Raw genomic sequence first — 115,343 nt, 5'->3', positions numbered from 1 at the left:
GTCAATTCAGGCGCTGGTTTCCCGATCAAGGCGGATGGTAATTCTTCGCCCTGCCCTAAAAACATGCCTGCCGCGAACAACCCTGCGAGGGCCGAAAAAATCACGACTGGGATGACCATCAACCACTTCATCGCGCCGCATCCCGCCGCGCTTCAACGTCTGCCAATTGCGCGCGCACTTTGCGGGATCGCTGCACGGACAGCCCGACAATCAAAACCAACAGCGCGATCGACACACCGTAGGCCGTCAACACCTCAACCGCGTATTTCCCAAGATCAGGGATCATGACCGCATCCTCGCCTCTAGTGCTTTGATCCGGCGCACCCGAATTTCGGTGGCGGTGCGCATCAACACCAACGCCACAAACAACAACACGAACCCCGCGATGCACACCAATGCCGGATACCAGAACACATCCGCCACGTTTTCTTCTTTGTCCAAAGACAGGGATGCGGGCTGGTGCAACCCTTGGTTCCAAAAGTTAACGGCATAGCGCGACAGCACCGCAAACACCGACCCGACGATGCATAAAACGGACGTCAAATCAGCCGCCGTGTCAGGGTCTTCGATGGCTTCCCACAACGCCATATAGCCAAGGTAGAACAAAAACAGGATCAGGAATGACGTCAATCGCGGATCCCAAGCCCACCATGTACCCCACATGGGTTGGCCCCAAATTGCACCTGTTATCAATGCCATAACCGTCATGATGATGCCGATGGGCGCCGCTGCACGGGCGGCCAAAGCGCTCACGTGGTGGCGGCGCACCAGCCAGACAAGCGATGTGATCAACATCATGAACCACACGTTGATCGCCATCAGCGCGCTTGGCACATGAAGATAGAAAATCTTAACCGTTGATCCCTGGCGGAAGTCATCGGGCGTAAAGAAAAACCCCCAGATCAATCCCCCCACCAACAACGCAATCGACACCCCCAACAGCCACGGCACCAGCGGCGTCGTCGTCGCGATAAATTTCTTCGGATTGGCGTATTCCCAGATCGACATATGCGTTAGCTATCCTGCTGTTTGCGCGGTCACAATACCGCTCACTTAAGGTTGACCCGAAGCGCTGCCGATGCGGCGAATGGCAGCAATGCAAAGCTGCCCAGCGTGATCCCCGCCAACATCAACAGCGGGGTCGCTGCGCCCAATCCGTCCGCCCCGCGCCGCACGGCCTCTGCCCCGAAAATCAACGTCGGAACGTACAGCGGCAACACCAAAAGCGACATCAACAAACCGCCGCGCCGCAGGCCCACCGTCAACGCCGCACCAAACGTGCCGATCATCGACAACGCAGGCGTGCCAAGCGCGAGGGACGCGAACAACCACACATAAGCCGATGGCGCGAGGTTGAGCAAAAACCCCAACGCAGGGGCCGCCAACGTCAATGGCAATCCCGTGGTGATCCAATGTGCGATCCCTTTGATCAGCGCGACCCCCTCAAGCGGCAGGGGCGATGTGGCAAGCAACGGCAACGATCCGTCCTCAAAATCCAAGGCAAAGATCCGGTCCAGCGACAACAACGCCGCCAGCAATGCCGCGACCCACAGAATGCCCGGCGCGATCAAGGTCAACAAAGCCGCCTCGGGCCCCACCCCAAACGGCACCAGCACCACCACAATCAGAAAAAACGCAAGGCCAAGGCCGAACCCACCCCCTGCCCGCACCGCAAGCGCAAGATCACGGCGCAGCAGCGCAATCACAAGAACGCCTCGTCTGATCCGCCGCGCGCATCTGGCGCCGCCTTGAATGGCGTCAGGTCAAGTTCGGGCGCGTCCAACCCAAGGTCAATATGTGTGGCAATCACCGCGATCCCGCCAAGCGCAAGGTGAGTGTCGCGCAACCAGCTGGCAAACATTTTCACGGAAAATCCATCAAGGCTGACGGTCGGTTCATCCAAGAACAGCACGTCCCGCCCGATCACCCCAAGGCGCGCCAAACCAAGGCGGCGTTTTTGCCCTGCCGACAAAGTGCCAGCGAACCGATCGCGCAGATCAACCAGATCAAAGGCCTCGAACACGCTGTCGACCAGATCAGCACCATGCACATCCGCCCAAAACGCGAGGTTCTCTGTCACCGTCAACTGCGCCTTGATCCCGTCGGCGTGACTGGCGTAAGCGCCTGTATCTTCGGGGAAATTTACAGTGCCCGCGATGGGTGGCTGCAACCCCGCCAAGGTGCGCAGCAATGTCGTTTTGCCAATTCCGTTAGGCCCACGCAGCACCAGCGCCTCACCCGGAGCAACGCTAAACGACAGCCCCTCAAGGACCGGCGCGCCGCCCCGTGCCACCGCTAGATCAGATACCGTTAAAACCATGCCAACACGCTAGCCCAACCGCTAGACCGGCAAAAGCGCCAATCCAACGCGGCGCCCTTCGCTCAGCAGGATGTTATAGGTGCGACAGGCGGTGGGCGATGACATCACCTCAACGCCGATGCCCGCATCCTCAAGCGCGCTGCGCAAGGCAGGCGGCAAATGCGCAATTTCGGCACCCGTGCCAACAAAGAACACATCCAGATCTTTGGCCGCGTCCAGCAGGGTTTGCACGTCGTCGTATCCGCCCCACGGCGCGACGCCCGTGGGCAGGGCGACCAGCGCGCCCTCAAACACCTCACCGCCGATGCGAAAGAAACCGGGGCCGTATCCGTCCACGGGCTTTGCGTCTGTGTAAACGACTTCGTTCAATCGCATCTGCGTGCCTCCTTAGGCGTCAATGTTGCCAAACTGCCCGCCGACGTTCTTCGGCTCTTTGGACCAGTCCCGTTTCACCCCAAGCACCAGCAGCGTCGACGACGCCACAAAGATCGATGAATAGGTGCCCACGATCACGCCCCAGATCATCGCAAAGACGAACCCGCGGATCACATCACCCCCAAGAATATAGAGCGAAATAAGCGCCAGCAAAGTCGTGAACGATGTCATGAACGTCCGGCTTAGGGTTTCGTTGATCGACAGGTTCAAAACCTCCTTGAGGTCCTTGGCCTTATATTTACGCAGATTTTCCCGCACGCGGTCAAACACAACCACCGTATCGTTCAACGAATAGCCCACGATGGTCAAAAGTGCCGCAATAATCGCGAGGTCAAACCGGATTTGCAGTTCCGAAAACACACCAATGGTCAGCACCACATCGTGCACCAACGCGGCCACGGCGCCCAATGCAAACTGCCATTCAAACCGCAACCAGATGTAGATCAGCACCGCCCCGATGGCCAAAACCACCGCGATGATCGCATCTTGAATAAGCTCTCCGGACACCGTCGGGCCGACGGATTCCACCGCCGGGAACGTGATATCGGGATCAATCGTGCGCAGCGCATTTTCAACGGCTTGGATGGTTTCATTTGTCACCGCTTCCTCCCCGTCTTGGGCGGAAATCGCGACAGTGGCGACGTTTTGATCAACGCCGAACGTCGGATCGAAGACCTCGGTAATGTTAACCTCGCCCAGCTCCAGCGGTTCAAGCACGGCACGGTATTCGGCCACATCGATCTGCAACGCGCTTTCGGTGCGCAGCGTTGTTCCACCTTTGAAATCAATACCGTAGTTCAGGCCCTGATACATAAACGACCCGAACGCCACGACAACCAGAACACCCGAAATCCCCAACCACAATTTCGCGCGGTTAAAGAAATCAAACGCGGTTCCCGCTTTCACCAACCGCAGGTATTTGCCCGCCATCACTTCTTTCGGGCGCTTGCGTTCAAACCAGATGATGACCAGCAAACGGGTCACAAAGATCGCCGTAAACACGGACGTCACAATGCCAAGGCCCAGCGTAATCGCAAAGCCGCGCACAGGGCCCGCCCCCATGGCAAACAGGATCACAGCCGTCAAAAGCGTGGTAATGTTGGCATCAACAATTGCCGACAGCGCCTTTTCATAACCCAACTCAATCGCGCGCGCAGGGCCTTTGGCGGTTTTGGATTCCTCCCGGATACGTTCAAAAATCAGCACGTTGGCGTCCACCGCCATACCAATCGTCAACACGATGCCCGCAATCCCCGGCAGGGTCAGCGTGCCACCAATCAACGACAACAGCGCAAAAATCAGCGCGACATTGACCAACAACGCGATGTTTGCAAACACCCCGAACAGACCATAGCTTAGCACCATGTAGATCAGCACCAGAGCAAAGGCGACCAAACAGGCAATCGCACCCGCATTGATGCTGTCTTGGCCCAGATCAGGGCCAACTGTTTGTTCTTGCAAGAATTCCAGTTCGGCGGGCAAGGCACCCGCACGCAACAGCACCGCCAAATTGGTGGATTCAGGAACCGAGAAATTGCCCGTAATGATCCCCGATCCGCCGGGAATATGGCTTTGGATGGTCGGGGCCGACACGACCTCATTGTCCAGCACAATTGCAAAGGGTGATCCAATGTTTTCCAGCGTGTAATCGCCAAACTTGCGCGCACCTGACGGGTTGAAATCAAACGTCACGGCGGGGCGGTTGTTTTGGTCAAGCGTCGGCTGGCTGTTCGTCAGCTCCTCGCCCGTCACAACGGGGGATCGTTCAACGATGTAATACAGCCCTTCTTGATCCAACGATGGAATGACCATGTTGCCAGCCCCTGCGCGCGCCTCAGGATCGCCTGTCGATCCGACGACAGGATGAAAGCCAAGTTGCGCGGTGGTTCCGATGATATCCTTCACCTCTTGTGCGGAGCCGACACCGGGCACCTGCACCAGAATACGCGTATCCCCTTGGCGCTGGATGGACGGTTCGCGTGTACCGACTTCATCAATCCGGCGGCGAATAATCTCAAGCGCTTGGCGCACCGTGCGGTCATCCGTGGCGATCTTTTCGGCGTCCGTCAGCGTGATGATCAAATCCGTATCAGACACCGCGCGCACGGTAATGTCGGACTGGCCAACGCCTGTCACAGACACAACCTGCTGGGCCAACCCGCGCACCAATGTCAGCGCTTGTTCCATCCCGTCAGCCTCGGAAATGCGAACCCGCAATTCACCGTCGACAGTGCTTTCGTCCGTGACAAACCCGACGACATCACGCTGCGCGGCCAAGGTATCGCGCACCTCGGGCCACAAGGACCGCATGCGCTGCTCGTAAACCTGCTCAACCTTCACTTCGGCCAGCAACTGCGCACCACCGCGCAGATCAAGACCAAGGTTCACCAGATTGTCCGGCATAAACGATGGCCACGCTGCAGCAGCAGCCTGATTTTCGGGCGTATCAAACCCTTCGGCAATCGCGGCTTCGGCGTCGTTTGACAGCTCCACCTCGCTGTAAAACCCGTTCGGGATCGCGGTAAAAATACCAAATGCCACGACAAGCCAGATGGCGATGCGTTTCCAAAGGTCAATTTTCAACATGGGGTGGTCCTGTCCGAAATATCATAGGGCCCGTTTTGTCGTGTCGGGCTTGTTCATTATGTGATGTGGGGGATCGGCGCGGGCGTCAAGCACGGCGCGCACAAATGGGCGTGTGTCGCAGGCGTCTAGGGGCAGAAATCAGCGCTGGGATCTGATCCGTCAACGCTGGTTTGGGCCACAATCACCAAACCTTCGCCCAAGGCACCGCTGCGCATCATCGACGCCAGCTTGTCCGCCTGTTCAACCGTGAACGTCGCGGTGATAATCCCCGTCCCACCCACAATCGGTTCTTGCACAACAGGCGCAGACATGACGGTGCCGTTTAATAAAATCGCAAACGGCGCGCCGACACGGGCCGCCGTGTAATCTGCAAACAATTGGCCCCCCTGTCGGGTAAAGCGGGAATTCACACCGGGCCTGCCGTTGTAATCATAGCTTGCACCGGCATCTGCGATCATCGACACATCCAGCGCATCCAGAACGAACGCCACATCAGGGTCATCCACGGACGGCGCAATCACTTGGCCAACCTGCGCGATCAACGTGCCGGTGTCGCCACGGCTGACAACATCGTGAAATCCCAGATCAAACGGCGCCAAATGCACCGCAACGTCCGCCGCGCTCACCTGCCCGTCTGACAAAAGCGACACAACAATCTGGCCGCCCTCGACATGGGTGTAATCCAGCAGCCCCGCAAAACGGTCCTGCAACCGCGCACCGATCACCGCCTGTGCGACGTCCAACCCATCCGCGTCCAGATCGTCTTGGGGTTCAACATAAAATCGGGTTCCGCCGCACATCTCAACCAGACGCGCCGCAGAAACACCTTGGGCCGCCGCCGTATTCGCCAAAAGGCTGAATGCGATGAGCGCGCCGCGGATCATGCGTCCGCAGGCTCCGTCTTGTTTAGCACCTGCGCAATGGTCGAACGCACAACGCGCACTTTCACGCCCTCGCCCAGTTCAACCACGACTTCGTTGTCGTCAACGACCTTGGACACTTTGCCGATCAAACCGCCCTGCGTGACAACCTGATCACCACGGCGCAGCGCCGCAACCATCGCCTGATGCTGCTTAAGCTTGGTTTGCTGCGGACGGATCAGCAGGAAATACATGATCGCAAAGATCAGGATCAGCGGGATAAATTGGCCGAAAGCTTCCATGTCGGTGTCGTTCCTTATCTGTGGCAAGGGTCCCCCCCTCGCAATTGCCGCACCCTACGTTTGCCCCACGGGATTCGCAACGCGCTGAGGCTCATATGGGAACGAAATCGCCCCCCGACAATCACCAGCCCTTCCGAACCCACAAAAACGCGGGCAGGATACACGTCAAACGCGTATTCAAAGGTCACGACAGTGCTGTTTCAAATTTCATTCCCGCCCGTCACAACATTCGACTGGGTGCTGGCCCTTCTGATTGGGATCACCAGCGCCTCCGCATTGGTCTTTCTTCTTTTGGACAGCGACGCGCAAACCAAACTGTCCGACGCAATCCCCCGCCCGCGCTGGCTCTGGCTCCTGCTCAGCGCGATGATCGCCGCCCTGTTCATCCCCGCACTGGCCGCCGCCATTACCCTGCTGACCCAAATCGCATTCGGTGATCCGGCCGAGGTCCAACAAACCAGCCTAGGCACAGGCGCCCTCATCGCCGCAATCCTCGGCGCCCCGTTCATCATCTGGCGCACGCTGGTGGCGCAAAGGCAGGCAAACACTCAAGAAGAATCGCTATTCAACGAAAAGATCAACGCGGCAGCAACAGATTTGGCGGCGAGAAGGCAGGTAAATCGAGGCGTGAATGAAGGCACACCGGACGAAACGATCCTAAGTGAATGGCAAGACGACCTCGTGACACGTGCAACAGCAATTGATCGACTTGAAGGCTTGGCAAATCACTACCCTGAATCGACTCAACGGATTGCTCGACAACTTGCGATCTACATTCGAGAGCTGAGTCGTGAGTACAGACTAAATCAAGTTCGAAACCAAATAGCCAAAAACGGCTCTAACGCTGTTATCAACTCCCTCGCCTACGAACGTCCCGACATGGAAAAAGCGGCGCAAACTCTTGGACGGTTACAAGGAATTACTGACAATAGGCTTGTTTCCTCCGATATTGACCTTCGTGACGCAGAACTCAATTCCTTCTCTCTATCCGGCCTAACGTTGGAATCTGCGATACTCCAAAGAGCGAACTTAAATGGAACCAATCTCAGCAGTGCAAACCTTAGAAGAATTAATCTTAGTTATTCCAATTTGACGGGAGCGGTCCTTTTTGGTGCAACCTTTAATAAGGCAAACCTTTTTCGTGCAATCCTGAGCGCGTCAAATCTAAGCGGTGCGGACCTGTCAGAAGCAAATCTAAGCGAGACTAACTTGAACAGTGCGAATCTCTTCGGGGCAGATTTAAGAAGAGCAAATCTAAGCCGTGCAGGTTTGGTTGGTGCCAATCTTGTTCGCACAAATTTTAAAAATGCAGACCTAAGTGAAGCAAACTTGCAAAGTGCAAACCTTAGCGGGGCGGATCTAAGCGGAACTCGTCTCTTCGGCACGCTCTTGGCGGAAGACACTAAATTACAGGGTACGTCTTTCCACTCCGCTGCCGTGATGTCTTTGAATGACGCCTCTATCGAAAAACTGCGACCTTTCTGGAAGGATATCTTTTCGGATGGTTCCATTCCGGTCTCACTTGACGATGTTGATCGCCCTAAGCATTGGCCAACGAGGGGATTGAGCTATGGTGAATTCGACCGCCAATGGCGCACTTGGCAGGCTACTCTGGCCGCCCAAGAACCCGACACCTAGCCATAGCAAAACCATACCAGACCCATACGCTTCCCATACGCTGAAAATTGCGCCATATGGGCGTGAAACCCGTCACGTCAAAGGACCAAACCCATGCACGATATCCGCGCCATCCGCGAAAACCCCGACCACTTCGATGCGGCTTTGGCCCGTCGTGGGGATGCGCCTTTGTCGTCCGAATTGCTCGCTATGGATGAGGCACGCCGCACCAAGATCGGGGCCGCAGAAGCCGCACAAGCAGAGGCCAACAAGGCCGCCAAAGAAGTCGGTGCCGCCAAGGGGCGCGGTGATGAGGCCGAGTTCGAACGCCTGCGCGCATTGGTGTCTGAAAAGAAGGCCGAGATCGCAAAATTGAACGACGAAGCCAAAGCACAAGACGCCGCCCTGACCGCGCGGCTTGCTGAAATTCCAAACCTGCCCGCCGACGATGTGCCAGACGGCGCAGACGAGGATGACAACGTCGAAGTGTCCAAATGGGGCACGCCACGCGACATCAACAACGCGCTGGAACACTTTGATATTCCTGCCGTAAAACCCGGAATGGATTTTGAAACAGCGGCCAAGATTTCCGGCAGCCGCTTTGTGCTTCTCAAGGGAACAATGGCCCGCCTGCACCGCGCGCTGGCGCAATTCATGCTTGATACTCACGTCAACGACAACGGCCTGACAGAGGTGAACACCCCCGTCATGGTGCGCGATGACGCGATGTACGGCACCGACAAATTGCCAAAATTCGGCGACGACAGCTACCAGACCACCGAAGGTAATTGGCTGATCCCGACGTCCGAAGTGCCGCTCACCTACAGCGTTGCGGGCGACGTTCTGGACGAAGCCGCACTGCCGATCCGCTACACCGCCCATTCGCTGTGTTTCCGCTCAGAAGCCGGAAGCGCGGGGCGCGACACGTCCGGCATGTTGCGTCAGCACCAGTTTGAAAAAGTCGAAATGGTGTCGATCACCCACCCCGACGCATCCGACGACGAACAAAAACGTATGCTGCGCTGCGCTGAAGACCTGCTGGAACGCCTTGAAATCCCTTACAGAACTGTTGTCCTGTGCACAGGCGACATGGGTTTTGGCGCGCGGCGTACCTTTGACATCGAGGCCTGGTTACCCGGCCAAAACGCCTACCGTGAAATCAGTTCCGTTTCCACCACTGGCGCGTTTCAGGCCCGCCGCATGAACGCTCGTTTCAAACCGGCCAATGGCGGCAAACCGCAATTCGTCCACACTTTGAACGGGTCGGGCTTGGCCGTGGGGCGCTGTCTGATCGCGGTGCTGGAAAATGGCCAGCAAGAAGACGGATCGGTGACGATTCCGTCCGTGCTGCACCCTTACATGGGCGGCAAAACCACCGTCCAACCGGACGGCACTTTGGCATAATCATTCGGCGGGGGCACCACTTGGTCGGGTGGTGCGCCCGGGCAAATGCGTGTCGCCCCCGTTAATCCAACGGTGCGCCGCCCGCATTTTATCACGTTGATTCTCATCAATATTTTGAAGCGGATCGCGAACCTGCGCCAGCGTTGTTGTGTCGATATATTCAGGTTTCAAGAAACGGCGATCCACAGCGGACATAGATAGATCATCCAGCGTTTTAGGCCCGTCGCGGTCCCCCGACAACACCTTTGACACCCAAGCGCCAACGCCTGCCTGGACGGGCTTGTTGTGCAAATCTTCGGTGACGTCATAGGTCGCGGGGATTTTGTCCATCTCGTCAAAATCAATTTCGAGGCCCGCGGCATGGGCCCCCAAAGCTACCCAGTTCAATGAAATCGAGCTTAACCCCGTGCGCGGCCCACCCCCGCCGACAGACCCGTGGTTTCCGGGGAACCACTGTTGCAAATGGGTCGGCTTGAAATCCTCGCCGTGCTTTTCGTTCAGATCTAATGAATTGCTCCATGGGGTGCTGGGGTAGAGCTTGCGACGTTCATCGATGGCGATGGCATGCCGCGCCGCCAAAACCATTGAGGTCAGTCGTGTGTCATGGAAACGGTACTGCACATTCAGCCATTTCGCGACGGGCAGAATTTCGGGGGCACCCATGGCGCTGACCGTGTCCCAAACCCCCATATAGGCAATCTTGAACGGCACCACATCGGCCACAGATAGCCCGCGTTCCTTGCGCCATTTGACCTCGTCTTTGTTGGTCGTGATCCCGGGGGAATGTTTCAGGCGAAAGGCATGGCTTTCATCTGAATCCGGCCCATCGATCTGCGCCATGCTGCGGTATCTTTTGATGGCGTCTGGCACATAGCGCAAGCTGGAACGCTTTAATATTCCGCAATTTCGGATCAGCCCCACCAAGGAACGCGCCGCGAATGCACCCCGCGAATAGCCGAAAACCATAACCTCATCGCCGGGTTCATAAACGAACATCAGTTCGCGGTAGGCATTCACGATAATGGACGTCAGCCCCCAGCCCAACGCGCCGCCAAAAACCTTGTCTGTCTGGCGCGCCAGCAACGTGTTGCCCTGCCCAGACCCTACGCCGGTGGAATACAAAACAATCTGCGACATCCCTTGCCCCGATTGCCCATCAAGGGCGCGGTGGCGCACGCTTTGGGCCAGTCGCACGACGTTCGTCGGGTGTTCCGCGTCCGGCCGGTTGCGCGTTCCATCGATGAAAATAGCGATACGTTTCATGAGTTTGCCCCCCTACAGCATTCATAAATCGTGCCGATGCCTTACCGTAGGGTCAAGTAGGCGAAACCTGACCCACACACCTTGCCATTCGCTCGCGCGTACTAATGTATAGGGAATGACACGCGCACTCCTCACCCTGCTTTTCACTCTGACGTTCGTCGGATCATCATACTTTTCGTCGTTTTCGGGGTTCGAAAGCAGCCAATTGCCGATTCCGCAAATCAACCCACCGATCCAGCCTGAAGGGTATGCTTTTGCGATTTGGGGCCTGATTTATGGCTGGCTGGTCGTATCGGCCCTGTTCGGCATCTGGAAACGTGGGACTGATCCGTCGTGGGACGTGATGCGCACGCCGCTGATTATCAGCCTCGCGCTTGGCACTCCTTGGCTTTGGGTGGCGACGCAATCTGCCATTGCCGCAACTCTTTTGATCTTTGCCATGGCCGTTCCTGCGATCTTTGCCATGCTGCGCGCACCGACGGACGATAGATGGCTGGCGCGCAAACCCGTGTCGATCTACGCTGGCTGGCTGACAGCCGCGTCGTTCGTGTCGTTGGGAAGTACAATGGCCGGCTACGGCATCGTGCTGGGATCACTGGGCTGGGCCTACCTTGGCATCATACTGGCGCTTATCGTAACGCTGAGCGTTCAGATCAAAGCCCCCTACGCACGCGCCTACGGGCTGACTGTCGTTTGGGCACTGGTCGGCATTATCGTCGCCAATGGCATGAACGGCGTGACCGTCCTGTCAGCCGCAGGGATCGTGGCGATCCTGTCCGTGTGGACCTATCAGTTCCGCATTCCGCCCATGATGGCCACGCAATAACGCTAGGTACTTGGCTTTCCGCGGCGCGGTTTAGGCGCATCTGCCGGGGCCTTGCCCAAATGTTTACGCAGGCGCGACGGCGTTGATTTTGTTTTGTTTTTATACGGGTTTTTGTCCGCCTGAGACCGGAAATGCAGACGGATCGGCGTGCCCGGCATATCAAAATCCAACCGCAATCCGTTGACCAGATACCGCGAATAGCTTTCGGGCAGGTTTTCGGGATGGCTGCACATTGCCACGAACCCTGGCGGGCGCGTTTTGACTTGCGTCATATAGCGCAACTTGATGCGGCGGCCGCCCGGCGCGGGGGGTGGGTGTGCTTCGGTCATGCCCAGCAGCCAGCGGTTCAACTGCGCTGTGGTAATGCGGCGGTTCCAAACCTCATGGGCGCGCAAAATCGCCTCTTGCAGGCGGTCGATCCCGCGGCCTGTTTTTGCGGATACGGTGATCAGCGGCGCACCACGAAGCTGGGGCAAAAGGCGTTCAAATTCCTCTTTCAGCTCTTTCAACTTGGCCTGCTTTTCGGGTTCCACGTCCCATTTGTTCACGGCCAACACGACAGCGCGGCCTTCGCGTTCTGCAAGGTCGGCAATCCGCAAATCCTGCTGTTCGAACGGGATTTCCACGTCGAGCAGCACAACAACCACTTCGGCAAATTTCACCGCGCGCAGGCCATCTGACACGGATAGCTTTTCCAGCTTTTCCTGAACCTTGGCGCGTTTGCGCATGCCAGCGGTGTCAAAGATGCGCACAGGAACGGAACTGTCGCCGTTGGCCCATTCCATTTGCACGGAAATCGCGTCGCGCGTGATCCCGGCCTCTGGCCCCGTCAAAAGACGGTCTTCGCCAAGGATCTGATTGATCAGCGTGGATTTACCCGCGTTCGGGCGGCCGACAACTGCAATTTGCAGCGGCTTGGCCTTCGTGGGGATGCGCGGTGCGTCCTCGTCGTCCTCATCCACATCAACGTCCGTTTCCGGTGCATCATTGGCGGCGCGTTCTTCAAACGCATCCGACAGCGGCATCAATACATCGTACATCTCACCCAAGCCTTCGCCGTGTTCAGCGGACAGGCGGATCGGTTCCCCGAGGCCAAGATTGAACCCCTCAATCACACCAGCGTCGGCGGCTTTGCCTTCGGATTTATTGGCCGCCAAGATGACGTTCGCGTTCTTCTTGCGCAAAATATCGGCGAACACTTCGTCGGCGGGCATAATGCCTGTGCGCGCGTCGTACATGAACAGGCACACATCGGCCATTTCCACGGCGCGTTCTGTCAGACGACGCATGCGCCCCTGCAACGACTCGTCTGTGGCTTCTTCCAGACCTGCCGTATCAATCACAGTGAATCGCAGATCGCCAAGGCGCGCAGGCCCTTCGCGCAAATCGCGCGTCACACCGGGCTGGTCATCGACCAACGCCAGCTTTTTGCCCACAAGGCGGTTGAATAACGTGGATTTGCCCACATTCGGGCGGCCCACAATGGCGAGTGTGAAGGACATGGATACGACTCTATAAGGTTCAGAGACGCGCCCTACACTGAATTGCGCTTAACGGAAAGCCAACAGTTGCCCGCGCTTGGACACAACATAAAGCGTGCCATTTGCGACGATGGGGTTTGACGCCGCCCCGCCGGGCAAATCGATCGTCCCCACAAGAGCGCCCGACGTCGGGTCAAACTGGCGGATCACGCCATCACCGGACGCGACAATCACGCGCCCCCCCGCAATGATCGGGCCGTAATGGGCGAACCGGGTTTTCTGGCGACGCACGCGGGTTTCTTCGAAACCGGGTAGCGTCACACGCCAGATCGGCGTGCCGTCGCTGGCATCAAGCCGGACAAGTTCACCGATGTCATTGACCATAAAGATCGACCCACCCGCAGGCCACACAGGGCCAACGGCCCCTTCTGTCGCGGTCCAGATGCGATCACCGTTGGCGAGTGTCAGCGCCACAACACGGCCCGACACGTTGCCCACATAAACGCGGTCCCCATCGATCACAGGATCACCGGAAATGTCGGAAATGTTGGACGCAGCCGCACCCGGGCGTTGGCCCGTTACAACGGTGGACCAACGCCGCAACCCGCCTTCGGGGAACGCCGCAAGGACTTCGCCTGTCGGAAACGGGAAGATCGCGAATTGATCAGTAACCGCCGCACCTGCCCCGCCTGCAAAGTTCGACACTGGCGTTGTGCTGCTTTGGGTCCAACGGATACGACCGGAGCCGAGCTCAATCGCCCACGCGCGCCCATCACGGGCCACGACATAGGCCAGATCACCAACGATGGTCGGCGCGGATGTGCCCGGCGCATCAAGATCCTGCCGCCAGATTTCCCCGCCCGACGTCGGATCAAGGGCGACGACTTCGCCAAATCCGGTTGTTGCCAGCACAACATTTGTTGACACAGCCAGACCGCCACCGGACGCATCGCGCGGATTGTCGGTGTCCGGAATAACAGAGCGCGACCAAAGGGTTTCACCGCCCGTTGATGTCGCAACGATCTGGCTTTGCGCGTCGAGAGTAAAGATGCGGCCCGCAGACACCACAGGATCAGCCGTGATGCGCAAACGGCGGCTGTCACCCGCGCCGATGTTGTTTGAGAACAGTGGCGTCAAAGACGTGCCAAGCGCGGGGTGCGCAATTGTATGTGTCGGGCTGCCGTTACGGTGGGTCCAGTCGGTGTTGGTCACCGTCGCGCCCAGCGAAATAGGGCGCGCTTCGTTGTCTACTGCGGCGGCACCAATGGGTTCGCCGCGAATGTCGCTGCGTTCACCCGGCAAGATTACATCCTTCTCGCCGCAGGCCGCAAGAAGCCCCGCAACAACCAGAACCGCAAATGCCGGCCTGCGCAGCAGTCGCGCGTTTGTGGAATATGTGCCTGTCACGTTGTTTCCCCTTTGCGGAGTTTATTGGTCGCCTGTTTGGGTCATCGGCGTTGAAATCAGCGCTTCGAGGTCCCCGCCCAAGGCCACAATCATGGTGAACGCGCGTTCGCGCAAGCCCCGCGTCACTTCGGCGTCTTGGGCGATTGCTACAAACTGGCCGATTGCATCATCAACGTCGCCGGTTTCCACAGCGATCATCGCCAGTTGTTCCTGTGCGATCAGACGGAACGAGGACCCCGCCATGGCAAGCCCCGACAACATTGCGCGACGCGCGTCCGCAGACAATGTATCATGTTGAACCATAACGGATTTCAGCGTTGCCAGATCGCGGTAAACCTGTGGTGCTTCACCGTCTAGCGCGACGGTTTCCAAGGCTGCGACAGCACCTGCAATGTCGCCCGTTTCGGTCAGATCAGCTGCTGCCAAAAGACCCGTGATTGCGCCTGCGCCGCCCGTTGCTTCGATTGCGGCCAAGGCCGCAGCGCGCTCGGTGTTATCATCAATTTCCAGCGCGGACAGAATCGTATCCCCCGCAGCCTGCGCAGCATTTTCAACTTGGGCTTTGCGGAATTCACTAAAGGCCGTGCCGCCAACGACCACCAAGACGACCAACACCGCAATCCAGCCATACTTGCGCATATAGCCAAACAATTGGTCTTTGCGGACCTCTTCGGTGACCTCATCCATAAAGGTTTCTGAATTGCTCATTTGGCCCTCGTAATGTTTCGCCCCCCTCATACCCTTAAGGGGCCAGCAGGGACAAGAGGTGCGCGTTCACACCTGTCTTTTTGCACCCGCAAACAAAAGTAACGACCCTTTACATTATGATGTTGCAGGTGCGGCAATTATTCTTTAATCTAAACTAGTCAGTTTAGCGTAAAAGGTTCAATGTCCAACAACGAGACCTGACAGAATTTGGCCTGCGGGGCCCTTACCTGTGCGCCGCCCCAGTTTGCGAAAGAAGCAAGATGCGTTTTATGCCTTTATTCACCGCGGTCGTTGTGTCGCTTACATTATACGCGCTGGTGTTTGAGCGTGAGGCCCTGATGGCCTTTGCCCAAGTGAACCCCGACACGATCAACACATCCCAAGTTGACGATGTTATCGATCCAGTCAGCGTCGTGGCGAAATCCAGTGTCGCCGAAACCGTCGATACAGCCGTCATTCTGCGCGGCCGCACCGAAGCGGCGCGTCAGGTGACTGTGGCATCCGAAACGTCCGGCCAAGTGATTTCTGAACCGATCCGCAAGGGTGCGTTCGTGCAAGAAGGCGATCTGATGTGCCAGCTTGACCCCGGCACGCGCGCCGCCCAACTAGATGAGGCGAAAGCCCGCCTAACAGAGGCACGGGGCCGCATCCCGGAAGCACAAGCCTCCATCGCGGAAGCCAACGCGCGCGTCCGCGAGGCGGAAATCAACCTTAATGCCGCCCGTCGTTTGTCAGAAGACGGATTTGCATCCGAAACCCGCCTGATCAGCGCCGAGGCCACGCTTGAGGCTGCGAATGCTGGCGTACAGCGCGCCGCAAGTGGTGTAACATCCGCGCAGGCAGGCATTGAAGCCGCGCTCGCCGGTGTCGCCGCGATTGAGCGTGAGATTGAAAGCCTCGATATCACCGCACCGTTTTCCGGACTGCTGGAATCTGACACCACGGAGCTTGGCACATTGATGCAACCCGGTGCGCCATGTGCCACGATCATCCAACTTGATCCCATCAAACTTGTCGGGTTCGTGCCAGAATCCACAGTCGGTCAGATAACTGTTGGTGCCATGGCAGGTGCGCGTTTGACAAATGGCGACGAAGTTGTCGGCCAAGTAACATTCCTGTCCCGATCTGCGGATGAGTTGACCCGCACGTTCCGCGTCGAAGTCCGCGTTCCCAACCAGGACATGCAAATCAGTGATGGCCAAACCGCCGAGATCCTTGTGGCCTCTGACGGGCGCCTTGCACACCTGATGCCCGCCTCAGCGTTGACCCTTGATAACGAAGGTACGATTGGCGTGCGCGTTGTTGGCGAAGGTAACATCGCCCGTTTCTTGCCCGTAACCATCCTGCGCGATACAGTTGATGGCATCTGGGTGGCTGGACTGCCCGACAGTGTTGATGTGATCGTCGTGGGCCAAGAATACGTCACTGACGGCGTGCCCGTCATCCCGACAATGCAACAGGAGGCTGACGGATGATGAGGATCGTCGACGTCGCCGCATCACGCGCGCGCATGGTCATCGCCTTTATCTGCCTGTCTTTGCTGGCGGGTGGCATGGCTTATTTCGGTCTCCCCAAAGAGGGTGAGCCTGACATCGAAATCCCCGTGATTTTTGTGTCCGTTCCATTCCCCGGAATCTCTGCTGAGGATAGCGAAACCCTTTTGGTCAAACCGATGGAGGCCGAACTTCAGGACCTCGACGGGCTGAAAACCATGACGGCCACCGCCTCGGAAGGGTACGCGGGCGTCGCGCTCGAATTTGATTTTGGCTGGAACAAGACCGAAATCATGGCTGATATCCGCGACGCGATGACCAAAGTCGAAGGGCAGTTTCCATCGGGTGCGGACAATTATTCCATCAACGAAATCAACTTTTCTGAATTCCCGATCGTCATCGTCAACCTGACAGGCAACGTGCCCGAGCGCACGCTGATCCGCGTGGCCGAAGACCTGCAAGAGACCGTTGAGGGCGTCGAAGGCGTGTTGGAGGCCGCACTGACCGGCCAGCGCGAAGAGATGATCGAAGTGATTATCGACCCCCTTAAGCTTGAGGCGTACAACGTCACGGCAGGCGAATTGATTGACGTCGTCACACAAAACAACCTGCTGATTGCAGCTGGTGAAGTCGAGACTGAACAAGGGTCTTTCGCCGTCAAGATTCCGTCGTCCTTTGACGAACCTCGCGACATTTACGACCTACCCGTTAAGACCAACGGGGACCGCGTTATCACGCTGGGGGACCTCGCTGAAATCCGCCTGACGTTCGAAGATCGCACATCCACCGCCCGTTTTAACGGCACAACCACCGTCGCGCTTCAGGTGGTCAAACGCCGTGGTTTCAACCTGATCGACACCGCCGCCGAAGTGCGCGCCCTGATTGAGGCCGAGGTCGACGCATGGCCCCAAGACCTTAAGGACGCCGTGCAGGTTGGCGTGTCAAACGACCAATCCCGCAACGTGGATTCCATGGTTCGCCAGCTCGAAGGGTCCGTGTTGACGGCGATTGCGCTGGTGATGATTGTGGTGCTGGCCGCCCTTGGCACACGCCCCGCCCTGCTGGTCGGTTTTGCTATTCCTACATCCTTCCTGTTGTGTTTTGCCTTCCTCGCCGTGATGGAAATTACCATTTCCAATATCGTGATGTTCGGCCTGATCCTCGCTGTGGGAATGTTGGTGGACGGTGCGATTGTGGTCGTCGAATACGCTGACAAACGCATGAAAGAAGGCGCAGGCCCGATGCAATCCTACACGGATGCGGCCAAACGCATGTTCTGGCCCATCGTTTCATCCACGGCGACCACGCTGTGTGCGTTTTTGCCGATGCTGTTCTGGCCCGGTGTGCCCGGCCAGTTCATGGGTATGTTGCCCGTCACAATTATCTTCGTGCTGTCTGCGTCCCTTATCGTGGCGCTGATCTATCTGCCCGTTCTGGGTGGTGTTACAGGCCGTATGTCCAACGCCTTTGCGGGCGCATCAGACGTGTTGAAGGCGCGTCTGCCTTGGCTGGTCAATGTCGCCCTCGTGTTCCCCGCGATCATGATGGTTTTCATCGGCGCCATGATGACGCTGAACCCCGGCTACCTCACGGGTGAACAGGTCGAGGGCAGCTTTTTCGCGTCCCTTTCGGGGATGATCCTGTTCCTTCTCGGCACTATTGCGGTGTCCATCGCGGTGGGCGCAGCGCGCATTGAACGCCCCGCCAAAAAGATCAACGCCGGGTATCGCCGGTCTTTGTTCGGGCGATTGATCCATTTCATCGCGGGCAACCCGATCATGCCGATCGTGTCCATCGCAGGCATCGTTTTCGCCGTCATGACGACGTTCACCTACTTCGGGGCGAACAACAATGGCGTTGAATTCTTCGTAGACAGCGAACCCGAACAAGCCATCGTTTACGTTCAAGCCCGCGGCAATCTGAGCATCCGCGAAAAAGACGCAATCGTCGCCCAAGCCGAAGAAATCGCCCTGCAAGAAGCAGGCATTCAATCTGTTTTCGCTTTCGCAGGTGCAGGCGGTTTGAACCAGAACACAGGCGGCGGCGAAGGCCCCAAAGACACCATCGGCCAGCTGCAGATCGAACTGATCCCATGGGATGACCGCCCCGCGTTTGCACGTGCCAATGACATTGATTTGGCCACACTGGACGGCGACACAATCCTTGATCGGCTGACTGCCAATCTATCCACATTGCCCGGCGTTCGCACCGAGATTTTGAACCTGTCGCGCGGCCCGGCAGCAGCCAAACCCGTCCACTTGCGCCTGTCCGGCGACAATTGGCTGGACCTACAAGACGCGACTGCAACTGCCCGCGCGCAGTTTGACCGCACCACAGGCCTGCGCCTGATCGAAGACAGCCGCCCCCTGCCCGGTATCGACTGGCAGATCGACGTCGACGTTGAAAAAGCAGGGCGTTACGGCGCGAACGTCGCCACCGTGGGCGGTATGGTTCAACTGGTCACGCGCGGCATCCTGCTGGATACCATGCGCGTGGATACCAGCGACGAGGAAATCGAAATCCGCGTCCGCCTGCCCGAATCCGACCGCGTATTGTCCACGTTGGACAGCCTGCGCGTGCGCACCGCGTCCGGCCTTATCCCGCTGTCCAACTTCATCACCCGTACGCCCGTCCCAGAACTGGCGCAGATCGACCGCATCGACCAGTCGCGCTATTTTGACGTTAAGGCCGACGTCGACCCCGGACTGACAAAATTCACGACAGGCGAAGGCGACGATCTTTCTGTATTGGGCCTGTTTCGCGAACTTCAAGATGATGAAACTGTCGACGATGCCAGCCGCACGATTGAAACCACAGACGGCACAATCTTCGAAGTCGTGACATTGAACGACGCCCCCTCGGTGGCCGCAGTCCAAACAGCGATCACAGATGGCGACGCCCTGCCGGTGGCGGTAAATGGAAACGAGCGGATCGCAGAGATCACATCCTGGCTCGACACCAACCCCCTGCCCGCCTCTGTCAGCTATGAATGGACCGGCGATCAAGAAGACCAAGCCGAATCCGGTGCGTTCCTGTCCCAGGCCTTTGCAGGCGCGTTGGGTCTGATGTTCATCATCCTGTTGGCACAATTCAACTCGATCTATAATTCGATCCTCGTACTGCTCGCCGTCATTCTATCAACCACTGGCGTGCTGATCGGCATGTTGGTCATGGATCAGGCGTTTTCGATCATCATGACAGGCACGGGCATCGTGGCCCTGGCAGGGATCGTGGTGAACAACAACATTGTTCTGATTGACACCTACCAAGAATACGAAAAATACATGCCAAGGACCGAGGCGATCACCCGGACCGCAGAAGACCGCATTCGCCCCGTGTTGCTGACCACAATCACAACAATGGCAGGTCTTGCGCCGATGATGTTTGGCTTGTCGCTGGATTTCATTGGCGGCGGTTTCTCGGTCGACAGCCCGACGTCGCTGTGGTGGAAACAACTTGCGACGGCCGTGGTCTTCGGCCTTGGCATCGCGACGGTGCTGACGCTGGTGTTCACACCGTCCATGTTGGCGCTGCGCGTCTGGGTGACGACCTACGCCCGTTGGGCCGCACAATTGTTCGCAAAGATGTCCATGGGCACATCGAGCCGCGCCGCACAAGATTGGGCCCTCAACCGCGAGGCAAAGCGCGTCAAAGCGCCTGAAATCATCTGGGAGGACGAGCCGTTCACGGCCCAACCCGAACCGGTGATCGCGCCGATGAAAGCCGCAGAATAACAAAAGGCCACCCGTTCATTCGGGTGGCCTTTTTTCGGTGCTGCATCCGGGTCGGCGGGCGGGGCGCATTTGGCGCAGCCAAACAGCGGCGTCCGTGATCCGCTTGTCTTTTATGCGGCGACTTCATCTTGTTGTTGGCGATGCCACAAATGCGCATAGCGTCCATCGGTTTGCAGCAGCGCGTCATGGGTGCCCTGTTCAACAATCACACCGTCTTCAAGAACGACAATACGATCCGCATCCGCAATCGTGGACAGACGGTGGGCGATGGTCACAACCGTCCGCCCTTGGCCAAGACCCTTCAGCTCGTTCTGGATCTCCATCTCGGTCTCGGTGTCCAGCGCGCTCGTCGCTTCGTCCAAGATAAGGATCGGTGGGTCCTTCAGCAGCGTGCGCGCAATGCCAACGCGCTGTTTTTCACCACCCGACAGTTTCAGCCCACGTTCCCCTACGGTCGTTTCATACCCGTCCGGCAGGCTTTCGATGAAGTCATGAATTTTCGCTGCCTTTGCCGCGGACTTGATATCGTCAAAACTGGCCCCGTCGCGCCCATAGGCGATGTTGTATCGGATCGTGTCGTTAAACAGCACCGTGTCTTGCGGCACGACACCGATCTGCGCGTGCAAGCTGTGTTGCGTCACATCCCGCAAATCTTGCCCATCAATACGGATTGCGCCCTCACCCACATCATAAAACCGGAACAACAGCCGCCCGATGGTCGATTTACCCGACCCCGAAGACCCAACAATAGCCACGGTTTGCCCCGCAGGCACGGACAAATCGATGCCCTTCAGGATCGGGCGCGCGGCGTCATATCCAAAGAACACCCCGTCAAACAGAATGTCCCCGCCTTGCACGTCCAGCACGGTGGCATCGGGTTTGTCGTTCACTTCTGCGGGCTGTTCGAGAAGATCAAACATTTCCCCCATATCGACCAAGGCCTGCCGGATTTCGCGATACACTGTGCCAAGGAAATTCAGCGGCATCGTAATCTGGATCATGTAGGCATTGACCATCACAAAATCGCCGACGGTCAACGCACCGCTTTGAACACCCATCGCGGCCATGACCATCACAACGACCAAGCCACCCGTGATCAACACCGACTGACCAAAGTTCAAAAACGCCAGCGAATATGACGTCTTCAGCGCGGCAGCAACGTATTGTTCCATCGCGCCGTCATAGCGCTCTGCCTCGCGGGTTTCGGCGCCAAAGTATTTCACAGTCTCAAAGTTCAGCAGGCTATCGATCGCCTTCTGGTTTGCGTCCGTGTCCTGATCATTCATCTCCTTACGGATTTTCACGCGCCATTCGGTGACGGTGAATGTAAACCAGATATAAAGCGCAATCGTGCCGACAACGACGGCCAAGTACCAGACATCAAACAAGAAAAACAAAACGACCGAGATCATCAACAGCTCAAGAACAAGCGGACCGATGGAAAACAGCAAGAAGCGCAGGAGGAATTCAACACCCTTTACCCCGCGTTCAATGATCCGGCTAAGCCCACCGGTTTTACGCGTGATGTGATAGCGCATGGACAGGCGATGAATGTGCGTGAACGTCTCAAGCGCGAGGGCACGTAGCGCACGTTGACCGACGCGCGCGAAAATTACATCGCGCAGCTGTTGGAACCCAACGTTCATCAAACGCGCAAATCCATAGGCCACCGTCAGACCGACAGCACCAATCGCGAGCATGGACGCCGACCCTTCGCCCGCCAACGCATCAACCGCGCCTTTGTACAAAATCGGCGTGCCCACCGCGATCAGCTTGGCCAGAAACAGCACCGAAAGGGCGGCCACAACACGCTGTTTCACCCACAGCTGGTCGGCTGGCCACAAATACGGGATGACCCGATTGATGACCTTCCAGCCTTGAACTTTGTCGTCATTGAGATTTGCAGAAGTCTTGGTCAGTCGGCGCATGAAATTCTTTCATCTAAACAGATGTGTTTACTTAGGGCGCATCCGGGTGCTTTGCCAGACTAGTCGCGCATTAACGCCATCATTCTGGCTTTGTCGCCACTGTCGCGCGGGTCTGAAATGGCCGCCGCCAGCCCTTGTAGCGATGCGATGTTGTGGCCCGCACGAAAGCTACTGACATGGGGTAGCATCGCGCGTATCCCGCCCGCCTTGGGTGCAAAATCTGCCCAGCGCATCAAGGGGTTAAGCCAGATGACTTGACGTGCAGACAGCCCCAATCGCTGCATCGACTTGGCCAAGACATCACCGTCATCGCGATCCAAGCCGTCAGTGATCAACACCACGCAGGCACCCTGCCCCAAAACGCGCCGTGACCAGTCACGATTGAACTGCGCCAAACACGCGCCGATCCTTGTCCCGCCTTCCCAATCTTGCGCCTGCGCACCAGCAGCGGCCAGCGCGGCATCTACATCACGGGTGCGCAGATGGCGGGTGATGTTGGTCAGCCGCGTGCCAAACGTAAACGCATGCACCGCGCCCCAGTCTTCACCGTTCTGATTGGCCACCGTGTGAACGAAATGCAAAACCGCACGGCTGTAAGACGACATCGAACCAGAAATATCGCACAACACAACGAGGTTGGGCGCACGTGTGCGCCGCGCCTTGGTGGCGAAGGTTGTGATTTCGCCGCCCCGTCTGTTGGCGATCCGCAGGGTTTGGCGCCAATCCGGCAGCGGCCCGGCCCCTCCTTTCGTGCGCCGCGACGGTAGAGGTTTTATGGGCAAGCGAAGCGTCGATAGAATGCGTTTTGCCTGTGCCATTTCCTGCGTGCTCATCTGTTCGAAATCCAGACTGCGCAGCCTTTCCGACACTGAAACGGTTTGTGCGGCGTCGATTTCAATCTCGATCTCGTCTTCCTTGGGTGCCTCCTGTGGTTCGGGGGTTTGTGATCCGTCCAGCAGCGCCTCGGCCGCGCGCTTTTCGGCAGGTTTGGCAGCGCGATCTTCCTGAACGCCGTGCAACGCAGGCAAAAGCAACGACATCATATGTTCAAGGTATTGCGGGTCGCGCCAATACAGTCGGAACACCTGCGCAAACACGGCGCGGTGTTCGGGCCGACTGACGAAACAGGCCTGAAGCGTGTAGAAAAAGTCTTGCCGCTTTGTAAAACCCGCAGCGTTGACCGCCTCAATCGCGTCAAGAACCCGCCCCGTTCCAATCGGCAGCCCCGCCTTGCGCAGTGCGCGTGCGAAATGTGTGATGTTGTTGGCCAGTTTGCCGTCTTCGGGCACATCGCGGGCCGGAAAATCCATCACGCGGCGTCCAGATCGGCCCGTGCTTCGTCCAGAATACGTTTAGCGGCCGACCCTTGCAGGGCTTGAATATCGTCCTGATATTTCAGGATCGCGCCCAAGGTGTCGCTGATCACTTCGGGTGACAGGTTAATCACATCCAGCGCCAACAGGCATTTCGCCCAATCAATTGTTTCCGCAACACCGGGTTTTTTGAACAGGTCTTCGCCGCGCAAGCGCTGCACGAACGCGACCACTTCGCGCGACAACGCAAGGGATGCATCTGGCGCGCGGGCGGCCAAAATCTCCATCTCGCGGTCAAAATCGGGGTAGTCGACCCAGTGATACAGGCAGCGACGTTTCAGTGCGTCATGCACTTCGCGGGTGCGGTTGGACGTCAGGATAACAATGGGGGCTTGCGGTGCTTTGATCGTGCCCAGTTCGGGGATTGTGACCTGAAAATCTGACAGCGCCTCAAGCAGGAACGCCTCAAACGGTTCGTCTGTTCGGTCAATTTCATCGATTAACAACACAGGCGCACCGCCCGGTTGCGGGCGCATGGCCTGCAACAGCGGACGTTCAATCAAAAATTCCTCAGTGAACAATTCAGATTTGAGCGCGGCACGGTCGGCCCCGCCCGCAGCCTCGGCTGTGCGGATTGCGATCATTTGTTCGGCGAAATTCCATTCATACAACGCCGATGACGCGTCCAACCCTTCGTAGCATTGCAGCCGGATCAACCGCCGCCCCAACGACGCGGCGATGGCTTTGGCGATCTCGGTCTTGCCTGTGCCGGCTTCCCCCTCAAGAAACAGCGGGCGTCCCAATGTCTGGGACAAGAACACCACCGTCGCCAAGGATCGCCCGCAAATGTAGCCTTGTTCGCCCAAAGCTGTTTGCACATCGTCAATGGTTTGCATGAAACGTCCCCTTTGTTTCCTAAAGCTGCATGTGAAACCCCTTAGGTCAAGGCACGCATTGTCCGGCGCGTCTGTTCAAGCTAAGTTAAGGGAACATAAATGGGGGTCTGGAATGAACGAGTCGTCACCGATTAAATCGGGCTTTGGCCCTGATCTGGCCGCCTTTGACTGGTCCGATGCGCTGCGCCTTGAAGACAGCCTAAGCGAAGATGAACGCATGTTGCGCGACGCGGCACGCGATTTTGCGCAATCTACGCTGCAACCCAAAGTGCGCGACGCCTACCGCGAAGAAGCGGTTGATGCAGGCATTTTCAAAGAAATGGGCGACGCGGGCCTGTTGGGCCTCACGATCCCCGAAGAATACGGCGGACTTGGCGCGGGTTATGTGACCTACGGCCTTGTTGCGCGCGAAGTTGAACGTGTGGACAGCGGATACCGTTCCATGATGTCGGTGCAGTCATCCTTGGTGATGTACCCGATCCACGCCTACGGATCAGAGGCCCAGCGCCAGAAATACCTGCCCGGTTTGGCGGCGGGCGACCTGATCGGTTGTTTTGGCCTGACAGAACCCGACGCCGGGTCCGACCCGGCTGGAATGAAAACCAAGGCCGTGAAAACCGCGACGGGGTACAAAATCTCTGGCGCGAAGATGTGGATTTCCAATGCGCCAATTGCTGACGTGTTTGTGGTCTGGGCCAAATCCGAAGACCACGGCGGTAAAATCCGCGGGTTCATACTCGAAAAAGGAATGAAGGGGCTGAGTGCGCCCAAAATCGCTGGAAAACTGTCCCTGCGCGCGTCCGTAACGGGCGAAATTGTGATGGACGGTGTTGAGGTCGGCGAAGATGCGCTGTTGCCAAATGTTCAGGGCCTCAAGGGGCCGTTCGGGTGTCTGAACCGCGCGCGCTACGGCATTGCGTGGGGCGTCATGGGCGCGGCGGAATTCTGCTGGCACGCGGCGCGCACCTACGGGCTTGATCGCAAACAGTTCGGCAAACCACTGGCGCAAACACAGCTGTTCCAGAAAAAACTGGCCGATATGCAAACTGAAATCACGCTGGGCCTGCACTCTGCGCTTCAACTTGGCCGCCTGTTGGAGGCCGGCACCGCAGCGCCTGAAATGATCAGCCTGATGAAACGCAACAACTGCGGCAAAGCGCTGGACGTGGCGCGCGCATCCCGCGACATGCACGGCGGCAACGGTATTTCGGATGAATTTCATATTATGCGCCACATGGTGAATCTGGAAACGGTCAACACCTATGAAGGCACGCACGATGTGCACGCGCTGATCCTTGGTCGTGCGCAAACAGGTCTTCAGGCGTTTTTCTGATGGCCCAGAAACGCCTTACCCCCCGCGCAATTGTGCCCCAATGCGCCCCTATCCCCCACGCCGGTGAGTGGGACCACATGATGAACGAGTATAACGTATGAAAGATACCGCCGCCGCCTTCGATTATGATCTTAACGGCCTTGACCGCACAGCCTGGATGGCGCGGATTGAGGATATCGCAGAAGAATTCGGGTACGCCGAACCGCTGGGGCCTAATCATTCGGCCCTTTTGGTGGATGCGGGTCGCACCCTGCTTGTCACCTTTGAAAGCATAGCGAGCGTGCGCCGGATGAACGACGGCGCGGCACCACTGGGCTGGGGCTTTGTGCAAAGCCACGGTTGGTCCAGCTTGACGTTGCTTGCAGATGCTGAAGTGGATTGGTTCCGCCACCCAGCAGTTTACGGGTATTTTGATCGCATGATCGATGACGGGTTCTTTGATGATTTCGATCAGATTCTGTTTTATGGCGCGGGCAGTGCGGCCTACGCAGCGGCGGCGTTTTCGGTGGCCGCCCCTGAAACCAACGTGCTGGTGATCCAGCCACATGCAACGCTTGATCCCGCCCGCGCGCGCTGGGATCGCCGCCACCCCGAGGCCCGCCGCCTTGATTTCACAACCCGTTTCGGATTTGCGCCAATGATGGTGGAAACCGCCGAATCCGTCTTCGTGCTGCACGATCCGTCCGTGATCGAAGATGCCATGCACGCGTCTTTGTTTGACGGACCAAACACAACCCATATGACCTGCCCCTACCTTGGGCCCGACGCACAGCGCCACCTGATGGCGATGGATGTCTTGCCCGAATTGATTGAACAGGCCATGACGGGCGATCTGACCCCTGCCAGCTACGCGACCCTATGGCGCGCACGGCGCGCCCATTTGCCGTACCTGCGCACTTTGATGCATCGTTTAGACGCGCACGACGACCATGACCGCCTTCTGGCGCGGCTGTGTCGCCATGTCAGCGATGGCGGAAAACGCCCCCTGTTCGCCAAAAAGCTTGCCGAACTTGAGGCACGCGGCGTCAGCCTTTAGGTGCGTTTGCCCTCAACAATGCGCTGCAACCAACGCAACAGGCGCATCCCGAAGTAACCCAGCGCCCCACCAACCGCGAGGCCAAGGGCAGACCCGCTGCTGAACAGCGCACATAGAATACCCGCGATGATCATCGCGATCATAAAGCTCAGCGTGCGCAATTCACCGTCAGCAATTTCAACGTTGTCGCCCATCGCCTGCGCCAATGGCCGCGCGAGCGGGCCTTCCAACATCGGCGTCGCGGCACCTGCTGCAACGGCAATCAAAAAACCAAACATAGTCGTATTCCTCTCAAGGTCTTGATGCCAGTGAACTGACAAACCGCTGCACACTTGGCAAGGGGAACCCTCTGGTCAGTTCCCCTTGAGCGGTGTAATGGGCGTTATGCCCAAGCAAAGCCCAGATCGTATAACAATTCGCCGCCCTGATGATTGGCACCTGCATTTGCGCGACGGCGCGATGATGGAGGCTGTGACGCCCCTTTCGGCCGCGCATTTCGCCCGCGCCATTATTATGCCGAACCTTATTCCGCCCGTGATCACGGGTGCCCAAGCTGGCGCCTACCGTGACCGCATCCTGGCCGCCCTGCCCGAAGGGTCTGACTTTCAGCCCTTGATGACGTGCTATCTGACCGAAGATACAGACCCTGACGACCTCGCGCGCGCGTATGAAGACAACATCATCACGGCCGTCAAACTCTACCCCGCAGGCGCGACGACCAATTCCGCGTCCGGTGTGTCGGACTTTGACAAAGTGCGCCCCGTTCTCGAACGTATGGCCGACATTGGCCTGCCCTTGTGTGTGCACGGCGAAGTCACCGACCCGAACATCGATATCTTTGATCGCGAAGCGGTGTTCATCGACAAGGTGCTGAAACCGATCCGCAAGAAGGTCCCCGACCTGAAGGTTATCATGGAACACGTGACGACCGAGAACGCGGTGGATTACGTGCGCGACAGCCGGTCCAACCTCGCGGCGACGATCACGACGCACCACCTTATTATCAACCGCAATCACATCCTCGCGGGTGGGATCAAACCGCATTATTACTGCCTACCCGTCGCCAAACGTGAAAAGCACCGCATCGCATTAGTCGCCGCCGCGATTTCTGGCGATAAGCGGTTTTTCCTCGGGACGGACTCAGCGCCCCACACCGACGCCAACAAACTACTGCCCTGCGGTTGCGCGGGATGTTTCACGGCCATCAACACCATGTCGTGCCTTGCAGAGGTGTTCGATGCGGCGGGTGCCATGGATAAGCTAGAAAACTTCACATCGCTTGCGGGCCCTCGTTATTACGGGCTGGCGCCAAACGAAGACACCATCACGTTGATCAAAGGCGAACCTGCGATCTATCCCGACCACGTCGACACCGCGGACGGACCCGTCACAGTGTTTGACCCCGGCTTCCCGCTCCATTGGCGGGTCGCGTAATTGAAACGTGCCTCCGGCGGGAGTTTTTCTGCCTAGATGAATGTAGGACCGACCCATGATACCCACCTCTTTTCCCGACAAAGCCGAAATCGCGCGTTTGACTGCCCGTATGTTGATCGAAATTGGCGCGATTGATTTCAACGCGGCTGAACCGTTTACCCATGCGTCCGGCAAGAAAGCCCCGACATATGTTGATTGTCGCAAGCTGATTTCGTTTCCGCGCATCCGGTCCACGTTGATGGATTTTCTGGCTGTCACGACAATGCGCGAGGCCGGGTTTGAGGCGTTTGACAACGTCGCGGGCGGTGAAACGGCTGGTATTCCTTTTGGCGCATTGATGGCCGAACGCCTTGCGCTGCCGATGACCTACGTGCGCAAAAAACCCAAAGGCTACGGCCGCAACGCGCGGATTGAGGGCGTGATGACCGAGGGCCAGCGTGTGTTGTTGGTCGAAGACCTCACGACGGACGGTGGATCAAAGCTGTCTTTCGTGGACGCCATTCGCGAAACGGGCGCGACCTGCTCAGCCACCGCTGTCATTTTCTTTTACGGCATCTTTGAAGGGGTTGAGCAAACGCTGGCAGATCACGGTGTGCAATTGCTGCACCTGTGTACTTGGTGGGACGTGCTGGAAGAGGCGAAAGCCTCCGAATCCTTTGACGCCGATACACTGACCGAAGTCGAAGCCTACTTGCGCGATCCAGCCGGATGGTCAGCGGCTCACGCATAAATGTTTAAATTTACTTAACGTCGCGCGACCTTTGGTGCGCACCACATGTAGCGGTTCGCGCCCTAGGCGCGGGCCGTATTTTGTGGCATGATGACGTTCACATCCTATCCACAGCTTTATACAATTTGCGCCCTGCGGCCCTACTTTGTATGACCCTGTGAGCGGTGGGGCGCTGTAGTGAACGGCTTGAGGGACAGGGCAATGAACGAGATTTCAACATTCAATGCATCAGGCACGTCTGAGGCCAATGTCGATACCTCCCCCCATTCCATCGAAGCCGAGCAGCAGCTTTTGGGTGCGATCCTGACCAATAACGATATCTTTGATCGTGTCGCGTCAATCGTTCAGCCAGAACATTTCTATGACCCGGTGCACGCCCGTATTTTTGAAGTCGCAGCGGCACGGATCGCAAAAAACAACCTCGCCTCGCCTGTCACGCTCAAGGCGTTTCTTGAGGACGACGAAGGCCTGAAAGAGCTTGGCGGCCCTGCCTACCTTGCGCGTCTGGCCGGGGCCGCGATTTCTGCCTTCGCCGCGCGTGACTATGCGCAGATGATCTATGACCTTGCCGTGCGGCGTGAGCTGATCACCGTCGGCCAAGACATCGCCGCGAAGGCCAAATCGGTCAGCGTTGACAGCGAGCCGAAAGAACAAATCGTCGAAGCCGAGCAGATGCTTTACAAACTGGCCGAACAGGGTAGCACCGAAGGCGGGTTCCAGTCCTTCCTCAAGGCTGTGACCGATGCGGTGAACGTCGCGAACTCGGCCTATCAGCGTGATGGTGGCCTTGCGGGCGTTGCGACGGACCTGATCGATCTGGATGGCAAACTTGGTGGTTTGCACAAATCTGACCTCCTGATCCTCGCCGGGCGTCCGTCCATGGGCAAAACATCGCTGGCAACGAACATCGCCTATAACGTGGCGAAGGCCTATAAAAAGGGCAAAATGCAGGACGGGTCCGAGGGCGCGGTCGACGGCGGCGTTGTCGGTTTTTTCAGCCTTGAGATGTCGGCAGAACAGCTCGCGGGGCGTATCCTTGCCGAAGCTTCTGAAATTTCCAGCCATAAAATCCGCCAAGGTGACATGACCGAAGGCGAATTTCGCCGTTTTGTGGACGCTGCCAAACAGCTAGAGGCCTGCCCGCTTTATATCGATGACACGGCGGCGATCCCGATCAGCCAACTGTCTGCCCGCGCGCGTCGCCTCAAACGAACCCACGGTTTGGACCTGCTGATTGTCGATTACCTGCAGCTGGTGCGCGGCACGTCTGAAAACCGCGTACAAGAGATCGGTGAGATTTCGATGGGGTTAAAGGCCATCGCGAAAGAACTCCAAATTCCCGTCATCGCGCTGTCCCAGCTGTCGCGTCAGGTGGAAAACCGCGAAGACAAACGCCCGCAATTGTCCGACCTTCGTGAATCCGGCTCGATTGAGCAGGATGCCGACGTCGTCATGTTCGTTTATCGCGGCGAATACTACACCGAGCGCGAAAAACCCGAGGATTCAAACCTTGAGGCGATGGCCGCGTGGCAGGAAAAAATGTCCAGCCAGTTCGGCAAGGCCGAAGTTATTATTGGCAAACAGCGCCACGGCCCCATCGGCACGGTTGAACTGTCGTTCACGCCGGAATTCACCCGCTTTGGCAACCTCGCCAAGGAATGGCAGCGCAACGTAGAAGACGAATATTAAAGGCTGCTTGCCGCGCCCCGTGCGCGGTGGCACAACACGCGCATGAGCACAGGTTTTCTTTCAGTTGATTTAGATGCGCTCGCCACGAATTGGCGCGCGCTGGATGCGATGACAGACGTGGAAACCTGCGCTGTCGTTAAGGCAGACGGATACGGATTGGGCGCGGGCAAAGTGGGCCGCGCATTGGCCAAAGCAGGCGTCAAACGCTTCTTTGTGGCCGTCGCCGAAGAAGGCGCAGAACTGCGCCAAGCCCTTGGCCCCAATGTGGAAATCTGCGTTTTTGCGGGCCACATGCGCGGTGATACGGATATGATTGGCGATATGATGCTGACCCCGATGGTCAACACCGTCGGCCAGCTGACCCGCCACCTTGAGGCGCTGCCCGAACACCCCTTTGGTGTGCAGCTTGATACTGGCATGAACCGTCTGGGCCTTGAAATCGGCGAATGGGCGAGCGTGGCTGAAATTGCGCTGGCACAGAACTGCCGCCTCGTGATGTCGCATCTTGCCTGCGCGGGTGACCCCGACCATCCGATGAACCGCCAACAGCTGGACCAGTTCCATCTGATGACAGACGGGATCAGCGTGCCGCGATCCTTGGCCGCGACCGGTGGTATTTTGCTTGGCCCTGAATACCACTTTGACCTCACCCGCCCGGGTGTTGGCCTGTATGGCGGCATGCCCTTTGCGGATGCCCAGCCGGTTGCCTATCTTGACCTGCCTGTCATTCAGGTGCGCGATGTCGAAGAGGGCGAAACCGTTGGGTATGCCAATGCCTGGACGGCCAAACGGCCATCAAAAATTGCAACACTTTCGGGCGGTTATGCGGATGGTTTGCTGCGCGCCCTATCGGGTGGTGCCAATCTTTATCATGGCGGACAGGCCGTGCCGCTGGTCGGGCGCGTGTCGATGGATCTGATCACCGCCGACGTCACGGACCTGCCGGAGTTGCCCGGTGTTCTATCAATTCTTGGGTCGGATCAGACCGTGGATGCATTGGCCGCGCGTGCTGGCACGATCGGGTATGAAATTTTGACGTCTTTGGGCCCGCGCTATGCCCGTCGGTACGCTGGCGGATGAATGCACTTGCATCCATTGGCGCGAGCGCTCTTGGGCTTTTAGCCGCGATCGGCAGGCTTGCCTTGTTCACGGGGCAAACCCTCAGCCATCTGGTTCGCCCACCGTTTTTCGGTCGGGAATTTGGGAATGCCTTGATCCAGATCGGCTATTTCTCCCTCCCCGTTGTTGGCCTGACGGCGTTCTTCACGGGCGGCGCGCTGGCCCTACAAATTTATTCAGGGGGTGCGCGTTTCAGTGCCGAAGCTGTGGTGCCCCAAATCGTCGCCATCGGCATGGTGCGCGAACTTGGCCCGGTGCTGGTCGGTCTGATGATTGCGGCGCGTGTCACTTCATCCATCGCAGCTGAAATTGCGACAATGAAGGTGACAGAGCAAATCGATGCCCTCGTCACTCTGTCCACGCACCCGATGAAATATCTGACCCTGCCCCGCGTCTTGGCCGCGACGCTGGTCATGCCAATTCTTGTGGCCGTTGGCGACATCATCGGCATTTATGGTGGGTTTTTGGTCAGCACAGAACGGCTTGATTTTAATGCTGCCGCCTATTTGCAAAACACCGCCGATTTTCTGACCCGTCTTGATATCATCTCCAGCCTCGTCAAAGGGGCGGTGTTCGGGTTCATCGCCGCGCTGATGGGGTGTTATTATGGGATGAATTCCGAACGCGGTGCGATGGGTGTGGGGCGCGCTACCAAATCCAGCGTCGTCGCTGCCGCCATCCTGATCCTCGCTGCGAATTTCCTTCTGACAGAGGCGTTTTTCTCAGCATGATCGACCTTAGCGCAGTTCATAAGACCTTTGGCACCAATGCCGTCCTGCGCGGCGTTGATTTGCACGTCCCAAAGGGCGAAAGCATGGTCGTGATCGGTGGGTCCGGCACCGGAAAGTCCGTACTTATCAAATCTGTACTGGGCCTTGTTCAACCGGATAGCGGCACAATCACCGTGGACGGAAAAGACGTCAACAAAGGTGACCGTGATGCGTTTTTGGCGCGGTTCGGGATGTTGTTTCAGGGGGCAGCCTTATTTGACTCCTTGCCCGTCTGGCAAAACGTCGCGTTCCGGCTTTTGCGTGGGTCTTTGAAGAAACCAAAAGACGAAGCCCGCGCCATAGCGATTGAAAAACTGCGCCGCGTTGGCCTGACGGGCGACGTTGCTGACCGCCTTCCGGCGGAACTATCGGGCGGTATGCAAAAACGTGTCGGCCTTGCCCGCGCGATTGCCGCTGAGCCCGAGATTATCTTTTTTGACGAACCCACAACCGGCCTCGATCCGATCATGGCGGGCGTCATCAATGATCTAATCCGCGAGATCGTTACAGAAATGGGCGCCACCGCGATCACGATCACCCACGACATGACGTCTGTGCGCGCCATTGCCGACAAAATCGCGATGCTCCATGCGGGTAAAATCCGCTGGACGGGGGCCGTGGCCGATATGGACACGTCTGGCGATCCTTATGTCGATCAATTTATCCATGGTCGCGCGACCGGCCCGATTGAAGCCGTGCGATAATCCGCCCGAAAGGCCCCTCATGCTCGGTATATTACTGTTTATCATCGCCGCCGTTCTGGCCTTCCTTACTGTGCAGGGATGGAAACACGACAAGCGGTGGGCGCGGGTCATTGTAATCATCAGCCTGATTGTCATTGTTGGCGTGGTCGGTTTGGTTAGCGCGTACATCTATGCTTTGGGTCAGGCCGACTGGTCATACTGATCTTTTCTGGAAGGGTATGACGTGGACATTTTCGTTGTTATTGCAGTGGTTTACCTCGGTCCCCCGCTCGCTGCAGTGATGTTTTTCAGCTCTGCCTGGATGCTGCGCGACGTCCGCCCGAAACGCGCCAAGCTGGTGATATGGACAATCGCCAGCCTGCCGATAAGCGGCGCGGCGTTGGCAGTCATCGCAAGTGTTTTGCCCATTTCGCCCATTATTCTTGAACCGGGTTTCGTCGTCGTTCTGGGCGCAATCGGTACCATCGCGACGCTAGGCACAGCTGCCTTGTTGATGCCTTTGCCAGATCGTGGTGCGCCGATCGCTGCAGCAATAATCGGGATCATGGCACTCGGCGGTGCGCTCTTTTGGGCGTATGAGTTGTCGAACACAAACTTCGGTTTGTAGGGCGCTGCGACACCCGACTTTCGTCAATGATCCCTCCGGCGCTGCGGGGGCTTTGTGCTATCGGGCGAATCGGTGGGTTGTCTTGTTCGGCACGCCGCCCCCCACCAAAGGTAGCGATGCCCAAATGTGCGCAGTTTCGGGAACCATGTCCACCACATCGTGAAATTGCACTGGTGCTTGGGCAGCGCATACAAGCGATGATAACCACCTGTTTTGGGGATAGTCCCGCCAATACCATGATATTGTTCTGATAATTGTGCCCATGATTGGGGTTTCTCAAAATTCCCCTATATCGTCGGCAACATCCCGCCTAAGATACTTTAACCATATTTAAGACATCAACGCCTGGGGGGTTATTCGTGTCTGATCGTTCTTTGGTGGCACGTGGCCACCGTGTTTTGCATTTTGTTTCCATGGTTCTGATCGCTGTGATCGGGCTCAGCGCGATTGCCTACACTGCGGCCTCTTCCTTTGGCTTTGTCCCTTGGCTCACGTTTACGGCGACCTTTGGCGATATCTTCATCCCGAATGCGGGAATGATGACCCAGATTGTTGTCACGATAATCCTCGCGTCTTTGTTTTTCTTCATGCCCAGCGCGGGGCGCATCATGTCGCTTGAACGCTCTCATCGGAATTTCAAACTCAGCATGGAAGATGTCGCGCGCGCGTATCACCTGTGCCATACGGCGGATCGCGCCGGTGTGTTCACCATGAGTTCTGAATTTGATGCCGTGCGCGAACGCCTCGCGTATTTGCGTGATCACCCTGATCTGGATTCGCTGGAACCCGCTGTTCTGGAACTGGCTGCGCAGATGTCACACCAGTCACGCGAATTGTCCGATATTTACAACGATGAAAAAGTCGTCCGCGCCAAAACATTCCTGAAGCAGCGTCAGGAAGAAGCAGAGCGTCAGCAGCAGCTGATCGTCGAAGCCCACCACGCCCTACGCGACATTCGCAAATGGTCCCAGCAGGTCGAGCTTGAGGAAAGCGTCGTTGCATCCCAACTGTCCCAGCTTGAAGAACAGCTAGAGGCGACTTTGCCGGCCCTTGGATACACGTTGGGCAAAGAAAGCGCAGACATCGTGCCCCTGCCCCAAAAACCCGCCGCAGAATAACCTTTGGACGGAATCGGGGACATATTCGCTGGGATTTTCGAACTGTTTGTTCGACTTCTGTACGGCATTATCCGCCTGATCATCCGCACCATCGGGCTTATCTTATCCCAGACCTGGCTAGTGAACCATTTCGAAGCCATGCGCAATTTTGGCGCTTGGTTGTCCATTTCGATGGGGGCCTATCTGCTGTTCGGGATTATTCGCGCCATGGTTCCGGCGTTTTACACCCCCGCCCTGACACCCATATTTCAATGGCAGATCGTTGTGGGGGCCATGGTCTTGCTGCTGGTCGGCATTGCGATGCGTGAATTGGACAAGGCCAATTATGTCCCCGACAACACGCGCCACGCCTTTGAACCGGACCGCCCGGTAACGCCAAAGGACACAGGCCCGATCCAGACAACCCCCACGATCCATTCGTCGCGCATCGTCGCAGGGCTGGTTCTGCTTGTGCTGGTCGTCGGCATCATCAGCGCATTTTCATCCGAACGCCACGAGGCCACATTGGCGGAAAAGCTGTGTGCGCAGGCGGATGCCCGTATTTCAGACGGTGTGGAACAGACGGTACGCGATGGGGCGGGTTTTCTGGACCGTGTGCTGGGGACACAAACGGCGGATCGTATTCCGTGCGGTGACGACTAAGTCTTGCGGCATCGCTTTAGCATGGCCAAATAGGGTCAACACCCAAAGGACGCCCCTATGCTAAACGCCCTGCGCATCGCCAACATTTCCCTTTTGATCCTGTTTCCCATCGCATGGTTCGCGCCCTTGCTGCGTGCCGCGTTACTTCCCTTTTTTGGCATGGACGAGATCTCGGTCATTTCGGGCCTGCAAAGCCTTTGGGGCAGCGATGTATTTCTCGCCCTTGTCGTCACGGCCTTTGCGATTTTTGCGCCCTATCTGAAAACCATCGGGCTGGCGCTGGTGCATTTTGATTTGTTGAAAGACAAGGTTCTGCCTGTGCTCGGCTATCTTGGCAAATTGGCGATGGCCGATATTTTCCTCATCGCGCTGTATGTGGTCGTCGTCAAAGGCGCGGGCCGCGTCACCGTCGAAGGCGGTTGGGGGCTGTATTTGTTCACGGGCTGCGTTGTGGCTTCGATCGTTATCTCAATCCTCACGGCGCGCCACGTTAGAATGACATCACAATGATGCAGCGGCGCGCCTTTTTGGCGACAAGCGCTGCGGCGCTGATGTCGGGCTGCATGGCGCGGGGCCAGTTCACGCCCCCCTTGGCGAGCACAGCGTTTGATATGCAGCCCATCTTGATGGCCACCAACCGCGCGTCGCCCCAATCAAGTGAACGGATCGAAGGGGTGAATTTTTATGACCTCGACATTGCCGTTCCACGAAACCGCGCGCCCGGCGATGTGCCCGTAAAGGGCGCCGATGCCTTCGCGCTGATACGCGAACGCCAATTATCCAGTGACGCTGAATTGAAACGCGCCCTTGGCCCTGCTGGGCGTGATCCGCTTGTGATCTGGGTCCACGGTTTCAACAACACCGCCGCCGAAGCCGTCTATCGTCAGGCGCAAATGGTGCAAGACACGGGGCTGCGTGGCCCGCAAATGTCATTTGTCTGGCCGTCCGCGGCCACCACACGCGGCTACCTGTTTGACCGCGACAGCGCCCTTCAGGCGCGCACATCGCTCGAGGAATTGTTCCTGCGATTGGGCCGCATCTGGGGCGGCCCCGTGACTGTGATCGCCCATTCTTTGGGCTGTCTTTTGGCCATGGAGGCCCTGGTGCGGATGCGTTTGCAAAACCGCCCCGTTGTCCTTGATAGTCTTGTCTTGTTGCAACCTGACATCGCGCCCGACGTGTTTGACACGCAAGTCGCCGACATATCGCCCCTGCCGAAAAATGCGCTTCTGGTGGTTTCGGGGAATGACCCCGCGCTGCGGGTCTCTGCCCTCGTATCGCAATCCACAAACCGCGTCGGCGCTGCTGCCAATGTCGATAAATACGAAGCACAGGGTTTTCGGGTCGTGGACCTGTCTGGCATCCAAGACGCTGGCAATTCGCACCTTGTCGCGCTGACATCGCCCACGGTGCTGCAGTTCTTGCGCGAACTGTCCACGTAAACCGCCCCTTGCGAAACGGGCGAATAAAGACCAAAAGGTGAACATGGCCAAAGACACCACCTTCACCTGCACCGCATGCAATGCATCCTTCACCAAATGGTCAGGGCGTTGCGACGCTTGTGAAGCATGGAACACCATCGAAGAGGTTAAGCCCCTTTCGAGCGGCCCGAAGTCCAAGAAATCCATGGGCGGTCTGCGCGGCAAGCAGATCGACCTGACCGATCTGGCAAGCGAAGAAAAAGAACCACCGCGCACGTTGTCCGGCGTCGGTGAATTGGACCGCACATTGGGCGGTGGTCTGGTCAAGGCTTCCGCGATCCTTGTGGGGGGTGATCCGGGCATCGGCAAATCGACCCTGTTGTTGCAGGCCGCAGCGCGGTTCGCGCGCAACGGGTTGAAGGTTCTCTATATCTCGGGCGAAGAATCCGCGTCCCAAGTGCAAATGCGCGCGCGTCGTCTGGGGCTGACGGAAAGCCCTGTGAAGCTCGCCTCGGAAACCAACCTGCGCGATATCCTGACAACGCTTGAGGCCGAAAAACCCGATTTCGTCATCATCGATTCCATCCAGACCATGTGGCTCGATACCGTTGAGGCCGCGCCGGGTTCGGTCAGCCAAGTGCGATCCGCCGCCCATGAACTTACGACTTTTGCCAAACGCAACGGCATCGCCATCGTCATGGTTGGCCACGTCACAAAAGACGGGCAAATTGCCGGGCCGCGGGTGGTCGAACATATGGTCGACACGGTGCTCTATTTTGAAGGCGAACGCGGCCACCAGTTCCGCATTCTGCGCGCCGTCAAAAACCGTTTTGGTCCAGCGGATGAAATCGGTGTGTTTGAAATGACGGGCAAAGGACTGGCCGAGGTCAAGAACCCCTCAGCACTGTTTTTGTCCGAACGCGGTGATCCCGCCCCCGGTTCGGTCGTGTTTTCCGGCATCGAAGGGTCCCGGCCCGTTTTGTGCGAATTTCAGGCGCTCGTGTCCCCGTCCCCTACACCGCAAGCGCGGCGCACGGTTGTCGGCTGGGATGGGTCACGCCTCGCGATGATCCTCGCGGTCCTCGAATCCCGTGCGGGCATCCCGTTTACGGGCCTGGATGTGTACCTGAACGTCGCCGGTGGCCTGCGCGTGTCCGAACCGGCGGCTGATCTGGCCGTCGCCGCTGCGCTGGTTTCCGCCCGCGAAGACAGTGCAATCCCTAAAGAGTGTGTTGTTTTTGGCGAAATCAGCCTGTCTGGCGCCCTGCGTCCGGCCCCCCAGACGGAAAATCGGTTGAAAGAAGCCTCAAAACTTGGTTTTACCTCCGCAATCACTCCGGTGCGCGCAAAACGCGGCGGGGACAGCGGTGTCGATCTACGCGAATTCAGCGATCTTCACAGCTTCATAGAACAAATATTCGGGGCACAGTCGCCTCAATAAGAAGGCAGGACGATCCTCATGGGCGATTTCACCATTATCGACGGCGCAGTCGCCATTATCATCATTCTGTCAGCGCTTCTGGCCTATTCACGCGGGTTTGTGCGCGAAGCCTTGGCGATCATGGGCTGGATCTTGGCGACCTTCATGGCGTTTATCTTTGCCGATCAGGTCACGCCGCTTGTGCGTCAAATCCCGCTGATTGGTGAATTCATCGGCGACAGCTGCGAATTGTCCGTCATCGCCGCGTTCGCCGCCGTCTTTGCGGTGGTTCTGGTGATCGTGTCGATTTTCACGCCGCTGTTTTCCAGCCTCATTCAACGCTCAGCGCTTGGCGGCCTTGACCAAGGCTTGGGCTTTTTGTTCGGCGCATTGCGCGGCATTCTTTTGGTGGCCGTTGCGTTCTTCGTCTACCAAACGGTGCTGGAATCCCAGAACATCGAAATGGTTGAAAATTCCCGCGCAATTGCAGTGTTTTCCAACCTGACAGGCAGCATTGAACAACGCGACCCAGAGGCAGCATTGGGCTGGATCACAACCCAGTACGAACAGCTTGTCGGCGAATGCGGATCACCGTCCGAAAACATCGAAGCAGCCCCCGCAGACAATTAAGCCCCGCGTAACATCCGCAACAGACCAATCACCACCAACAGGGCGGCGCTGATGAAATACATCGGCACGCCCATGGCGACGAAATCGCGCACCATATCGAACGCCTCTGCCGGGTTTCCGCCCTCGGGGATCGGCAGGCCATAGTCCTGCATCTGATCGCGCGCGCCCATAACCTGTTGGGCAATCAACGCGAACGGAATAACACCAGCGGCCAGCATCAAGATGCCTGCCTTCCCGCGCATCAACGCGACAACGGCGGCCAACGCCGCAACCGCAAAGCTGGCAAGAAACGCAAACCCCTGCCATGGCAAATCACCAAGTGGTGGGCCATTGTCGCCAAACAACATCGTCGGCCCGACTTCGTTGCCAAAAAATACAAACCACGGCACGAAGAACGACGCCGCCATAATTGCAGCTACGACTGCTCCTACCATCTCAACTCTCCTCTTTTGGGGCACCCTAGTGGCGTACATGCACTGTCGCCAAGGCCAAGTTGCAATCAGCGCCATAGGTCCGTGACACTTTCACGACAATTCGTTAAACCCTGATCAACGCTATTCCTCGGATTCGGAGCTGCCCCACGTGTCCAATGATATGACGAACGCCCTGCGCGCCCAAATGCCACCCGCTCATCCTTTTGATGACGATAAATTAAAAGAAGAATGCGGCGTTTTCGGTGTCGTGGGGGTTGATAACGCAGCTTCCGTCGTCGCCCTTGGCCTTCATGCTCTCCAACATCGCGGACAAGAAGCGGGCGGCATCGTCACTCATTCCTTCCCTCAAGGGTTCAGCTCTGCGCGCCGTTTTGGCCTCGTGCGGGATAACTTCACCGACGAAAGCACCCTTGCCACAGTCCCCGGCCCGATTGGCATCGGCCATGTCCGTTATTCGACGTCCGGCTCCAAAGGTGCGACCCAGATTCGTGACGTGCAGCCGTTCTTTGGTGAATTTTCCATGGGCGGTGCTGCGATTGCGCACAACGGCAACATCACCAACGCACTGCAACTGCGCAAAGAACTGGTGGAACGCGGGTCTATCTTTCAATCGTCGTCTGACAGTGAATGCATCATCCACCTGATGGCGCGGTCTATGGGGCAAAACATCCCCGACCGCATGGAAGAAGCCCTGCGCAAGGTTGAAGGCGCGTTTTCCGTTGTCGCCATGACCCGCACCAAATTGATCGGCTGTCGTGACCCGCTGGGTGTGCGCCCGCTGGTCCTTGGTCAGCTGGGTGATGGCTGGGTGCTGGCGTCCGAAACCTGCGCGCTGGACATTATCAACGCCACGTTCATCCGCGAAATCGAACCGGGTGAAATGGTTGTGGCATCGGCGAAAGGTGTGGAATCCCACTTTCCGTTCCGCCGCGCCAAATCGCGGTTCTGCATCTTCGAACACGTCTATTTCAGCCGCCCTGACAGCATCCTTGGCGGGCGCAGCGTCTATGAAACCCGCGAAAACATTGGCCGCGAACTGGCCAAGGAAAACCCTGTCGATGCGGATCTTGTGTGCCCTGTTCCAGATTCCGGCACACCAGCGGCCATCGGTTTTTCACTGGAATCCGGCATTCCCTACGCCATGGGGATCATCCGTAACCAATATATGGGCCGCACGTTTATTGAACCCAGCGAATCTATTCGCAATATGGGTGTGCGTCTGAAGCTCAACGTGAACCGCGCGTTGGTCAAAAACAAACGGATCATTCTGGTTGATGACAGCGTTGTGCGTGGCACGACATCGCGCAAGATCAAAGAAATGATCCTTGAGGCAGGCGCAGCAGAGGTTCATTTCCGCATCGCGAGCCCCCCGACCGCCTGGCCCTGCTTTTACGGTGTCGACACGCCCCAGCGCGAAAAACTGCTGGCCGCGACGATGTCAGAGGAAGAAATGCGCGATCATCTTGGCGTCGACTCCCTCAAATTCATCTCGCTTGACGGGTTGTACCGCGCTGTCGGCGAAGCCAAAGGGCGCGACAAAAACGCCCCGAAATACTGTGACGCCTGCTTTAGCGGCGAATATCCCGTGAAACCTGCTGATATGCTCGACCAAGGGTTCGAGATGAAGACAGCCGCCGAATAAGCCAAAACTGGCCGACGGTCCCGCGCTGCCCTTTCCAATACCCCACGGCCATGACAAAGCCCGCGCTTGAATTTTCAACGCCAAAGGCCCGTCATGCCAATCACGAACGAACTTACCGCGCAGGCGGCCACGCAATCTGTGGTCGCGCCCATCCGCCCGATCCGTCTTTTGGGTGTGTTCCAGAACCCGACCAACACCTATGTCCTGTTGCAAACGCGCAGCGGTGAAATGGTCCGTCTGTCCGCCTTGATCCCGACCGCTGGCCTGCGCCTGATCAGCGTTTCGGACGGGTCCGCGATGGTCGAAGAAGGCGACACATTGCACCGTTTGATCATTGGCTAAGCGACATTGCCAATCACGCCGCAAACGCCTAAATCACCGTCATGAAAACAGCTCTCATCACAGGCGCATCACGCGGTCTTGGCGCGGCACTGGCGCAAGCCCTCGCACCGACGCATCACATCATCGCAGTGGGGCGCACAACCGGCGCGCTGGAAGACATAGACGACCGCATCAAGGCCGCGGGCGGAGAGGCCACATTGGCCCCCATGGACATCACCGTGGACGCCGCCATGCAGCAACTGTGCCGATCCATCCATGACCGTTGGGGCAGTCTTGATCTGTGGCTGCACAGCGCCATTCACGCAGCGCCACTGACCCCCGCAAGCCACATTGCCCCCAAAGATTTCGCCAAATCCGTGGATATCAACATCACCGCAACGTCGCGACTGATTTCCTATGTTGCACCGCTTCTTGGCCAATCCGGTAAGGCAGTGTTCTTTGATGATCCCCGCGCCGGAGAAGCGTTCTTCGGGTCCTACGGGGCAACCAAATCTGCACAAATCGCGCTGGCGCAATCCTGGGCGCATGAAACGGCAAAAACAGGGCCCCGCGTGCAGGTTGTCACACCGCACCCCATGCCCACAGCCACCCGCGCGCGGTTCTTTCCGGGCGAAGACCGCGCACCACTGACATCAATCCACGACGAAGCCGCGCGCCTGCTGCCTGAAATTCTGTCCGAGAGTCTTTGATGCAACGCCTCGCTCGGGTGTAAGGTTACGGGGGCGCAGGCCCATTGCCGCATGGCGGGCCCTGACTTAACAAGACGACAAAAGGGGCAAACACATGCGCATTCTCATCACCAATGACGACGGCATCAACGCACCGGGTTTGGCGACCCTCACGAAGATCGCCCACGAGGTCGCAGGGCCAGACGGCGAAGTCTGGACAGTGGCCCCCGCGTTCGAACAATCCGGCGTCGGGCATTGCATCAGCTACGCCGCCCCAACGATGATCGCCAAACTGTCCGACAAACGCTATGCTGCTGAAGGATCACCTGCTGACTGTGTGCTTGCGGGGCTTTATGACGTGATGAAAGACGCGCGCCCCGATCTGATCCTGTCTGGCGTGAACCGCGGCAATAACGCGGCCGACAACACGCTGTATTCCGGCACCATTGGTGCGATCATCGAAGCGGCCATTCAAGGCGTGCGTGGCATCGCGATGTCGCAGTTCTTTGGTCCTGAAAACCGCCACCTTGATGACCCGTTCGAAGCCGCAGCCGTTCACGGGGCTGCAACAGTGCGCGCCTTGTTGGACAAAGGCATCTGGACGGATGATCCCTATAAAATCTTTTACAACGTGAACTTCCCGCCTGTGCCTGCCAAGGACGTCAAAGGCATGGCCGTGGCGTCCCAAGGATTTCGGACCAACACCCGTTTTGGTATGAAACCGGATACGGCCCCGAATGGGCGGCGGTTTTTGTGGGTCACGGGGGGTCCGCAAGATGAACCCACAGGCCCCGGCACAGACGTCACTGCGAACCTTGAGGGATATACATCTATCACACCGATGCGCGCAGATTTAACCGCCCACGACATGCTGTCAGACCTGAGTGACCGTTTGAAATGACCCCGAACCCGACCAAGGCCGAACGTCAAATGCAATTCCTGTTTGCCCTGCGATCAAAGGGCGTGACGGACGGGCGTGTGCTGACGGCCATGGAAAAGACCGACCGCGCGATGTTTGTGAAAGGCCACTTCGCAGATCGCGCCTACGAGGACATGCCCCTGCCGATTGCCTGCGGGCAGACAATTTCGCAACCCTCTGTGGTTGGGCTAATGACGCAAGCCTTGCAGGTGAACCCGCGTGACAAAGTCCTCGAAGTGGGGACGGGGTCTGGTTATCAGGCTGCGATCCTCAGCCATCTGGCGCGCCGTGTGTACACCGTGGATCGCTACAAACCCCTGATCAACGATGCGCGTGCGGTTTTTTCCGCCCTCGATATTACGAACCTGACTGCCTTTACGGCCGACGGATCACACGGATTACCCGAACAGGCCCCGTTTGACCGCATCCTTGTCACAGCCGCCGCAGAAGACCCCCCCGGCCCCCTTTTGGCGCAGCTAAAGGTGGGTGGCATTATGGTTTTGCCCGTCGGGCAGTCGGATTCCGTACAATCCCTGATCCGCGTGACGCGCAAGGACACCGGCTTTGAATACGAAGAATTACGCCCAGTGCGTTTCGTCCCCCTGCTTGAGGGCTTGGGAAAAGACTAAAACACAGCTATAAGACTGAAAAAGCGGGGCAAAAGACCCCGCACACATGAGGAGTTAAGGCATGGGCAAGCCCCGTTTCCCCCAATCGCGTCGCGTGATGTTCGCATCCGTTGCACTTCTGGCATTGGCCGCGTGCGACGAGAACGGCAACATCCAAGGTCAAGATTTTGACTGGGATATCCGCAACTTAGGCGGTGGGTTTGACACCTCGGACGCGGCGCGCAATTTGCCCAACCGGCCCCGCCCCGATGATCGCGGTGTGATCAGCTACCCCAATTATCAGGTTGTTGTCGCCGAACGTGGCGAAACCGTCCGCCAGATCGCCACGCGCCTGAATTTGGACGCGAACGAACTGGCCGCGTTTAACGGCGTGGATGCCGATGTGGCCCTGCGCCGCGACGAAATCATTGCCCTGCCCGCGCGCGTCGCAGAGCCGTCGCTTGCAACAGGTGCCGTTACCAGCGGTCCGATCATGCCGCCGACTGTTGATGTGACAACGCTGGCCAACGACGCGATCAACCGCGCCGGAGAACAGACGACGACCGCAACACCTACACCAGCAGCCCAAACCGGCGCAGAACCGATCCGCCACCGCGTCGCGCGCGGCGAAACCGCATTCCAGATTGCGCGTCTTTATGATGTGCCTGTCGCCGCTTTGTCTGAATGGAACGGCCTTGGAACTGATCTTACGGTGCGGGAAGGCCAGCAGCTGCTGATCCCCGTGGCTGGCGCAACACCGCCAAGCCCCGCCGCAACCGAAGTGCCCGGCGCTGGATCGCGCACACCGACACCGCCAAGCGCGGTTGTGCCGCTGCCCTCGGTGGACGTGACACCGCAAACACCTGAAACCACGCCGGACGCGCCCCCCGCGCCAGATTTGGGCACAGTGGCTCCGACCCCCGCGACCTCGGCCCCGTTCATCATGCCTGTGCAAGGCAGCATCATTCGCGAATACAATCCGGGCCGTAATGAAGGCATCGACATTGGCGTTCCTGCGGGCACGTCCGTCAAGGCCGCTGCCGCTGGCACGATTGCCGCCATCACCCAAAACACCAACGGCGCGCAAATCATTGTGGTGCGCCACACCGGCAACATTCTCACGGTTTACGTGAATGTCGACGATCTGAGCGTGTCAAAAGACGACACCGTGACCCAAGGCCAGTCTATCGCAAAGGTCGCAGCCGGTTCGCCAAGCTTTTTGCACTTTGAGGTCCGCGATGGGCTTGAGAGCGTCGATCCTGCGGATTTCCTTCCTTAAGGCGATCTTCGATCGGCGCGTGCCGCGGGCGGGGTGGCCAAAATTTCTTCGAAATTTTGGGGTGCTAGACGTTGATGCCTTTGCGGCCTGCAAGGTCAACAAAGTACTGCCAAGCGACACGACCGGAGCGTGATCCGCGTGTTGCTTGCCATTCAATCGCTTCGGCGCGCAACGTGGCATCGTCAATCTCAACCCCGTGCGCGTCGCAATAGCCCCGGATCATCGCGAGGTATTCATCCTGATCACATGGGTGGAAGCCGAGCCACAGGCCAAAACGATCCGACAAAGACACCTTTTCTTCGACCGCTTCGGACGGGCTGATCGAGGTCGAGCGTTCGTTTTCGATCATATCGCGTGGCATCAAATGGCGGCGGTTTGAGGTGGCATAGAGCACGACATTGTCAGGCCGCCCCTCGATCCCGCCATCCAGCACAGCCTTGAGCGATTTGTAATGCGCGTCGTCGTGGCCAAAACTAAGGTCATCACAGAACATGATAAACCGTTCGGGGCGCCCCCGCAGAAGCGCCAGACACCGGCCAATGCTGGGCAAGTCTTCGCGCTGGACTTCGACCATCTTCAGATCTTTATGCGTTGCCTGAACATCGCCGTGGATAGCTTTGACAAGGCTAGATTTTCCCATCCCCCGCGCGCCCCAAAGCAGCGCGTTGTTTGCAGGCAGGCCACGCGCAAATTGCACGGTGTTGGCGTGCAACGTGTCGCGGGATCGGTTGATGCCAATCAGCAGCGACAGATCAACACGGTTGACGGTATCAACAGGTTCCAAACGGTCAGGATCGGCGTGCCAGACGAAGGCGGATGCAGTGAAATCCGGGGCGGCCGCAGGCGCTGGGGCCAAGCGTTCCAGCGCGTCCGCGATCCGGTTCAGGACGTCATCATTCACTTCGCCGCCTCGTCGTCCTCGGCCTCTTCGTCGTCAAAATCGTCTTCGTACCATGTGCCCTCAGCGCGCATCTTGGCCTCGCGGCGCACTTCGACGCGGTGGACCAATTGAATGGAAACTTCGTACAGCCCATAGACTACGATGAACAAAATTCCCTGGGTGATAACGTCCGGTGGTGTGACCAGAGCGGCCAGCAAAAGAATACCGACCATCGCATATTTACGCACGTTGCGCAGACCCAGTGCGCTGACCAAACCGGCCTTTCCCATCAGGGTCAAAAGCACAGGTAATTGGAAGCACATGCCAAACGCCATGATAAATTTCAGCGTGATATCAAGGCTTTCGTTCACCTTACCAAAGAACGTGATGCGGATACCGTCATCCACTGCAGGCGCAACAACGCCAGCAGTTTCGCCAACAAACGACCCCATAATGTCGGCAATCAAAGACGGCACATCTGCAAACCCAAGGAAAAACGCCATGGCCAGTGGTGTGACGACGAAATGCGCAAACGACGCCCCGAGAAGGAACATGACGGGCGACGCAATCAGGAAAGGCAGAAACGCCCCTTTTTCCTTTGCGTACAGCCCCGGCGCCACAAACCGCCACAGTTGGAATCCGATGACAGGAAACGCCAGCGCAAAGCCGAACACCATCGAGATGCGGAACAATGTAAACAGGTATTCCTGCGGTGATGTGTATTGCATCGTCGGGCTTGGATCGCCGAGATCGCGCAGCGTTGCTTCAATCGGGCCAAGCAGGAATTGCAGGATCGGTTCGGCCACGGTGAACGCGATCACGATCCCTACGATAAAGGCCAATACAGCGCGGATCAGGCGTGTGCGCAGTTCGGCCAGATGTTCAATCAACGGGGCTGAACTTGCGTCCATGTCATCCGGGGCGTCTGTCTGGCTCATTTAGCGTCCTTCGCAGCCCGTTTGGGGGCTGCTTTCTTTGCTGCAGGTTTCTTGGCGGGCGTTTTCTTGGCCGTAGGTTTTGCCGCAGCGGCCTTACTTGCCGGTTTGGCAGCTGCCGCTTTCGGGGCGGCCTTTTTAGCCGGTGCTTTTTTGGCGGGCACTTTTGGTGCGGCTTCGGCTTTTTCAGCGGCGACACGGGTTTCCGCCGCATGCGCCATGGCCTTGTCGATCTTTTCTTTGTTTGCAGCGCGTTCCGCAGACAATTTAGATTTCAAAGCCTCTGTTTCACCGCCCGATTTGGGCGATGACATGCCGGATGCCTCACGGATTTTGTCGACACCAAATTTTTGCGGGTTGGCGGCGGCTTTGATCGTTTTGTTGATCTCGCTCACCCCTGCCTCATCCGCGGCGGCGTTCATCGCGCTGGAAAATTCCCGCGCCATGCCTTTGGCTTTGCCGACGAACTGCCCCACCTGCCGGAACAAGCCGGGCAAGTCTTTGGGGCCGATCACGATCAGCGCGACGATGCCCACAACGAGCATCTCCATCCAGCTTAGATTAGGCATGGGGCGATCCTTTCACGCGGGGCGCTTAGACCTTGGTGTTTTCATCCGTCGGCGTCACGTCCTTGGCATCATCCGCCATGGCGTCTTCCAATTCGGTCTTGCTGTCATCCACGCCTTTTTTGAACGCCGTGATGCCTTTGCCGACTTCGCCCATAAGGGACGAAATTTTGCCGCGGCCGAACAGGACCAGCACCACGACAGCGATCAGAAGGAGGCCCGGAAGGCCGATGTTGTTGAGCATGTACTCTCTCCAGCAGGGGCGGACGTTGTGCCCGCTTTGATGTTTCAGGCAACAGACGTAGGGGGCATTGGCACGTTTTGAAAGGGGGAAAAGGCATTTCATGGGCTTAAAATGCAGGGGTTTGATGATACTTGCGTCAAAAAATTGACAACTGACAGTTTTTTGACAAACACTATCCCAAAGGAGCCATCTATGCGACGAGCCGACCGCCTCATGAATTTGATTCGCCATCTGCGCGACGGAGAAGTGCACCGCGCCGCCGATATTGCCGCTGCGATGGATGTGTCCCTGCGCACGGTGTACCGCGATATGGAAACGCTGGCGAAATCCGGCGTCCCGATCGAAGGGGAACGCGGCACAGGCTACCGCGTCACGGCCGCGATCACCCTGCCCCCGTTGAACCTGTCCATGGCAGAACTAGAAGCATTGCACGTCGGCCTTGCGGCGATGCGACAGGCACAAGACCCGGACCTCGCCGCGGCCGCATCGTCATTGGCGGCCAAACTGGACGGCGTTTTGCCAGAGGTGAATTCCCCCACGACGCTGGCGGTTTACCCGTTTGCCGATGCAGCGCGCGGGTTCCAGCATTTGCCGAAAATCCGCAGCGCCATTCGCGCGCGTCAAAAACTTAACCTGACGACTGGCGCGAAGGATCGCACAGTGCGCCCGCTGCAACTGGAATATTGGGGGCGGCTTTGGACCTGTGTCGTGTGGTGCGACACGACCCGCAAATTTGATGAATTACGGATCGACCAGATCACCGCATTGCGTGTGCTGCCTGCCCTGTTTGTCGAAGAAGAAGGTAAGCGTCTGCGCGATTATCGATCAGCTGCGCGGGAAGATGAAACACTTGTCGCGCCGGATCATCAGCCATAACACCATACCCTTTTTGGGTAAGAACACGGACGGCACGACCGCTTTCATTTCGCTGCCATCATCCAAGGTAAATTCGACCAAGCTTTCATTGCCCATAAACCGGGCCCGTTTGACGATACCACGTGCTGGCGTGCCATCCGCGATGGTCGGGTTGGGGCCTTTGCCCTGACGATCAAAGTCGATTTTCAGGTGCTGGGGCCGGATAACGATATCGACGGGCGCACCGTCTGTCACGCCGGGCACAAGGAACTGACCGAACGCAGTTTGCGCCAATGCCCCGTCAACCGATGCCTGTACCACATTGATATCGCTAAAGAATGCCGCCGCCTCTTTGTCGACGGGGGTGTTGTAGATATTATAGGGCGCGCCCTTCTGAACGATCTTACCATCACGCATCAATGCAATTTCGTCAGCCATGCGCATCGCTTCGCCCGGTTCATGGGTGACCAGTAAAACGGCGGTGCCTTCGGCCTTTAGCACATCCAGTGTTTCGTCGCGGATGTCATCGCGCAGACGGTCATCAAGGCCGCTGAACGGTTCATCCATCAACATGATCCGCGGGCGCGGGGCCAATGCGCGGGCCAGTGCGACGCGCTGTTGTTCGCCGCCTGACAGTTCGTGCGGATAGCGATCAATGTGGGCCGACATACCGACACGGTCTAACAGTTCGGCGACCCGCGCGCGGTTCTTGCGCGCCGATCCTGTCAGCCCGTAGGCGACGTTGCCCGCAACGCTCAGGTGCGGGAACAATGCAAAATCCTGAAACATCAGGCCAATGCCGCGACCCTCGGGGGGGACGCGTGACGTGCCATCGCAAATCATCTGGCCGTCGGCCCAGATCGACCCCGCGTCCTGCTTTTCGATCCCTGCAATGATGCGCAACGTCGTCGATTTACCGCACCCCGACGGCCCCAGCAGGCACGTCACCTGCCCCGGCTGAACCGTCAGCGACACATCATCCACCACAGCACGACCGCCAAAGCTGCGCTGGATGTTGCGTATTTCAAGGCGGGGGGCGTCGGTCAACAATTTTGGCCTTTAATCCTTACCGAAAAAATCGGGTATACCCGCCAGATAGCAACGCCCCCCGTTTAGGGCAAGTGTTACAGCGTCGCGTTGATCGCACCGCCATCCAGAAGCAAATTCTGCCCGACGATGAAACCGGCACGATCCGAACACAGGAACGCGCAGGCCGATCCGAATTCAAGCGCTGTGCCATAGCGTCCGGCAGGAATTGTTGCCTGACGGTTGGTTTTGGCCTGTTCCATCGAAATGCCTTGGGCGTTGCTGACGCCGGTATCCAGTTGGATGGCCCGGTCTGTTGCATGAATGCCGGGCAGCAGATTATTGATCGTGACGCCCGATCCCGCGATCTGGCGCGATGTTCCAGCCACAAAACCCGTCAGCCCCGTGCGGGCCGCATTGGACAGGCCCAAAATCGGGATCGGTGCCTTAACCGACCCTGACGTAATGTTCACCACACGGCCCCAGCCGCGATCCATCATTGATGGCACCAGTGCTTGGATCAATGCAATCGGCGTCAACATGTTGGCATCAAGGGCGGCGATGAAATCGTCGCGGTTCCAGTCTGTCCATGATCCGGGGGGCGGTCCGCCCGCATTTGTCACCAGGATATCAACGCCTTGCGCGGCCTTAATCGCCATCGCTTGCCCTTCTGGCGTGGTCACATCCGCTGCCGCCGTCACGACATCAACGCCAAACTCTGCGCGGATCGCCTCTGCTGTCGCCTCAAGCGCCTCAGCGCCCCGCGCGTTGAGAACCAGATCGACACCTTCGGCCGCCAGTGCCTCGGCGCAGCCGCGCCCCAGACCTTTGGATGATGCACACACCAATGCCCGCTTGCCTTTAATCCCTAAATCCATTGCCGTTCCTTCCCATTGCGGTCCACGCCGCCTATTAATAACCCATCCGTCAACAAAACCGATGCTTGGCCAGATCGTTGACGATATTTCGCCCCATTTCTAGGGTAGCTATTCGTATATTGACCACCCCTGTTTCAAGTTGAGTTCGCCCCATGTCCAGCAACACACGCAACACCATCGCTGTTTTCCCGTCCGACGCCTTTGTCGTGACAGACGGTGTGGCCGAAGGCGAAGCCGTGTCCTTTATGGACGAATTGATGCTGGATGACGTCTATCAATTGACGGAACACAGCACGCGCAAGGCGTTAACGTACGAAAAGGGCAGCGATAACGGTTTCATTCTGGCAGACGATTCCGAAATCGGGACGCCAGGCAATGCGCTGTATCTTGACTGCTGCATCACATTGATGGGCCGCGACAGCGCAACCTACGAAGCATTGATCCTGGTCGAAGTTGAAGGGGACGAAGCCGCAGAGGTCTACGTCATGCCGCTGGCCAACCTCGATATTGAAACCGACTATCGCCTTGTCGGCGCGGATCGCGATACTGCTTCGGCAAAGTTTGGCGATGTGGCCTGCGTGCGTTTTGCCCGTGGCACCCACATTACGCTGGCATCTGGCGCGCAAGTGCCCATCGAAGACCTCAAGATCGGTGATCGTTTGTTAACCCGCGACGCGGGTCCCCAAGACATCCGCTGGATTGGTGAAACAACACTGCGCGCCGTGGGCGATTACGCCCCTGTGGTGATCCGCGAAGGCGCACTGTTCAACACCCGCGACCTTGTCCTGTCGCCCGATCACCGCCTGTTTATCTACCAACGCGAAGACCGCCTTGGCGCAGGCCGTTCTGAAGTGTTGGTCAAGGTGCGCCACCTGATCAATGGCGACACGGTCTATCAACAAGACGGCGGATTTGTGGACTACTTCCAGATCCTGTTTGACGACCACCAGATTATCTACGCCGAAGGCATCGCGGCCGAAACGTTGTTGGTCGACGCGCGCACCCGCGCCGCACTGCCCGATAACGTCGCGAAAGATAACCACAGTGACACCGCCCATCAGGCGTTTGAGGTGACCGAAAGCCTCGCCAATCGTCCCGACGTCGTGACACTGCTGAAACGGGCATCCTCCAGCTGAAGCGCTGATTGTTTCCGCTCAGGATACAAAAATATTAGTTCAAATTTGATCTTCAACCACCTGTAAACCAACCAGCCTTATCGCTGCGCCATGGTTCATGTTTGCATCCCCCCCGCCCTCATCCTGGCCACAGGCCTATCCCTAAGTGCATGCGGCGACATCAAAGGCGCTCTCGAATTCGCTGATACCCGTGATGATTTTCTGTCGCGACGCGCAACATTGGAAGATCGTTCAAACACTGCTTACCTCGGCGTTCCCGAAACGGGCGAGGCGACGTATCGCGGTGAGGCTTCCCTTGCCGTTGGGACCAAATCCGATGGCGTCGTCCTGCTGGGCGATGCCGCCATCACCGTGGATTTCGACGACAGCACCTTGTCAGGCGAAATGGGCAATTTCAGCGGCTTTGACACCAACGAAGACTTTTCGAAATACGCCGGCGTTCTGGTGCTTGAAGACGGTGTTATTGGTGCCGTGAACCCCAACGATGTTGAAGGTCAAATCGTCGGAGTGCTGACAGGCGACGGCAATGTCATCGGCGTAGATGCCTTCTGGGAAGGCCACCTAAAAGGCACACCCATCATCGGTATCTTGGGCGACACAACACCGGGCAGCAGCACATTCACTTTGAACGACGATGTAGTTCCCGGAACCCTTGTCACCGCCGTTACCGACTAAGCGCGACAGTTCATTGCGCCGCTCCCCCGCGCCCGCTATAGCGCGGGGCATGACAAATCGCCCAGACCTCCCCGCCGAAATTGCCCGCCGCCGGACCTTCGCGATCATCTCGCACCCGGATGCAGGTAAGACGACGCTGACCGAAAAATTCCTGCTGTTTGGCGGGGCCATTCAGATGGCGGGCCAAGTGCGCGCCAAGGGTGAGGCACGGCGCACGCGATCCGACTTTATGCAGATGGAAAAAGACCGCGGCATTTCGGTTTCGGCCTCTGCGATGTCATTTGATTACAAGCACTTCCGTTATAATCTGGTCGATACCCCCGGCCACTCCGATTTTTCGGAAGACACATATCGGACCCTTACAGCCGTTGATGCCGCCGTGATGGTGATTGACGGTGCAAAGGGTGTGGAATCCCAAACGCAAAAACTGTTTGAGGTCTGTCGTCTGCGCGACCTGCCCATCCTGACATTCTGTAACAAGATGGACCGCGAAAGCCGAGATACCTTTGAAATCATTGATGAGATTCAAGAAAACCTCGCTATTGATGTGACCCCTGCAAGCTGGCCCATCGGTGTCGGGCGCGATTTTATTGGCTGTTATGACATCCTGCGCGACCGCCTTGATATTATGGACCGCGCGGACCGCAATAAGGTCGCTGAATCTGTTGAGATCAACGGTATGGACGACCCGAAATGGGAAGAACACGTGCCCGCCCATCTGCTTGCGAAGTTCCGCGAAGACATTGAGATGGCAAAAGAGCTTTTGCCAACGCTCGACCCCAAAGCGGTGCTCGAGGGGACAATGACCCCGATCTGGTTCGGCTCAGCGGTCAACTCGTTCGGCGTGCGCGAATTGATGGAAGGGATCGCCAATTTCGGCCCCGAGCCCCAACCCCAAACCGCCCAACCCCGCACGATTATGCCCGAGGAAAAGAACGTCGCGGGCTTTGTGTTCAAGGTGCAGGCCAACATGGACCCAAAGCACCGCGACCGCGTGGCGTTCGTGCGCATGGCATCGGGCCATTTTACGCGTGGCATGAAACTGACCCATGTACGCACCAAAAAGCCGATGGCGATTTCTAACCCTGTGCTGTTCCTCGCCTCTGATCGCGAACTCGCCGAAGAAGCATGGGCGGGCGACATCATCGGTATTCCAAACCACGGCCAGTTGCGCATCGGTGATACGTTAACGACCGGCGAAATGTTGCAGGTCAAAGGCATCCCGTCCTTTGCGCCCGAACTGCTGCAAGGTGTGCGCGCGGGTGATCCGCTCAAATCCAAGCACCTCGAAAAGGCGCTGATGCAATTTGCCGAAGAAGGTGCTGCCAAAGTGTTCAAGCCCTCATTCGGGTCGGGTTTCATCGTCGGCGTTGTCGGGCCGTTGCAATTCGAAGTTCTCGCGTCACGGATCGAGTTGGAATACGGCCTTCCCGTGCGGTTCGAACAATCCCAATTCACGTCCGCGCGCTGGGTGTCTGGTGACAAAGACGCGGTTGAAAAATTCTCGGCTGCGAATAAACAGCACATCGGAACCGACAGCGACGGTGACACGGTATACCTCACCCGTTTGCAATGGGATATCGACCGCGTCGGGCGCGACTACCCCGACGTGTCCCTGACGGCGACAAAGGAAATGATGGCAGGCTGAGTCCGATCCGCAACATTCTGCCGAATGCCGATTGTGTGACTGGATCGCACTTAGCCGCCGCGTTAGGTTCCCCAAAAAGCCGGAGACATTCATGACCAAGACCTCAGTATCTGCCATCGCTCTTGCTGCGCCTATGACATTTGCCGCTGGTGCGGTTTGGGCTGATGACACCGCAGCCCAGTGGGATTTGCTCGCGCAGATCGAAGTCGAAGAAATCGTTACTGAAACAACCTACGAAGTCCGCAAGGTCTTTCCGTCGGCCATCGAAAACGGCGTGGATCAGTTCGACATTTCTGGCTATCTTGTTCCGTTGTCTGACGGCGTGGAAATCAGCGACTTCATCCTGATTTCCGACATGGGGTTTTGCCCGTTCTGCGGATCGCCTGAACACGGCACGTCTTTGCAAGTGTCTATGGCTGACCCGATCACCTTTGAAGAAGGCAAACGCGTCACGTTGCGCGGCGCATTGGAAACAGTGACGGATCCTGAAACATGGCAGACCACCGTTCTGACCGGTGCCCAAGCGCTGTAAAGGCGCGTAAAATGTCCAAGACCGCTAAATCCCAATGACGTTGCGCAATCGCGTGCAGCCGGATGGCCAAATTCTGGCCGTTCAATCGCGCGGCATGTTCACCGGAAACCGCGGCATATTGCACACCAGCGATAAGATCATGGGTGACGCGCTGTGGAAGCATCGCGCCTGGATTTGTTGCACCCTGACATGGCAAAATCGGCGCCGGCCTGTGATGACGGGCCGCAACTGGACAGAGCTGTTTTTCCTTGATGAAGCGGTCGCCATGGCTGCAGGGCACCGTCCGTGCGCTTACTGCCGCCGTGTAAATTACATTGAATTTTCAGAGGCTTGGGGCACGAAACTGAAAGCGCCCCAGATGGATCAGGTATTGCATGCCGCCCGCGCAATCAACGGCGCACGCAAATTGCAGACACATCATGCAAACGCCGACGCCCTGCCCCCCGGCACATTCATCAAGGCCGACGATATCATGCTAGTAACACAGGACGCGGCGTTGCCCGCCATACCACAAGGCTACGGCGCGCCCGTCCCGCGCCCGACTGGCATCGTCACCGTTCTGACCTGTGTGCCAATGCTGGACGTATTGCGTGGCGGATATGTCCCCGCGATCCACCCATCGGCGCAAACCCCTTTGTTTACTTGACCTTACGCGCGCCCCTGCGTAGGTGTTTGCCACCCAAAAGACAGGCAATTCGGCCCGTCTGGCCGCGTGACGATTGCGGCCTCTAGGCTGCAAACTCCGCGAAAGGAATAACTTGATAAAATTCAGTGACTTAAACCTCGACAAGAAGGTCCTCAAGGCCGTCGAAGAAACCGGCTATGAGACGCCGACCCCTATTCAGGCCGGGGCGATTCCCCCAGCTTTGGAAGGTCGTGACGTTCTTGGGATCGCCCAAACGGGCACCGGTAAGACCGCCAGCTTCACGCTGCCGATGATAACAGCGCTTAAACGTGGGCGCGCCCGTGCGCGCATGCCGCGATCTTTGGTACTCGCGCCGACGCGCGAACTGGCCGCACAAGTTGCGGAAAACTTTGACGCTTATGCAAAATACACCAAGCTAACGAAGGCTTTGTTAATTGGTGGCGTGTCGTTCAAAGAACAAGACAAGCTGATCGACCGCGGCGTTGATGTATTGATCGCGACACCGGGCCGCCTGCTCGACCATTTTGAACGCGGCAAGTTGATCTTGTCAGACGTGAAAATCATGGTCGTCGACGAGGCTGACCGTATGCTCGATATGGGATTCATCCCTGATATCGAACGCATTTTCGGCCTCACGCCGTTTACCCGCCAAACATTGTTCTTCTCTGCCACCATGGCGCCAGAGATCGAGCGGATTACCAACACCTTCCTGTCCAACCCTGCAAAAATCGAAGTGGCACGTGCCGCGACGACGTCCGAGAACATCAAGCAGGGCGTGGTCATGTTCAAAGGTGGCGCGAAAAATGCCGCCGAAAAGCAGAAATTGCTGCGTGATTTGATCGCCTCTGAAGGCGACGAATGCCGCAACGGGATCATCTTTTGCAATCGCAAGATCGACGTAGATGCGGTTGCGAAATCCATGACGAAGGCCGGGCTTGATGCCTCTCCCATTCATGGTGACCTGGATCAAAGCCACCGCATGCGCACGCTTGACGGGTTCCGCGACGGCACGTTGCGCTTTCTTGTGGCGTCTGATGTCGCGGCCCGTGGCCTTGATATTCCGAACGTCAGCCACGTGTTCAACTACGATGTGCCAAGCCATGCCGAAGACTACGTGCACCGGATCGGTCGCACGGGTCGTGCAGGCAAAAAGGGCACGACGATCATGATCTGCACGCCGCGTGATGAAAAGAATTTTGACGACATTGAACGTCTTGTCGAAATGAAAATACCGCGCATGGATGTGCATGGTGTGCGGGCAGACGACGCCCCGAAAGCGGACCCTATCGATGCGAAAGAAGCCCCCAAGGCAGAGGCACCAACTGCGGACACAACGTCTGAGGACAAGCCAAAGCGCACGCGTTCGCGCGGAGGTCGGGGGCGCAAAAAGCCGGACGCGCCCAAGCAGGATGACGTGACCGAACCGACAACAGATACGCCTGTAACGGATGCGCCCAAAACCGAGGCACCCAAAACCGAAGCCCCAAAAACAGATGAGCCTAAGGTCGAGAACAAACCCCAACGGGAGCGGTCACAACGTGGCGGACGTAACCGTGGCGGGCGTGACAATCAGCAGGATCGTGGCGCGAAGATCATTGGTATGGGAGACGACGCCCCGACGTTCATTTCCAAGAGCTTCGAAGAGCGTTACGAAAGCTAACGCACTGCAATAGAAACAAAAAAGGGCGCTCATTCGAGCGCCCTTTTTTCGTTATGGCATCCGATTAACCCAGACGGGAAATCACAACCGTAACCTCGGGCTTCTTGCCGATCTCGCCTTGCGACGTTTTGCGTGCAATTTGACGCAGCTCTTTTTCCAGCTTGGTGTCGTCGGCAATGGTCTTGTTGTTGGCACGGCCCATAAACTGGCTCAGATCTTCTTCGAGAACATCCACCAGTGGCGCGTTGTTGCGTCCGGTTTCCGGCAGGCCCATGACCTCGCACCATGGATCACCCAACGGATCGCCGTCTTCATCAATGATCAGCGTGACAATCACATGACCGTTCAACGCCAACCGGATACGGTCGCGCACGATGCCGTCAAACTGGCCGACTTTCACGCTGCCATCCAGATACGTCCGGCCGGTTTCAATGAACTCCGCAACCCGCGGCTGGTTGCCGGACAGATCGATCAACATGCCGTTCACCGCCAAGACCCCTTGGGTGCCAGCAGCCTCAGCAATTTTGACGTGTTCGCGCAGGTGGCGATGTTCGCCGTGCATCGGGATCAGCGTTTGTGGCTTAACCAGATCGCGCATGGTGTCCAGATCGGGGCGGTTGGCGTGGCCAGACACGTGGTACAGCCCGCCATTATCATCAACCACATCGACACCCAACTCACTGAATTGGTTCATGATATGGATGACACCCTTTTCGTTACCGGGGATCGTTTTGGAAGAAAACAGGAACGTGTCGCCCTCTTTCATCGTGATGCCCATGTATTTGCCATTGGCCAGTTGGGCGGATGCGGCGCGGCGTTCGCCCTGCGATCCTGTCACCAACAGCAACACGTTTTCACGCGGCAAATTACCCACGTCTTCGGGCTGAATGATGTTGGGGAAATCTGTCAGAATACCGACTTCTTTGGCGGCTTCTGTCATGCGTTTCATAGACCGACCCAGCAAACACACCGATCGCCCTGCCCGTTCAGCGGCCAGCGCAATGGTGCGCACACGGCTGACGTTGGACGCAAATGTCGTCGCCGCAACCATGCCTTTGGCGTCCTTCAGAAACTTTTCGATTTCAGGTCCAACAGTGGATTCGCTGCGGCCCTCTTCTTTGGAAAAGACGTTCGTGGAATCGCAAACCAGTGCTTTCACGCCGTCCTTGCCCAATGACGCCCAAAGGTCGTGATCGAACGGTTCGCCCACACCTGGGTCCACGTCGATCTTGAAATCGCCCGTGTGGACGATGCGCCCACCCTTGGTGTCGATCACAAGACCGCTGCTTTCGGGGATCGAATGGGAAATCGGAACGAAGCCAACCTCGAACGGTCCCTTTTTGACAGTCTCGGGCCAAGGGCCGACGACCTTGACCGAATTCTCGGAATAGCCGTGTTCGGACATCTTGCGACGCGCGATGTTGGCCGTGAACGCACGACAATAAATAGGCGCGCCAAGGCGTTCGTACAAATGCCCAACCGCGCCAACGTGGTCTTCGTGCGCGTGGGTGATAAAGATCGCTTCGATCTGGTTTTTGCGGGCCTCGAGCCACGCGATATCCGGCATGATCAAATCCACGCCGGGGGTTGTGTCCATGTCGGGGAATGCCACGCCGAGATCGACAACGATCAGGCGCTCTGCATCCTCTGGGCCATATCCGTAGACATAGCAATTCATACCGATCTCGCCCGCGCCACCGAGGGGGAGATACATCAATCTTGATTTACTCATTTTAGTTATTTTGGTCCTTGTTGAACCTGTGGATCACGGTCAATCCGTGCATCGTCAGGTCATCTTCTATGCAGTCAAAAAGGGCGTAACCACTTGAAAACAATGGTGCCAACCCTCCGGTTCCTACGACTTTCATGGGGCGGTCGTACTCGCCCTTTATCCGTTCACACAGGCCATTGATAAGGCCGATATAGCCCCAAAAAACGCCCGATTGCATGCAGGCCACGGTGTTCGTACCGATCACGGCCTGCGGTTTCGTAATGTCAACGTGGGGCAATGCGGCGGCTGCTTGGTGCAGGGCCTCAAGGCTCAGGTTCACGCCGGGGGCGATGACACCGCCCACATATGCTCCGTCTTCGGCAACCACATCGAACGTGGTCGCGGTGCCAAAATCGACGACGATCAGATCGCCGCCATGGCGATCAAACGCGCCCGCGGTGTTAACCAAACGGTCAGGACCGACCTGCGTGCCTTCGTCCACGCGCGGATCGACGGGTAACAGACATCCTGCTTTGGTCACCACATAGGGACGCGTCCCGAAATAGCGGTCTGCCATGACGCGCAGGTTAAACACGACACGCGGCACGGTGGATGAAATGATCACCTCGTCCACGTGGGCGTCAATTTTGTGGTGGTTCAACAGCGTTGTGTACCACACGAAATATTGGTCTGCGGTGCGCTGCCATTCGGTGCTGGTGCGAAATGTGCATACGAAATCATCCCCGTCCCACAGGGCGAAGACGGTATTGGTATTTCCACAATCGATGCACAGAAGCATATTCAGTCCTTAGAAAAACACGTCGGCGGCGGCGATACTGCGCGGCCCCTTGGCGGTGTTAAGCACCAGATACCCGTTTTCGTCTATAGTATCAAAGCGTCCTGTGATGGACTCAGTTGGAAGACGTGCGGTAATTGTCTCACCCAGTTTTGCCGCGCGTGCCAGCCAAGCCGCGCGGATCGGGGCAAAGCCATAGGTCACAAGCTGCGCGTCATACATCGCAAAGGCCGGCGCGAGGTTTTTCAGGAACGTATCTGGCGACACATCGGCCCCGCTTTCACCCTTTACTGACACAGGATAAACTGCGCTGTCTTCAACCTGATCCATGGCAGGGGCCGCGATCAGGTTAACGCCGATACCAACGGCGACCCCCCACATCTGGCCACCATGGTTAAGACTTTCAAGAAGGATACCCGCGACCTTGCCATTATTCACCAAGACATCGTTCGGCCATTTCAGCGCCAGCATCGGCCCATCGCCCATGACCGCACCCAATGCATCATGAAGCGCGAGGGCGGCTACGAAACTGCGCAAAGACGCGGATTCGGGATCAGCGCAAGGCATTGAAAGCGTGCCGTAAAAGTTGCCTTCTGGCGCGACCCATACACGGCCGCGACGACCACGCGATGCACTTTGACGGGTGGCCGTGAACCACGTCGGGTTAGGGAATTGCCCCGCCTCCTGACGCGCTACATCCAAAGTTGACGTGACTTCGACAGACGGGAAATGGCCCACGCCAGCAGGCCACTCCGGGGCGTTAATTGACAAGGGCAATCGACGCAGCTTCGGCGAGGGGTTCGATGCCAAACAGGTTCACCACCCCGATGACCATGACCGCCGCAGACGCGACGAGGAAGCCCCACAAGATTGGGGACCCGCCCGTATCAAGGTGATCATCATGCTCAGCGCCAAAGTACATGAAAAACACGAGGCGCAGATAGTAAAACGCACCAATCACCGACGCGACAACACCCGCCACTGCAAGCCAAGCAAGGCCCGCTTCGTAGGCGGCTTGAAGAACGTAGAACTTACCGAAAAAGCCAAGCATGGGTGGAACGCCCGCAAGGGAGAACAACAGCACCAACATCGCCAGCGCCTTCAGCGGTTCACGTTTGGAATACATGTTAAGCGACGCAATGTTCGTCACCGGCATGCCGTCTTTTTCCATGGACAGGATGAACGCAAATGTACCGATATTCATGGCAACATAGATCGCGAGATAGACCAGCATCGCCTGAACGCCGAACGCCGTACCAGCGGCCAAGCCCATCAAGGCAAAGCCCATGTGCGCGATGGACGAATAGGCCATCAGGCGTTTGATATCCGTCTGGCCAATCGCCGCAATCGCACCGAGGAACATGGACACGACGGACAAGAACGCCACGATCTGCTGCCAATCCCCTACGGAATTGCCAAACGCGTCATGCACAACCCGCGCGAACAGCGCCATTGCGGCCACCTTTGGGGCCGTAGCAAAGAAGGCCGTGACAGGTGTGGGTGAGCCTTCGTAAACGTCTGGCGTCCACATGTGGAACGGCGCGGCGGATACTTTGAATGCGAAACCCGCGGACAGAAACACAAGGCCGAACAACAGGCCAAGTGACACATCTGTTTGTGTGGCTTCGATGATGCCCGCAAAGGACGTGGTGCCTGCAAAGCCATAAGTCAGGGATGCACCATAAAGCAACAAGCCAGACGAAAGCGCGCCCAGCACAAAGTACTTCAGGCCAGCCTCAGTGGATTTCACAGAGTCGCGGCGCAGGGATGCAACGACATACAGCGCCAAGGATTGTAGCTCTAGGCCCATATAAAGCGACATCAGATCGCCTGCGGATACCATCATCATCATGCCGACAACGGCCAAAGCGATAAGCAGTGGATATTCGAAACGCAGAAGGTCGCGTTTCAGCATATAGTCCTGGCTCATCACCAATACGGCGGCGGCGGACAGCAGGATCGCGACTTTGGCAAAGCGTGAAAACGCATCATCCACGAACATCCCGTTGAAGGCCATCGTAGCGCCCTCACCCGTCGTGCCAATCCAGAAGGCCACCACGACAAAGAGGGCTGCGGTGATCCAAACCAGCAGCGGCGCTGCCTTATCTTTCACCGTATAAACCGCCGCCAACAAAGCACCCATCGCATACAGCGACAGCACGATTTCCGGCAGGATGGTGTTGAGATCTTGGGACAACATCAAAGCGTTCCTTAATTCTGAGCCATTTGCGTCGCGGCTTCAAAAGCCGCCTGTGCAGTTTCAACCTGGCCAACCAACGCGGCGACCGATGGCCCGATAATATCGGTGACGAGCGACGGATAGACGCCCAGCAAAATGGTCATGACAACAAGCGGTGCAAAGATCGCACGTTCGCGCGTCGTCATGTCGGTGATGGATTTCAGGCTTTCCTTGATCAGGTCACCCATGACAACGCGGCGATAGAGCCACAGCGCATAAGCGGCCGAGAAAATTACGCCAGTTGTCGCCACAGCAGCAACCCAAGTGTTGACTTGGAACACGGCCATCAACGTCAGGAATTCACCAACGAAACCGGACGTGCCCGGGAGGCCAACGTTTGCCATCGTGAAGAACATAAAGATCAGCGCGTAGGCCGGCATACGGTTCACAAGGCCACCGTAGGCGTCGATTTCGCGGGTGTGCATCCGGTCATAAATCACGCCAACACACAGGAACAACGCACCAGAAATGAACCCGTGGGACAGCATCTGGAAAATCGCGCCATCGAGGCCTTGCTGGTTAAACGTAAAGATACCCATTGTCACAAAACCCATGTGCGCGACCGATGAATAGGCGATCAGTTTCTTCATGTCTTCTTGGACCAACGCGACGAGCGACGTGTAAACAATCGCAATCGCGGACATCCACAGCACCAACGGTGCCATGATGTCAGACCCGACAGGGAACATCGGCAGTGAAAAGCGCAAGAAGCCGTAGCCACCCATTTTCAACAGGATCGCCGCCAGTACGACTGAACCCGCAGTGGGGGCCTGAACGTGGGCATCGGGCAACCATGTGTGAACAGGCCACATTGGCATCTTCACCGCGAAAGAGGCGAAGAACGCCAGCCACAACAGGGTTTGCATGCCGCCGATGATCTGGACGCCAAGGATGCTGAAGCTTTCGGTTTCGAACGTGAAGTTCATCAGCGTCGGGATGTCAGTGGTGCCCGCAGCAACGAACATGCCAACCATTGCCACCAGCATCAGCACAGAGCCAAGGAAGGTATAGAGGAAGAATTTGAACGACGCATAAATCCGTTCCTTGCCGCCCCAGATGCCGATGATCAGGAACATCGGGATCAGGCCGGCCTCAAAGAAGAGGTAGAACAACACCAGATCGAGCGCCATGAACACGCCGAGCATCAGAGTTTCAAGCAGCAGGAACGCAATCATGTATTCCTTCACGCGCACTTTGACGTCCCAGCAGGACGCGATGACAAGCGGCATCAGGAACGTGGTCAGCATGACGAACAGGATCGAAATCCCGTCCACGCCCATCTTGTAGTTAAAACCCATGATCCATTCGCGGTCTTCAACAAACTGGAAACCCGTGTCTTGGGCATCAAATCCCACAAGAATGAACAGCGACACAACGAACGTCATGACCGTAGCAGCGACAGCAACCCATTTGGCGTTGCGGTTCGCTGCGCCATCGTCACCGCGTAAAAACAGTGCCAAAATCGCCGCGGCAATCGCGGGGATAAAGGTTGTGATACTCAGGAGGTTATCCATTATTCGTACCCTCCGAAGATCGTGAAGTAGGTCAGGATCACCACGATCCCGATCACCATGGCAAATGCATAGGTAAAGACGTAGCCGGACTGCGCACGCCCAGCGAGGCGGGTCAGCGTCGGGATGATACCCATAGCAATTCCATTGATTCCGCCATCGATGACATTGCCATCACCGCGCTTCCACAGGAAGGTACCAAGCCACATGGCGGGCTTGATGAAGATCACGTTGTACAGCTCATCAAAGTACCATTTGTTCAGCAAGAAGTTGTAAAGCGGGGCCTGCTGCTCTGCCAATTTCTTGGGCAGTTCAGGTCTGCGGATGTAGAACACCCACGCTGTGATAAAGCCCAGAAGCATTGCAAAGAACGGCGACAGTTTCACCCAAACCGGAACGCTGTGCGCGTCGTCCAGTGTTGTGTTGTCATGCGCTACATAAATCGCGCCCTGCCCCGGTTCGCCGTCAAAGGCGTAGTGCGTTTCTTTATGGCCTTCGTCAGCGTGGTCATCGCCGTGGGCATCATCATCAGATGCGTGATCATCGCCATGCGCACCTTGTTCAGCATAAGCCACACCAAAATATTGGCCGACGTACTTCGCATTCCCGAAGAACGGTTTGTAAAACACCATGCCCGCAAAAATCGCACCAACCGCCAGGATCGCGAGAGGGGCCAACATGACCTTCGGGCTCTCATGCGCATGTTCGTGCGTATGTTTGTCACCGCGTGGAGTGCCGTAGAATGTCAGGAAAATCAGGCGCCAGCTGTAGAAGGACGTAAACAGCGCAGCGACGACCAGCATCCAGAACGCATAGCCACCGCCAGCGGCATAAGCGCTTTCAATGATCGCATCCTTGGATACGAAGCCCGCGAAACCAACCGGGAACCCTATGTAAAGCAGCGGCACACCAAAGCCAGTGATCGCCAACGTGCCGATCATCATGGCGCGGAACGTCCATGGAAGTTTGTGGCGCAGACCGCCGTAGTTACGCATATCTTGTTCATGGTGCATCCCGTGGATCACAGAACCTGCCCCAAGGAACAACATCGCCTTAAAGAACGCGTGCGTCAGAAGGTGGAACATCGCGACGGAATAAACACCAAGGCCGGCAGCCACGAACATGTAACCCAGCTGGGAACAGGTCGAATAGGCGATGACGCGTTTGATGTCATTTTGAACAAGGCCAACAGTGGCGGCAAAGAACGCTGTGGTCGCGCCAAGGAAGACAACAAAGCCTGTCGCGCTTGGCGCAAATTCCATGATCGGCGACATGCGACAAACAAGGAAGACACCCGCCGTCACCATGGTCGCGGCGTGGATCAGCGCGGACACAGGTGTCGGGCCTTCCATCGCGTCGGGCAGCCAGGTGTGCAGGATCAGCTGCGCGGATTTACCCATGGCACCCACAAACAACAGGAATGCTATGACTTCGGCAGCGTTCCAATCACGCCACAAGAACGTCAGCGTGGTTTCGGCAATCGCCGGAGCCTCAGCAAAGATGACATCAAAGTTGATGGACCCCGTGACGTAGAAGATCGCAAAGATACCCAACGCAAAGCCGAAATCACCCACACGGTTGACGACGAACGCCTTGATCGCGGCGGCATTTGCAGAGGGCTTTTTGTAGTAGAACCCGATCAAAAGGTAGGACGCGACGCCCACGCCTTCCCAGCCAAAGAACATTTGCACAAGGTTGTCGGCTGTCACCAGCATCAACATCGCAAAGGTAAAAAAGCTTAGATAGGCAAAGAAACGTGCCTTGTAAGGCGTGTCAGGAAACTGTTCGTCGTGTGCCATGTAACCGAAGGAATACAGGTGCACCAAGGCAGATACAGTATTGATCACCACCAACATAATCACCGTCAAACGGTCGATCCGAATACCCCAGGACGTATCAAGTGTGCCGGACTGGATCCAGCGCATCAGTTCGATCGTGTAGTAACCGTTGTCGTGCGCGGCCGCATCGAACGTGAGCATAATTACCCAAGACAGGATCGCCGCAAGGAACAACAGCGACGTCGTCAGCCACTGCGCTGCGGTCTCGCCCATTATTTTCCAGCCAAAGCCGCCCAAAAGGGCGCCGACCAACGGGGCAAAGAGGATGATGGTTTCCATGATGGATCAGTCCTTGGTCTTAGTATTGGGCGCGAGGTCTTTCATCGCGAAGTAATAGACACCCCAGACGCCAATCGCGACGGGCAGCAACCAGATATATTGAAGGGCGATAGACATAACGATCAGCCTTTCATGACGTTGACGTCTTCGACATCAATCGTGCCGCGGTTGCGGAAGAAGCAAACAAGGATCGCAAGGCCAATCGCGGCCTCAGCGGCGGCAACCGTCAGCACGAACAGAGTAAACACCTGCCCGACGAGGTCACCAAGGAATGAAGAAAACGCCACAAGGTTGATGTTCACTGCGAGAAGCATCAATTCAATGCTCATCAACAAAATGATCACGTTCTTGCGGTTCAGGAAAAGCCCGAAGATGCCGATAACAAACAGCGTCGCTGCGACGGTCAAATAATGTTCAAGTCCGATCATGATTACAGCCCCTGCCCTGGTTTCACGTCTTTGAGTTCCATCTGCTTTGCAGGATCGCGCATCATCTGGCCCACGATGTTCTGTCGCTTGACGTCCGTGCGGTGACGCAGTGTCAGAACAATTGCGCCGATCATGGCGACCAGCAGGATCAGGCCTGCCAACTGGAACAACAAGAAGTAGTCATCATAAAGAACAAGGCCGAGCTGCTTGGTATTTTCCGCGTCTGTGAAAGGCTGCGCGATGCGCAAATCTGCACCTTCCGAAAAGCCCCAGACGCCAAAGGCAATCGCCAACTGCATCAACAAAACAACGCCGATCAACAGCGCCAGCGGCATATAGCGCGCCATTTCGGCCTTAAGCTCTGCGAAATCTACGTCCAGCATCATAACGACGAACAAGAACAGCACCGCAACCGCACCAACGTAGACGATAATCAGCAGCATCGCGACGAATTCCGCCCCGAGCAGCACGAACAAACCTGCCGAAGACAGAAACGCGAGGATCAGCCAAAGGACCGAATGCACGGGGTTGCGCGAAATGACCGTCATCAGACCGCCTGCAATCGTCGTCACCGCGAATGCGTAAAATGCAATCACCACTGGTGTCATGTTGTCGTGTCCTTCTTGATGACGTTTTGCGCAATCTCGAGCGCCTTTGTCATGGCCGGTGCGCCGCCAAACAGGCCAGCCAGCGCAATCGTCTCGTTTATTTCTTGACCCGTGGCGCCAGCTTCGACGGCGTGGCGCACGGTCAGTTCGATCTGCGGTTCCGCCAGCGCGCCCTGAATGGTCAGGCCGTGTAGCGTCAACAGCAGTTTGGTTTTGGCATCCAATGCGTCCGGGTTCGCACCCTTGCCCATAAACGCTTCCATCACGTCGGCGGGCATGGTCGGCATAAGATCAGCCACCCCTTTCATGGACTCGGCCATGACATCAGCGAACTCAGGGGATACCCCCTTCGCCCAGTCCTGACTGGCCTTCATCCATGCATCAAAGGGGTTTTGATCGCTCATCGGTACGGTGCATCCAATTCAAGGTTGCGCGCGATTTCGGCCTCCCAACGGTCGCCATTATCGAGGAGCTTTTCTTTGTCGTAATACAGTTCTTCACGGGTTTCCGTGGAGAATTCAAAATTCGGGCCTTCGACGATCGCATCCACCGGGCAGGCCTCTTGGCAGAAGCCACAGTAGATGCATTTGGTCATATCGATGTCATAGCGCGTGGTGCGGCGCGACCCGTCATCACGCGGTTCGGCATCGATAGTAATCGCCTGGGCGGGGCAAACAGCCTCGCACAACTTACAGGCAATGCAGCGCTCTTCACCATTCGGGTAACGGCGCAGCGCATGTTCACCACGAAAACGCGGGGACAAAGGCCCCTTTTCATGCGGGTAGTTCAGCGTAGCTTTGGGCGCAAAGAAGTACTTGAGCCCAAGTTTGAACCCTTTGGCAAAATCCGCCAATAAAAAATATTTCGCAGCACGTGTGTAGTCAAAGTCGCTCATGTCGTCGCCTCCGCCTTAATGTCGTCGTCGCCCCAGCGGCGAATGTAGCTGGTCTGATGAACAGTCTCTTCCGACATACCGTCGCTGGTTTTTCGAACCTCGGAATACAGATACAACTTGCCGCGCGGAATGACCCGCCAGAACAGCAAAAACTTGTTTCCGATCTTGGAACGACTGGTCAGATCGTTCGGATCTGGCATCACTTTATAGTACTTTTTCGGTGTTTCGCTCACACCGACGCATTTTTCAACCAGACTTCCACATTTACGGACCCAGAAGGAATAAACCAACTCTGGACTGAACTGGTAGATACCATGGCCAGGCCAGCCGTTTAGTGGGTTTACACCCACAAAAATGCCGCCCTTGCGGAGCATCTTAAAAACGTTCTCAAGCGCGACCGGTACATTGAACACGTGCTCAAGTGTGCCGCCATCAAAGATGAAATCGAATTGGTTGTGCAGCTCTTTCGGGACCGGCTTATTCAAGTCGTGCAGAATACCGCCCTCGTTCGCATCAAACTCGTAATCAGAATAGTCGATCGTTTCGACCCGTCCAAAACCCATTTTGGCAAACATCTGTTCGGCGTAGCCATCAGCCTGCACCAGTTCTTCCAATTGGACCGAAAGGCCCGCCTTTTCCAAAGCGGCACGGTAGTGCCGTTCGTGGCGAGTGCGCTTTCGTTTGGTGCTTCCTAGGCCATAGCGGAATTTCTGGCGCCCAAGCATCAGCCCACGACCAGTGACCGTTTCACGGCCCGCAAGATCGGCCAGCTGCATGAAGGTTGCGCAGTCAATGCCCACTGGCTTAGCCCCCTACAGCCCAGCGGGCCCAAAAGCCGCCAGCCACTTCGAATTTCGCTAGAAACGCGACCAGAACAACCCAGAACAACGACATCGGTAGGAAGACTTTCCAGCCAAGACGCATCAGTTGGTCGTAGCGGTAGCGCGGTGTGATGGCCTTCACCATTGCGAAGATAAAGAACACAAAACCCATCTTTGCGATCAACCAGCCGATGCCGTTTGGCAGGCCCGGGATCGGGGACAGCCAGCCGCCAAGAAACAGCAGCGACACCAATGCGCACATCAACACGACGGCCATCAATTCACCGATCATGAACAACAGGAACGGCGTGGATGAATATTCAACTTGGTAGCCTGCAACCAGTTCGGACTCAGCTTCCGGAAGGTCGAACGGTGGGCGGTTCGTTTCTGCCAAGGCGCTGATAAAGAACAAGAACACCATGGGGAAGTGCGGGATCAGATACCAATTCAGCATCCCGTAATCGCCGTCTTGTGCATTTACGATGGCACCAAAATTCATCGAACCGGTGGAGATAATTACACCAATGATGATCAAACCAAGCGAGACTTCGTAAGAAATCATCTGCGCGGCAGAGCGGAGCGACCCGAGGAATGGATATTTGGAGTTGGACGCCCAACCACCCATGATCACGCCGTAAACCTCAAGCGAGGACACCGCAAAAACGAACAGGATCGCGACGTTGATATCAGACAACACCCAACCGTCGTTGAACGGAATAACGGACCAAGCGACCACTGCGAGAACAAAGGTGATCATCGGCGCGAGGAAGAACACGGCCTTGTCAGCGCCCGCAGGCACAACGACCTCTTTCACGATGTATTTGATGAAATCCGCAAAGGATTGCAGCAAACCAAACGCGCCAACCACGTTTGGCCCTTTGCGCATCTGCACGGCGGCCCAGACCTTGCGGTCCGCATACATCAGGAACGCCAAGGCGACCAAAAGCGGGATCAGGATCAACAGACATTGACCAAGGATCGTCAGGATAATCCCGAGGTTCGTGGTGGTGAAAAATTCAATCATTCGTCTTCCCTCAGACCGTCGGAATGTCACGGCGCGCACATTCGGCAACCGTCACTTCCGCGTCTATCGTTCTTGATCCGCGTGGCAAGGCGGACGAAATGGTGTAAACAGCATCCCCCGTCCAAATGCCACCCTCTTCGTCCACAAGCGTGCGTACATTTCGCGCAAATCCAAAGCCCCGGATCAGCGCGTATTGGGCCGCAGCACATTTTGCGTAATCGGCCACGTCATCGTTTGTCGCCGCATTGGTCATACGCACCTTGAAATTTACCAAATCACCGTCCAGCAAGCGCGTTTCGATCCCGTCATAACGAACAGCACCACTTGGTGCGTCGGGCGTCGCGTCGCACGCGGCGAGCGCCATGATTGGGAGGAGAGCGGCGCGCATCAGTCTATTCCGCCGCAATCGGCGCCTCAGCGCGCTTTTTGGCGTTGCCCGATAGTTCGCCCATCAATTGGGATGCACGTGCAATCGGGTTGGTCAGATAAAAGTCCTTTACGGCGGTTCTGAACGTCGCCTTACCCAATTTTCCGGGCTTGACCGGCTGCCATTCATTCTCAGCAACGGCGTCAACTTGCGCAAGGTGTGGCACAGCGCCAATCATTGCTGTGCGCAATCCTGCAAGGCTGTCCCAAGGCTGTTGCGCACCCATTTCAGCAGAGAGTGCGCGCAAAATAGCCCAGTTTTCCTTGGCCTCGCCCGGTGCAAAGCTGGCACGCATTGCCAGTTGCGGACGCCCTTCGGTGTTCACAAACAGCGCATTTTCCTCGGTATAGGCAGCACCCGGAAGGATAATATCCGCGCGGTGCGCCCCGCGATCCCCGTGGGAACCTTGGTAAATCACGAACGGACCATCGGCGATTTCAATCTCGTCCGCTCCAAGGTTGTAAACAACCTCTGCGCCCTCAACTGCCTTCATGCCCGCGTCGTTCACAGCACCAACGTCCATTGCACCAACGCGGCCAGCGGCCGTGTGCAGGATCAACAGTTTGGACTGGGACGCATCGCAAATCTGCATCGCTGCCGCGAGGACAGCAGCGCCGTCTGCTTCGATCAACGCACCCTGACCAAGAACAATCACGGACGGATTTTCGACGATGTCTTTGGTTGGCTTGGTGTCGATGATCGCCTGCAAAGCAGCACGATCCGCCCCTTTGTGGTTATAGTCGTAGGTCAGATCAACGGCTTCACCGATCAGATCGACATTGCATCCGTTAGACCACGCACGCCGCACGCGGGCGTTAAGAACGGGGGCTTCGACCACCGGATTAGTGCCGATGAACATCACGTATTTCGCATCATCGAGGTCTTCGATGGTCGCCGTGCCGACGTAACCGGAACGATTGTCCGCTGGCAGTTTCGCATTATCAACGCGGCACTCAACAACGCCGCCCTGCCCTTCGACCAACGTCTTCAGGGAATAAGCAGCCTCGGTCGATCCAAGATCACCAACCAAACCAACAACCTTTTTGCCAGTCATGGCAGCGGCGGCAGCCTTCAACGCTTCGTCCCAGCCCGCTTTGCGCAGCTTGCCGTTTTCACGGATGTAGGGTGTGTCCAGACGTTGGCGGCGCAGGCCGTCCCACACGAAACGGGTTTTGTCGGAAATCCATTCTTCGTTCACGCCGTCATGGTTGCGCGGCAGGAACCGCATCACTTCACGGCCCTTCGTGTCCACGCGGATGTTGGACCCAAGGCCGTCCATTACGTCGATGGATTCTGTCTTTGTCAGCTCCCAAGGGCGGGCGGTGAAGGCGTAAGGTTTTGAAACCAAAGCGCCAACAGGGCACAAATCAATGATGTTACCCTGCATGTTGGAATCCAGCGTTTCACCCAAGTAACTGGTGATTTCCGAATCTTCGCCGCGGCCAGTTTGGCCCATCTGGGAAATACCCGCGACTTCGGTTGTGAAACGGACACAGCGGGTGCACGAAATACAGCGCGTCATGTGGGTTTCGACCAACGGCCCCAAATCCAGATCATCGGATGCACGTTTAGGTTCGCGGTAGCGGGAAAAATCAACGCCATAGGCCATGGCTTGATCCTGCAAATCACACTCACCACCCTGGTCGCAAATCGGACAATCAAGCGGGTGGTTGATCAGCAAAAACTCCATCACGCCTTCGCGGGCCTTTTTGACCATCGGAGAATTCGTTTTAACAACAGGCGGTTGGCCTTCCGGACCAGGGCGCAAATCCTTGACCTGCATCGCACAAGACGCGGCAGGTTTGGGCGGGCCGCCCACGACCTCAACCAAACACATGCGGCAGTTACCCGCGATGGAAAGGCGTTCGTGATAACAAAAACGGGGGATTTCAATCCCTACTTCTTCGCAGGCCTGAATGAGCGTCATCGCGCCCGAAACTTCGACCTCTTGGTCGTCAATAATGATCTTGCGCAGATCGGACATGGGCGTGTTCCCTGTTCCCGTTTGGCTTATCCGTCAAACAGCCCGCGGCGAGGTGGGCCATTGCTTGGCGGACTTCTAACGCGACAGGGCGCGGTTTGCCAGTGCGAAAGGCCAGATCACACATGGAAAATGGGCACCCTGTTTGATCAACAGAATGCCCATTTTCCGACATTTTAAGTTGGGTATTATCAGCGCAGCAATTGGCCGATCTGTGTATCTTGGGCGATTTGACCGCGCGCCACTGCGCAATAGGTTGATGCATCGCCAACCACGACACCAAGATCACTAAGCCGTTGACGTGCAATGGCTTCTAGGCGGTCTTTTTCTGCATCATTATCGATGAACGCATCGATGTCGGCGTTTGAATAGCCAAGATTGCGCAGGTGCGATTTCAACCCTTGCAAGAAGTTAAGACCACGGATCATGCGCACCGAAACTTCATTGCAGTTATCGTCAAGTTCAACGGCCATTCCGGCATTGATGATGCCTTCGGTGACAAAGGTGACATTGGCCGGATTTGCAACGGCGGGCACCGCAAAAAAGGCGCCAAGGATCGCGGCGGACAGGGTGTGTTTCAGACTCGTCATTCGGGGTCTCTCCAATACGAACTGCCCAATACGAACTGCATTGTGCAAGGTTGAGTAAGATGTCGCCGCTCGGGTCCTGCTATTCAATAGCAGCGCCTTGTTATCCAGTTTTTCAGCGGGTTTAGGCAGTTTCATTGGGTTTTTCCTACGTCCGGCACATCGTGTGCAAAACCTAAGATCAGGATTTCGCGCGAATCCAGTCCCATCCGAAGGCCTGTTCGGACGGGCCATTCTGGCGCAAGTCATCAAGACGGGCCAAAGCCTCGTCGCGGGTCGGGCGGTGGCCGTTCTCAATCCACCACATGACGAAATGCTGCTCGCCCAGAACCTCGAACCATTCGGCTTTGCGATCCATAAATTTAGAATGCAGGGTTTTGTAAACGAACGCCTCTAGGCTGGGCAGATCTTCCCAAACTGTAAGGTTAAACACCAACTGCGGATCGTCCCCGATCATATTTTCCGTGTTGCCTGTGCCCGGTTCGCCGGACCCTTCGGACATCCACACAAACCCCGGCATCCGTTTGCCCAGCCCATTGATGCGATCAAGGTTGTTCATGAAATCCGCAACGCGGGGATCATCCGTCGGCGCGAGCAATCGGCCAATGTTGAGTTCAGCAAGATGCATCAGCCGAACGCCCAGCACGGTGTCGGGTTGGCCGCAAAAAACCGCGTGAGCTGTTCAAGACGCGGATCGCCAATTCCGATGCTGCTGGACGTAGCGCCAGCGCCCGCCCCCATTTGCACGGCAAAGGCCTCGGTCGTTTCAACGTCAATCACGGATACATTCGGAAGGAGCGCGAAAGACAGCCCCGTGTAAATACCAGGCACGTTCAAACGATACCCTGTCACTGTCGCCGTCAGCCCCGTGCGGTTGGGATCGGGGGCCGATTGAAACGTGCAAATTAGGCGGTCATCCGGGGTGGCGACGAATGCGGTGCGCTGGCCCGCGGCCGCACCTTCGAATACACCGCCTGTCACAGAAATATGCGGGCCAGAACGGCGCATCTCCAACATAGTACGTTGGATACTGGGCACAGAATTCGGGTTTTCAGGGGCTTGCGGATTAGCGCAAGCGGCCAGTGTTGTAAGGGCGATGAGGGCGGCGAATTTCATCTGCGGCGTCTTTCACGGGTGGGCGCAATGCCAAGGGCGGCTTTGCGCAAGAATGCGATTGTCAGGATTATGCCAATTCCGGCGAGCGCTGCAACTGACACCCACGCCCACGCCGGTGCGACGTTCGCCTGGATTGCTTGATAAGTGAACCATGTCGGCAGGCCACACACCGCGACGGTTGCCAATGCGGCAAGAACGCTGGCGATGCTATCTAGGACGGCTTTCATACGATAGTCGCTTTGATGACAGGAACCTGATCGGACGATTCCAATGTAGCACATGTTCCAAAAATCCGGCTCAGTTCACACATCGAACCAACGCACGGATAGCAGGGTTGATTTGTGCACCCTGCGGTAAAGCCAAGACCCCAAATCAGCAAAGCGATCCTCACTCCGCCGCAACGGGCCCGCGTTTATGGGCAATGCGGTCTTCGATCTCACCTCGGAAGTTCTTGATCAGGCCTTGGATCGGCCACGCCGCAGCATCGCCAAGCGCGCAGATTGTGTGGCCCTCAACCTGTTTGGTCACGTCCAGCAGCATGTCGATTTCCGCAGGGTCTGCATCGCCTTTCACCAGACGATCCATGACGCGCATCATCCAACCGGTGCCTTCGCGGCAGGGGGTACACTGGCCACAAGATTCGTGCTTGTAGAATTTAGACAAACGCCAGATCGCTTTGATCACATCAGTGGATTGATCCATCACGATGACGGCGGCGGTACCGAGGCTTGATCCCTTTTCCTTAAGCGCATCGAAATCCATGATCGCGTCGCGCATGTTTTCTCCGCGCACCATTGGCACGGACGACCCACCGGGGATCACAGCCTTGAGGTTGTCCCACCCGCCGCGAATACCACCGCAGTGCTTTTCGATCAGTTCTTCGAACGGGATCGACATGGATTCCTCAACCACACATGGGTTGTTCACATGGCCCGAAATCGCGAACAGCTTGGTGCCTGCGTTGTTGGGGCGGCCCATGCCCGCGAACCAATCAGGGCCACGGCGCAGAATGGTCGGGACAACAGCGATGGATTCGACGTTGTTCACGGTTGTTGGGCAACCATACAGACCTGCGCCAGCAGGGAACGGCGGCTTCATGCGCGGCATGCCCTTTTTGCCTTCAAGCGATTCCAGCAATGCGGTTTCTTCGCCGCAAATATAGGCCCCTGCCCCGTGGTGCAGATAAATTTCAAAATCCCAACCAGATTTGCAAGCGTTCTTACCGACCATTCCAGCGGCATAGGCTTCGTCGATAGCCGCTTGCAGCGCCTCTTTTTCGCGGATGTATTCGCCGCGGATATAGATGTAGCAGGCGTTCGCATTCATCGCGAAGGACGCGATCAAACACCCTTCGATCAGCGTGTGCGGATCGTGGCGCATAATTTCGCGGTCTTTGCATGTACCCGGTTCGGATTCATCTGCGTTCACAACAAGATAGCTTGGGCGACCATCGGATTCTTTGGGCATGAACGACCATTTCAAACCCGTCGGGAAACCCGCACCACCGCGCCCACGCAGGCCGGATGCCTTCATGTTCTCGATGATCCATTCGCGGCCCTTTTTGATGATGCCCGCCGTGCCATCCCAGTGGCCCCGTGCTTGCGCGCCTTTCAGCGTGCGGTCGTGCATCCCGTATAGGTTCGTGAAAATGCGGTCTTTATCTGCGAGCATCGCTTTGTTCCCTCAGTCGTCTTGGCAGCTGGGCCAAGGTATCATTTATCACGCGTCTTTTGCCACAGCTTCCACGTTACCACCAGTGACCAAATGAACGCAGCCAACGAGATGAGGTAGAACAACATCTCGACCCGTGGGCTCGCCCCGGTCAGGCGGGTCAGCTGGGGCGCAAAAATGCTAAGCAATCCGGCCAGCGCAATTACGATCGCGGCAGTGCGGCCCTGTTTGGCAATATCTTCGTCGGTGGGTTTGGTCATGATGTGTTTGTGCCTTTTGGGCGGCCAAAAGAAAAGGCCCGCGCGAACATGTCGGCGGGCCTTTTGCAATTATTTAGGGGGCTCTAGTAAACGCCGCCTTTTTTGACTTTTTTCGAGAACTCGGTGGTTCCGCCTTTGGCCAGAACTTTGGCCTGCTTGATCCATTCGTCGCGTTCAATGCGGCCCTTGAACTTGAGGCGGCTGTCGACCCATTCCACTTCTTTCTTGCGCCAGGACGCAACCTGATCGAAGTGATAGAACCCCAGCTCGTTCAGTGTTTTTTCAAGGCCTGGCCCAACGCCCTTCAACTGCTTGAGGTCGTCTGCACCACCAGCGCGGGCTTTGTTCAGCGTTTCGGGTTTGCCGTCAGCTGCAACAGGTGCGCGGGCCGCTTTTGCTGCGGCAGGCTTGGCTGCTTTCGCGGCAGAGGCTTTCGCGGCGGGTTTAGCTGCTTTGGCCGCCGGTTTTGCGGCCTTCGCAGCGGGCTTGCTGGCCTTGGCTGCCGGTTTTGCGGCCTTTGCGGCGGGCTTTTCTGCTTTCGCTGCTGGCTTTGCAGCCTTGGCCGCAGGTTTTGCAGCCTTAGCGGCGGGCTTTGCGGCAGGCGCAGGTGCTGCATCAGCCGGTGTTGCCGTGGCCGTCGCTGCAAATGCAGCAGCGGGTGCGGCGGCTGTTGCAGATGTTGTCGGCGTCGCGGCGGGGGCTGTGGTGTTATATCCGGCTGCCTTGTCCGCATTCGCATTTGCCGTCAGATCGCGGGGGCCTGTTGGGCCTTCCGCTGGTTCACGCCATCCCAACCACAACACGATGGCGGTGATGATCGCGACAATCGCGCCGATCAAACAGGACGCGAAACCTGCAAAATTCAAAACAAGATAGGCCACCAACAACGCGATCAGGCCGAACAATGCGGCGACAGCGATGATGCCTAGCTCCTTAGGTGCAGTATCTTTCATGACTTTATCCCTCTTGGTGTTTGCGCGAGGTCTAACGCCCCTACGCCGTCTTTGCGCAGACCTTAGACGCGCACGTCACACTTGATAAGGGGGAAGAATGCGAAAAACCGCCCAAATGTGGCATTTGAGCGGCTTAAGATGCCGTTTGAACACGTATTTCGGGGGGCTTTAGCTTTCAGACGCCAAAGCTGCGGCTTGGCTGATCCAATCATCACGTTCGATCCGGCCTTTGAACTTCAGGCGGCTGTCGACCCAAGCAATTTCGCCCGCGCCCCATTTGGCGATCTGATCAAAGTGCCAGAAACCCATTTCGTTCAACGTGATTTCCAGCTTGGGCCCTACGCCGCTGATCCGTTTCAGATCGTCCGCGCCGGATTTGCGCGGGGCTTTCATTGTGCGCGGCTTTGCCTCAGCGGCAGCCGTGGCGGGCGTCATTGCGGGATTTGATTTACCGGCAGGTTTTGCCGCAGACGTCGCCTTTGCCGCTTGTTTGGTCACACCGGTCTTGTCTGCAGGCTTTTTCGCCGACGGTTTTGCCCCGGATGCCTTTTTCGCAGGTGCGGCTTTTTTCGCGGATGGCACTGGTGACGCTGGCTTAATACCGGACGTCGGCGCGCCCTGCCCCCACGGTGCCAACAACGGAACTTCGGTGCCATCAATGCGTTTGACGGTGTCGCCAATGTCGTGGGCCAATTGCACAGAGGCGTTGAACTGGTGCTTGCCGCTGTCCATTTCCGTAAGCGAGGTCAGCCCCTTAAGCGGTTCAGCAGCGTAACGTCCATTTTGTGGACCGGGCAAAGGCACTTCGCCACGACCAAGGGCGTCAATCAACTCCCCCATTTTAGCAGCCGTCAAATCTTCGTAATAATCCTTGCCGATCTGGGCCATGGGCGCGTTTGAACACGATCCAAGGCATTCGACCTCTTCCCAAGAAAACTTACCATCAGCTGATACTTCGTGCGCGTTCGCGGCGATCTTTTCTTTGCACACAGCGACCAGGTCTTCCGCGCCGCAAATCATGCAGGACGTCGTGCCGCACACCTGAATGTGCGCGACGGACCCAACAGGTTGCAGCTGGAACATGAAATAGAATGACGCCACTTCGAGGGCGCGCATATACGCAAGGCCAAGCATCTGCGCGACGCCTTCGATAGCGGGGCGTGTCAACCAGCCTTCCTGTTCTTGCGCGCGCCACAGCAGTGGAATGATCGCCGATGCCTCACGGCCCTCGGGGTATTTGGTGATCTGTGCTTGCGCCCACGCGAGGTTGTCCGGCGTGAAGGCAAAATCGGCAGGTTGGTCGAGGTGGAGGCGTCTAAGCATTGGCACATTGTCCTGAAGTCAGTCTAAAGCCGGTCGAAACGGGTTCGCTTTGTCCGGCAAGCGTTAGGTATTGTGTGATGGCGCGCAGTTTGTCGCTGTCGAAACCTGTCGCGGCTTCCACGGCGGCGGCTTGCGCGTCGTTTGCAATGGAACAGCCCTGCGCGGTGACGGCAGATTGGAACAGGGCAACGTCGCCCGCGCTCACGCCATCTGGCAAGGTTTCCACTGGAATTGCCTCACAGCTCGCCAATAGCGCAAGCGTCACAAAGAGCGCCGCAGCCTTCATGGGCAAGTCTCGTTCGTCAGCTTCATGGTGCCGTCTTCTTGCAACGCCACGAGGCCCGTTGTGTAAAGTTCTGCGATGACTTCAATTGTCTGTTCTTCGTTCAGACCGGACGCGGCCAGAACGGCATCCCCGTTTTCTGCGGTCACAATGCAACCCGCGTCTTCGATGGCGGTTGTCATGGCCGCAACGGGATCGTCTTGCGCCAAGGCAGGCGTTGCCAGCAGCAGGATCGGGAACACAAAACGCATACCCTAAACCCCCACGAACAGGGCTGACGACGACATTGTCACAAACATCGCCATCGGCAACGCGTGTGTGCCAAAGCCAGACATGATAAAGAACGGAAGAACGCCCATAATCATCGGTCAATTTCCCCGAACACGACGTCCATGGTGCCGATGATGGCGGCCACATCCGCAAGCTGGTGCTTGGATGCCACGTGATCCATCGCCTGAAGGTGCAGATAGCCCGGCGCGCGCAGTTTCGCGCGGTAAGGTTTGTTTGATCCATCGGCCACGAGGAACACGCCGAATTCGCCTTTTGGTGCTTCAACGCAGGCGTAAACTTCGCCCGCAGGCACGTGGAACCCTTCGGTGTAAAGTTTGAAGTGGTGAATCAACGCCTCCATCGAGGTTTTCATTTCACCGCGTGTGGGTGGGGTCATCTTGCCGCGCGCCATGATATCCCCCTTTTCCACCTTCAGCTTGGCACAGGCCTGACGGATGATGGACACGGATTGACGCATTTCTTCCATCCGGCACAGGTAGCGATCATAGCAATCGCCGTTCTTGCCCACAGGAATTTGGAATTCAAATTCGTCGTAGCATTCATAGGGCTGGCTGCGGCGCAGGTCCCACGCGAGGCCGGAGCCGCGTGCCATCACGCCAGAGAAACCCCAATCAAGGATGTCTTTTTCAGTCACGATGCCGATATCGACGTTGCGCTGTTTGAAGATGCGGTTCTCGGTGAGCAACCCGTCCACATCGATCATGAAGCCTGTCATGAACTGGTCGGCCCAAGCCTCAATGTCTGTAATCAGATCATCGGGCAGATCTTGGTGCACACCGCCCGGGCGGAAATAGGCCGCGTGAAGGCGGGCACCGCAGGCGCGTTCATAAAACACCATCAGCTGTTCGCGTTCTTCAAAACCCCAAACAGGCGGGGTCAGCGCGCCGACGTCCATGGCCTGTGTGGTGACGTTCATCAGGTGGTTCAGCACGCGGCCGATTTCGGAATAGAGCACGCGGATAAGGGACGCACGACGCGGCACTTCTGTGCCTGTCAGCTTTTCAATCGCCAGACACCAAGCGTGTTCCTGGTTCATCGGAGACACGTAATCGAGGCGGTCGAAATACGGCAGGTTTTGCAAGTAGGTGCGCGATTCCATCAGCTTTTCGGTGCCACGGTGCAGCAGGCCAATGTGCGGATCGCAGCGTTCCACGATCTCACCGTCCAGTTCGAGGACAAGGCGCAGAACCCCGTGCGCCGCAGGGTGCTGCGGGCCGAAGTTGATGTTGAAATTGCGGATCTTCTGTTCGCCTGTAAGGGCGTCATCGAAGTTTTTGGTGCCGTCCATCATTGGGATGCCTCGCTCCGTTTTTGCTGCCGCATTGATAACGTGCGACGTGCCTTTTCAACTATACCCGCTGTCAGGAACGCGTGCACTACGCCTAACAGAAAGGATTGTAGTCGTCTTTCAAGTTCCGTTCCGCTCAATTTAGCCCAAATGACGCTACCATCAGTCTCCATGAAAAGACTTAAAAACGCTAAGAGTATGAACCAAACAAAGAGAACCTTCGGGAATCCGCTAATTTGTTCGGCGGACATTGTCAGGGAGATAGCATAAATCATAAGCGCCCAAACCAACCAAAGGAGGTAAGGGCCAATTTGCAAGAATACCTTCATGATAACGAAGACGTCCATTTTCATTTGCCCGCATCTTCTTTCGTCTTCTCATCACCCGGAAGGATGTATTCGGCACCTTCCCAGGGGGACATGAAATCGAATTGGCGGTATTCTTGGACCAAGGACACAGGTTCGTAGACGACGCGTTTTTGCACTTCGTCGTAGCGGACTTCGGTGTAGCCCGTTGTCGGGAAATCCTTGCGCAGCGGGTAGCCGCGAAAGCCGTAGTCCGTCAAAATCCGGCGCAGGTCCGGGTGGCCTTTGAAGATGATCCCGAACATGTCGAACACTTCGCGTTCAAACCAGTTGGCGGAGGGGTGCACATCCATGATCGAGTGCACCATTTCATCTTCGCGGATCTTCACGCGCAGACGGATGCGGTGGTTCTGATACATCGACAAGAAATGGTAGACGACGTCAAACCGCTGGGCACGGCCCGGGTAATCCACAGCCGTGATATCCACGAGCGTTGAAAACTTGCACTGGCTGTCGGTCTTTAGAAATTCAACAAACCCGTTCAGGTTCGCGGGCGTGACGTTCATCGTCAGCTCTCCGCCGGTGACGTCAAAAGACAGCACGCAATCGGGGCGCTTCATTTCGATGTGTTGGCCGAGTTCGTTCAGGGCATCAGACATAAGGTCTACCTTGTCGTCTTGGGTCAGTCGGGTCTATCGGACAATCGTTCCGGTGCGGCGCATTTTACGCTGCAACTGAAGGATGCCGTACAAGAGGGCTTCTGCGGTCGGAGGGCAGCCGGGGACGTAGATGTCCACGGGCACGATGCGGTCACAGCCGCGCACCACAGAATAGGAATAGTGGTAATATCCACCGCCGTTCGCACAGGACCCCATTGAGATCACGTAGCGCGGTTCTGGCATCTGGTCGTAGACCTTGCGCAGGGCGGGTGCCATTTTGTTGGTCAGCGTGCCAGCCACAATCATCACGTCAGACTGGCGCGGGGACGCGCGCGGCGCGATCCCGAAACGTTCGGCATCATAGCGTGGCATGGATGTGTGCATCATTTCAACGGCGCAACAGGCCAACCCGAAGGTCATCCAGTGCAAGGACCCTGTGCGCGCCCAGTTGATCAGATCAGCCGAAGACGTCACGAGGAACCCGCGGTCTGTCAATTCTTTGTTCAGGTCTTGCGTTGCGACGTCACGGTCAAAGCCTGCGTCGTTCGCGCCAGTCGCTACTCCCATTCGAGAGCTCCTTTTTTCCACTCATACGCAAAGCCGATGGTCAGCACGCCAAGGAACACCATCATCGACCAGAAGGCCGTCATCGAAATGTCGCCAAAGGCCACGGCCCATGGGAACAAAAACGCGATTTCCAGGTCAAAAATGATGAACAAGATCGACACGAGGTAAAAGCGCACATCGAATTTCATGCGCGCATCGTCAAAGGCGTTGAACCCGCACTCATACGCTGAAACTTTCTCAGGATCGGGGTTGCGCACGGCCAGCACGACGGCGGCAAGGATCAGCACGATCCCGAGCACAATGGCCAGCCCCAGAAAAATCACGATTGGCAGGTAGTCCCTCAGCATCTCGTCCACGAGCATACTCCCGTATTTATGGCGCACGTTGGCACGCCCATTGGCTGCTCTCGCGTTTATCGCCATGCACCCAGAGGGTCAACGGGTGCCCGCGTGTTTTGACCGCGCTAATTGCCGCGCCGCCCGGATTTCAACGGACTGTTGGCCAGCTGACGCCATTTACCGGTCTCCAAGGCGATCAGCCCAATCGCAAGTGCGTGGTCATCTGCATCCGCAACCGGTCATAGGATCAGGCCCATGGGGGTGGTTTTTTGTCAAAGAACGCAGCGATCCCTTGGGCGGTTTCGGGATTATCCCAGCGCTTCAATAGCGCTGCGATTGACGCATCAATCGCCGCTTTGTCAGGTGCACCACCCAGATCAAGGACCATTTCTTTGGATTCAGCGACCGCATCGGGCGCGCATTTCAAATAGGCCTGAACTTCGACTTCGACCTCCGCGGCAAGGTCTTGCGCGGTCGTGATTTTAGCCACAACGCCCAGCCTCTGGGCCTCGGCCGCATCAAACAGGCGGCTGGACATGAAAACGCTGCGTGCGTGCCCCCCGCCCATCCGCGCCACAACGTAGGGACCAATGGTGGCTGGCATCAAACCGAGCTTGGTTTCTGTCAGCCCGAAAACAGAGGTGTCAGCGGCAAACACCTTATCCGCGACACAGCACAGGCCCAAACCACCACCCACCGCATTGCCATGAACCTGCGCAATCAGGGGCTTGGACATTGCGTTCAGCGCGCCAAGCATATCCGCGATGCGGTGTGCTTCGGTCACGCGGGCATCTGTATCCGCGCCCATCTGGTCGCGCATCCAGCCCAGATCACCGCCCGCACAAAAGCTGCGCCCAGCCCCTTTCATCACAACGACCCGCACGGCCTTATCGCGATCCAGCTGGCGTGCCGCATGTGCCAGATCATCCATCATCTGCGCTGACATCGCGTTGTGTTTGTTTGGGCGGTTCAGAGTCAGCGTCGCCACCCCCCGCGGATCAGTGGCCAGAATCAGGGTTTCAAACATCAAAGTCTCCTTGCATCATGCGGGCCAATTCAGCCGCCTTGTCGATGACGGCCAGATCAAGGCCGGTTTCATGCCCTTGGGCGTGCAGATGGCGCACGACGGCTTCGGTTGCGACATTACCGGACGCGCCGGGCGCGTAAGGACAGCCGCCAAGACCGCCCACAGAGGCATCAAACACCCGCACCCCCATTTCAACGGACGCATCTATATTTGAAAGCGCCCGCCCGCCCGTATCATGGTAATGCCCCGCAAGGACCTCGGCAGGGGCTTCGTTTAATGTGTGGGCCAACATATCGGTTATGGTGTCGGGCGTGCCCGCACCAGTCGTGTCCCCAAGACTAATTTCACAACACCCCATGGCCAGTAGTTGCCCCGTCACCGCAGCCACTTGGGCGGGGTCGGTGGGGCCATCAAAGGCGCAGTGAACCACACATGACACATACCCACGAACCCGCAAACCGGCCTGGTTCGCGGCAGCAACGACATCGCGATAACGATCCAGACTTTGCGCAATTGAAGCGTTGATATTGGCTTGCGAAAACCCTTCTGAGGCTGATGCGAAAACCGCCACCTCATCCGCGCCCGCCGCGATTGCGGCCTCAAGACCGCGCAAGTTCGGGATCAATGCGCAATACCGCACTTTGGGTGATCGGGTCAGCCCCATCAACACCTCGCCACTGCCAGCCATCTGCGGCACCCATTTGGGGCTGACAAAGCTGGCACATTCGATGCGGCGCAGTCCGGATTTGGACAACACATCAACCAATGCGATCTTGTCGCGAACCGGGATATCACGGGGTTCGTTTTGCAACCCGTCGCGCGGGCCGACTTCGAAAATTTCAATCTGTGCCACTGTGTTCATCCAATGTTATCAGAACGATACCGGCCTGCACCTGATCACCCGCCTGTGCGGTGATTGTCGCAACGGACCCATCGTGGGGCGCGCGCAACACGTGCTCCATTTTCATGGCCTCCAACACGGCAAGCCGTTGGCCGGTTTGAACCTGTGCACCGACTGCAACGCAAACCTCGCGCAGCAGGCCGGGCATGGGTGTTATCACACCATTCCCCACGTCAATCGTGCTGTGCCGGTCAAGCGGATCGAACGCCGCAATCGTCAGCGGAGCGGCGCCAAACAATGTCACTTGTCGGGTCTTGGCGTGGTGCGGACGCGCCAGTTTCCCGTCAAATCGCCACGTTTCGCCATGACGCTTGGCGGTCACCCTGTCTGCACCCACGTCACAAATCACATGATCAGGCGACATTGGGGTCAGCGCGACGGTGCCACTTTTCAGGGCGACCTGCCACGTCATCGGCCCGTGAAGCGTAAAGCCTCTGTGTGCATCGCCCGGCGCCATCAGCCCGCTCAACTCCATCGCAGCCTGCGCTGCATCCTGCGGTGTCGCTTGGGCGGCTGCAGTAAGGTTAATTAGGTCGCGTTCGATCAGTCCGGTGTCGACTTTACCACTGTCAAAATCGGGGTGCGCGACAAGGTTGAACAAGAACCCCAAGTTGGTAGTTGTTCCGGCGATCTGCGTCGCCGCAAGGCCCTGCCTCAGTTTAGCCAACGCCGCCGCGCGCGTGTCTGCGTGCGCAATCAATTTCGCAATCATCGGGTCGTAATAGGGCGAAATATCGTCCCCTGCATCCACACCGCTGTCCACGCGCAATGTCGGGGGGAATTGCAAATGCTCAATGCGACCCACCGCCGGAAGGAAATCATTGCAGGCGTCTTCCGCGTAAAGACGCGCTTCAATCGCATGCCCCTGAAGTTTAATGTCTTTTTGCGCACGTGGGAGGGCCGATCCTCCCGCGACGCGCAATTGCCAATCCACCAAATCAACACCTGTAATGGCCTCTGTCACAGGGTGTTCGACCTGCAAGCGCGTGTTCATTTCCATGAACCAGAATCCGTCAGCACGCAGCGGGCCAGACCCGTCTGCGATGAATTCTACGGTCCCTGCCCCACTGTATTTGATCGCCTTTCCGGCCGTGACGGCCGCTGAGCAAATCGCACTTCGCACGTCGTCGGTCATACCCGGCGCCGGGGCCTCTTCGATGATCTTTTGATGGCGTCTTTGTAGGGAACAATCACGTTCATAAAGATGAACAACATCATCCCCATCGCCGAAAATCTGAACTTCAATGTGGCGCGGGTTGGTGATGAATTTCTCGATCAAAACCGCATCATTTCCGAATGCGGCTTGTGCTTCTGCACGCGCACTGCCCAGCGCGTCGTCAAAATCGCCCTTGTTTTTTGCCAGCCGCATGCCTTTGCCACCACCACCCGCGACCGCCTTGATCAATACCGGATATCCGATCTGATCGGCGCGATCGCGCAGATGGGCATCGTCTTGATTGTCGCCGTGATACCCCGGCACAACGGGAACACCCGCCTTTATCATCAAGACCTTAGCCTGATCTTTTAATCCCATGGCACGAATGGCCGCAGCGCTCGGGCCGACAAATCGAAGGCCCGCATCCTCAACCGCATCCACGAAATCGGGGTTTTCGGACAAAAAACCGTAGCCGGGATGAATGGCGTCCGCGCCAACGTCGATTGCTGCGGCTATGATCCGATCACCGCGCAGGTAGCTGTCTTTCGCCAAAGCCCCGCCAATGTGGATCGCGATGTCGGCCATGCGCACGTGGCGCGCTGTTGCGTCCGCATCCGAATAAACCGCAACACAGGTGATCCCGCGCGCCTTGGCCGTGGCCATAATCCGGCATGCGATTTCGCCACGATTGGCGATCAGCAAGGTCTTGATCGGGTCAGTCACCGGCATCTTCGTCAGCCGAATATTTGCGATAGCGGTGGCGATAAATCAGATTGGGGCGATCCCCATCGAGCAGATAAAACAAGATACCAACATTTGCGATCACCTCAAACAAAGTGATCAGGGTCCCATCCCCGCCCAATCCGCGCACCAGCGCATAGACCGTCAAACCTGCTGAAATCATTGCCATAATAATGGCCCACGGCACCCGAAGCGCAAGGCCGATACCCGTTAGAACGGGCCAAATCCCGTTCAGGATCGCCACACCAATCCCCGCCCCGTAACTCAGGACAAGGCCGAATTTCAGCGCGCCGATTGCGACGAAATATGCGGCGATGAGCCATAAAATAAGGTTCAACTTTCCTTTGGGATGCGCGCGCGCCTGTTCAGGGGGAACGTTGACCCATGGCAGGCCAGAATAGAAATCGCCGCGGTTTGTCTTGGTCATCAAATTAGCCTTTTTTGCCAGAGGGCGCATTACATGCGAAACACGCCAAAATCTGTGTCACGGATGGGCGTGTTCAAGGCCGCCCGCAGAGATAACGCAAGCACGGCGCGGCTGTCGCGTGGATCGATAACGCCGTCATCCCAAAGCCGAGCGGACGCATAAAGAGGGTGAGATTGCTGTTCAAACTGATCACTAATCGGTTGTTTGAATGCTGTTTCTTCCGCGTCAGACCATGATTTTCCGGCGCGATCCAAAGCATCGCGTTTGACCGTCGCAAGAACCCCAGCCGCCTGTTCACCACCCATGACTGCCGTGCGCGAAATCGGCCAAGACCAGACAAAGTTGGGGCTATAAGCCCGCCCCGCCATGCCATAATTTCCTGCACCGAAACTGCCGCCAACGATCATCGTGATTTTGGGCACCGATGTTGTCGCAACGGCCGTCACCATCTTAGCACCGTGGCGCGCAATGCCCTCATTTTCGTATTTTTGCCCAACCATGAACCCGGTAATGTTTTGCAAAAAAATGAGAGGAATTTTACGCTGAGAACACAGTTGAATGAAATGCGCGCCCTTTTGCGCGGCTTGCGAAAACAACACACCGTTGTTGGCGATAATACCGCAGCGCATGCCCTCAATCATCGCAAAACCTGTAACCAGTGTTTCACCGAAGCGGGCCTTAAATTCGTCAAAACGCGATCCATCAACGATGCGGGCAATGATTTCGCGGATGTCATAAGGCGTGCGTAGGTCAGACGGGATAAGGTTGAAAAAGTCCTGTTGTGACTTCAACGGTTCGTCAAAATGCTGAGGTTCTGGCGTTTCAACATCCGCCGCATGTGCGTTTTTCACTACCTCGCGAACCAGCGCGAGGGCGTGCGCGTCATCCTCAGCCAGATAATCTGCGACGCCAGACAGGCGCGTATGGACATCACCGCCTCCCAAATCCTCAGCCGAGACAACTTCGCCTGTCGCGGCCTTCACCAAAGGCGGCCCCGCAAGAAAAATCGTCCCTTGATCCTTCACAATAATTGAAACATCGGCCATCGCGGGAACATATGCCCCTCCCGCCGTGCACGACCCCATGACGGCAGCAATTTGCGGGATACCTTTGGCGGACATGCGGGCCTGATTGTAGAATATGCGGCCAAAATGGTCGCGGTCCGGAAAGACCTCGTCTTGGTTTGGTAGGTTCGCGCCACCAGAATCCACGAGGTAAACGCACGGCAGGCGGCATTGCTCTGCGATTTCTTGGGCGCGCAGGTGTTTCTTGACGGTGATCGGATAATAGGTGCCGCCCTTCACGGTGGCGTCATTGCACACAACCATGACCTGGCGCCCGTGGATCAACCCGATGCCGGCGATGATACCGCCACAGGGCGCCGCGCCATCATACATCCCGTGCCCTGCTGTCGCCCCGACTTCAAGAAACGCAGACCCCACATCAAGAACATTCGCAACGCGATCCCGGGGCAGCATTTTGCCGCGCGCCACATGACGCGCGCGCGCCTTGTCACCCCCGCCCGCTGAAGCCAACGCCGCGGCTGCCCGCGCATCCGCCAAAGCAGCCTCGTGGGTCATCGCATGTAATCCCCGAGGAATTTCAGATAGATGGTGCGTTCTGCAGTTTTGGTCATGCTGCAATTCGCGCTCGCGATCTGGCGCATCGATCCTGCGCCCCACATCGCATATTCAAGGGCGCAATCTGCATCGCGCAGAGTAATCCAAGCACGTTGCGCCGCGCGCAGGCTGTCGGCGCGGTCGGCAAATTCCGGGAACAATTCGGCCTCGTCCGCATCAACACGGCGCAGACCATCCATTGTTTGCGCGTATTGCGTGTTCAGCAGACGATCCCATGCTTCTTCTTCGGCGGACAGGCAAAACACCATGCCAAGTGTGGTTTGGTTCTGGTCCGGATCACCGTCCATGCAAATGCGCGCACCTTCCCCGATGCACGCCACTGCGACATTTTCGGTTGTTGCAGCATCAAGGCAGGGCGCAACGCCGTCCATGTAAGGCATCAATGCGAGCACCGCTGGCTGCGGTTCTGCCTGCGACGCGGTGGGCAGGATTGCAGCAAGACACAAGGCCGCCATCGAAATTGAAAATGTGTTCGTCATACCATTGATCCCATAAGTTCGCGACCGATCAGCATCCGCCTGATTTCAGATGTCCCTGCGCCGATTTCCATCAATTTGGCATCACGAAACAGCCGCGCGACAGGTGCATCGGCCATAAAACCCGCACCGCCCAAAGCCTGCACCGCTTGGTGGGCCTGAACCATCGCCTGTTCGGAGGAATAAAGACAACACGCCGCAGCATCCGCCCGCCTTACGGTGCCTGCATCACAGGATCTGGCAACGGCATAGACATAGGCGCGCGCCGAATTGAGGGCCGTGTACATATCCGCCAATTTGCCCTGCATCAGCTGGAAATTACCAATAGGTTCGCCGAATTGCGTTCGGGTAGACACGTAAGGCAAGACCTCGTCCAGACAGGCGGCCATGATGCCTGCGCCGATCCCCGCCAGCACGACCCGTTCATAATCAAGCCCTGACATCAGCACCGCAACCCCGCGGTTTTCTTCGCCCAATACATGATCAAAGGGCACTTTGACATCATTGAACACAAGTTCAGCGGTGTTGGACCCGCGCATGCCCAGTTTGTCAAAATGGGCTGATGTGCTGAACCCCACCATTGATTTTTCTATCAAAAAGGCCGTTATGCCTTTTGATCCCGCCGATGGATCGGTCTTGGCGTAAACCACTAATGTGTCCGCCTCTGCGCCGTTGGTGATCCAGTATTTGGTACCGTTCAGGCAGTAATGGTCATTGTGTTTTTCCGCCCGCAGCGACATGGACACAACGTCAGATCCCGCCCCCGCCTCCGACATCGCCAATGCGCCGACATGGGCCCCCGAAATCAGGTTGGGCAGGTATTTGGCCTTTTGCGCGTCCGTCCCGTTCAGTTTGATCTGGTTCACGCACAAGTTCGAATGGGCCCCATAAGACAGCGCAACTGACGCCGATGCACGGGCGATTTCCTCAATCGCGATGACATGCGCGAGGTAGGACATCTCTGCCCCACCATCGTCTTCGCCCACCGTAATACCGAGCAATCCAAGATCACCCATTTCTTGCCAAAGTTCGGCGGGGAACACGTTTTCATTGTCGATGGCTTTGGCCATCGGTTTGACACGGGCCTGCGCCCACGCATGGACCATGTCGCGCATGGCCGCGATGTCATCATCAAAATCGAAGGTCATTGAGGCCGTAAACATAGGCGGCTTTCAAGTTGCATGAGTTTATTGAACGCTTGTTCAATAAATGGCACGCGCCGCGGCTTCGGTCAATGGTGGCGAACGTGCTGCACGCTGGCGCGGCCAGCCAATAGGTGTTCTGCGACCACTTCTTCATAGCCGAGTTCAGCAAAATCATGCAGCGCGCGCACCAAGTCCTGCGTGAGGTTGGACAGCCGGATAAGGGACGCATCCCGTTGTGTTCCCTGTGGAATTGCGTCCAATTCCTCCTCTGCGATCCGAATTTTACGTCTTATCAACCGAATATTATCAAAAGCCGCGCAAATAGTGGTCATGACGTATTTTCCCCCCAGAAATCAGTCACTGCCAGTTTTAGCCATTTATGGCCAAAGGTATAGGGTCGTTACTGATCAGGATTGCCCTAAGGTAAATTATGCGCTTTTCCGTGCAGGTGAAAGATATTCTGGACATAATCGACAGCGCGCTATCGCGCAAAGGTCTCTCCGCGGCGGCTGCATCGCGACTGGCTGTCGGCAACCCGTCCTTGATCAAGAATATGCGCCAAGAAACCGGCAACCCGAAACGGTTCAACGCCGACGCCTTACGCAAGCTGGCCGATGTATTGGATCTGGAATTTTACTTTGGGGAGGAACGCGAAAATACCATCGTGCGCCTGCCCGCCGGGTTTGCCGAACGCACGGTTCAACCGCTGTCCAGCGCGCGCATGCGACACGAGGCGCTTGAGATGGGGTTCTTACCGATCCCGTATCACGCCGCCGCGGCCCCTGATTTTCGCGGCACCGCACCCGTGGCCCTTGCGCGGCAATGGTTAACGACCAGCGGCGTCAATGCCGATACGCTCGCGTTTTTGCCCGTCATCAATGACGATATGGTGCCAACACTGACGGTGGGCACCCTTGCGCTGATTGATACCGCGCAAAAAGACACGTCAGCAGACGGTATTTGGGCGTTCAGTGTGAAAGGCAGCTATGTTTTTGCCCGCGTACAAAGCCCCTCAAACGATATGATGCTGTTGAAGGGCGATAAACCCGACCAGCCTGTCCAGATTTTCAAAGGCGATGAACTCGCCACGCTCAAGGTTTTGGGGCGCGTGGTCTGGATCGTTCATCAACCCTGATTACTGCGCCGCCTGCGCCTGAAAGACACGACTGACTTCGGCGCGGATGATGCGCGCGATCTGGGCACAATCGTCTGTGCTGAACGTCAGCGGCAAACGCATGTCTATCACACCCGCCAGAATACGGTCGCTTTGCGGCATCGGTTCGGACGCCGCATAACGCCAGCTGTCATAGCGCGATGTAAAACCGGTGGGTTCCGCCCCGCCGAACCATTTCAGCTCAACCCCGCGCGCAAGACAGCCCGCAATGACCTCTTGCACAGCTGCGGGGTCCCAATCGAGAAGCAGGAATTGAAACGACGACGCAACAAACCCTTCTGCAGCGGGCCGTGTCGTCAGCGTCATGCCAGGCGTGTCGGCCAATCCCGCGTCCATAACAGCGTAAAGGGCGTTCCAACGGTCACATTGTGTTTTTAGATCAGCAAGTTGCGGGCGCAAAATGGCCGCGCGCAGGTTGTCCATCCGGCCCGAAATATTGGGTGTTTCATATTTGATCTGCGCAAATGTTTCAGGCGGCGGCGCCGCGCGGTGACGTTCAAACAGCATGTAGCTGCCGGACAGCATGATCGCCCGTGCCATGCCCTCTGCGTCGTCCGAAATAAGAAGCCCGCCCTCACCGGAATTGACGTGTTTATAAGTCTGGGTCGAATAACATCCGAACTTGCCCCAACGCCCGGATGGTATGCCGTTCCAATGCGCGCCCATGGTGTGTGCGCAATCCTCGATCACGGTGACGTTTGCTGCATCACACAGCGCCATCAGGGCATCCATGTCGCAGATATGGCCCCGCATGTGGGACAACAATAGAACCGAAGCCTGATCGATTTTCGCGGCCAGATCATCCAGATCAATGACCAGATCTTCGGTCACGCCCACAAATATCGGCGATGCACCTACGGCCGCAATTGCGCCGGGCACTGGCGCCAGCGTGAATGCGTTGGTCAGCACGGTGTCGCCGTGGCCGATGCCACAGGCACGCAAAGCTGTCGTCATTGCGTAGCCACCCGACGCCACCGCAAGGCAGTATTTCGCCCCCGTGAGGTCCGCGAATTCTTCCTCAAGCAACGCCGCTTCAGCGATTTCATCGCCGCTGGTGTTGTAGCGGTGCAACCGCCCGTGGGTCAGCACAGCCATGGCCGCGTCGATCCCCGCCTGTGGAATCGGTTCTTGCTGGGTGAATACGCCGTTGAATATCTCTGTCATACAGCGTTTGTGAAAGCGCGGTTGGCTGGCGTCAATCTGGTTTTTGATTACCTGAAAAGCCGTTCAACGACACTGGGCAAATCGTCAAAGTGATCCAACAGAACCTCTGGGTTGAGGGCGGCCATATCCTCACCAGAGGGGCCGAACGTCACCAGAATGGATGCAACACCTGCGGCCAAGGCCGTGTTACGGTCCGTCGCGGTGTCCCCCACAAGGCAACACATTGCCGGATCGCCGCCCGCTTGAAGGACAGCTTCGAACAGATGTTCGGGGTCAGGTTTCTTGACCGTCAGCGTATCCGCACCAACCAACGACCCGAATGCATCACGCACGCCAAGGCGCGTCAACAATATATGGGCCAATCCTTCGGGTTTATTGGTCGCGATCCCGACTTTGAAACCGTTTGATTTCAAGACCTCGACCGCCTCCATCGCGCCCGGATACATAACGGTATGCGTATCAATGTCTTGGGCATAAGCATCCAGAAGGGTCTGATATTGCCCGTCGATATCTTCATCGCCGTAGCCATCAACCCGCGAAAACCCGAGCTTTAACATCGCCCGGCCGCCCCGCAGCGCCGTGCCCGCGTCCCGCGCCGGATCAAGCAAATCACCCAGTCCAAGCCCACGAAAACATGCGTTCGCCGCCGCAATCAAATCGCCAGACGTGTCGGCCAACGTTCCATCCAGATCGAAAATCACTGTTCCCATTGTCGTCCTGCCCCTTTGCGCGCATTTGCGCCATCTGTAACCAAGCGACATGGGATGTGAACCCCCCGCACTTGCGCAATCCCCATTCCTGCGTAAGAAGGTGAAAAATTTGAACAAGGTAAAGTATATGGCAGTCGCGTTGATCATTCTGGCCGCAGGAAAAGGCACTCGGATGAAGTCCGATTTGCCCAAGGTGTTGCACAGCGTTGCCGGCGCGCCCTTGCTGATCCACGCAATGAAATCCGGCGCAGCACTTGAACCAGAACGCACAGTGATTGTCGCGGGGCATGGGTCTGACGCGGTCGAGGCAGCGGCGAAAGACTGGTCAGACGATGTTGATGTCGTATTGCAGACCGAACAATTGGGCACTGGCCACGCGGTTTTGCAGGCCCGTGCCGCATTGGACGGGTTCAATGGCGATGCCATCGTGTTGTATGGCGACACGCCATTCATCCGCCCCGAAACGCTAGAAGCGATGCTGGTTGCGCGCGGGGACCATGACGTTGTCGTGCTTGGGTTTGAAGCCGCCGATCCCGGCCGTTACGGGCGGTTGGTGATGGATGGTAATGCGCTTGAGAAAATCGTAGAGTTCAAAGACGCGTCCGAGGCAGAACGTGCCGTAACCCTTTGTAATTCAGGTGTGATTTGCGCGAAATCGGATGTTCTTTTTGATCTTCTCGATCGCGTCACGGACGACAATGCAGCAGGGGAATTCTACCTCACGGATATTATCGGATTGGCCCATGGTCAGGGTTTGTCCGCAACTGTCGTGCGATGCGACGAAAGCGAAACAATGGGCATCAATTCACGCGCCGAACTTGCAGGTGCCGAAGTGGCGTTTCAAACCCGTGCGCGCGGCGATGCGATGGACAATGGCGTGACACTGCAAGCGCCCGACACGGTTTACTTCAGCCATGATACCTACATCGGATCAGACAGCGTTGTTGAACCCAATGTGGTGTTTGCCGTCGGCGTGACCGTTGAAAACAACGCTACCATTCGCGCCTTTAGCCATCTTGAAGGCTGCCACGTATCACGTGGCGGAGTCGTTGGCCCCTACGCGCGGCTGCGCCCTGGTGCTGAGCTGGCCGAAGACGTAAAGATTGGCAATTTCGTCGAAATCAAGAACGCCGTGATCGATGCGGGGGCCAAGGTGAACCACCTGTCCTACATCGGCGACGCCCATATCGGGGAGCGGTCAAACATCGGCGCAGGAACGATCACCTGCAACTACGACGGCGTGTTCAAACATCGCACAAACATCGGTGCAGATGTTTTTGTGGGATCAAACACAATGCTGGTTGCGCCTGTGACATTGGGCGACGACTCCATGACGGCGACCGGAACCATTGTGACCCATAATGTGCCCGCAGGTGATTTGGCCGTCGGGCGCGCGCGACAAGAAAACAAGGCAGGGTTTGCCCGCCGACTGTTTGAAAAATTAAAGAAAAAGAAGGCCCAAGCGGCCAAGGAGACCTGATTATGTGTGGAATTGTAGGTGTCCTTGGACGTCACGAAGCAGCCCCGATCCTCGTTGAGGCCCTGAAACGCCTTGAATATCGCGGCTATGACAGCGCGGGCATTGCCACTGTCAATGACGGTGATCTTGATCGTCGCCGTGCGGTTGGAAAATTGATTAACCTTCAGGACTTGTTGGTGCACGACCCGCTTGCCGGGAAATCCGGTATTGGGCACACCCGCTGGGCAACCCATGGTCAGCCGAACGTCAACAACGCCCACCCCCACAAGACCCAACGTGTCGCCGTTGTTCACAATGGGATTATCGAAAACTTCCGCGACCTGCGCGAAGAGCTTGCCAAACAGGGTGTTGGTTATGAAACGGATACTGACACCGAAACTGTTGCGCTTCTGACGCAAAGCTATCTGGATGAGGGACTTGATCCGCATGACGCGGCCACGCGCACGATTGCGCGCCTTGAGGGGGCCTATGCCTTGTGCTTTTTGTTCGAGGGTGAAGAAGATTTGATGATCGCTGCGCGCAAAGGATCGCCGCTGGCCGTTGGGCACGGTGACGGGGAAATGTTTGTGGGCTCAGATGCCATCGCGCTCGCCCCGATGACCGACAAGATCACCTATTTGGCCGAAGGCGACATTGCCTATATCACCCGCGACAGCCTGAAAATTATCGACGGCGAAGGACGTATCGCCAACCGCGAAATGCGCGTCATCCAGATTGACACCACGTCCGTCGACAAGGGTGGTCACAAGCATTTCATGGCTAAAGAAATCGCCGAACAACCGTCCGTTCTGGCCAATTCATTGGGTTATTACATCAAGGACGGTCAGGTAGAATTGCCCGACGGTGGCATTGATTTCGCGTCCATTGATCGGCTGACAATGGTCGCCTGTGGCACAGCATTCTATGCGTGTTTGACGGCAAAATACTGGTTCGAACAGATCGCGCGCATGCCCGTAGAAATCGACGTCGCATCCGAATTCCGCTACCGTGAGCCCCCGATTTCCAAAGGCACCGCCGCCCTCTTCGTGAGCCAATCCGGCGAAACCGCCGACACTTTGGCAGCACTTCGGTACTGCGAAGGCAAGGCAGACAAAATCCTGTCGGTCGTGAACGTTCCCGAAAGCTCCATCGCGCGTGAAAGCGATCTCGCCCTGCCGATTTTGGCTGGCGCAGAGATTGGTGTGGCATCGACAAAGGCGTTCACATGCCAATTGACGGTGCTGGCGATTTTGGCCGTGAAAGCCGCGCAGGATCGCGGACACATGGACGCCGCACAAGCCGCCGAGGCGCTTGAAAAAATCAAATCTGTGCCCGCGCTGATGAATCAGGCCTTGTCACTGGGTGAGCGGACGAACGACGTGTCCAAGCTATTGGCAGAAGCCCGCGACATTCTGTTTTTGGGTCGCGGCCCCATGTACGCACTTGCCCACGAGGGCGCACTTAAATTAAAAGAAATCAGTTATATACATGCCGAAGCTTATGCATCAGGTGAACTTAAGCACGGGCCTATCGCATTGGTCGACAAGCATGTTCCAGTGATCGTCATGGCCCCGCGTGATGCGCTGTTCGACAAGACGATTTCCAACATGCAAGAAGTCATGGCGCGTGGCGGAAAGGTGCTGTTGATCACCGATAAACAAGGCGCAAAAGAAGCCGGTGATGGCGTTTGGGAGACCATTTTGATGCCAGAGGTGGACCCGTTTGTCGCACCAATCCTTTACGCGATTCCAGCACAACTGATCGCCTATCACACCGCCGTCGCCAAAGGGACGGATGTGGATCAGCCGCGCAACCTCGCCAAATCGGTGACAGTCGAATGATTACGATTGGGGACGCGATCTCAACCCTTCAGGCTGAGGCAAACACGCAAAAGGCGGCTGAAATGGCGGCCTATCATAAGGCTCCTCGTCCGTACTTTGGCGTTGCCAATCCGGTGATTGATGCCGCTGTCAAAACGTGGCGCGCTGAGGTGTCGTTGGACGAACGCCTCACGCTTGCCTCTGATCTTTGGGACACCAATATCCACGAAGCCCGCGTTGCCGCAGCCAAGCTGTTGGTGCAGGCACGCATCAAACCGGATGACGCCGCATGGGCGCTGATTACGTCCTGGGTGCCGCAGTTTGATGGCTGGGCCATTGCCGATCACGTTTGCAGCGCCGGATCGCGCCGCTTGATCGCAAACCCCACCCGCATTGATGAGGTCGAAACCTGGACGACATCCGATCACATGTGGACCAAACGGGCCGCATTGGTGATGACATTGCCGTGGACAAAAATGAACAATCCCAAGCCTGCAGATTTGGAAGCGCGCGAACGTATCTTGGGGTGGGCCGCGGATTACACAAACGACCCGGCGTGGTTCATCCAGAAATCCGTGTCGTGGTGGTTGCGCGAACTCGGCCGTCATGACGCCGCACGGGTGTGGACATTCCTCGATGCCCATGGCGACAAGATGAAACCGTCGCTGCGCAAGGACGCAAGCCGAAATCTGCCACCGCGATAGTCCACACTTGGCCTGCCCGCGCGCGCACGGCACACTGCCCAAAAACAAAAGGGTCCGCGCGTGATCAATCTGACGCCTCAAATCAACCTGTTGTCCGAACGCATCCAGCCTTTGCGCGATGGGCCGGGGCGGGTTCTGGTCGCCATTGCGGGCCCACCCGCGAGCGGCAAGACCACGCTTGCCACCGAATTGGCGCGCCGTCTGAATGCCCAAAAATGCGAAACCTCTGTGGTGCCACAGGATGGATTTCATTTGGACAATCAGGTACTTGAGGCGCGCGGTGATCTTGCGCGCAAGGGTGCGCCACATACGTTTGACGGGGCCGGATTTGTCCATCTGATGCGACGCTTGAAAGAACGTGTGGATGTGGCAATTCCTGAATTTGACCGCACGCGCGACATTGCGATTGCAGGTGCAAAGGTGGTGCCTGCCAGCGCGGAGGTCGTTATTGTCGAAGGCAATTACCTGCTGTTTGATGATGCGCCATGGTTCAACCTTGCCCCGATGTGGACCTTGTCAGTACGCCTTGATGTCCCCATCGCAGAACTGCGTGCGCGGTTGATCCAGCGTTGGCTGGGCCACGGGTTCAGCCGGACGGCCGCGACGCGCCGCGCGACCACCAACGACGTGCCAAATGCGCAAAGCGTTCTGGACAAAGCATTGCCCGCCACAATCACGCTGGCAGCGGACGGCACGATCAGCAGTTGAAACATTCCATTTTTGGGATATGTTTTAACAAACTGATCTTGGAGTCCCGAAATGCCCACAGAATTCACACCACTCGCGTCGCTTGGCGGCGGTATATTGATCGGGTTCGCTGCGGTCCTGCTGATGGCCAATTTCGGCCGCGTCATGGGGGCCACTGGAATCCTGGCCGGCGTGCTGATGCCCAATCACAGCGGTGATCGGGGCTGGCGCGCAAGCCTGTTGGCCGGAATGATATCAGCCCCAACACTATACTGGCTGATCAGCGGCCAAACAGTTGCCGTTCAAGTCCCTGTTTCAACAACAGCAATGATCGTGGGCGGGCTGATCGTCGGCGTTGGCGTCACCTTTGGCGGTGGCTGCACGTCCGGACACGGTGTTTGTGGCATCGCGCGCTTGTCGCCGCGTTCTTTGGTGGCCACGGTTGTGTTCATGATTGCGGCCGTTGTTACGGTATACATCACACGGCACGTTGTCGGGGGGGCGATCTGATGCGGTTCTTGATCACTTATGTAATCGGCCTGATTTTCGGGATGGGCATTATTTTCGGCGGCATGGCCAACCCCGCCAAAGTGCTGAATTTCTTCGATATCGCAGGAACATGGGACCCGTCGCTCGCGTTTGTGATGGGGGGCGCGCTGGGTGTGACGGCGCTGGGATATCGTTTTGTATTGCGCCGCCCCGCCCCGCGTTTGGATGACGTGTTTCATCTGCCGACATTGATGCGCGTTGACGGCACCCTGATCGCAGGGTCTGCCGCATTTGGTGTCGGCTGGGGGCTTGCGGGATTTTGCCCCGGTGGTGCCCTGCCCGCCATCGGAACGCTTGATTCAAACGTGCTGATCTTCACATGTGCCATGATCATCGGCATTATTGCTGCAAAACTGATACAAAGCCGCAGCAAAGTGGGAGTGACAGTATGACCATCAACATGAACACAAAACCCGACATCGAAGGCTTCTTTGACGAGGCGACCAACACCATCAGCTATATCGCCAAAGACCCGAATTCGGATCATTGTGCGATCATCGACAGCGTGATGGATATTCATTACGCCGCCGGACGGATCACAACAGATCACGCAGACATCCTGATCACGCGGATCAAAGAGCGTGGTCTGATCCTCGATTGGATCATCGAAACCCACGTCCATGCGGACCATCTGAGCGCGGCCCCATATCTACAAGACCAATTGGGCGGCAAAATCGGTGTGGGATCAAAGATCATGGTCGTGCAAGAAACCTTTGGAAAGGTGTTTAACGAAGGCACTGAATTCCAGCGCGACGGTTCGCAATTTGATGCCTTGTTTGAAGACGGTGATACATATGACGTGGGTGGGATGGCGTGTTTTGCCATTTCCACACCGGGTCACACTCCGGCCTGTATGGTTCATGTGATGGGCGACGCTGCCTTTGTCGGCGACACGTTATTCATGCCGGATGGCGGATCGGCGCGGGCCGATTTTCCGGGCGGTGACGCGGGGGAGCTGTATGACAGCATCCAAAAAGTTTTGGCCCTGCCTGACGAAATGCGTCTGTTCATGTGCCACGATTATGGACCAAACGGGCGCGCGATCGCATGGGAAACGACTGTGGCAGACCAAAAAGCTGCGAACATTCATGTGGGTGGCGGATCCAGCCGCGAAGATTTCATCGCATTTCGCACAGAGCGGGACGCACAATTGGCGGTGCCGAAACTGATCATCCCTGCTTTGCAGGTCAATATGCGTGCAGGCCATGTGCCGACGGATAAGGACGGAAATCCGGTTTTGAAGGTGCCCGTCAACGGGCTTTAGGAATTGGTGGACGGGGATGAAGCCTCCGGCGGGAGTTTTTTGGCCTAGATGAAGGGGCGGCGACTACGACGAGATAATTTCGAATTTTGCCACATCGACCATTCCGCGGTCTGTGATTTTCAACATCGGAATCACAGGCAACGCAAGAAATGCGAGTTGCAGGAAGGGTTCTTCCAGGGTGACGCCGAGCGACTTTGCCGCATCCCTCAGTGTTTCAAGCTTTTCGCGGACGTGTTCAAAGGGCTCAAGGCTCATCAATCCGGCGACGGGTAGCGCCAGTTCGGCCAGGATTTTCCCGTTCTGCACCACCACAAAGCCCCCTTCCAGGTCCGTCATCCGATTGGTCGCGATTGCCATGTCGTCGTAATCGGCCCCAACGCAGGCGATGTTGTGATGGTCGTGACACACGGTTGAGGCAATGGCACCGGACGTCAGCCCGAAGCCTTTGACGAAACCCGTCGCAATGTTGCCGTTGATACCATGGCGTTCAATCACGGCGATTTTGACAAGATCACGGGCGATGTCGGGGGTTTTGTCACCATTGGTTGGCTCGATCACCTCATGCAGATGATCCGTGATGATTTTACCGGGAATGACGCCGATCACATCCGTTTGCGCGCGGTTAGACGATGTGCGGAAGTCTGATGGCGTGACGTTGGGGGCTTTGATTGAATTGCGCCCGATTGTCGTGGTGATTTTACGCGCCTCAAAGGCCGCTTTGGCAGCATGGATGCCACCACACAACGTCATCTGCGCATCGCAGTCCTCAAGTGATTTTAACGCCACGATATCAGCCCGCTGCCCCGGCGCGATAAGCCCGCGATCTTTAAGACCAAAGGCTTCGGCGGCTGAAAGGGACGCTGCGCGGTAGGCCGCCAACGGCGACACCCCCTGCGCGATGGCGGTGCGGATCAAATAATCAAGGTGGCCATGTTCACCAATGTCCAACGGATTGCGATCATCGGTGCAAAAACACATATAGCTGGCAGTGCGTTCATTCAGCAATGGCAACAGCGCCTGAAGGTCTTTGGACACCGACCCTTCGCGAATCAAAACGCGCAGGCCTTTTTGCAACTTCTCGCGGGCTTCATCGGCGCTGGTCGCTTCGTGTTCGGTGCGAATACCCGCCGCGATATAAGCGTTAAGGTCTTTGCCAGACAGCATCGGCGCGTGGCCGTCGATATGCCCGCCTTCGAACGCTTCGAGCTTCGCCATCAAGCCCGGGTCGCGATGAATGACCCCGGGGTAATTCATGACTTCGGCGAGGCCAATCACCTGCGGATGATCGCGCAATGGGATCAGATCGGCGGCCTCAATCCGCGCACCGGCCGTTTCCATCGTGGTGGATGGTACGCATGACGACAGGTTCACGCGGATATCTAGGACCGTCTCAAGCGCGGCATCTAGGAAGTACTGGATCCCCGGAACACCCAGCACATTGGCGATTTCATGAGGGTCGCAAATGGCGGTGGTGACACCCAAAGGGGTCACAAGGCGATCAAATTCGAACGGCGTCACGAGACTGGATTCAATATGAAGGTGCGTGTCGATAAAGCCTGGCACAAGCGTCAGCCCGCTGACGTCGATCACCTCGTTGCCCTCATAGGTGTCGCACGTGCCAACGATCGTATCGCCGCAAATCGCCACGTCGCCGTCCAGCATCGCGCCTGTAATAACGTCAAAGACACGCCCACCGCGCAGCACAATGTCAGCAGGGGCGTCGCCGCGCCCTTGGGTAATGCGATCTGTAAGAGGTGCCATTCGCGTTCTCCTGCCTTTTTAGACAAAAGACCTGATCAGCGCGGGAACGTCCAGCGGTTGGCGCCGCTATCGTTGCGACGCAAGTTCGACACGCGGGCGGTCAGGATTGTTCATCCGTGGCTTCGCATTCGCATTGCCCGCCCCCGCCACAAAGCGTTTGATCAATTCTGCCTGGAACCGCACATCCCGCGATCGTTCAATCAACGTGTCCATGAAATCTGCAAATTCGCTCGTGTTTTTTAACATACCGCTGTCAGCCACTTCGCACAGGTCCAGCAAGGGCAACACGATATCCGTCAGCACCAGCGCGGACATATGCGAGGAATAATCCGGCACTGAATCCTCAATCCCGAGTTCAGGTCGGAATGCCCGCGCGACGCCGCCCAGCAGCATTTTGAAACGCAATATAATGCCCAAAGACCCATCATCTGTCTTGGTCGACATCAAGTTTACCTTAGCCAAAGACAGTCCCGGAATTTCCAGCGCGACGGACGGAAGGGAGACAACCTCGGTGCGATCAGACAACGACGCGAGGCACTGATGCACACCTTCCGCGATAAGATCTACAAAGACGTCATCAACTGTCACCTGGGACGGAAACGTAAAACGGTTGCGATGGTGGGTGCCAATGACCTCACAAGAACGGACTTCGACGGGGCGGCCCTCTCGTGAACGTAAATTCACGACGAGGCGATGACCACTCGTCAGGGTTGCGCCGTATTCTGATTGAGCCACCAACTGCATATGACCACCCCCTAAAATTTCACACTCATTGTCCATAAATAAGTAATAAGAATTGAAAAATCGTTAAGATGGGCGGTAATCCCCAATATTTTCTTTTTGTTAACCCTTTTAGGGGATTATTCCCTGAAATACCGCATATGGCATGGGGGCATTGGTATTTTATTAACCACTATCAAACGCAAATTAAGATAATTGCGCTGTGGGTGCATTAACCGTAGCAGCAGGATGCCAACTTCCGCTATGGTTGCATCGATAGATCACGGGTGGGGTGACCAATGAAAGACGACAAAGTCGAAGACCTAACGATTATTGCGATCGGGTCGTCTGCGGGCGGGTTGGAAGCAATCCGCGAACTGGTCGCAACGCTTCCGGTGAATTTACCTGTATCTTATGTGGTCGTGCAGCATATGTCGCCCCATCACAAAAGTCTTTTGAAAGAACTGGTCGGCCGCCAGACATCGTTGATCGTAAAAGACGTAGAAGACGGCGTGCGCCCAGAAGCCAACGTCATCTATATTACGCCGCCCAAGGCAGACATCATTCTGGAAGATGGCCTTTTGCGCCTGAAACCCCCAAGCGAAATGCCCGCCGCGCCGAAGCCCTCTGTTGATCGTTTTCTGCTCAGCCTGGCGGACGATCACGGTGCCAAAACGATGGCGATGATTTTGTCGGGCACCGGTACGGATGGTGCCTACGGGGTGCAAGCCATTCGCGAGGCAGGCGGCATCACGATCGCCCAAGACGCAGAAAGCGCAAAGTATGACGGCATGCCGCAGTCTGCAATTCAAACGGGCTGTGTCGACCTTGTGTTGCGCCCTGTCGAAATTGGTACGCATTTGAATAAAATCCTGACATCCAAGCGCGATTTCTCCGCATTCCGCAATCAGGCCTTGGAAGAAACGCCTGTATCGGACCTTCTGCAAATTCTGCTTGCACGCACGCGCGTCGATTTTCGCGAATATAAACAAACGACAATAACGCGGCGGATTGAACGACGCATGACTGCTCTCGGGATTGAGAGCCAAGACGAATACACGCAATTTCTGCGCAACAACCCGCAGGCTGTGGACGCGTTGTTCAAAGACTTGCTGATATCCGTCACCCGCTTTTTCCGCGACAAAGATGAATTCGAAAGCCTCAAGCAGATGCTGCCGAAAATGTTGGCAGAACGGCCAGACGGCCCGTTGCGGGTTTGGATTGCTGGATGCGCCACCGGTGAAGAAGCCTATTCCATCGCGATGCTGATCGCCGAAGCCATCGGCGGCCCTGACCAGCCGTTGCGAGACAAAGTTCAGATTTTCGCCACCGACATCGATAAAGAAGCATTGCAAATTGCCCGCGCTGGCATTTATGGCAACGCCGCGCTTGCCGATATTCCCAAAAACCTGTCCTCAAAATACCTGGTCCCCCATGGTGACGGCATCCGAGTGATTGATGAATTGCGTGCAGCCGTGCTGTTCTCGGATCACAACGTATGTCAGGACCCCCCTTTTCAACGGGTCCATTTACTGTGCTGCCGCAACCTATTGATTTATTTCGGAAGCTCCCTGCAAAAGAAAGTCATGGCACGGTTCCACTATGCCATGGCATCCAATGCACTTTTGTTTCTTGGAACCGCCGAAAGCATCGCAGGATCAGACGAATTATTCCTGCAGGACGAATCCAAATTCCACGTGTATCGCAAACGCGCCCTCAGCAAATCGGGCCGCGGCGCATTCAGCATGCCGGCAGTTCCACGCTACACCGCACGCGACGCCAACCGGAACGAAAACGAAAACAGTGACACACCAGACAGCCAGATGTTTGCAGCACTGGTAAAATCCTTGGGGCCGACATCTATGCTGGTCACAGAAGGTGGTAATATCCTGCAAGTTCAGGGCGATATCAGCCCGTTCATTCAGGTTGACCAAAGCAGCAAGTTGAAAATGCACCTTGATTTGCTGAAAAGCCCGCTGCGCGAAGAAGCTCGCAGCCTCATGGCGATCAGCCTGCGTACAGAACGGTATCGCAGCGGCATTCAGCACAGCAAATTAGGATCGTCGGGCAACAATATCCAACTTCGGGTCTTTCCGATTATCGCATTGGGCATGAACGAGCGTATTGCCGTGGTCGCCTTTGACGAAACCGAGGAACCTCGCGACAACATAACCGATATGGAAGGCCTTGAAAGCGCGGGTGAATCCGTTGTTCAGCGGATCAAAGAACTGGAAAACGAAGTCGCCGTCACGCGTGAGGCCCTGCAACAAACGATTGAACAACTGGAAACATCAAACGAGGAACTTCAATCGGTAAACGAGGAATTGCAATCCACGAACGAAGAATTGCAGGCCACGAACGAAGAGATGGAAACATCCAACGAAGAACTGCAATCCACGAACGAAGAGCTGATTACCGTCAACGAAGAACTGCAGATCACCGCGACCGAGCTCAGCGGGCGGACAGGTGAATTGACGTCAGTTTTACAATCCACGCCTTTGGCGATTTTGGTAACCGACAGCGCCTTGCAGATTACGCAGGCAACGACGTCCGCTGCCGAATTGTTCGGCATCAAGCAGCCCGTTGCGACGCCCCACATCAGCCAGATCGTGTTGCCGGACGGGTATCCGGCCCTTGCACCGATTTGCAGCGAAACCTTGCGCCTTGGCGCGACCACGGAACAAGAATTTTCATCCGATGGCACGCGTGTCGTTCTCAGTTGTACGCCATATTTTGATGTACACGGCAAAATCCTTGGCCTGACGATGGTGGCAACACAGTTCCCGGGCCTCGCGCGCGAAATGGAACTGCTGCTCAGCGCGTCCAATATCCATGTCATCAACCGCAAGATCGACGGGCAAATAATCCGGATTTCCGAAAGCTCGGCCAAGACGCTTGGCCTTACCCGCCAAGAAGCCGAAGGCGCAAATCTGTTTGATTTCCTTCCTGAAAAGATCGCAAACGATGTGCGTGTGTACGATGAGCTGGTGTTGGAAGGCGAACGCGAAGGCGTCGTTGAAACGTTTGAAATGATGGGAAAAGGATCGGAAAGCCCTGTCTATTTAGCGCTGGAACGGCACCGCTTTTTTGATCCACTGACCATGGACCCGACCATCTATATGATTGCGTCCGATGTTACGGACGTTATCAACGCCACGGACCAAACCCGCGCCCTAATCGACAGGTTCCGCCACCTTCAGGAAATCGCAGATTTCGGATACTGGGAACTCGATCCGGTGGAACGCGAACTTTATTGGTCACCGCGTGTCTTCGATCTGCACGGCGTGCCCGAAAGCGAAGGTGAGCCGAATTATGATGACGCCGTGCGCTTTTATCATCCAGACGACGTCGAAATGGTTGAGGCCAGTGTGAATGCGGCCAGTAAAGTCGGTGGTGAGTTCAATTTCAAAGCACGTCTGATCCGAAAGGACGGCACCGAAATCATGATCCGAAGCCACGGCATTGCAATCACCAACAGCCAGGGTCGACTGACAAAAGTTGTTGGCGCCTTCGCCAAAGCTTAGCGGCCCTTCGCGAGGAAACTTTCGAATTTGGCGACCTGCAAAGGCGGCGCGATGACATGGCCTTGTGCCTGTGCGCAATCGTGCTTTCTTAACCAATCGAGCTGTTTGTGTGTTTCGACGCCTTCGGACACCACCATCGCGCCTGTCTGCTCCCCCAGCGAAATAATCAACTGGACCAATGGCCCGGATGACGGCAGCTGCGAAATAAACGATCGGTCAATCTTGATACAGGTCAGCGGAAACCGCAAAATGTAGGCAAGGTTCGAATAGCCGGTGCCAAAATCATCAATGGCGATGTTGTAGCCCATCGCCGTGATCGCCTTTAGCTTTTCGGCAATGGCGTCTGGATCACCGATAAGAACGTTTTCTGTCACCTCAAGTTCAATGTGTCCCAATGGGAAATCTGGCAGATTGGCAAGCCTGAACAGTGTTTCAAGCAAAGCGGGATCGCTGAATTGACGAGGGGAAACATTTAAAGACACATCCAGTTCTAGCCCTGCCCGATGCCATTTAATTGCCTGTTCACACCCTTGTTCCAGAACTTTGCGCCCCAAATCCTCGATCAGGCCTGTTTCCTCGCATACGGCGATAAAATCACTTGGCAAAATGAGCCCCCGGGTCGGATGCATCCAGCGCACCAGCCCTTCTGCACCGACAACCTGACCGGACGCGACATCAATCCTGGGTTGGTAGTGCAGCACAAATTCGTCGTTCTCGATGCCGCGCGCCAATTCAATTTCAAGAAGATCACGTGCCTTGGCTGCCGTTCCCATTTCGTCCGTGAAAAACGTGACCTGATCCCGCCCCGCTTTTTTGGATGCATAAAGCGCAATGTCGGCCTCGCGCAGAACCTCGCTCAGATCGGACGACCCGGGCGAAAATACAGCGACTCCCACACTGACTGCGACATCGATACGGGTTTTATCGTGAACAATCGGATCTGAAATCGAAGCGCGCAATCTTCCGATGCGCGCCTCTAAATCAACCTCATCCACAAAGGATTCCACGAGCACCACAAATTCATCGCCGCCAAGTCGCGCGACAAGATCGCTCGCGCGGAAGGTGCCGGATGCTCTTTTGGCAATGGCTTGTAGTACAGTATCACCGGCTTCATGCCCGTAGCGATCATTAATCAACTTAAAACGATCGACGTCAAAAAAGATCAACGCACTGCGCGCACTTCGATCTGCATCAGGACGCAATAAGTGGTTTTGCAGATAAGCGCGATTGTGCAAACCCGTCAGCTGGTCACGATCAGCCAAATGGCGCGCGGTGTCGCGGGCTTCTTTCAGCTCACTCACGTCAATGGCCGTCATCAGGATTGCCGGTTCACCTGTCGCTGCGTCCGAACAGGTTTTTACCGACAAATCAAACCAACGCACACCATTGGACGTCTTCAACTTTGTCACAGCGCGATGTTCGCCAACAATATCAATCTGGGACATGAATTTGCGGCACTCGACTGGATCGACAAACAAATTCTCAAAATGATCAAGCCCCCCCGCATAAGCGTTGCGCGATGCAGGATTCAGATAAAGCGGCGGGCCATCCTTGCTGAACAACGTAATCAGAACGTCGGTGTGCAAAAGCGCCTCAGCACTGCGCAGGTTTTCGGGCGTATCACCAATATCGCTGACGGCTTCACACTGCATCGCCATGCGCCCGTCAGCCAACGCAAAGCCACGGTAGGTAACCATGACGCTGTGGGGTTCGCCATTGGGAAACAACGTCCAAAGTTCGGTGAATTTTGCGTCACTATTCAGAAAATCGGTCTGATATTGCTTCAGCCGCTTGCCCACGGTGACAGACATATCTTGTCCAAGATTTCGCGCGCAAAGCTCTTTTTCGGTGTCTGCTTGCCACAACCGGCACGCCGCGTCGTTGGCCTTTAGAATACGCGCAGAATCAATGTCGAAAATCCAAACGGCCTCGTCTAGCCGATAGGCAATGTCGAAAGGCATTTCTTCTAGGTGAGAAACAGCCTTTGACGGCGCTGGATGCTGGATAAGCTCACGCGCTTTCATAACGGCCAAAACCGGTGGGTGCCGGCTACTCTGGCACAGCAGCTTTGGTATTCAACCGAGTTATTCAAATCAATTACACTGCCTTAATTGTCGCCGCTGCTATCTTCCCTGGGCCAAACGCGCCCATTCCTCGTACCCGCGTCGCGATCACGTCCCCCAAAACATCATCGAACACCTCTACATCTCACTCAAACTGTAAACGTCTGCTTAAAGACTGCACAAAAACCGAACACTACTTGCGACCTTGAGTTTATGTCGTCGAATTCTATTTACTCAACCTTAAGCTTAATGCTTCTTTAACATAAGAAATGGCAAATTTACTAATTATTATACAGCCTGGGGGAATATTGGATGTATGACTTACCGCGCTCTGCGCACCAAAATGCTGGATTCGAACAACCATTGGCAGAGCAGATCTGGCGACAAAAGTACCAGTATCATAGCCAAAACGAGGTTATCGACGACACCGTCGAAGACACATGGGCCCGCGTCGCAAAAGCCTTGGCTGCCACCGAGACACCAGCGCAGTGCGACGAAATTGCGCAGGCTTTCTTTGATGCTATGCAGGATTTTCGCGTTTTGCCGGGCGGTCGTATCCTGTCAGGCGCCGGGACAAAGCGACGGGTCACATTGGCCAACACTTTTGTCATGCGCACTATACCGGATTCAGTGACGGGCATCATGGACACGTTGAAAGACGCGGCCCTTACGATGCAAATGGGCGGCGGCGTCGGGTTTGATTTTTCGACAATCCGCCCGTCTGGCACACCGGTTCACGGGCTAGATTGCCCGGCGGCGGGGCCACTATCGGCAATGGATATTTTTGATACGACGTGCAAGATGCTGGTCACAGGGATGGGCCGCGGCGCGATGATGGCCACGATGCGCTGTGATCACCCCGACATCGAAGCATTTGTAATGGCAAAATCTGATCGCACGCGCTTTAGGAACTTCAACCTCAGCGTTATGGTGACGGACGCCTTCATGGAGGCCGTTCGCGAAGGGCGTGATTGGCATCTGATCTGGAGCGGTCAGGTCATGCGCACGTTGAAGGCCACAGATCTTTGGAACGCCATCATGAAACAAACCTACGGCGCCGCTGAGCCCGGAGTGTTGTTTATCGATCGGATCAACGCCGCCAATCCATTGCGGTATATGGAAACGATTGCTGCCACCAATTCTTGTGCAGAACAGCCCCTGCCCCCCAATGGCACCTGCCCGCTGGCGTCAATCAACCTCGCACGACTGGTGAGTGCGCCGTTTACAAAAAACGCCCGCATTGATCTTGGTGAAATGCGCAGCCTTGTCGGGGTTGTTGTGCGCATGTTGGACAACGTGTTGGATGTGTCGCGCTTTGCCCTCGAAGAACAATGGAACCAAGCGCAAAATCAACGCCGCATCGGAATCGGCGTGACAGGTGTGGCGGACGCAATCGCGATGCTGGGCGCGAAATACGGATCGCCCAAAGCCGTGTTTTTGTTAAGCAGCTGGATGCAAACCATACAAAACGCAGCCTATTTGGCGTCGGCCCATCTGGCCAAAGAACGCGGCACATTCGCGAGCTATAACGCCGCGCACCATTTAGAACTGCCGTCCATACAAGCATTGGACGCAGATGTGCTGGACGCCGTCAAACGGTACGGATTGCGCAATGGCACCCTGACAACGATTGCACCCACGGGCACCACATCCATGTTCGCAGGCAATGTGTCGTCGGGGATTGAACCGATCTTTTCAACGTCGTTTACCCGTAAAATCACCAACGCAGACGGAACAAAATCGACCGAACGCGTGATGGATTACGCCGCCTGGCGCCACATTCAAATGTTCGGCGCGGACGCACCATTACCCGACAATTTCACCACCGCCGCCGATCTTAGCCCGTCAGATCACGTAGCCATGCAAGCCGCGGCGCAAAAATGGGTGGATTCCGGCATTTCCAAAACAGTGAACTGCCCCGAAGACATCCCGTTCCAAGCGTTCAAAACGATCTACCGCGACGCCTATGATGCGGGCTGCAAGGGGTGTACGACGTATCGGCCCAATGACGTCACAGGATCGGTACTATCCATATGAAGAACCCATTTCGCAAAGCCACCGAAGCGCCCGACGCGGTGCCGCCATCCCCCCTTGCGCGGGCGGGGTGGCAGCCGACACATCGGCACAAAAAGGGCGGGCTGTACCGTTTGATCAGCTTTGGCACGGATGAGGCGACCCGCACGCCGGTGGCGATCTATGACGATCAATTCGGGACGGTCTGGGTGCGCGCAGCGGCAGAGTTTGAACAGGTCGAGCGGTTTGCCCCGCTCGACCCGTCAGACCCGATTTAAACGGCGCGTTTGGCGCGCATCGCGCGGTAACCCGGCAGCAACACCAAGACCACGGCCAGCACCAACAGACCCATGGTCATGGGGCGTTCCCAGATGAACGACACCCCGCCATAAAGCTGCATCGAGCGGCTGAAGTTGTCTTCCATCATGCCACCCAAAATGAACCCGATCAGCAGGGGCGGCAGCGGGTAATTTGCGAACTTCAACGCAATACCACAGACGCCAAACCCGACGAGGATCAACAGCTCTGTCGCGTTGTTCTGCCCGATATAGGCCCCCATGAGGGTAAAGAACAAAATGAACGGAATCAAATAATTGCGCGGGATCGCGAGGACCTTGGCGATGTAGGGGATCAACGGCAGGTTCAGGATCAGCAACACCAGATTGCCAATGAACATGGACATGATGACCGCCCAGAAAATCTGTGGCTCGTCGATCATCAGGCGCGGGCCCGGTGTGACGTTCAACGCGATAAGCGCACCCAGCAGAATGGCCGTCGTGCCTGACCCGGGAATACCCAACGTCAGCAGTGGCACAAACGATCCTGTACAGGCGGCGTTGTTTGCGGATTCTGGCGCGGCGAGGCCTTTGATCGACCCTTTGCCAAATTCGTCCTGCTCATGCTTTGGCGCGATGTTGCGTTCAACCGCGTAGCCCAGGAAGGACGCAATCGTCGCCCCGGCGCCGGGAAGAACACCGATGAAAAAGCCCTGGATGGATTGGCGCCCGATGACAGGCGCGATGGATCTCGCCTCTGCGCGCGAAATGCGCAGGTCCTTGATTTCGCCGCCATCGTCGCCAATGTTTTTGGGTTTGAGGACAAGGAAGATCGCCTCTGGCAGGGCGAACATCGCCATGGCCAGCGTGATAAAGCCAAAGCCGGATTGCAGATCCATGATGCCAGCGGTGAAGCGTGGCAGGTTGAACAACGCGCCTTCGCCCACCGTGGCCATGATCAGGCCCAGCACGGTCATCAGCAATGCTTTGACGACCTGCCCCTGCCCTGCGAAGGCCGCGATGGCAGACAACCCGACGATCATCAGCGCGAAATATTCAGCAGAGTGGAACAGCAGCGCGACAGAGCTCAGCATTGGGGCAAAAATCATCAACAAGATGGCCCCGATGGTGCCGCCCGCAAAACTGGCGATTGCGGCGATGGTCAACGCTTTGCCGGCCTTGCCTTGTTGTGCCATGGGGTAGCCGTCAAAACTGGACGCAACGGTGCCCGCAACACCCGGCGCGTTCAGCAGGATTGAGGACGTCGACCCCCCGAAGATCGCGCCGTAATACACACCGGCCAGCAAGATCAGCGCGGCGGACGGATCGCCCATGGAAATAGCAATCGGGATCATGATCGCGATGATCGACATCGGCCCAAGGCCCGGCAACATGCCAATGAACGTCCCGATCAGGCAGCCGCCAATGACGACCAACAGGTTTTGCAAAGACAGGGCCGTTTGCAGGCCAATAAGAATACCCTCTAACATATCAGGCCCCGATCAATTGAGTGATGAACATCGGCAGCGGACGCATGTAGATGCCGAGCACCTCTTGCACCAAATACCAGACGATAAAGGTCGCGCTGAGAGAGATCACCAGCATCAACAGCCATTTACGTTCGCCCAAAACGAACGAACCGATGAGCAGGAACAGCGATGTGGACAACAAGAACCCGACCGGGCGCAGGCACAACGCATAGACCACCATCAGGCCCAGCAAAATCAGCGCCTGACCCAGTTTGTATTCGTGCAAGCGGCGGTAATCTATGTCTCCGACTTTTTCCTCGCCCTTCTCAACCCCCAATAGAATGAGGAGAGAGGCGACAACGCCGAAGACCGACAACACTTTGGGGAACGTGCTTGGCCAGACGGGATTTCGGCGCGCGAACGGTGCCAATCCTTCGTCCATCGTGAAAAAGGCTGTGTAGCCGTACACAAGGCAGATGCCCAATAGGACAAGTGCAATCCAACGATCCAAGGCCATGCGACCTACCCCCAAATGTAGTGAAAATCAAAAAAGGCGGAGCGCGTGATGCGCTCCGCCTCAGGTCTTCTTAGAGGAAGCCCAATTTTGTCATCAGATCGCCAATGACTGTTTCCTGCTCTTCGAGGAACGTCTGGAAATCGTCACCAGGGTTGTGGATGTTGACCCAGCCGTTACGGGCCCGAACGGTTTCCCATTCTTCTGTGTCATACATCGCAGCGATGGCATCCTGATACTGGGCCAGCTTTTCGTCCGACATGCCAGGTGCGCCGAAGAACCCGCGCCAGTTGACGAACGTGGTGTCGATGCCTTGTTCCATCATTGTCATCGCATCTGGGGCTGCGGCAACGCGCTCGCCTGCTGTGACGCCGATGATTTTGACTTCGCCAGCATTGGACAGATCAACCGCCTCAGAGAAACCAGTGGACAGTGCCGCGATTTCGCCAGACAGCAGGGCCGCCATTGCGGTGCCGCCAGCATCGTATGGAATGTAGTTCACGCCCAGCGCATCACGGCCAGAGGCTTCCATGACCATCGCAGCCACGAGGTGATCCATACCACCTGGAACAGAACCGCCACCGATTGGTGTGCCAGCCTGATCCGCGTCGAATGCCGCCAGCAGGTCATCCATAGTGTTGATCGGGCTGTCTTTGCCCACGACGATCGCCGCATAGTCGCCGATTGTACCGGCCACGAGGGTCAGGTCACGGAAGTTGTGCGGGAACACGCCTGTCAGCGAGCGGATCACGATTGGTGTGGAATTCACCATCAATGTGTCTTCGAGGCTGGCTGCGTTTTCGATCATGTAACCGATCGCAACACCGCCGCCGCCGCCGGACATGTTTTCGTATGTCGCTGTGCCAACAAGGCCGGATTCTGTAAGCGCTTCGCCTGTGCCGCGTGCGGTGCCGTCCCAGCCGCCACCGGCGCCGCCCGGAATGATAAAGTGGACGTCATCAAGGACCTGATGGCCGTCTGCGAATGCAGGTGTGCCAAGTCCAAGGGTCGCCACAGCTGTGGCGATCAGGGCGCGTCGGCCCATCTTAAAAGTTGTCATTGTTCTCTCCCATTTGATAGCCGTTCTCCTCACGGCTTCGCTGTGTGACACAATCATGACAAGCTGACACAAACCTGTCACCCACCAAAGAAAGGGGCGCCCCCGCGATGAAATACCTGCTGGTCGAGGATAACCAAGAGCTCGCGCGGGCCATCTGTTCGCGCATGAGCCTTGATGGCCACCTTGTTGATCATGCAGCGTTAATCAGCGAAGCAGTAGAGTACGCAAGCGTGGGTGAATATGACCTTATCCTGCTCGATATCATGTTGCCGGACGGGGATGGGCGCAGCTTTCTAAAACAGCACCGCGCAGGCAAAAACAACACGCCGGTCATCGTTTTGACCGCCCGCAGTCAGGTCAGCGATAGAATCAGTATGCTGGACCTTGGGGCCGATGATTACGTGACCAAGCCCTTTGATCACGCCGAATTGCAGGCACGCTGCCGTGCCGTTTTACGCCGAAACGCCGGAACAGCCCAAAGCACAATCCGCATGGGTGACGTAGAATTTGACCCGGTCGGCGGCCACCTGACGGTCAAGGGCAAAGTGATCGATCTGCGCAACCGCGAACTGCGCTTGTTGGAATTACTGATGAACGCGCGCGGGCAGGTTTTTTCAAAACACAAACTCGTCGATCGCCTGTTTTCGTATGACGACGACGTATCCGAAAACGCGGTTGAGGTGTACGTCGGGCGGCTGCGCAAACATCTGGAAGGATCATCCGTGCAGATCAAAACATTGCGCGGGCTTGGGTATCGGCTTGATCATGACGGGTGATGTTGTCGTATCACGATCCCTGCGCAACCGACTGGCGATGATCCTGACGGGCGGCGCGGCGGTTCTGGCGATCGTGTTGTTCTTGGTGGTGCGCGCCTATGCCGCCCAGATCGCCCAACAAGGCCAAGACAATATCCTGAACGCATCCGTGTCCTCTATCCTCGACGCCGCTGTGTTGCGCGACGGAGAGGTGGAATTGGATTTCCCCTATGCCGCGCTGTCGATGCTATCGACAGACGCCGACGACCGCGTGTTCTACGCGGTCTATGAAGACGGCGCGCTGTTGTCAGGCTACGACGGTTTGGACACACAAGACGATGAGGCGTTCCGCTCCATGAATTACGACGGATCAACCGTGCGCATTGCCACAGCCACACGCACTTTGGTTGGCGCGAATGTGCCACGCCGCGTGACAGTGTCCGTGGCCCAAACCCAAGACGCGCTGTCGGGCACATTAAACCGGATTTCAACCAACGTCGCAGTGTTTGGTGCAGGTTTTTTTGCTCTGGCCACAGTGCTTTCGTTTTGGGCCACGTCCACGACAATCGGCCAATTGCGCCGCCTGACAACATCCGTCACGCGCCGCGGCCCACAAGACCTCAGCCCGTTCACCAAACCTGTTCCCACGGAAATGGGGCCACTTGTGGGATCGCTCAACAATCTGATGTTTCGGTTGGATCAATCCCTGAAACAATCCGAAGAATTCATCGCCGAAGCCGCCCACCGCGTCCGCACGCCACTTGCAACGGTGCGATCCTATGCAGAAGCCACGTTTCAGCGCGTCGAAAACACCGAAAACCGCGATGCTTTGCGATCCATGATGCGTGCAATTGATGAAAGCTCGCGCGCTGCGGGGCAGCTTTTGGATCATGCGATGGTGACGTTTCGCGCTGAAAATCTGGACCGGATCGATGTTGACCTGAACGATCTGCTGCGCGACCTCGTGCAGCGGATGACGCCCGTGGCTGACATGCGCGATGTGGATTTCATCCTCGATGCGGCCGCGCCTGCCCATCTGCACGGCGATCCGATTTTACTGCAAAACGCGTTTCGCAATCTGATTGACAATGCCCTGAAATATGCCCCGGCCGACAGCATTGTGACAGTGCGGGTACAGACGGCGCCAGATCTGTCAGTCAGCGTCACTGATCAAGGCAAAGGATTTCCACCATCCGAGATCAACAAGCTTGCTGATCGGTTTGTGCGTGGCAGCGATACGGACGGCCAAATCGGATCAGGGCTTGGCCTCACAATCGCACGGGATGTTGCGGCGGCACATGGCGGGGCCTTGATCCTGTCCAACAGATCGGAGGGCGGCGCATGCGCTACATTGCAGTTCTAATTCTTGCGGTTCTCCCTGCCTTTTGTTTCGCGCAAGATTGGGAAGACCAGCAAAAATTCGGCGCGAACGGCACCCCAATCCTGCGGATACTCTCCAGCACGGACACATCGTTTTTTGCCCCCATCATCGACAGTTTCATTGTCGGTCAGCCCAACGTATCCGTTGAATACATCGTAACGGGCACCGCCGATCTGGATAATGAATTTCGCCAAAATCCTGACCGCTTTGATGTGGTGATCTCAAGCGCGATGGATCTCCAGCTTAAGCTGACCAATGACGGGTTCGCCCAGCGCCTAGATGGGATCAGCCATCCGGATTGGGCGCAGTGGCGATCCAGCCTGTTTGCCTTCACAACGGAACCCGCCGCAATCGTGCTAAATGCGGCGGCATTTGACGGGCTGGCAACACCACGCACGCGCCAGGATTTGATCGAAGTGCTGCGCGCCAACCCGGACATCTTCATGGGCAAAGTTGGAACCTATGATGTCCGCCGCTCGGGTCTTGGGTATTTGTTTGCGACACAGGATGCCCGCACCTCTGAAACATTCTGGCGCTTGATGGAGGTCATGGGCAGCCTTGATGCGCGGCTATATTGTTGTTCCGGCGACATGATCGATGATCTGATCGAAGGGCGTATTCTGGTCGCCTACAACGTGTTGGGCAGCTATGCAGAGGGCCGTGCGGATACGGCAGACACCCTGACGGTGATCCTGCCGTCGGATTTTCCGACAACGATGATGCGGTCTGCCCTCGTGTCAAAATCGGCATCCGATCCGGCGCTCGCTGAGGCGTTTGTCAACCATTTGATCGGGCTGCAATCAGGCGGGGCGCGCGCCGCCTTCCCGCTTCCGCCACTGAACTCCGGACAGGACCCGACGGGACAATCATCAATCGGCCTCGAACCGGCATTGATGACCTATCTGGACGCGCTCAAGCGTCAGACGTTCGTGCGCGAATGGGAAGAAGCAATTATTCAGGACTGATCGCCGCGCGGCGGATTGGGCACGGCAAGATAGGCTTGCTTCGGGATCGCCACGATCCCCCTCATCCCGAGGTCGGCCGCATCTTGCACCGAAAGCGCATCAATCGCGCGTCGCACCGCACCGTATATCAAACCCGCATCCTGCCGCGCGGCTGTGATCAGGGGCAATCCCGGTGTCGGAACCGTCCAATCCAGCACGCGCAAATCCTGTGCAATGTCGCCGTATCGTTCAATATTGCGCCAGGTCACGGCGTCCAATGCCGCAATATCCGCCCGTCCCTCGGCCACCGCTTTGGCCGACAAAAGATGCGCACCGGTCCGAACGCGGTTTTGAAACCAAGACCCAATGGCACCCGTGTGGTGGTAAGGCGCGGCAAATCCCGATTGGGAAAACGCCTCGTTAAAGGCGAACGTCGCATCTTTGAACGCAGTGAGTTCTGTGCGCGCATCCGTGGCCCGTACCACCAACGCACTGCGGTAAAACCCGGGCGGGCAATCCTTCAATCCGTAGTCAGGCGTGCCAACTAGGCCAACCTGATCATGCAGCCAAAGGCGATAGGGCATGCCGCAGGTCTGGCTCAGCACAAGATCAGGGCTTTTCCAAACGCTGAATTCATCAGCATCTTGGGACAGATGATCGGGCGCATCTATGCCCGTCGCTGCCAATTCGGTGCGGATCAGCGCCCAAAATCGATCATGCGCACCAGCAAGTTGGGGACGTTGATACATCATCAAACTTGCAATCATGGTGGTGTCCTTTGGGGATGGTGGGAAAATCGAGGGGACCGTGTCGTCGCTAACC

At 56.9% G+C, this 115,343-nt stretch carries 117 protein-coding genes (1 of these 117 only partly in view); 48 read left to right on the top strand and 69 right to left on the bottom strand.

What is annotated here, in order from left to right; genetic code table 11:
* The 9 genes from L0664_RS14050 to yajC all read right to left on the bottom strand — a co-directional run.
* Positions 1-131, bottom strand: the beginning of a protein-coding gene (locus tag L0664_RS14050) for a DsbE family thiol:disulfide interchange protein (protein WP_235226517.1). It extends 400 nt beyond the left edge of the window; only the first 131 of its 531 coding nucleotides appear in the window; it begins with the start codon at positions 129-131; its stop codon lies beyond the left edge, outside the window.
* Positions 128-286: a heme exporter protein CcmD gene (gene ccmD, locus L0664_RS14045; RefSeq protein WP_235226516.1), complete on the bottom strand. Its 159-nt coding sequence runs from the start codon at positions 284-286 to the stop codon at positions 128-130. The genes L0664_RS14050 and ccmD overlap by 4 nt, the downstream gene beginning before the upstream one ends.
* On the bottom strand, positions 283-1,008 hold the full coding sequence (locus L0664_RS14040) for a heme ABC transporter permease (RefSeq protein WP_235226515.1): 726 nt from the start codon (positions 1,006-1,008) through the stop codon (positions 283-285). The genes ccmD and L0664_RS14040 overlap by 4 nt, the downstream gene beginning before the upstream one ends.
* A 41-nt stretch (positions 1,009-1,049) precedes the next feature.
* Positions 1,050-1,706: a heme exporter protein CcmB gene (gene ccmB / locus L0664_RS14035; protein ID WP_235226514.1), complete on the bottom strand. Its 657-nt coding sequence runs from the start codon at positions 1,704-1,706 to the stop codon at positions 1,050-1,052.
* Positions 1,703-2,320 carry a heme ABC exporter ATP-binding protein CcmA gene (gene ccmA, locus L0664_RS14030; protein WP_235226513.1) on the bottom strand — a complete coding sequence of 206 codons (618 nt, stop codon included), beginning with the start codon at positions 2,318-2,320 and terminating at the stop codon, positions 1,703-1,705. The genes ccmB and ccmA overlap by 4 nt, the downstream gene beginning before the upstream one ends.
* A gap of 21 nt (positions 2,321-2,341) precedes the next feature.
* Positions 2,342-2,695 (bottom strand): Mth938-like domain-containing protein, encoded by a 354-nt coding sequence (locus L0664_RS14025; RefSeq protein ID WP_235226512.1) that lies wholly within the window; start codon positions 2,693-2,695, stop codon positions 2,342-2,344.
* A gap of 12 nt (positions 2,696-2,707) precedes the next feature.
* Positions 2,708-5,341, bottom strand: a complete 2,634-nt coding sequence (gene secD / locus L0664_RS14020) for a protein translocase subunit SecD (RefSeq protein ID WP_235226511.1) — start codon at positions 5,339-5,341, stop codon at positions 2,708-2,710.
* A gap of 125 nt (positions 5,342-5,466) precedes the next feature.
* A complete protein-coding gene (locus L0664_RS14015; protein WP_235226510.1) occupies positions 5,467-6,225 on the bottom strand; it encodes a SecDF P1 head subdomain-containing protein in 759 nt (252 codons plus the stop codon).
* Entirely contained in the window at positions 6,222-6,503 is a 282-nt protein-coding gene (gene yajC, locus L0664_RS14010) for a preprotein translocase subunit YajC (RefSeq protein ID WP_235226509.1), read from the bottom strand. The genes L0664_RS14015 and yajC overlap by 4 nt, the downstream gene beginning before the upstream one ends.
* A 192-nt stretch (positions 6,504-6,695) precedes the next feature.
* On the opposite strand from yajC, the gene L0664_RS14005 reads away from it, so the two are divergent.
* Together L0664_RS14005 and serS are read left to right on the top strand one after the other, a co-directional pair.
* Positions 6,696-8,141: a pentapeptide repeat-containing protein gene (locus L0664_RS14005; RefSeq protein ID WP_235226508.1), complete on the top strand. Its 1,446-nt coding sequence runs from the start codon at positions 6,696-6,698 to the stop codon at positions 8,139-8,141.
* Positions 8,142-8,234: 93 nt separating this feature from the next.
* Positions 8,235-9,524, top strand: a complete 1,290-nt coding sequence (gene serS / locus L0664_RS14000) for a serine--tRNA ligase (protein WP_235226507.1) — start codon at positions 8,235-8,237, stop codon at positions 9,522-9,524.
* On the opposite strand, the gene L0664_RS13995 is transcribed toward serS, so the two are convergent.
* Positions 9,525-10,787, bottom strand: a complete 1,263-nt coding sequence (locus L0664_RS13995) for a DUF2235 domain-containing protein (RefSeq protein ID WP_235226506.1) — start codon at positions 10,785-10,787, stop codon at positions 9,525-9,527.
* A gap of 115 nt (positions 10,788-10,902) precedes the next feature.
* Between L0664_RS13995 and L0664_RS13990 the strand changes: the two genes are divergently transcribed.
* Positions 10,903-11,613, top strand: coding sequence for a hypothetical protein (locus L0664_RS13990; RefSeq protein WP_235226505.1), 711 nt, complete (start codon positions 10,903-10,905; stop codon positions 11,611-11,613).
* 2 nt (positions 11,614-11,615) lie between these two features.
* Here the strand turns inward: L0664_RS13990 and der are convergent, their stop codons facing one another.
* From der to L0664_RS13975, 3 genes are read right to left on the bottom strand one after another with little or no spacing between them, the layout of a single operon-like run.
* Positions 11,616-13,115, bottom strand: a complete 1,500-nt coding sequence (gene der / locus L0664_RS13985; RefSeq protein WP_235226504.1) for a ribosome biogenesis GTPase Der — start codon at positions 13,113-13,115, stop codon at positions 11,616-11,618.
* A gap of 48 nt (positions 13,116-13,163) precedes the next feature.
* Positions 13,164-14,501 carry a PQQ-binding-like beta-propeller repeat protein gene (locus tag L0664_RS13980; protein WP_235226503.1) on the bottom strand — a complete coding sequence of 446 codons (1,338 nt, stop codon included), beginning with the start codon at positions 14,499-14,501 and terminating at the stop codon, positions 13,164-13,166.
* 21 nt (positions 14,502-14,522) lie between these two features.
* On the bottom strand, positions 14,523-15,209 hold the full coding sequence (locus L0664_RS13975; RefSeq protein WP_235226502.1) for a tetratricopeptide repeat protein: 687 nt from the start codon (positions 15,207-15,209) through the stop codon (positions 14,523-14,525).
* A gap of 260 nt (positions 15,210-15,469) precedes the next feature.
* Here L0664_RS13975 and L0664_RS13970 point away from each other — a divergent pair, with 260 nt between their 5' ends.
* Both L0664_RS13970 and L0664_RS13965 read left to right on the top strand, forming a co-directional pair.
* Positions 15,470-16,684: an efflux RND transporter periplasmic adaptor subunit gene (locus L0664_RS13970; RefSeq protein WP_235226501.1), complete on the top strand. Its 1,215-nt coding sequence runs from the start codon at positions 15,470-15,472 to the stop codon at positions 16,682-16,684.
* A complete protein-coding gene (locus tag L0664_RS13965; RefSeq protein ID WP_235226500.1) occupies positions 16,681-20,436 on the top strand; it encodes an efflux RND transporter permease subunit in 3,756 nt (1,251 codons plus the stop codon). The genes L0664_RS13970 and L0664_RS13965 overlap by 4 nt, the downstream gene beginning before the upstream one ends.
* Positions 20,437-20,546: 110 nt before the next feature.
* On the opposite strand, the gene L0664_RS13960 is transcribed toward L0664_RS13965, so the two are convergent.
* Genes L0664_RS13960 through L0664_RS13950 form a run of 3 tightly spaced genes read right to left on the bottom strand, consistent with a single transcriptional unit; the run spans position 20,547 to position 24,573 of the window.
* Complete coding sequence (locus L0664_RS13960) at positions 20,547-22,364, bottom strand: ABCB family ABC transporter ATP-binding protein/permease (protein ID WP_235226499.1); 1,818 nt, start codon at positions 22,362-22,364, stop codon at positions 20,547-20,549.
* Between the two features lie 59 nt (positions 22,365-22,423).
* The gene (locus L0664_RS13955; protein ID WP_235226498.1) at positions 22,424-23,674 is read right to left on the bottom strand and encodes a vWA domain-containing protein; all 1,251 of its coding nucleotides are present in this window, start codon (positions 23,672-23,674) and stop codon (positions 22,424-22,426) included.
* Positions 23,674-24,573, bottom strand: a complete 900-nt coding sequence (locus L0664_RS13950) for an AAA family ATPase (RefSeq protein WP_235226497.1) — start codon at positions 24,571-24,573, stop codon at positions 23,674-23,676. Before L0664_RS13950 ends, L0664_RS13955 begins: the two co-directional genes overlap by 1 nt.
* Positions 24,574-24,685: 112 nt before the next feature.
* Between L0664_RS13950 and L0664_RS13945 the strand changes: the two genes are divergently transcribed.
* Both L0664_RS13945 and L0664_RS13940 read left to right on the top strand, forming a co-directional pair.
* Positions 24,686-25,906 carry an acyl-CoA dehydrogenase gene (locus tag L0664_RS13945; RefSeq protein WP_235226496.1) on the top strand — a complete coding sequence of 407 codons (1,221 nt, stop codon included), beginning with the start codon at positions 24,686-24,688 and terminating at the stop codon, positions 25,904-25,906.
* A gap of 97 nt (positions 25,907-26,003) precedes the next feature.
* Positions 26,004-26,942, top strand: a complete 939-nt coding sequence (locus L0664_RS13940; RefSeq protein ID WP_235226495.1) for a hypothetical protein — start codon at positions 26,004-26,006, stop codon at positions 26,940-26,942.
* Here the strand turns inward: L0664_RS13940 and L0664_RS13935 are convergent.
* A complete protein-coding gene (locus L0664_RS13935) occupies positions 26,939-27,220 on the bottom strand; it encodes a hypothetical protein (protein ID WP_235226494.1) in 282 nt (93 codons plus the stop codon). The genes L0664_RS13940 and L0664_RS13935 overlap by 4 nt on opposite strands.
* 106 nt (positions 27,221-27,326) lie before the next feature.
* Here L0664_RS13935 and pyrC point away from each other — a divergent pair, with 106 nt between their 5' ends.
* From pyrC to L0664_RS13865, 14 genes are all read left to right on the top strand, one after another.
* Positions 27,327-28,376: a dihydroorotase gene (pyrC, locus tag L0664_RS13930; RefSeq protein WP_235226493.1), complete on the top strand. Its 1,050-nt coding sequence runs from the start codon at positions 27,327-27,329 to the stop codon at positions 28,374-28,376.
* Between the two features lie 55 nt (positions 28,377-28,431).
* Positions 28,432-29,106, top strand: a complete 675-nt coding sequence (locus tag L0664_RS13925; RefSeq protein WP_235226492.1) for an orotate phosphoribosyltransferase — start codon at positions 28,432-28,434, stop codon at positions 29,104-29,106.
* Positions 29,107-29,307: 201 nt separating this feature from the next.
* A complete protein-coding gene (locus L0664_RS13920) occupies positions 29,308-30,795 on the top strand; it encodes a replicative DNA helicase (protein WP_235226491.1) in 1,488 nt (495 codons plus the stop codon).
* Positions 30,796-30,837: 42 nt separating this feature from the next.
* The gene (gene alr / locus L0664_RS13915; protein WP_235226490.1) at positions 30,838-31,875 is read left to right on the top strand and encodes an alanine racemase; all 1,038 of its coding nucleotides are present in this window, start codon (positions 30,838-30,840) and stop codon (positions 31,873-31,875) included.
* A complete protein-coding gene (locus tag L0664_RS13910) occupies positions 31,872-32,645 on the top strand; it encodes an MlaE family ABC transporter permease (RefSeq protein WP_235226489.1) in 774 nt (257 codons plus the stop codon). Before alr ends, L0664_RS13910 begins: the two co-directional genes overlap by 4 nt.
* Positions 32,642-33,388, top strand: a complete 747-nt coding sequence (locus L0664_RS13905) for an ABC transporter ATP-binding protein (protein ID WP_235226488.1) — start codon at positions 32,642-32,644, stop codon at positions 33,386-33,388. The genes L0664_RS13910 and L0664_RS13905 overlap by 4 nt, the downstream gene beginning before the upstream one ends.
* A gap of 19 nt (positions 33,389-33,407) precedes the next feature.
* On the top strand, positions 33,408-33,590 hold the full coding sequence (locus L0664_RS13900) for a hypothetical protein (protein WP_235226487.1): 183 nt from the start codon (positions 33,408-33,410) through the stop codon (positions 33,588-33,590).
* 21 nt (positions 33,591-33,611) lie between these two features.
* The gene (locus tag L0664_RS13895) at positions 33,612-33,995 is read left to right on the top strand and encodes a hypothetical protein (RefSeq protein ID WP_235226486.1); all 384 of its coding nucleotides are present in this window, start codon (positions 33,612-33,614) and stop codon (positions 33,993-33,995) included.
* Between the two features lie 359 nt (positions 33,996-34,354).
* Positions 34,355-35,113, top strand: a complete 759-nt coding sequence (locus tag L0664_RS13890; RefSeq protein ID WP_235226485.1) for a DNA repair protein — start codon at positions 34,355-34,357, stop codon at positions 35,111-35,113.
* Between the two features lie 3 nt (positions 35,114-35,116).
* Positions 35,117-35,755: a hypothetical protein gene (locus tag L0664_RS13885; RefSeq protein WP_235226484.1), complete on the top strand. Its 639-nt coding sequence runs from the start codon at positions 35,117-35,119 to the stop codon at positions 35,753-35,755.
* A gap of 57 nt (positions 35,756-35,812) precedes the next feature.
* Positions 35,813-36,265, top strand: coding sequence for a paraquat-inducible protein A (locus tag L0664_RS13880; RefSeq protein WP_235226483.1), 453 nt, complete (start codon positions 35,813-35,815; stop codon positions 36,263-36,265).
* A complete protein-coding gene (locus L0664_RS13875) occupies positions 36,262-37,197 on the top strand; it encodes an alpha/beta hydrolase (RefSeq protein WP_235226482.1) in 936 nt (311 codons plus the stop codon). The genes L0664_RS13880 and L0664_RS13875 overlap by 4 nt, the downstream gene beginning before the upstream one ends.
* Before the next feature lie 43 nt (positions 37,198-37,240).
* Positions 37,241-38,617 carry a DNA repair protein RadA gene (radA, locus tag L0664_RS13870; RefSeq protein ID WP_235226481.1) on the top strand — a complete coding sequence of 459 codons (1,377 nt, stop codon included), beginning with the start codon at positions 37,241-37,243 and terminating at the stop codon, positions 38,615-38,617.
* 18 nt (positions 38,618-38,635) lie between these two features.
* Positions 38,636-39,226 carry a CvpA family protein gene (locus L0664_RS13865; protein ID WP_235226480.1) on the top strand — a complete coding sequence of 197 codons (591 nt, stop codon included), beginning with the start codon at positions 38,636-38,638 and terminating at the stop codon, positions 39,224-39,226.
* Here L0664_RS13865 and L0664_RS13860 read toward each other — a convergent pair.
* Positions 39,223-39,660: a hypothetical protein gene (locus L0664_RS13860; protein ID WP_235226479.1), complete on the bottom strand. Its 438-nt coding sequence runs from the start codon at positions 39,658-39,660 to the stop codon at positions 39,223-39,225. The genes L0664_RS13865 and L0664_RS13860 overlap by 4 nt on opposite strands.
* Before the next feature lie 160 nt (positions 39,661-39,820).
* Here L0664_RS13860 and purF point away from each other — a divergent pair, with 160 nt between their 5' ends.
* From purF to L0664_RS13830, 6 genes are all read left to right on the top strand, one after another.
* The gene (purF, locus tag L0664_RS13855; RefSeq protein ID WP_235226478.1) at positions 39,821-41,302 is read left to right on the top strand and encodes an amidophosphoribosyltransferase; all 1,482 of its coding nucleotides are present in this window, start codon (positions 39,821-39,823) and stop codon (positions 41,300-41,302) included.
* Positions 41,303-41,395: 93 nt separating this feature from the next.
* Positions 41,396-41,644, top strand: a complete 249-nt coding sequence (locus L0664_RS13850; protein ID WP_235226477.1) for a hypothetical protein — start codon at positions 41,396-41,398, stop codon at positions 41,642-41,644.
* Between the two features lie 41 nt (positions 41,645-41,685).
* Positions 41,686-42,333 (top strand): SDR family NAD(P)-dependent oxidoreductase, encoded by a 648-nt coding sequence (locus tag L0664_RS13845; RefSeq protein ID WP_235226476.1) that lies wholly within the window; start codon positions 41,686-41,688, stop codon positions 42,331-42,333.
* Positions 42,334-42,427: 94 nt separating this feature from the next.
* On the top strand, positions 42,428-43,213 hold the full coding sequence (gene surE / locus L0664_RS13840) for a 5'/3'-nucleotidase SurE (protein WP_235226475.1): 786 nt from the start codon (positions 42,428-42,430) through the stop codon (positions 43,211-43,213).
* The gene (locus L0664_RS13835; RefSeq protein ID WP_235226474.1) at positions 43,210-43,860 is read left to right on the top strand and encodes a protein-L-isoaspartate(D-aspartate) O-methyltransferase; all 651 of its coding nucleotides are present in this window, start codon (positions 43,210-43,212) and stop codon (positions 43,858-43,860) included. Before surE ends, L0664_RS13835 begins: the two co-directional genes overlap by 4 nt.
* Before the next feature lie 61 nt (positions 43,861-43,921).
* Positions 43,922-45,118, top strand: a complete 1,197-nt coding sequence (locus tag L0664_RS13830) for a peptidoglycan DD-metalloendopeptidase family protein (protein WP_235226473.1) — start codon at positions 43,922-43,924, stop codon at positions 45,116-45,118.
* Positions 45,119-45,182: 64 nt separating this feature from the next.
* Here L0664_RS13830 and L0664_RS13825 read toward each other — a convergent pair whose 3' ends face one another.
* The 4 genes from L0664_RS13825 to L0664_RS13810 are packed head-to-tail and all read right to left on the bottom strand — an operon-like array spanning position 45,183 to position 47,743.
* Complete coding sequence (locus tag L0664_RS13825) at positions 45,183-46,019, bottom strand: ATP-binding protein (protein ID WP_235226472.1); 837 nt, start codon at positions 46,017-46,019, stop codon at positions 45,183-45,185.
* Entirely contained in the window at positions 46,016-46,936 is a 921-nt protein-coding gene (tatC, locus tag L0664_RS13820; protein WP_235226471.1) for a twin-arginine translocase subunit TatC, read from the bottom strand. Before tatC ends, L0664_RS13825 begins: the two co-directional genes overlap by 4 nt.
* Entirely contained in the window at positions 46,933-47,502 is a 570-nt protein-coding gene (gene tatB, locus L0664_RS13815; protein WP_235226470.1) for a Sec-independent protein translocase protein TatB, read from the bottom strand. The genes tatC and tatB overlap by 4 nt, the downstream gene beginning before the upstream one ends.
* A 25-nt stretch (positions 47,503-47,527) precedes the next feature.
* A complete protein-coding gene (locus L0664_RS13810) occupies positions 47,528-47,743 on the bottom strand; it encodes a twin-arginine translocase TatA/TatE family subunit (RefSeq protein ID WP_235226469.1) in 216 nt (71 codons plus the stop codon).
* A gap of 192 nt (positions 47,744-47,935) precedes the next feature.
* Here L0664_RS13810 and L0664_RS13805 point away from each other — a divergent pair, with 192 nt between their 5' ends.
* Complete coding sequence (locus L0664_RS13805) at positions 47,936-48,619, top strand: helix-turn-helix transcriptional regulator (RefSeq protein WP_235226468.1); 684 nt, start codon at positions 47,936-47,938, stop codon at positions 48,617-48,619.
* Here the strand turns inward: L0664_RS13805 and L0664_RS13800 are convergent.
* Together L0664_RS13800 and L0664_RS13795 are read right to left on the bottom strand one after the other, a co-directional pair.
* Positions 48,569-49,645, bottom strand: coding sequence for an ABC transporter ATP-binding protein (locus tag L0664_RS13800; RefSeq protein ID WP_235226467.1), 1,077 nt, complete (start codon positions 49,643-49,645; stop codon positions 48,569-48,571). The two genes, L0664_RS13805 and L0664_RS13800, sit on opposite strands and share 51 nt — an antisense overlap.
* A 77-nt stretch (positions 49,646-49,722) precedes the next feature.
* Positions 49,723-50,502, bottom strand: a complete 780-nt coding sequence (locus L0664_RS13795) for an SDR family oxidoreductase (RefSeq protein ID WP_235226466.1) — start codon at positions 50,500-50,502, stop codon at positions 49,723-49,725.
* Between the two features lie 152 nt (positions 50,503-50,654).
* Between L0664_RS13795 and L0664_RS13790 the strand changes: the two genes are divergently transcribed.
* From L0664_RS13790 to L0664_RS13765, 6 genes are all read left to right on the top strand, one after another.
* Positions 50,655-51,638: a Hint domain-containing protein gene (locus L0664_RS13790; RefSeq protein ID WP_235226465.1), complete on the top strand. Its 984-nt coding sequence runs from the start codon at positions 50,655-50,657 to the stop codon at positions 51,636-51,638.
* Positions 51,639-51,728: 90 nt separating this feature from the next.
* On the top strand, positions 51,729-52,313 hold the full coding sequence (locus L0664_RS13785; RefSeq protein ID WP_235226464.1) for a HupA family protein: 585 nt from the start codon (positions 51,729-51,731) through the stop codon (positions 52,311-52,313).
* A 49-nt stretch (positions 52,314-52,362) separates the two neighbouring features.
* A complete protein-coding gene (locus tag L0664_RS13780) occupies positions 52,363-53,961 on the top strand; it encodes a peptide chain release factor 3 (protein WP_235226463.1) in 1,599 nt (532 codons plus the stop codon).
* Between the two features lie 91 nt (positions 53,962-54,052).
* Positions 54,053-54,493 carry a hypothetical protein gene (locus L0664_RS13775; RefSeq protein ID WP_235226462.1) on the top strand — a complete coding sequence of 147 codons (441 nt, stop codon included), beginning with the start codon at positions 54,053-54,055 and terminating at the stop codon, positions 54,491-54,493.
* Between the two features lie 34 nt (positions 54,494-54,527).
* Positions 54,528-55,139: a hypothetical protein gene (locus L0664_RS13770; RefSeq protein WP_235226461.1), complete on the top strand. Its 612-nt coding sequence runs from the start codon at positions 54,528-54,530 to the stop codon at positions 55,137-55,139.
* Between the two features lie 112 nt (positions 55,140-55,251).
* Entirely contained in the window at positions 55,252-56,799 is a 1,548-nt protein-coding gene (locus L0664_RS13765) for a DEAD/DEAH box helicase (protein ID WP_235226460.1), read from the top strand.
* 64 nt (positions 56,800-56,863) lie between these two features.
* Here the strand turns inward: L0664_RS13765 and L0664_RS13760 are convergent, their stop codons facing one another.
* The 36 genes from L0664_RS13760 to L0664_RS13585 form a co-directional block, all read right to left on the bottom strand.
* Entirely contained in the window at positions 56,864-58,531 is a 1,668-nt protein-coding gene (locus tag L0664_RS13760; RefSeq protein ID WP_235226459.1) for a ribonuclease J, read from the bottom strand.
* A 1-nt stretch (position 58,532) separates the two neighbouring features.
* Complete coding sequence (locus L0664_RS13755; RefSeq protein ID WP_235226458.1) at positions 58,533-59,309, bottom strand: type III pantothenate kinase; 777 nt, start codon at positions 59,307-59,309, stop codon at positions 58,533-58,535.
* Between the two features lie 9 nt (positions 59,310-59,318).
* Entirely contained in the window at positions 59,319-60,077 is a 759-nt protein-coding gene (locus L0664_RS13750) for a biotin--[acetyl-CoA-carboxylase] ligase (RefSeq protein ID WP_235226457.1), read from the bottom strand.
* Positions 60,067-61,506 (bottom strand): NADH-quinone oxidoreductase subunit NuoN, encoded by a 1,440-nt coding sequence (gene nuoN / locus L0664_RS13745; protein ID WP_235226456.1) that lies wholly within the window; start codon positions 61,504-61,506, stop codon positions 60,067-60,069. Before nuoN ends, L0664_RS13750 begins: the two co-directional genes overlap by 11 nt.
* Positions 61,507-61,517: 11 nt before the next feature.
* Positions 61,518-63,059: an NADH-quinone oxidoreductase subunit M gene (locus L0664_RS13740; RefSeq protein ID WP_235226455.1), complete on the bottom strand. Its 1,542-nt coding sequence runs from the start codon at positions 63,057-63,059 to the stop codon at positions 61,518-61,520.
* Complete coding sequence (nuoL, locus tag L0664_RS13735; RefSeq protein WP_235226454.1) at positions 63,059-65,173, bottom strand: NADH-quinone oxidoreductase subunit L; 2,115 nt, start codon at positions 65,171-65,173, stop codon at positions 63,059-63,061. Before nuoL ends, L0664_RS13740 begins: the two co-directional genes overlap by 1 nt.
* Before the next feature lie 122 nt (positions 65,174-65,295).
* On the bottom strand, positions 65,296-65,601 hold the full coding sequence (gene nuoK / locus L0664_RS13730; protein ID WP_009157946.1) for an NADH-quinone oxidoreductase subunit NuoK: 306 nt from the start codon (positions 65,599-65,601) through the stop codon (positions 65,296-65,298).
* A gap of 2 nt (positions 65,602-65,603) precedes the next feature.
* Positions 65,604-66,209 carry an NADH-quinone oxidoreductase subunit J gene (locus L0664_RS13725; RefSeq protein WP_235226453.1) on the bottom strand — a complete coding sequence of 202 codons (606 nt, stop codon included), beginning with the start codon at positions 66,207-66,209 and terminating at the stop codon, positions 65,604-65,606.
* Complete coding sequence (locus L0664_RS13720; RefSeq protein WP_235226452.1) at positions 66,206-66,613, bottom strand: carboxymuconolactone decarboxylase family protein; 408 nt, start codon at positions 66,611-66,613, stop codon at positions 66,206-66,208. The genes L0664_RS13725 and L0664_RS13720 overlap by 4 nt, the downstream gene beginning before the upstream one ends.
* Entirely contained in the window at positions 66,610-67,104 is a 495-nt protein-coding gene (gene nuoI, locus L0664_RS13715) for an NADH-quinone oxidoreductase subunit NuoI (protein WP_235226451.1), read from the bottom strand. Before nuoI ends, L0664_RS13720 begins: the two co-directional genes overlap by 4 nt.
* The gene (locus L0664_RS13710) at positions 67,101-67,880 is read right to left on the bottom strand and encodes a methyltransferase domain-containing protein (protein WP_235226450.1); all 780 of its coding nucleotides are present in this window, start codon (positions 67,878-67,880) and stop codon (positions 67,101-67,103) included. Before L0664_RS13710 ends, nuoI begins: the two co-directional genes overlap by 4 nt.
* 28 nt (positions 67,881-67,908) lie before the next feature.
* Positions 67,909-68,949: an NADH-quinone oxidoreductase subunit NuoH gene (nuoH, locus tag L0664_RS13705; protein WP_235226449.1), complete on the bottom strand. Its 1,041-nt coding sequence runs from the start codon at positions 68,947-68,949 to the stop codon at positions 67,909-67,911.
* A gap of 10 nt (positions 68,950-68,959) precedes the next feature.
* Complete coding sequence (locus L0664_RS13700; RefSeq protein WP_235226448.1) at positions 68,960-69,337, bottom strand: hypothetical protein; 378 nt, start codon at positions 69,335-69,337, stop codon at positions 68,960-68,962.
* A gap of 4 nt (positions 69,338-69,341) precedes the next feature.
* Positions 69,342-71,360: an NADH-quinone oxidoreductase subunit NuoG gene (gene nuoG / locus L0664_RS13695; RefSeq protein ID WP_235226447.1), complete on the bottom strand. Its 2,019-nt coding sequence runs from the start codon at positions 71,358-71,360 to the stop codon at positions 69,342-69,344.
* 188 nt (positions 71,361-71,548) lie between these two features.
* Positions 71,549-71,947 (bottom strand): DUF5333 domain-containing protein, encoded by a 399-nt coding sequence (locus L0664_RS13690; RefSeq protein ID WP_235226446.1) that lies wholly within the window; start codon positions 71,945-71,947, stop codon positions 71,549-71,551.
* A 178-nt stretch (positions 71,948-72,125) separates the two neighbouring features.
* Complete coding sequence (locus tag L0664_RS13685) at positions 72,126-72,572, bottom strand: DUF3291 domain-containing protein (protein WP_235226445.1); 447 nt, start codon at positions 72,570-72,572, stop codon at positions 72,126-72,128.
* A complete protein-coding gene (locus L0664_RS13680) occupies positions 72,572-73,060 on the bottom strand; it encodes a hypothetical protein (RefSeq protein WP_235226444.1) in 489 nt (162 codons plus the stop codon). Before L0664_RS13680 ends, L0664_RS13685 begins: the two co-directional genes overlap by 1 nt.
* Positions 73,057-73,287: a hypothetical protein gene (locus L0664_RS13675; RefSeq protein WP_235226443.1), complete on the bottom strand. Its 231-nt coding sequence runs from the start codon at positions 73,285-73,287 to the stop codon at positions 73,057-73,059. The genes L0664_RS13680 and L0664_RS13675 overlap by 4 nt, the downstream gene beginning before the upstream one ends.
* Before the next feature lie 160 nt (positions 73,288-73,447).
* A complete protein-coding gene (gene nuoF, locus L0664_RS13670) occupies positions 73,448-74,731 on the bottom strand; it encodes an NADH-quinone oxidoreductase subunit NuoF (protein ID WP_235226442.1) in 1,284 nt (427 codons plus the stop codon).
* 41 nt (positions 74,732-74,772) lie between these two features.
* Positions 74,773-74,991 (bottom strand): DUF5337 family protein, encoded by a 219-nt coding sequence (locus L0664_RS13665; RefSeq protein ID WP_235226441.1) that lies wholly within the window; start codon positions 74,989-74,991, stop codon positions 74,773-74,775.
* An 83-nt stretch (positions 74,992-75,074) separates the two neighbouring features.
* Positions 75,075-75,944, bottom strand: a complete 870-nt coding sequence (locus L0664_RS13660; RefSeq protein ID WP_235226440.1) for an NADH:quinone oxidoreductase — start codon at positions 75,942-75,944, stop codon at positions 75,075-75,077.
* A gap of 168 nt (positions 75,945-76,112) precedes the next feature.
* Positions 76,113-77,267 (bottom strand): NADH-quinone oxidoreductase subunit E, encoded by a 1,155-nt coding sequence (locus tag L0664_RS13655; RefSeq protein WP_235226439.1) that lies wholly within the window; start codon positions 77,265-77,267, stop codon positions 76,113-76,115.
* Complete coding sequence (locus L0664_RS13650) at positions 77,260-77,493, bottom strand: hypothetical protein (RefSeq protein WP_235226438.1); 234 nt, start codon at positions 77,491-77,493, stop codon at positions 77,260-77,262. Before L0664_RS13650 ends, L0664_RS13655 begins: the two co-directional genes overlap by 8 nt.
* A 56-nt stretch (positions 77,494-77,549) precedes the next feature.
* Complete coding sequence (locus L0664_RS13645; RefSeq protein WP_235226437.1) at positions 77,550-77,801, bottom strand: hypothetical protein; 252 nt, start codon at positions 77,799-77,801, stop codon at positions 77,550-77,552.
* 110 nt (positions 77,802-77,911) lie between these two features.
* Entirely contained in the window at positions 77,912-79,132 is a 1,221-nt protein-coding gene (locus L0664_RS13640) for an NADH-quinone oxidoreductase subunit D (protein ID WP_235226436.1), read from the bottom strand.
* A 346-nt stretch (positions 79,133-79,478) separates the two neighbouring features.
* Positions 79,479-80,093, bottom strand: coding sequence for an NADH-quinone oxidoreductase subunit C (locus L0664_RS13635; protein ID WP_235226435.1), 615 nt, complete (start codon positions 80,091-80,093; stop codon positions 79,479-79,481).
* Between the two features lie 33 nt (positions 80,094-80,126).
* On the bottom strand, positions 80,127-80,660 hold the full coding sequence (locus L0664_RS13630; protein ID WP_235226434.1) for a NuoB/complex I 20 kDa subunit family protein: 534 nt from the start codon (positions 80,658-80,660) through the stop codon (positions 80,127-80,129).
* Positions 80,651-81,016, bottom strand: a complete 366-nt coding sequence (locus L0664_RS13625; RefSeq protein WP_235226631.1) for an NADH-quinone oxidoreductase subunit A — start codon at positions 81,014-81,016, stop codon at positions 80,651-80,653. Before L0664_RS13625 ends, L0664_RS13630 begins: the two co-directional genes overlap by 10 nt.
* Before the next feature lie 229 nt (positions 81,017-81,245).
* On the bottom strand, positions 81,246-82,025 hold the full coding sequence (locus tag L0664_RS13620; RefSeq protein ID WP_235226433.1) for a crotonase/enoyl-CoA hydratase family protein: 780 nt from the start codon (positions 82,023-82,025) through the stop codon (positions 81,246-81,248).
* Positions 82,018-82,878, bottom strand: a complete 861-nt coding sequence (locus L0664_RS13615) for a hydroxymethylglutaryl-CoA lyase (protein WP_418888034.1) — start codon at positions 82,876-82,878, stop codon at positions 82,018-82,020. The genes L0664_RS13620 and L0664_RS13615 overlap by 8 nt, the downstream gene beginning before the upstream one ends.
* Positions 82,865-84,811, bottom strand: a complete 1,947-nt coding sequence (locus tag L0664_RS13610) for an acetyl/propionyl/methylcrotonyl-CoA carboxylase subunit alpha (RefSeq protein ID WP_235226431.1) — start codon at positions 84,809-84,811, stop codon at positions 82,865-82,867. Before L0664_RS13610 ends, L0664_RS13615 begins: the two co-directional genes overlap by 14 nt.
* Complete coding sequence (locus L0664_RS13605; protein WP_235226430.1) at positions 84,798-85,250, bottom strand: hypothetical protein; 453 nt, start codon at positions 85,248-85,250, stop codon at positions 84,798-84,800. The genes L0664_RS13610 and L0664_RS13605 overlap by 14 nt, the downstream gene beginning before the upstream one ends.
* 29 nt (positions 85,251-85,279) lie before the next feature.
* The gene (locus L0664_RS13600) at positions 85,280-86,830 is read right to left on the bottom strand and encodes a carboxyl transferase domain-containing protein (RefSeq protein ID WP_235226429.1); all 1,551 of its coding nucleotides are present in this window, start codon (positions 86,828-86,830) and stop codon (positions 85,280-85,282) included.
* Positions 86,827-87,369 carry a lysozyme inhibitor LprI family protein gene (locus L0664_RS13595; protein ID WP_235226428.1) on the bottom strand — a complete coding sequence of 181 codons (543 nt, stop codon included), beginning with the start codon at positions 87,367-87,369 and terminating at the stop codon, positions 86,827-86,829. The genes L0664_RS13600 and L0664_RS13595 overlap by 4 nt, the downstream gene beginning before the upstream one ends.
* Positions 87,366-88,529, bottom strand: a complete 1,164-nt coding sequence (locus L0664_RS13590) for an acyl-CoA dehydrogenase family protein (protein ID WP_235226427.1) — start codon at positions 88,527-88,529, stop codon at positions 87,366-87,368. Before L0664_RS13590 ends, L0664_RS13595 begins: the two co-directional genes overlap by 4 nt.
* A gap of 68 nt (positions 88,530-88,597) precedes the next feature.
* Positions 88,598-88,843, bottom strand: coding sequence for a hypothetical protein (locus tag L0664_RS13585; RefSeq protein WP_235226426.1), 246 nt, complete (start codon positions 88,841-88,843; stop codon positions 88,598-88,600).
* Between the two features lie 116 nt (positions 88,844-88,959).
* Between L0664_RS13585 and L0664_RS13580 the strand changes: the two genes are divergently transcribed.
* Positions 88,960-89,646: a S24 family peptidase gene (locus L0664_RS13580; RefSeq protein ID WP_235226425.1), complete on the top strand. Its 687-nt coding sequence runs from the start codon at positions 88,960-88,962 to the stop codon at positions 89,644-89,646.
* Here L0664_RS13580 and L0664_RS13575 read toward each other — a convergent pair whose 3' ends face one another.
* Together L0664_RS13575 and L0664_RS13570 are read right to left on the bottom strand one after the other, a co-directional pair.
* Positions 89,647-90,849 carry a DegT/DnrJ/EryC1/StrS family aminotransferase gene (locus L0664_RS13575; protein ID WP_235226424.1) on the bottom strand — a complete coding sequence of 401 codons (1,203 nt, stop codon included), beginning with the start codon at positions 90,847-90,849 and terminating at the stop codon, positions 89,647-89,649. It lies immediately after the preceding gene.
* A gap of 47 nt (positions 90,850-90,896) precedes the next feature.
* On the bottom strand, positions 90,897-91,559 hold the full coding sequence (locus tag L0664_RS13570; RefSeq protein WP_235226423.1) for an HAD-IA family hydrolase: 663 nt from the start codon (positions 91,557-91,559) through the stop codon (positions 90,897-90,899).
* A 127-nt stretch (positions 91,560-91,686) separates the two neighbouring features.
* On the opposite strand from L0664_RS13570, the gene glmU reads away from it, so the two are divergent.
* From glmU to L0664_RS13535, 7 genes are read left to right on the top strand one after another with little or no spacing between them, the layout of a single operon-like run.
* Positions 91,687-93,039: a bifunctional UDP-N-acetylglucosamine diphosphorylase/glucosamine-1-phosphate N-acetyltransferase GlmU gene (gene glmU / locus L0664_RS13565; RefSeq protein ID WP_235226630.1), complete on the top strand. Its 1,353-nt coding sequence runs from the start codon at positions 91,687-91,689 to the stop codon at positions 93,037-93,039.
* Between the two features lie 2 nt (positions 93,040-93,041).
* Positions 93,042-94,859 (top strand): glutamine--fructose-6-phosphate transaminase (isomerizing), encoded by a 1,818-nt coding sequence (gene glmS / locus L0664_RS13560; protein WP_235226422.1) that lies wholly within the window; start codon positions 93,042-93,044, stop codon positions 94,857-94,859.
* Positions 94,856-95,542, top strand: coding sequence for a DNA alkylation repair protein (locus tag L0664_RS13555; protein ID WP_235226421.1), 687 nt, complete (start codon positions 94,856-94,858; stop codon positions 95,540-95,542). The genes glmS and L0664_RS13555 overlap by 4 nt, the downstream gene beginning before the upstream one ends.
* Positions 95,543-95,602: 60 nt before the next feature.
* Positions 95,603-96,250, top strand: coding sequence for a nucleoside/nucleotide kinase family protein (locus L0664_RS13550; protein ID WP_235226420.1), 648 nt, complete (start codon positions 95,603-95,605; stop codon positions 96,248-96,250).
* 51 nt (positions 96,251-96,301) lie between these two features.
* Entirely contained in the window at positions 96,302-96,739 is a 438-nt protein-coding gene (locus L0664_RS13545; RefSeq protein ID WP_235226419.1) for a YeeE/YedE family protein, read from the top strand.
* Positions 96,739-97,170 (top strand): YeeE/YedE family protein, encoded by a 432-nt coding sequence (locus L0664_RS13540; protein ID WP_235226418.1) that lies wholly within the window; start codon positions 96,739-96,741, stop codon positions 97,168-97,170. The genes L0664_RS13545 and L0664_RS13540 overlap by 1 nt, the downstream gene beginning before the upstream one ends.
* Positions 97,167-98,042: an MBL fold metallo-hydrolase gene (locus tag L0664_RS13535; RefSeq protein ID WP_235226417.1), complete on the top strand. Its 876-nt coding sequence runs from the start codon at positions 97,167-97,169 to the stop codon at positions 98,040-98,042. Before L0664_RS13540 ends, L0664_RS13535 begins: the two co-directional genes overlap by 4 nt.
* Before the next feature lie 63 nt (positions 98,043-98,105).
* Here L0664_RS13535 and ade read toward each other — a convergent pair whose 3' ends face one another.
* Positions 98,106-99,803: an adenine deaminase gene (ade, locus tag L0664_RS13530; protein WP_235226416.1), complete on the bottom strand. Its 1,698-nt coding sequence runs from the start codon at positions 99,801-99,803 to the stop codon at positions 98,106-98,108.
* A 66-nt stretch (positions 99,804-99,869) separates the two neighbouring features.
* Complete coding sequence (locus L0664_RS13525; protein WP_235226415.1) at positions 99,870-100,547, bottom strand: hypothetical protein; 678 nt, start codon at positions 100,545-100,547, stop codon at positions 99,870-99,872.
* A gap of 275 nt (positions 100,548-100,822) precedes the next feature.
* Between L0664_RS13525 and L0664_RS13520 the strand changes: the two genes are divergently transcribed.
* Complete coding sequence (locus L0664_RS13520) at positions 100,823-104,047, top strand: chemotaxis protein CheB (protein ID WP_235226414.1); 3,225 nt, start codon at positions 100,823-100,825, stop codon at positions 104,045-104,047.
* Here the strand turns inward: L0664_RS13520 and L0664_RS13515 are convergent.
* Positions 104,044-106,008: a putative bifunctional diguanylate cyclase/phosphodiesterase gene (locus tag L0664_RS13515; protein WP_235226413.1), complete on the bottom strand. Its 1,965-nt coding sequence runs from the start codon at positions 106,006-106,008 to the stop codon at positions 104,044-104,046. The genes L0664_RS13520 and L0664_RS13515 overlap by 4 nt on opposite strands.
* 414 nt (positions 106,009-106,422) lie before the next feature.
* On the opposite strand from L0664_RS13515, the gene L0664_RS13510 reads away from it, so the two are divergent.
* Both L0664_RS13510 and L0664_RS13505 read left to right on the top strand, forming a co-directional pair.
* Positions 106,423-108,147 (top strand): adenosylcobalamin-dependent ribonucleoside-diphosphate reductase, encoded by a 1,725-nt coding sequence (locus tag L0664_RS13510; RefSeq protein ID WP_235226412.1) that lies wholly within the window; start codon positions 106,423-106,425, stop codon positions 108,145-108,147.
* Positions 108,144-108,401, top strand: coding sequence for a DUF1653 domain-containing protein (locus tag L0664_RS13505; RefSeq protein WP_235226411.1), 258 nt, complete (start codon positions 108,144-108,146; stop codon positions 108,399-108,401). The genes L0664_RS13510 and L0664_RS13505 overlap by 4 nt, the downstream gene beginning before the upstream one ends.
* On the opposite strand, the gene L0664_RS13500 is transcribed toward L0664_RS13505, so the two are convergent.
* From L0664_RS13500 to L0664_RS13490, 3 genes are all read right to left on the bottom strand, one after another.
* Positions 108,398-109,888: a tripartite tricarboxylate transporter permease gene (locus L0664_RS13500; RefSeq protein ID WP_235226410.1), complete on the bottom strand. Its 1,491-nt coding sequence runs from the start codon at positions 109,886-109,888 to the stop codon at positions 108,398-108,400. The two genes, L0664_RS13505 and L0664_RS13500, sit on opposite strands and share 4 nt — an antisense overlap.
* 1 nt (position 109,889) lies before the next feature.
* Entirely contained in the window at positions 109,890-110,384 is a 495-nt protein-coding gene (locus L0664_RS13495; protein WP_235226409.1) for a tripartite tricarboxylate transporter TctB family protein, read from the bottom strand.
* A 70-nt stretch (positions 110,385-110,454) separates the two neighbouring features.
* Positions 110,455-111,441, bottom strand: a complete 987-nt coding sequence (locus L0664_RS13490) for a Bug family tripartite tricarboxylate transporter substrate binding protein (RefSeq protein ID WP_235226408.1) — start codon at positions 111,439-111,441, stop codon at positions 110,455-110,457.
* 107 nt (positions 111,442-111,548) lie between these two features.
* On the opposite strand from L0664_RS13490, the gene L0664_RS13485 reads away from it, so the two are divergent.
* From L0664_RS13485 to L0664_RS13475, 3 genes are read left to right on the top strand one after another with little or no spacing between them, the layout of a single operon-like run.
* Entirely contained in the window at positions 111,549-112,217 is a 669-nt protein-coding gene (locus L0664_RS13485) for a response regulator transcription factor (protein ID WP_235226407.1), read from the top strand.
* A complete protein-coding gene (locus L0664_RS13480) occupies positions 112,207-113,559 on the top strand; it encodes a sensor histidine kinase (protein ID WP_235226406.1) in 1,353 nt (450 codons plus the stop codon). The genes L0664_RS13485 and L0664_RS13480 overlap by 11 nt, the downstream gene beginning before the upstream one ends.
* Complete coding sequence (locus tag L0664_RS13475; protein WP_235226405.1) at positions 113,538-114,542, top strand: ABC transporter substrate-binding protein; 1,005 nt, start codon at positions 113,538-113,540, stop codon at positions 114,540-114,542. The genes L0664_RS13480 and L0664_RS13475 overlap by 22 nt, the downstream gene beginning before the upstream one ends.
* Here the strand turns inward: L0664_RS13475 and L0664_RS13470 are convergent.
* The gene (locus L0664_RS13470) at positions 114,533-115,288 is read right to left on the bottom strand and encodes a phosphate/phosphite/phosphonate ABC transporter substrate-binding protein (RefSeq protein ID WP_235226404.1); all 756 of its coding nucleotides are present in this window, start codon (positions 115,286-115,288) and stop codon (positions 114,533-114,535) included. The two genes, L0664_RS13475 and L0664_RS13470, sit on opposite strands and share 10 nt — an antisense overlap.
* Positions 115,289-115,343 lie beyond the last annotated feature (55 nt).

The sequence above is a fragment of the Octadecabacter dasysiphoniae genome, assembly GCF_021532615.1.
GTDB lineage: Bacteria > Pseudomonadota > Alphaproteobacteria > Rhodobacterales > Rhodobacteraceae > Octadecabacter > Octadecabacter dasysiphoniae.
The sequence above is the reverse complement of the archived record's forward strand: the minus strand, read 5'-3'. Positions and strand labels throughout refer to the sequence as shown.

Coding starts and splice junctions, on each gene's coding strand:
- L0664_RS13865 (WP_235226480.1), top strand. CDS start 38,636: ATGGGCGATTTCACCATTATCGACGGCGCAGTCGCCATTATCATCATT.
- L0664_RS13755 (WP_235226458.1), bottom strand. CDS start 59,309: ATGCTTCTGTGCATCGATTGTGGAAATACCAATACCGTCTTCGCCCTG.
- surE (WP_235226475.1), top strand. CDS start 42,428: ATGCGCATTCTCATCACCAATGACGACGGCATCAACGCACCGGGTTTG.
- L0664_RS13620 (WP_235226433.1), bottom strand. CDS start 82,025: ATGTTTGAAACCCTGATTCTGGCCACTGATCCGCGGGGGGTGGCGACG.
- L0664_RS13835 (WP_235226474.1), top strand. CDS start 43,210: ATGACCCCGAACCCGACCAAGGCCGAACGTCAAATGCAATTCCTGTTT.
- L0664_RS13630 (WP_235226434.1), bottom strand. CDS start 80,660: ATGGGAGTAGCGACTGGCGCGAACGACGCAGGCTTTGACCGTGACGTC.
- L0664_RS13570 (WP_235226423.1), bottom strand. CDS start 91,559: ATGGGAACAGTGATTTTCGATCTGGATGGAACGTTGGCCGACACGTCT.
- alr (WP_235226490.1), top strand. CDS start 30,838: ATGAGCACAGGTTTTCTTTCAGTTGATTTAGATGCGCTCGCCACGAAT.
- L0664_RS13960 (WP_235226499.1), bottom strand. CDS start 22,364: ATGCGCCGACTGACCAAGACTTCTGCAAATCTCAATGACGACAAAGTT.
- L0664_RS13545 (WP_235226419.1), top strand. CDS start 96,302: ATGCCCACAGAATTCACACCACTCGCGTCGCTTGGCGGCGGTATATTG.
- L0664_RS13490 (WP_235226408.1), bottom strand. CDS start 111,441: ATGACAACTTTTAAGATGGGCCGACGCGCCCTGATCGCCACAGCTGTG.
- L0664_RS14025 (WP_235226512.1), bottom strand. CDS start 2,695: ATGCGATTGAACGAAGTCGTTTACACAGACGCAAAGCCCGTGGACGGA.
- L0664_RS13935 (WP_235226494.1), bottom strand. CDS start 27,220: ATGTTTGGTTTTTTGATTGCCGTTGCAGCAGGTGCCGCGACGCCGATG.
- L0664_RS13905 (WP_235226488.1), top strand. CDS start 32,642: ATGATCGACCTTAGCGCAGTTCATAAGACCTTTGGCACCAATGCCGTC.
- L0664_RS13575 (WP_235226424.1), bottom strand. CDS start 90,849: ATGACAGAGATATTCAACGGCGTATTCACCCAGCAAGAACCGATTCCA.
- L0664_RS13785 (WP_235226464.1), top strand. CDS start 51,729: ATGGTTCATGTTTGCATCCCCCCCGCCCTCATCCTGGCCACAGGCCTA.
- pyrC (WP_235226493.1), top strand. CDS start 27,327: ATGCCCAAGCAAAGCCCAGATCGTATAACAATTCGCCGCCCTGATGAT.
- L0664_RS13720 (WP_235226452.1), bottom strand. CDS start 66,613: ATGAGCGATCAAAACCCCTTTGATGCATGGATGAAGGCCAGTCAGGAC.
- L0664_RS13740 (WP_235226455.1), bottom strand. CDS start 63,059: ATGGATAACCTCCTGAGTATCACAACCTTTATCCCCGCGATTGCCGCG.
- L0664_RS13700 (WP_235226448.1), bottom strand. CDS start 69,337: ATGCGCGCCGCTCTCCTCCCAATCATGGCGCTCGCCGCGTGCGACGCG.
- radA (WP_235226481.1), top strand. CDS start 37,241: ATGGCCAAAGACACCACCTTCACCTGCACCGCATGCAATGCATCCTTC.
- nuoL (WP_235226454.1), bottom strand. CDS start 65,173: ATGGAAACCATCATCCTCTTTGCCCCGTTGGTCGGCGCCCTTTTGGGC.
- L0664_RS13470 (WP_235226404.1), bottom strand. CDS start 115,288: ATGATTGCAAGTTTGATGATGTATCAACGTCCCCAACTTGCTGGTGCG.
- nuoN (WP_235226456.1), bottom strand. CDS start 61,506: ATGTTGTCCCAAGATCTCAACACCATCCTGCCGGAAATCGTGCTGTCG.
- L0664_RS13860 (WP_235226479.1), bottom strand. CDS start 39,660: ATGGTAGGAGCAGTCGTAGCTGCAATTATGGCGGCGTCGTTCTTCGTG.
- L0664_RS13655 (WP_235226439.1), bottom strand. CDS start 77,267: ATGCTTAGACGCCTCCACCTCGACCAACCTGCCGATTTTGCCTTCACG.
- serS (WP_235226507.1), top strand. CDS start 8,235: ATGCACGATATCCGCGCCATCCGCGAAAACCCCGACCACTTCGATGCG.
- L0664_RS13770 (WP_235226461.1), top strand. CDS start 54,528: ATGACGTTGCGCAATCGCGTGCAGCCGGATGGCCAAATTCTGGCCGTT.
- L0664_RS13505 (WP_235226411.1), top strand. CDS start 108,144: ATGAAGAACCCATTTCGCAAAGCCACCGAAGCGCCCGACGCGGTGCCG.
- L0664_RS13795 (WP_235226466.1), bottom strand. CDS start 50,502: ATGGATTTAGGGATTAAAGGCAAGCGGGCATTGGTGTGTGCATCATCC.
- L0664_RS13605 (WP_235226430.1), bottom strand. CDS start 85,250: ATGACCAAGACAAACCGCGGCGATTTCTATTCTGGCCTGCCATGGGTC.
- L0664_RS13850 (WP_235226477.1), top strand. CDS start 41,396: ATGCCAATCACGAACGAACTTACCGCGCAGGCGGCCACGCAATCTGTG.
- L0664_RS13925 (WP_235226492.1), top strand. CDS start 28,432: ATGATACCCACCTCTTTTCCCGACAAAGCCGAAATCGCGCGTTTGACT.
- L0664_RS13725 (WP_235226453.1), bottom strand. CDS start 66,209: ATGACACCAGTGGTGATTGCATTTTACGCATTCGCGGTGACGACGATT.
- L0664_RS13540 (WP_235226418.1), top strand. CDS start 96,739: ATGCGGTTCTTGATCACTTATGTAATCGGCCTGATTTTCGGGATGGGC.
- L0664_RS13995 (WP_235226506.1), bottom strand. CDS start 10,787: ATGAAACGTATCGCTATTTTCATCGATGGAACGCGCAACCGGCCGGAC.
- L0664_RS13775 (WP_235226462.1), top strand. CDS start 54,053: ATGACCAAGACCTCAGTATCTGCCATCGCTCTTGCTGCGCCTATGACA.
- nuoI (WP_235226451.1), bottom strand. CDS start 67,104: ATGAGCGACTTTGACTACACACGTGCTGCGAAATATTTTTTATTGGCG.
- L0664_RS13610 (WP_235226431.1), bottom strand. CDS start 84,811: ATGCCGGTGACTGACCCGATCAAGACCTTGCTGATCGCCAATCGTGGC.
- L0664_RS13475 (WP_235226405.1), top strand. CDS start 113,538: ATGCGCTACATTGCAGTTCTAATTCTTGCGGTTCTCCCTGCCTTTTGT.
- L0664_RS13950 (WP_235226497.1), bottom strand. CDS start 24,573: ATGCAAACCATTGACGATGTGCAAACAGCTTTGGGCGAACAAGGCTAC.
- L0664_RS13635 (WP_235226435.1), bottom strand. CDS start 80,093: ATGTCTGATGCCCTGAACGAACTCGGCCAACACATCGAAATGAAGCGC.
- L0664_RS13660 (WP_235226440.1), bottom strand. CDS start 75,944: ATGAAAGATACTGCACCTAAGGAGCTAGGCATCATCGCTGTCGCCGCA.
- L0664_RS14040 (WP_235226515.1), bottom strand. CDS start 1,008: ATGTCGATCTGGGAATACGCCAATCCGAAGAAATTTATCGCGACGACG.
- nuoH (WP_235226449.1), bottom strand. CDS start 68,949: ATGATTGAATTTTTCACCACCACGAACCTCGGGATTATCCTGACGATC.
- L0664_RS13555 (WP_235226421.1), top strand. CDS start 94,856: ATGATTACGATTGGGGACGCGATCTCAACCCTTCAGGCTGAGGCAAAC.
- L0664_RS13920 (WP_235226491.1), top strand. CDS start 29,308: ATGAACGAGATTTCAACATTCAATGCATCAGGCACGTCTGAGGCCAAT.
- ccmD (WP_235226516.1), bottom strand. CDS start 286: ATGATCCCTGATCTTGGGAAATACGCGGTTGAGGTGTTGACGGCCTAC.
- L0664_RS13880 (WP_235226483.1), top strand. CDS start 35,813: ATGCTAAACGCCCTGCGCATCGCCAACATTTCCCTTTTGATCCTGTTT.
- L0664_RS13480 (WP_235226406.1), top strand. CDS start 112,207: ATGACGGGTGATGTTGTCGTATCACGATCCCTGCGCAACCGACTGGCG.
- L0664_RS13975 (WP_235226502.1), bottom strand. CDS start 15,209: ATGAGCAATTCAGAAACCTTTATGGATGAGGTCACCGAAGAGGTCCGC.
- secD (WP_235226511.1), bottom strand. CDS start 5,341: ATGTTGAAAATTGACCTTTGGAAACGCATCGCCATCTGGCTTGTCGTG.
- L0664_RS13810 (WP_235226469.1), bottom strand. CDS start 47,743: ATGCTCAACAACATCGGCCTTCCGGGCCTCCTTCTGATCGCTGTCGTG.
- L0664_RS13945 (WP_235226496.1), top strand. CDS start 24,686: ATGAACGAGTCGTCACCGATTAAATCGGGCTTTGGCCCTGATCTGGCC.
- glmS (WP_235226422.1), top strand. CDS start 93,042: ATGTGTGGAATTGTAGGTGTCCTTGGACGTCACGAAGCAGCCCCGATC.
- L0664_RS13955 (WP_235226498.1), bottom strand. CDS start 23,674: ATGGATTTTCCGGCCCGCGATGTGCCCGAAGACGGCAAACTGGCCAAC.
- L0664_RS13845 (WP_235226476.1), top strand. CDS start 41,686: ATGAAAACAGCTCTCATCACAGGCGCATCACGCGGTCTTGGCGCGGCA.
- L0664_RS13965 (WP_235226500.1), top strand. CDS start 16,681: ATGATGAGGATCGTCGACGTCGCCGCATCACGCGCGCGCATGGTCATC.
- nuoG (WP_235226447.1), bottom strand. CDS start 71,360: ATGTCCGATCTGCGCAAGATCATTATTGACGACCAAGAGGTCGAAGTT.
- tatB (WP_235226470.1), bottom strand. CDS start 47,502: ATGCCTAATCTAAGCTGGATGGAGATGCTCGTTGTGGGCATCGTCGCG.
- L0664_RS13900 (WP_235226487.1), top strand. CDS start 33,408: ATGCTCGGTATATTACTGTTTATCATCGCCGCCGTTCTGGCCTTCCTT.
- L0664_RS13910 (WP_235226489.1), top strand. CDS start 31,872: ATGAATGCACTTGCATCCATTGGCGCGAGCGCTCTTGGGCTTTTAGCC.
- L0664_RS13990 (WP_235226505.1), top strand. CDS start 10,903: ATGACACGCGCACTCCTCACCCTGCTTTTCACTCTGACGTTCGTCGGA.
- L0664_RS13875 (WP_235226482.1), top strand. CDS start 36,262: ATGATGCAGCGGCGCGCCTTTTTGGCGACAAGCGCTGCGGCGCTGATG.
- nuoF (WP_235226442.1), bottom strand. CDS start 74,731: ATGCTCGCAGATAAAGACCGCATTTTCACGAACCTATACGGGATGCAC.
- nuoK (WP_009157946.1), bottom strand. CDS start 65,601: ATGATCGGACTTGAACATTATTTGACCGTCGCAGCGACGCTGTTTGTT.
- ade (WP_235226416.1), bottom strand. CDS start 99,803: ATGGCACCTCTTACAGATCGCATTACCCAAGGGCGCGGCGACGCCCCT.
- L0664_RS13830 (WP_235226473.1), top strand. CDS start 43,922: ATGGGCAAGCCCCGTTTCCCCCAATCGCGTCGCGTGATGTTCGCATCC.
- L0664_RS13790 (WP_235226465.1), top strand. CDS start 50,655: ATGTCCAGCAACACACGCAACACCATCGCTGTTTTCCCGTCCGACGCC.
- L0664_RS13585 (WP_235226426.1), bottom strand. CDS start 88,843: ATGACCACTATTTGCGCGGCTTTTGATAATATTCGGTTGATAAGACGT.
- L0664_RS13940 (WP_235226495.1), top strand. CDS start 26,004: ATGAAAGATACCGCCGCCGCCTTCGATTATGATCTTAACGGCCTTGAC.
- L0664_RS13485 (WP_235226407.1), top strand. CDS start 111,549: ATGAAATACCTGCTGGTCGAGGATAACCAAGAGCTCGCGCGGGCCATC.
- L0664_RS13680 (WP_235226444.1), bottom strand. CDS start 73,060: ATGAAATTCGCCGCCCTCATCGCCCTTACAACACTGGCCGCTTGCGCT.
- L0664_RS13595 (WP_235226428.1), bottom strand. CDS start 87,369: ATGACGAACACATTTTCAATTTCGATGGCGGCCTTGTGTCTTGCTGCA.
- L0664_RS13805 (WP_235226468.1), top strand. CDS start 47,936: ATGCGACGAGCCGACCGCCTCATGAATTTGATTCGCCATCTGCGCGAC.
- L0664_RS13535 (WP_235226417.1), top strand. CDS start 97,167: ATGACCATCAACATGAACACAAAACCCGACATCGAAGGCTTCTTTGAC.
- L0664_RS13645 (WP_235226437.1), bottom strand. CDS start 77,801: ATGCGTTTTGTGTTCCCGATCCTGCTGCTGGCAACGCCTGCCTTGGCG.
- L0664_RS13525 (WP_235226415.1), bottom strand. CDS start 100,547: ATGCAGTTGGTGGCTCAATCAGAATACGGCGCAACCCTGACGAGTGGT.
- tatC (WP_235226471.1), bottom strand. CDS start 46,936: ATGAGCCAGACAGACGCCCCGGATGACATGGACGCAAGTTCAGCCCCG.
- L0664_RS13685 (WP_235226445.1), bottom strand. CDS start 72,572: ATGCATCTTGCTGAACTCAACATTGGCCGATTGCTCGCGCCGACGGAT.
- glmU (WP_235226630.1), top strand. CDS start 91,687: ATGGCAGTCGCGTTGATCATTCTGGCCGCAGGAAAAGGCACTCGGATG.
- L0664_RS13515 (WP_235226413.1), bottom strand. CDS start 106,008: ATGCCTTTCGACATTGCCTATCGGCTAGACGAGGCCGTTTGGATTTTC.
- L0664_RS13675 (WP_235226443.1), bottom strand. CDS start 73,287: ATGAAAGCCGTCCTAGATAGCATCGCCAGCGTTCTTGCCGCATTGGCA.
- L0664_RS13500 (WP_235226410.1), bottom strand. CDS start 109,888: ATGTTAGAGGGTATTCTTATTGGCCTGCAAACGGCCCTGTCTTTGCAA.
- L0664_RS13760 (WP_235226459.1), bottom strand. CDS start 58,531: ATGAGTAAATCAAGATTGATGTATCTCCCCCTCGGTGGCGCGGGCGAG.
- L0664_RS14015 (WP_235226510.1), bottom strand. CDS start 6,225: ATGATCCGCGGCGCGCTCATCGCATTCAGCCTTTTGGCGAATACGGCG.
- L0664_RS13600 (WP_235226429.1), bottom strand. CDS start 86,830: ATGACCCACGAGGCTGCTTTGGCGGATGCGCGGGCAGCCGCGGCGTTG.
- L0664_RS13780 (WP_235226463.1), top strand. CDS start 52,363: ATGACAAATCGCCCAGACCTCCCCGCCGAAATTGCCCGCCGCCGGACC.
- L0664_RS13710 (WP_235226450.1), bottom strand. CDS start 67,880: ATGCAGCTGGCCGATCTTGCGGGCCGTGAAACGGTCACTGGTCGTGGG.
- L0664_RS13970 (WP_235226501.1), top strand. CDS start 15,470: ATGCGTTTTATGCCTTTATTCACCGCGGTCGTTGTGTCGCTTACATTA.
- purF (WP_235226478.1), top strand. CDS start 39,821: ATGACGAACGCCCTGCGCGCCCAAATGCCACCCGCTCATCCTTTTGAT.
- L0664_RS13690 (WP_235226446.1), bottom strand. CDS start 71,947: ATGACGAGTCTGAAACACACCCTGTCCGCCGCGATCCTTGGCGCCTTT.
- L0664_RS13510 (WP_235226412.1), top strand. CDS start 106,423: ATGTATGACTTACCGCGCTCTGCGCACCAAAATGCTGGATTCGAACAA.
- L0664_RS13495 (WP_235226409.1), bottom strand. CDS start 110,384: ATGGCCTTGGATCGTTGGATTGCACTTGTCCTATTGGGCATCTGCCTT.
- L0664_RS13665 (WP_235226441.1), bottom strand. CDS start 74,991: ATGACCAAACCCACCGACGAAGATATTGCCAAACAGGGCCGCACTGCC.
- L0664_RS13520 (WP_235226414.1), top strand. CDS start 100,823: ATGAAAGACGACAAAGTCGAAGACCTAACGATTATTGCGATCGGGTCG.
- L0664_RS13590 (WP_235226427.1), bottom strand. CDS start 88,529: ATGTTTACGGCCTCAATGACCTTCGATTTTGATGATGACATCGCGGCC.
- L0664_RS13640 (WP_235226436.1), bottom strand. CDS start 79,132: ATGATGGACGGCACCAAAAACTTCGATGACGCCCTTACAGGCGAACAG.
- ccmA (WP_235226513.1), bottom strand. CDS start 2,320: ATGGTTTTAACGGTATCTGATCTAGCGGTGGCACGGGGCGGCGCGCCG.
- yajC (WP_235226509.1), bottom strand. CDS start 6,503: ATGGAAGCTTTCGGCCAATTTATCCCGCTGATCCTGATCTTTGCGATC.
- der (WP_235226504.1), bottom strand. CDS start 13,115: ATGTCCTTCACACTCGCCATTGTGGGCCGCCCGAATGTGGGCAAATCC.